102 protein-coding genes and 3 tRNA genes (2 of these 105 cut by a window edge) are annotated in these 115,343 nt (G+C 48.2%); 48 read left to right on the top strand and 57 right to left on the bottom strand.

Annotated features, from left to right (window positions below; all coding sequences use genetic code 11):
• A protein-coding gene (locus GEV47_RS04770) for a DUF3011 domain-containing protein (RefSeq protein ID WP_153233521.1) crosses the window boundary here: on the top strand, positions 1-147 show its final stretch. The gene continues 522 nt to the left of window position 1, outside the view; only the last 147 of its 669 coding nucleotides appear in the window; its start codon lies beyond the left edge, outside the window; its stop codon occupies positions 145-147.
• 48 nt (positions 148-195) lie between these two features.
• Here GEV47_RS04770 and GEV47_RS04765 read toward each other — a convergent pair whose 3' ends face one another.
• The 6 genes from GEV47_RS04765 to GEV47_RS04740 all read right to left on the bottom strand — a co-directional run bounded on the left by GEV47_RS04765 (position 196) and on the right by GEV47_RS04740 (position 4,829).
• Positions 196-657, bottom strand: a complete 462-nt coding sequence (locus GEV47_RS04765) for a ProQ/FINO family protein (protein WP_153233520.1) — start codon at positions 655-657, stop codon at positions 196-198.
• 278 nt (positions 658-935) lie between these two features.
• Complete coding sequence (gene cydX / locus GEV47_RS04760; protein ID WP_153233519.1) at positions 936-1,106, bottom strand: cytochrome bd-I oxidase subunit CydX; 171 nt, start codon at positions 1,104-1,106, stop codon at positions 936-938.
• A 43-nt stretch (positions 1,107-1,149) separates the two neighbouring features.
• On the bottom strand, positions 1,150-2,292 hold the full coding sequence (gene cydB, locus GEV47_RS04755; protein ID WP_153233518.1) for a cytochrome d ubiquinol oxidase subunit II: 1,143 nt from the start codon (positions 2,290-2,292) through the stop codon (positions 1,150-1,152).
• Positions 2,289-3,887: a cytochrome ubiquinol oxidase subunit I gene (locus tag GEV47_RS04750; protein WP_153233517.1), complete on the bottom strand. Its 1,599-nt coding sequence runs from the start codon at positions 3,885-3,887 to the stop codon at positions 2,289-2,291. Before GEV47_RS04750 ends, cydB begins: the two co-directional genes overlap by 4 nt.
• Complete coding sequence (gene cydP, locus GEV47_RS04745; RefSeq protein ID WP_153233516.1) at positions 3,874-4,161, bottom strand: cytochrome oxidase putative small subunit CydP; 288 nt, start codon at positions 4,159-4,161, stop codon at positions 3,874-3,876. Before cydP ends, GEV47_RS04750 begins: the two co-directional genes overlap by 14 nt.
• Positions 4,158-4,829, bottom strand: coding sequence for a GbsR/MarR family transcriptional regulator (locus GEV47_RS04740; RefSeq protein ID WP_153233515.1), 672 nt, complete (start codon positions 4,827-4,829; stop codon positions 4,158-4,160). Before GEV47_RS04740 ends, cydP begins: the two co-directional genes overlap by 4 nt.
• 248 nt (positions 4,830-5,077) lie before the next feature.
• Here GEV47_RS04740 and ppa point away from each other — a divergent pair, with 248 nt between their 5' ends.
• A complete protein-coding gene (gene ppa, locus GEV47_RS04735) occupies positions 5,078-5,620 on the top strand; it encodes an inorganic diphosphatase (protein WP_153233514.1) in 543 nt (180 codons plus the stop codon).
• A 51-nt stretch (positions 5,621-5,671) separates the two neighbouring features.
• On the opposite strand, the gene GEV47_RS04730 is transcribed toward ppa, so the two are convergent.
• Together GEV47_RS04730 and GEV47_RS04725 are read right to left on the bottom strand one after the other, a co-directional pair.
• A complete protein-coding gene (locus GEV47_RS04730; protein ID WP_153233513.1) occupies positions 5,672-6,562 on the bottom strand; it encodes an EamA family transporter in 891 nt (296 codons plus the stop codon).
• Between the two features lie 71 nt (positions 6,563-6,633).
• Entirely contained in the window at positions 6,634-7,821 is a 1,188-nt protein-coding gene (locus tag GEV47_RS04725; protein WP_153233512.1) for a GNAT family N-acetyltransferase, read from the bottom strand.
• Positions 7,822-7,975: 154 nt separating this feature from the next.
• Between GEV47_RS04725 and GEV47_RS04720 the strand changes: the two genes are divergently transcribed.
• From GEV47_RS04720 to GEV47_RS04705, 4 genes are all read left to right on the top strand, one after another.
• Positions 7,976-9,598 carry an NAD+ synthase gene (locus tag GEV47_RS04720; protein ID WP_153233511.1) on the top strand — a complete coding sequence of 541 codons (1,623 nt, stop codon included), beginning with the start codon at positions 7,976-7,978 and terminating at the stop codon, positions 9,596-9,598.
• A gap of 65 nt (positions 9,599-9,663) precedes the next feature.
• Positions 9,664-10,002: a P-II family nitrogen regulator gene (locus tag GEV47_RS04715; RefSeq protein ID WP_153233510.1), complete on the top strand. Its 339-nt coding sequence runs from the start codon at positions 9,664-9,666 to the stop codon at positions 10,000-10,002.
• A 17-nt stretch (positions 10,003-10,019) separates the two neighbouring features.
• Positions 10,020-10,343: a Dabb family protein gene (locus GEV47_RS04710; RefSeq protein WP_153233509.1), complete on the top strand. Its 324-nt coding sequence runs from the start codon at positions 10,020-10,022 to the stop codon at positions 10,341-10,343.
• 25 nt (positions 10,344-10,368) lie between these two features.
• Positions 10,369-10,818 carry a PaaI family thioesterase gene (locus GEV47_RS04705; protein ID WP_153233508.1) on the top strand — a complete coding sequence of 150 codons (450 nt, stop codon included), beginning with the start codon at positions 10,369-10,371 and terminating at the stop codon, positions 10,816-10,818.
• 23 nt (positions 10,819-10,841) lie between these two features.
• Here GEV47_RS04705 and GEV47_RS04700 read toward each other — a convergent pair whose 3' ends face one another.
• The 5 genes from GEV47_RS04700 to GEV47_RS04680 form a co-directional block, all read right to left on the bottom strand.
• On the bottom strand, positions 10,842-11,279 hold the full coding sequence (locus GEV47_RS04700) for a hypothetical protein (protein ID WP_153233507.1): 438 nt from the start codon (positions 11,277-11,279) through the stop codon (positions 10,842-10,844).
• Between the two features lie 49 nt (positions 11,280-11,328).
• Positions 11,329-12,036: a UPF0149 family protein gene (locus GEV47_RS04695; RefSeq protein WP_153233506.1), complete on the bottom strand. Its 708-nt coding sequence runs from the start codon at positions 12,034-12,036 to the stop codon at positions 11,329-11,331.
• A gap of 65 nt (positions 12,037-12,101) precedes the next feature.
• Positions 12,102-12,992 (bottom strand): PhzF family phenazine biosynthesis protein, encoded by an 891-nt coding sequence (locus GEV47_RS04690; protein WP_153233505.1) that lies wholly within the window; start codon positions 12,990-12,992, stop codon positions 12,102-12,104.
• Positions 12,993-12,995: 3 nt separating this feature from the next.
• Positions 12,996-13,385 (bottom strand): VOC family protein, encoded by a 390-nt coding sequence (locus GEV47_RS04685; protein WP_153233504.1) that lies wholly within the window; start codon positions 13,383-13,385, stop codon positions 12,996-12,998.
• Between the two features lie 9 nt (positions 13,386-13,394).
• Positions 13,395-13,949 carry a GNAT family N-acetyltransferase gene (locus GEV47_RS04680; RefSeq protein WP_153233503.1) on the bottom strand — a complete coding sequence of 185 codons (555 nt, stop codon included), beginning with the start codon at positions 13,947-13,949 and terminating at the stop codon, positions 13,395-13,397.
• Positions 13,950-14,151: 202 nt separating this feature from the next.
• On the opposite strand from GEV47_RS04680, the gene GEV47_RS04675 reads away from it, so the two are divergent.
• From GEV47_RS04675 to GEV47_RS04655, 5 genes are all read left to right on the top strand, one after another.
• Positions 14,152-15,141 (top strand): serine/threonine protein kinase, encoded by a 990-nt coding sequence (locus GEV47_RS04675; RefSeq protein ID WP_153233502.1) that lies wholly within the window; start codon positions 14,152-14,154, stop codon positions 15,139-15,141.
• A 23-nt stretch (positions 15,142-15,164) separates the two neighbouring features.
• Positions 15,165-15,560: a hypothetical protein gene (locus tag GEV47_RS04670; RefSeq protein WP_153233501.1), complete on the top strand. Its 396-nt coding sequence runs from the start codon at positions 15,165-15,167 to the stop codon at positions 15,558-15,560.
• Between the two features lie 179 nt (positions 15,561-15,739).
• Positions 15,740-16,432 carry a DUF969 domain-containing protein gene (locus GEV47_RS04665; RefSeq protein WP_153233500.1) on the top strand — a complete coding sequence of 231 codons (693 nt, stop codon included), beginning with the start codon at positions 15,740-15,742 and terminating at the stop codon, positions 16,430-16,432.
• Complete coding sequence (locus GEV47_RS04660; protein ID WP_153233499.1) at positions 16,429-17,397, top strand: DUF979 domain-containing protein; 969 nt, start codon at positions 16,429-16,431, stop codon at positions 17,395-17,397. The genes GEV47_RS04665 and GEV47_RS04660 overlap by 4 nt, the downstream gene beginning before the upstream one ends.
• 14 nt (positions 17,398-17,411) lie before the next feature.
• Complete coding sequence (locus tag GEV47_RS04655; protein WP_153233498.1) at positions 17,412-18,443, top strand: DUF2891 domain-containing protein; 1,032 nt, start codon at positions 17,412-17,414, stop codon at positions 18,441-18,443.
• Positions 18,444-18,676: 233 nt separating this feature from the next.
• Here the strand turns inward: GEV47_RS04655 and GEV47_RS04650 are convergent, their stop codons facing one another.
• From GEV47_RS04650 to GEV47_RS04630, 5 genes are all read right to left on the bottom strand, one after another.
• Positions 18,677-19,456, bottom strand: coding sequence for a peptidylprolyl isomerase (locus GEV47_RS04650; protein ID WP_153233497.1), 780 nt, complete (start codon positions 19,454-19,456; stop codon positions 18,677-18,679).
• A 116-nt stretch (positions 19,457-19,572) separates the two neighbouring features.
• Entirely contained in the window at positions 19,573-19,869 is a 297-nt protein-coding gene (locus GEV47_RS04645) for a BolA family protein (protein ID WP_153233496.1), read from the bottom strand.
• Positions 19,866-20,486, bottom strand: a complete 621-nt coding sequence (locus GEV47_RS04640; protein ID WP_153233495.1) for a septation protein A — start codon at positions 20,484-20,486, stop codon at positions 19,866-19,868. The genes GEV47_RS04645 and GEV47_RS04640 overlap by 4 nt, the downstream gene beginning before the upstream one ends.
• Positions 20,487-20,565: 79 nt before the next feature.
• Positions 20,566-20,967: a peptide-methionine (R)-S-oxide reductase MsrB gene (gene msrB / locus GEV47_RS04635; protein WP_153233494.1), complete on the bottom strand. Its 402-nt coding sequence runs from the start codon at positions 20,965-20,967 to the stop codon at positions 20,566-20,568.
• Positions 20,968-20,997: 30 nt separating this feature from the next.
• Entirely contained in the window at positions 20,998-22,512 is a 1,515-nt protein-coding gene (locus GEV47_RS04630; protein WP_153233493.1) for a protein adenylyltransferase SelO, read from the bottom strand.
• 373 nt (positions 22,513-22,885) lie between these two features.
• On the opposite strand from GEV47_RS04630, the gene GEV47_RS04625 reads away from it, so the two are divergent.
• The gene (locus tag GEV47_RS04625; RefSeq protein ID WP_153233492.1) at positions 22,886-25,189 is read left to right on the top strand and encodes a TonB-dependent receptor; all 2,304 of its coding nucleotides are present in this window, start codon (positions 22,886-22,888) and stop codon (positions 25,187-25,189) included.
• 67 nt (positions 25,190-25,256) lie between these two features.
• Here GEV47_RS04625 and GEV47_RS04620 read toward each other — a convergent pair whose 3' ends face one another.
• The 5 genes from GEV47_RS04620 to GEV47_RS04600 all read right to left on the bottom strand — a co-directional run bounded on the left by GEV47_RS04620 (position 25,257) and on the right by GEV47_RS04600 (position 31,032).
• A complete protein-coding gene (locus GEV47_RS04620; protein WP_153233491.1) occupies positions 25,257-26,555 on the bottom strand; it encodes a solute carrier family 23 protein in 1,299 nt (432 codons plus the stop codon).
• A gap of 126 nt (positions 26,556-26,681) precedes the next feature.
• Positions 26,682-28,883, bottom strand: a complete 2,202-nt coding sequence (locus tag GEV47_RS04615) for a mechanosensitive ion channel family protein (protein ID WP_153233490.1) — start codon at positions 28,881-28,883, stop codon at positions 26,682-26,684.
• A gap of 133 nt (positions 28,884-29,016) precedes the next feature.
• On the bottom strand, positions 29,017-29,856 hold the full coding sequence (gene panC / locus GEV47_RS04610) for a pantoate--beta-alanine ligase (RefSeq protein WP_153233489.1): 840 nt from the start codon (positions 29,854-29,856) through the stop codon (positions 29,017-29,019).
• An 82-nt stretch (positions 29,857-29,938) separates the two neighbouring features.
• Positions 29,939-30,790 carry a segregation and condensation protein A gene (locus tag GEV47_RS04605; RefSeq protein ID WP_153233488.1) on the bottom strand — a complete coding sequence of 284 codons (852 nt, stop codon included), beginning with the start codon at positions 30,788-30,790 and terminating at the stop codon, positions 29,939-29,941.
• Between the two features lie 32 nt (positions 30,791-30,822).
• Positions 30,823-31,032, bottom strand: coding sequence for a DUF3460 family protein (locus tag GEV47_RS04600; protein WP_153233487.1), 210 nt, complete (start codon positions 31,030-31,032; stop codon positions 30,823-30,825).
• Between the two features lie 138 nt (positions 31,033-31,170).
• Between GEV47_RS04600 and bamE the strand changes: the two genes are divergently transcribed.
• Positions 31,171-31,683 (top strand): outer membrane protein assembly factor BamE domain-containing protein, encoded by a 513-nt coding sequence (gene bamE / locus GEV47_RS04595; RefSeq protein ID WP_153233486.1) that lies wholly within the window; start codon positions 31,171-31,173, stop codon positions 31,681-31,683.
• Between the two features lie 81 nt (positions 31,684-31,764).
• Here bamE and GEV47_RS04590 read toward each other — a convergent pair whose 3' ends face one another.
• From GEV47_RS04590 to GEV47_RS04580, 3 genes are all read right to left on the bottom strand, one after another.
• Positions 31,765-32,193 carry a TOBE domain-containing protein gene (locus GEV47_RS04590; RefSeq protein WP_153233485.1) on the bottom strand — a complete coding sequence of 143 codons (429 nt, stop codon included), beginning with the start codon at positions 32,191-32,193 and terminating at the stop codon, positions 31,765-31,767.
• Positions 32,194-32,462: 269 nt separating this feature from the next.
• Positions 32,463-32,708, bottom strand: coding sequence for a GlsB/YeaQ/YmgE family stress response membrane protein (locus GEV47_RS04585; protein ID WP_153233484.1), 246 nt, complete (start codon positions 32,706-32,708; stop codon positions 32,463-32,465).
• A 131-nt stretch (positions 32,709-32,839) separates the two neighbouring features.
• A complete protein-coding gene (locus tag GEV47_RS04580; protein WP_153233483.1) occupies positions 32,840-33,619 on the bottom strand; it encodes a class I SAM-dependent methyltransferase in 780 nt (259 codons plus the stop codon).
• A gap of 188 nt (positions 33,620-33,807) precedes the next feature.
• Between GEV47_RS04580 and GEV47_RS04575 the strand changes: the two genes are divergently transcribed.
• Together GEV47_RS04575 and GEV47_RS04570 are read left to right on the top strand one after the other, a co-directional pair.
• On the top strand, positions 33,808-35,997 hold the full coding sequence (locus tag GEV47_RS04575) for a TonB-dependent siderophore receptor (RefSeq protein ID WP_153233482.1): 2,190 nt from the start codon (positions 33,808-33,810) through the stop codon (positions 35,995-35,997).
• A 178-nt stretch (positions 35,998-36,175) separates the two neighbouring features.
• Entirely contained in the window at positions 36,176-37,378 is a 1,203-nt protein-coding gene (locus tag GEV47_RS04570) for a PepSY-associated TM helix domain-containing protein (RefSeq protein WP_322741562.1), read from the top strand.
• 196 nt (positions 37,379-37,574) lie between these two features.
• Here the strand turns inward: GEV47_RS04570 and GEV47_RS04565 are convergent, their stop codons facing one another.
• Together GEV47_RS04565 and metG are read right to left on the bottom strand one after the other, a co-directional pair.
• The gene (locus GEV47_RS04565; protein WP_153233480.1) at positions 37,575-38,054 is read right to left on the bottom strand and encodes a GNAT family N-acetyltransferase; all 480 of its coding nucleotides are present in this window, start codon (positions 38,052-38,054) and stop codon (positions 37,575-37,577) included.
• 33 nt (positions 38,055-38,087) lie between these two features.
• The gene (gene metG / locus GEV47_RS04560; protein WP_153233479.1) at positions 38,088-40,205 is read right to left on the bottom strand and encodes a methionine--tRNA ligase; all 2,118 of its coding nucleotides are present in this window, start codon (positions 40,203-40,205) and stop codon (positions 38,088-38,090) included.
• Positions 40,206-40,413: 208 nt separating this feature from the next.
• On the opposite strand from metG, the gene apbC reads away from it, so the two are divergent.
• The 6 genes from apbC (at position 40,414) to GEV47_RS04530 (ending at position 44,030) form a co-directional block, all read left to right on the top strand.
• Positions 40,414-41,496 (top strand): iron-sulfur cluster carrier protein ApbC, encoded by a 1,083-nt coding sequence (apbC, locus tag GEV47_RS04555; protein ID WP_153233478.1) that lies wholly within the window; start codon positions 40,414-40,416, stop codon positions 41,494-41,496.
• A 90-nt stretch (positions 41,497-41,586) separates the two neighbouring features.
• Entirely contained in the window at positions 41,587-41,952 is a 366-nt protein-coding gene (locus GEV47_RS04550) for a DUF4399 domain-containing protein (protein WP_153233792.1), read from the top strand.
• Positions 41,953-42,113: 161 nt separating this feature from the next.
• Positions 42,114-43,535 (top strand): glutamate--tRNA ligase, encoded by a 1,422-nt coding sequence (gene gltX, locus GEV47_RS04545; protein ID WP_153233477.1) that lies wholly within the window; start codon positions 42,114-42,116, stop codon positions 43,533-43,535.
• Between the two features lie 73 nt (positions 43,536-43,608).
• A tRNA-Ala gene (locus tag GEV47_RS04540) sits at positions 43,609-43,684 on the top strand.
• 70 nt (positions 43,685-43,754) lie between these two features.
• Positions 43,755-43,830, top strand: a tRNA-Glu gene (locus tag GEV47_RS04535).
• A 124-nt stretch (positions 43,831-43,954) separates the two neighbouring features.
• Positions 43,955-44,030, top strand: a tRNA-Glu gene (locus GEV47_RS04530).
• Between the two features lie 273 nt (positions 44,031-44,303).
• Here GEV47_RS04530 and GEV47_RS04525 read toward each other — a convergent pair.
• From GEV47_RS04525 to GEV47_RS04505, 5 genes are all read right to left on the bottom strand, one after another.
• Complete coding sequence (locus GEV47_RS04525; RefSeq protein ID WP_153233476.1) at positions 44,304-45,617, bottom strand: MFS transporter; 1,314 nt, start codon at positions 45,615-45,617, stop codon at positions 44,304-44,306.
• A 132-nt stretch (positions 45,618-45,749) separates the two neighbouring features.
• The gene (locus GEV47_RS04520; protein WP_153233475.1) at positions 45,750-47,099 is read right to left on the bottom strand and encodes a TAXI family TRAP transporter solute-binding subunit; all 1,350 of its coding nucleotides are present in this window, start codon (positions 47,097-47,099) and stop codon (positions 45,750-45,752) included.
• Positions 47,100-47,168: 69 nt separating this feature from the next.
• The gene (gene recJ, locus GEV47_RS04515) at positions 47,169-48,866 is read right to left on the bottom strand and encodes a single-stranded-DNA-specific exonuclease RecJ (protein ID WP_322741541.1); all 1,698 of its coding nucleotides are present in this window, start codon (positions 48,864-48,866) and stop codon (positions 47,169-47,171) included.
• Positions 48,863-49,963, bottom strand: a complete 1,101-nt coding sequence (locus tag GEV47_RS04510; RefSeq protein ID WP_153233474.1) for a hypothetical protein — start codon at positions 49,961-49,963, stop codon at positions 48,863-48,865. The genes recJ and GEV47_RS04510 overlap by 4 nt, the downstream gene beginning before the upstream one ends.
• A 268-nt stretch (positions 49,964-50,231) precedes the next feature.
• A complete protein-coding gene (locus GEV47_RS04505; protein WP_153233473.1) occupies positions 50,232-50,714 on the bottom strand; it encodes an AraC family transcriptional regulator in 483 nt (160 codons plus the stop codon).
• Positions 50,715-51,109: 395 nt separating this feature from the next.
• Here GEV47_RS04505 and GEV47_RS04500 point away from each other — a divergent pair, with 395 nt between their 5' ends.
• Positions 51,110-51,679 carry a bactofilin family protein gene (locus GEV47_RS04500; protein ID WP_153233472.1) on the top strand — a complete coding sequence of 190 codons (570 nt, stop codon included), beginning with the start codon at positions 51,110-51,112 and terminating at the stop codon, positions 51,677-51,679.
• Positions 51,680-51,851: 172 nt separating this feature from the next.
• Positions 51,852-52,721, top strand: a complete 870-nt coding sequence (purU, locus tag GEV47_RS04495) for a formyltetrahydrofolate deformylase (protein ID WP_153233471.1) — start codon at positions 51,852-51,854, stop codon at positions 52,719-52,721.
• A gap of 63 nt (positions 52,722-52,784) precedes the next feature.
• On the opposite strand, the gene GEV47_RS04490 is transcribed toward purU, so the two are convergent.
• The 4 genes from GEV47_RS04490 to GEV47_RS04475 all read right to left on the bottom strand — a co-directional run bounded on the left by GEV47_RS04490 (position 52,785) and on the right by GEV47_RS04475 (position 56,512).
• Positions 52,785-53,138, bottom strand: coding sequence for a copper-binding protein (locus GEV47_RS04490; RefSeq protein WP_153233470.1), 354 nt, complete (start codon positions 53,136-53,138; stop codon positions 52,785-52,787).
• Between the two features lie 204 nt (positions 53,139-53,342).
• Entirely contained in the window at positions 53,343-53,825 is a 483-nt protein-coding gene (locus GEV47_RS04485) for a DUF411 domain-containing protein (RefSeq protein ID WP_153233469.1), read from the bottom strand.
• Positions 53,826-53,850: 25 nt separating this feature from the next.
• Positions 53,851-54,240 (bottom strand): Cu(I)-responsive transcriptional regulator, encoded by a 390-nt coding sequence (gene cueR, locus GEV47_RS04480; RefSeq protein ID WP_322741561.1) that lies wholly within the window; start codon positions 54,238-54,240, stop codon positions 53,851-53,853.
• Between the two features lie 4 nt (positions 54,241-54,244).
• Entirely contained in the window at positions 54,245-56,512 is a 2,268-nt protein-coding gene (locus GEV47_RS04475) for a heavy metal translocating P-type ATPase (RefSeq protein WP_153233467.1), read from the bottom strand.
• A 138-nt stretch (positions 56,513-56,650) separates the two neighbouring features.
• Between GEV47_RS04475 and GEV47_RS04470 the strand changes: the two genes are divergently transcribed.
• Entirely contained in the window at positions 56,651-56,848 is a 198-nt protein-coding gene (locus GEV47_RS04470; protein WP_153233466.1) for a heavy-metal-associated domain-containing protein, read from the top strand.
• 90 nt (positions 56,849-56,938) lie between these two features.
• Here the strand turns inward: GEV47_RS04470 and GEV47_RS04465 are convergent, their stop codons facing one another.
• The 3 genes from GEV47_RS04465 to pdxR all read right to left on the bottom strand — a co-directional run bounded on the left by GEV47_RS04465 (position 56,939) and on the right by pdxR (position 59,714).
• Positions 56,939-57,229: a hypothetical protein gene (locus GEV47_RS04465; RefSeq protein WP_153233465.1), complete on the bottom strand. Its 291-nt coding sequence runs from the start codon at positions 57,227-57,229 to the stop codon at positions 56,939-56,941.
• 109 nt (positions 57,230-57,338) lie between these two features.
• The gene (locus tag GEV47_RS04460) at positions 57,339-57,848 is read right to left on the bottom strand and encodes a DUF1439 domain-containing protein (RefSeq protein ID WP_228124557.1); all 510 of its coding nucleotides are present in this window, start codon (positions 57,846-57,848) and stop codon (positions 57,339-57,341) included.
• A 357-nt stretch (positions 57,849-58,205) separates the two neighbouring features.
• Positions 58,206-59,714 (bottom strand): MocR-like pyridoxine biosynthesis transcription factor PdxR, encoded by a 1,509-nt coding sequence (gene pdxR / locus GEV47_RS04455; protein ID WP_153233463.1) that lies wholly within the window; start codon positions 59,712-59,714, stop codon positions 58,206-58,208.
• Between the two features lie 109 nt (positions 59,715-59,823).
• Here pdxR and GEV47_RS04450 point away from each other — a divergent pair, with 109 nt between their 5' ends.
• The 8 genes from GEV47_RS04450 to folE all read left to right on the top strand — a co-directional run bounded on the left by GEV47_RS04450 (position 59,824) and on the right by folE (position 68,151).
• The gene (locus GEV47_RS04450; RefSeq protein WP_153233462.1) at positions 59,824-61,119 is read left to right on the top strand and encodes a 4-aminobutyrate--2-oxoglutarate transaminase; all 1,296 of its coding nucleotides are present in this window, start codon (positions 59,824-59,826) and stop codon (positions 61,117-61,119) included.
• A gap of 40 nt (positions 61,120-61,159) precedes the next feature.
• On the top strand, positions 61,160-62,614 hold the full coding sequence (gabD, locus tag GEV47_RS04445) for an NADP-dependent succinate-semialdehyde dehydrogenase (protein ID WP_153233461.1): 1,455 nt from the start codon (positions 61,160-61,162) through the stop codon (positions 62,612-62,614).
• A gap of 307 nt (positions 62,615-62,921) precedes the next feature.
• Entirely contained in the window at positions 62,922-63,977 is a 1,056-nt protein-coding gene (gene selD / locus GEV47_RS04440; protein ID WP_153233460.1) for a selenide, water dikinase SelD, read from the top strand.
• A gap of 98 nt (positions 63,978-64,075) precedes the next feature.
• Positions 64,076-64,933: a putative selenate ABC transporter substrate-binding protein gene (locus tag GEV47_RS04435; RefSeq protein WP_153233459.1), complete on the top strand. Its 858-nt coding sequence runs from the start codon at positions 64,076-64,078 to the stop codon at positions 64,931-64,933.
• Positions 64,930-65,778 (top strand): phosphonate ABC transporter ATP-binding protein, encoded by an 849-nt coding sequence (locus GEV47_RS04430; RefSeq protein ID WP_322741540.1) that lies wholly within the window; start codon positions 64,930-64,932, stop codon positions 65,776-65,778. The genes GEV47_RS04435 and GEV47_RS04430 overlap by 4 nt, the downstream gene beginning before the upstream one ends.
• Before the next feature lie 8 nt (positions 65,779-65,786).
• On the top strand, positions 65,787-66,644 hold the full coding sequence (locus tag GEV47_RS04425; protein ID WP_228124556.1) for a PhnE/PtxC family ABC transporter permease: 858 nt from the start codon (positions 65,787-65,789) through the stop codon (positions 66,642-66,644).
• Positions 66,641-67,432 carry a phosphonate ABC transporter, permease protein PhnE gene (phnE, locus tag GEV47_RS04420; protein ID WP_153233458.1) on the top strand — a complete coding sequence of 264 codons (792 nt, stop codon included), beginning with the start codon at positions 66,641-66,643 and terminating at the stop codon, positions 67,430-67,432. The genes GEV47_RS04425 and phnE overlap by 4 nt, the downstream gene beginning before the upstream one ends.
• An 86-nt stretch (positions 67,433-67,518) precedes the next feature.
• A complete protein-coding gene (gene folE / locus GEV47_RS04415; protein WP_153233457.1) occupies positions 67,519-68,151 on the top strand; it encodes a GTP cyclohydrolase I FolE in 633 nt (210 codons plus the stop codon).
• Between the two features lie 45 nt (positions 68,152-68,196).
• Here the strand turns inward: folE and GEV47_RS04410 are convergent, their stop codons facing one another.
• Positions 68,197-69,099: a 1-aminocyclopropane-1-carboxylate deaminase/D-cysteine desulfhydrase gene (locus GEV47_RS04410; RefSeq protein ID WP_194270568.1), complete on the bottom strand. Its 903-nt coding sequence runs from the start codon at positions 69,097-69,099 to the stop codon at positions 68,197-68,199.
• A gap of 24 nt (positions 69,100-69,123) precedes the next feature.
• Positions 69,124-70,359, bottom strand: coding sequence for an MFS transporter (locus tag GEV47_RS04405; RefSeq protein ID WP_153233455.1), 1,236 nt, complete (start codon positions 70,357-70,359; stop codon positions 69,124-69,126).
• Positions 70,360-70,926: 567 nt separating this feature from the next.
• Between GEV47_RS04405 and GEV47_RS04400 the strand changes: the two genes are divergently transcribed.
• Positions 70,927-73,776: an autotransporter serine protease gene (locus GEV47_RS04400; protein ID WP_228124555.1), complete on the top strand. Its 2,850-nt coding sequence runs from the start codon at positions 70,927-70,929 to the stop codon at positions 73,774-73,776.
• Between the two features lie 655 nt (positions 73,777-74,431).
• Here the strand turns inward: GEV47_RS04400 and GEV47_RS04395 are convergent.
• The 9 genes from GEV47_RS04395 to GEV47_RS04355 form a co-directional block, all read right to left on the bottom strand.
• Positions 74,432-75,754 carry a TldD/PmbA family protein gene (locus GEV47_RS04395; RefSeq protein WP_153233453.1) on the bottom strand — a complete coding sequence of 441 codons (1,323 nt, stop codon included), beginning with the start codon at positions 75,752-75,754 and terminating at the stop codon, positions 74,432-74,434.
• On the bottom strand, positions 75,754-77,193 hold the full coding sequence (locus tag GEV47_RS04390; protein WP_153233452.1) for a TldD/PmbA family protein: 1,440 nt from the start codon (positions 77,191-77,193) through the stop codon (positions 75,754-75,756). The genes GEV47_RS04395 and GEV47_RS04390 overlap by 1 nt, the downstream gene beginning before the upstream one ends.
• Before the next feature lie 378 nt (positions 77,194-77,571).
• A complete protein-coding gene (locus GEV47_RS04385) occupies positions 77,572-79,320 on the bottom strand; it encodes an ABC transporter ATP-binding protein (protein WP_153233451.1) in 1,749 nt (582 codons plus the stop codon).
• Positions 79,321-79,337: 17 nt separating this feature from the next.
• Positions 79,338-80,519 (bottom strand): ABC transporter permease, encoded by a 1,182-nt coding sequence (locus GEV47_RS04380; protein WP_153233450.1) that lies wholly within the window; start codon positions 80,517-80,519, stop codon positions 79,338-79,340.
• A 41-nt stretch (positions 80,520-80,560) separates the two neighbouring features.
• Positions 80,561-81,499, bottom strand: coding sequence for an ABC transporter permease (locus GEV47_RS04375; RefSeq protein ID WP_153233449.1), 939 nt, complete (start codon positions 81,497-81,499; stop codon positions 80,561-80,563).
• A gap of 127 nt (positions 81,500-81,626) precedes the next feature.
• Positions 81,627-83,684 carry a M3 family metallopeptidase gene (locus tag GEV47_RS04370; RefSeq protein WP_153233448.1) on the bottom strand — a complete coding sequence of 686 codons (2,058 nt, stop codon included), beginning with the start codon at positions 83,682-83,684 and terminating at the stop codon, positions 81,627-81,629.
• An 85-nt stretch (positions 83,685-83,769) separates the two neighbouring features.
• The gene (locus tag GEV47_RS04365; RefSeq protein WP_153233447.1) at positions 83,770-85,587 is read right to left on the bottom strand and encodes an ABC transporter substrate-binding protein; all 1,818 of its coding nucleotides are present in this window, start codon (positions 85,585-85,587) and stop codon (positions 83,770-83,772) included.
• Positions 85,588-85,649: 62 nt separating this feature from the next.
• Positions 85,650-87,485 carry an ABC transporter substrate-binding protein gene (locus GEV47_RS04360; protein ID WP_153233446.1) on the bottom strand — a complete coding sequence of 612 codons (1,836 nt, stop codon included), beginning with the start codon at positions 87,483-87,485 and terminating at the stop codon, positions 85,650-85,652.
• 249 nt (positions 87,486-87,734) lie between these two features.
• Complete coding sequence (locus GEV47_RS04355) at positions 87,735-89,480, bottom strand: ABC transporter substrate-binding protein (protein WP_228124554.1); 1,746 nt, start codon at positions 89,478-89,480, stop codon at positions 87,735-87,737.
• A 1,335-nt stretch (positions 89,481-90,815) separates the two neighbouring features.
• Here GEV47_RS04355 and GEV47_RS04350 point away from each other — a divergent pair.
• Positions 90,816-93,587, top strand: coding sequence for a TonB-dependent receptor (locus GEV47_RS04350; protein ID WP_228124553.1), 2,772 nt, complete (start codon positions 90,816-90,818; stop codon positions 93,585-93,587).
• A 332-nt stretch (positions 93,588-93,919) separates the two neighbouring features.
• Positions 93,920-96,658, top strand: coding sequence for a TonB-dependent receptor (locus GEV47_RS04345; protein ID WP_153233443.1), 2,739 nt, complete (start codon positions 93,920-93,922; stop codon positions 96,656-96,658).
• A gap of 354 nt (positions 96,659-97,012) precedes the next feature.
• Here GEV47_RS04345 and GEV47_RS04340 read toward each other — a convergent pair whose 3' ends face one another.
• Complete coding sequence (locus GEV47_RS04340; RefSeq protein ID WP_153233442.1) at positions 97,013-97,459, bottom strand: universal stress protein; 447 nt, start codon at positions 97,457-97,459, stop codon at positions 97,013-97,015.
• A 301-nt stretch (positions 97,460-97,760) separates the two neighbouring features.
• Between GEV47_RS04340 and GEV47_RS04335 the strand changes: the two genes are divergently transcribed.
• From GEV47_RS04335 to GEV47_RS04325, 3 genes are all read left to right on the top strand, one after another.
• A complete protein-coding gene (locus tag GEV47_RS04335; RefSeq protein WP_153233441.1) occupies positions 97,761-99,065 on the top strand; it encodes an NAD(P)/FAD-dependent oxidoreductase in 1,305 nt (434 codons plus the stop codon).
• A 138-nt stretch (positions 99,066-99,203) separates the two neighbouring features.
• Complete coding sequence (locus GEV47_RS04330; protein WP_228124552.1) at positions 99,204-99,788, top strand: DUF4142 domain-containing protein; 585 nt, start codon at positions 99,204-99,206, stop codon at positions 99,786-99,788.
• Between the two features lie 284 nt (positions 99,789-100,072).
• Positions 100,073-100,489: a hypothetical protein gene (locus GEV47_RS04325; protein ID WP_228124551.1), complete on the top strand. Its 417-nt coding sequence runs from the start codon at positions 100,073-100,075 to the stop codon at positions 100,487-100,489.
• A gap of 238 nt (positions 100,490-100,727) precedes the next feature.
• Here GEV47_RS04325 and alkB read toward each other — a convergent pair whose 3' ends face one another.
• Positions 100,728-101,381: a DNA oxidative demethylase AlkB gene (alkB, locus tag GEV47_RS04320; protein WP_153233439.1), complete on the bottom strand. Its 654-nt coding sequence runs from the start codon at positions 101,379-101,381 to the stop codon at positions 100,728-100,730.
• A gap of 10 nt (positions 101,382-101,391) precedes the next feature.
• On the bottom strand, positions 101,392-102,513 hold the full coding sequence (ada, locus tag GEV47_RS04315; RefSeq protein WP_153233438.1) for a bifunctional DNA-binding transcriptional regulator/O6-methylguanine-DNA methyltransferase Ada: 1,122 nt from the start codon (positions 102,511-102,513) through the stop codon (positions 101,392-101,394).
• A 162-nt stretch (positions 102,514-102,675) separates the two neighbouring features.
• Between ada and GEV47_RS04310 the strand changes: the two genes are divergently transcribed.
• Positions 102,676-102,900, top strand: coding sequence for a hypothetical protein (locus GEV47_RS04310; RefSeq protein WP_153233437.1), 225 nt, complete (start codon positions 102,676-102,678; stop codon positions 102,898-102,900).
• Between the two features lie 9 nt (positions 102,901-102,909).
• Here the strand turns inward: GEV47_RS04310 and GEV47_RS04305 are convergent, their stop codons facing one another.
• A complete protein-coding gene (locus tag GEV47_RS04305) occupies positions 102,910-103,515 on the bottom strand; it encodes a DUF2239 family protein (RefSeq protein ID WP_153233436.1) in 606 nt (201 codons plus the stop codon).
• A 229-nt stretch (positions 103,516-103,744) separates the two neighbouring features.
• Here GEV47_RS04305 and GEV47_RS04300 point away from each other — a divergent pair, with 229 nt between their 5' ends.
• Genes GEV47_RS04300 through GEV47_RS04285 form a run of 4 tightly spaced genes read left to right on the top strand, consistent with a single transcriptional unit; the run spans position 103,745 to position 107,113 of the window.
• Entirely contained in the window at positions 103,745-104,632 is an 888-nt protein-coding gene (locus GEV47_RS04300; protein WP_153233435.1) for a branched-chain amino acid ABC transporter permease, read from the top strand.
• Positions 104,633-104,634: 2 nt separating this feature from the next.
• A complete protein-coding gene (locus GEV47_RS04295) occupies positions 104,635-105,639 on the top strand; it encodes a branched-chain amino acid ABC transporter permease (protein ID WP_153233434.1) in 1,005 nt (334 codons plus the stop codon).
• Positions 105,636-106,415: an ABC transporter ATP-binding protein gene (locus tag GEV47_RS04290; RefSeq protein ID WP_153233433.1), complete on the top strand. Its 780-nt coding sequence runs from the start codon at positions 105,636-105,638 to the stop codon at positions 106,413-106,415. Before GEV47_RS04295 ends, GEV47_RS04290 begins: the two co-directional genes overlap by 4 nt.
• Positions 106,412-107,113, top strand: a complete 702-nt coding sequence (locus GEV47_RS04285) for an ABC transporter ATP-binding protein (protein WP_153233432.1) — start codon at positions 106,412-106,414, stop codon at positions 107,111-107,113. The genes GEV47_RS04290 and GEV47_RS04285 overlap by 4 nt, the downstream gene beginning before the upstream one ends.
• A 149-nt stretch (positions 107,114-107,262) precedes the next feature.
• Here GEV47_RS04285 and GEV47_RS04280 read toward each other — a convergent pair whose 3' ends face one another.
• Both GEV47_RS04280 and hutC read right to left on the bottom strand, forming a co-directional pair.
• Entirely contained in the window at positions 107,263-108,051 is a 789-nt protein-coding gene (locus GEV47_RS04280; RefSeq protein ID WP_153233431.1) for a ferredoxin--NADP reductase, read from the bottom strand.
• A 19-nt stretch (positions 108,052-108,070) separates the two neighbouring features.
• Positions 108,071-108,778: a histidine utilization repressor gene (hutC, locus tag GEV47_RS04275; protein WP_153233430.1), complete on the bottom strand. Its 708-nt coding sequence runs from the start codon at positions 108,776-108,778 to the stop codon at positions 108,071-108,073.
• A gap of 390 nt (positions 108,779-109,168) precedes the next feature.
• Between hutC and hutU the strand changes: the two genes are divergently transcribed.
• The 5 genes from hutU to GEV47_RS04250 all read left to right on the top strand — a co-directional run.
• Complete coding sequence (hutU, locus tag GEV47_RS04270; protein WP_153233429.1) at positions 109,169-110,884, top strand: urocanate hydratase; 1,716 nt, start codon at positions 109,169-109,171, stop codon at positions 110,882-110,884.
• A 117-nt stretch (positions 110,885-111,001) separates the two neighbouring features.
• The gene (gene hutH / locus GEV47_RS04265; protein ID WP_153233428.1) at positions 111,002-112,549 is read left to right on the top strand and encodes a histidine ammonia-lyase; all 1,548 of its coding nucleotides are present in this window, start codon (positions 111,002-111,004) and stop codon (positions 112,547-112,549) included.
• A gap of 67 nt (positions 112,550-112,616) precedes the next feature.
• Positions 112,617-113,219 carry a HutD/Ves family protein gene (locus tag GEV47_RS04260; RefSeq protein WP_194270566.1) on the top strand — a complete coding sequence of 201 codons (603 nt, stop codon included), beginning with the start codon at positions 112,617-112,619 and terminating at the stop codon, positions 113,217-113,219.
• Positions 113,206-114,459: an imidazolonepropionase gene (gene hutI, locus GEV47_RS04255; RefSeq protein WP_153233426.1), complete on the top strand. Its 1,254-nt coding sequence runs from the start codon at positions 113,206-113,208 to the stop codon at positions 114,457-114,459. Before GEV47_RS04260 ends, hutI begins: the two co-directional genes overlap by 14 nt.
• A gap of 102 nt (positions 114,460-114,561) precedes the next feature.
• Positions 114,562-115,343 carry the 5' portion of a formimidoylglutamate deiminase gene (locus GEV47_RS04250; RefSeq protein ID WP_153233425.1) on the top strand. The gene runs 616 nt beyond the window's last position, so 782 of the gene's 1,398 nt are visible here — the first part of the coding sequence; it begins with the start codon at positions 114,562-114,564; the stop codon falls past the right edge of the window.

Genomic DNA, 115,343 nt, shown 5'->3' with positions numbered 1-115,343 from the left:
CGTTGCCCGGCGAGCATCAGTCGCGCGGTGGAGGTCGCGCAGATGCTACCGGGAAGCTTCGAATGTAAATTTAAAGAGGCTTGGGGATATGATCAACAAGGCATCTGGGTTACCAGAGGATGCCGAGCCGATTTTCTGGTGAATTAATATCAATTCGACAAAGATACCAGGGCACGCCAGGTGGGGCCCTGTGTATTAATGCCGTGAGAACTTTTCAGCCAACTGACTTAATTTTTCAGTCCGTTGTCGCGCAGCTTCTTCTTCAGCTTTTTTAGCCTCTTCCGCCAAACGCTTCGCTTTACGTAGTTCTGCATCTTTCTTGAAGCGCGCTTTTAAAATTTCAGTGGCATAAGCACGATGTGTGTCGGTGATCTCATCGGCAGTGTTGCCATCAAGGTCGAATCGCACAGTAGCTTTTTCCATCACTTTTAAATAGCGCAAGGAATTAGTATGTATTCCCAATGCCATGCGCAAGACTTTACGGCTGATTTCAGGAAAGCGAGCGATCAATTGCTTATCTATACCGATGGCTAATGGCTGGTAATCACGGAAAACTGCAAATTGAGATTGAAAATCTTTCAACAAAGCCCGCGCATGTTGCGCTGGACTGGTAGGAGTATTTGGTGTGAGGTGAGTGATAGGACTGGGCGTATTCATCGACAACAAATTATATTTTTAATTACGGATTCGCGAGCATAGCACGTAGCAGTGCGGAATCGCGGACTGTAAAAATCTTTTTGCATCGTTGTGTCTTATTTTAATCTTAATACATAAAAATAGTGAGCAGTCACCTGTCAGCAGTGACAGTTTTTTAACTTTGTGGACGTCAGTGAAGATGACCGCAAGTAAAAACAGGATTTACCCAAATAAGATGGGTAAATCCTCATTAAAACTGACGTATCAATGCAAATGTATGAAGTGCGTTAGAACGGTACTTAATTTTTACGCGCTTTTACTTCCTCATCTCTTGCTGCGCTTTCAAAACGCTCGCGTGTCGTATCTTCATCGCGACTGCCAAAGGCGTAATTGGCTTCTAGCCACATGACATTAATGATGCCGAAAGCGAGCGCCAGGCCGACGCCTAAAATCCATGCGAAATACCACATTTGTTTCTCCTCTTAATTTGCATAGTTGGCTTGGCCAGCAAGCTTAGTAAGCAGTGTGTTCGTTATCGTGTATGTCTTTGCTGGTCACTTTGCCGCGCATTACGCGATATACCCAAGCGGTATAGAGCAAAATGATCGGTAGCATGACCACAACTACCCAGAACATAATGCCCAAGGTCTTATGGCTGGAAACTGCATCCCAGATCGTCAAGCTGCTGTTTGGGTCCAATGACGATGGCATGATGAACGGGAACAGTGATGTGCCCGCTGTCAAAATAATGCCAGTGACCGAGAGACCACTTGCGACAAATGCCAACCGCGCTTTATAGCCGAGACTAAAAATGATGGACAACAGTGCAGCGCCGATGCCAATGATAGGAAGAGCCCAGGTTGCCGGCCAGCGCGCATAATTATCCATCCAGGCACCGCTTACGGTTGTCACGGTTTTTGCAAGAGGCATAAATGCACTGTTCGCATCTGGCATAGAGGTAATGCGATAACCATGTATTCCCAAAGCGATCCAGAAGCCGCCAATCACAAATAAAACGATAGTCACCAAGGCCGCAACGATGGCAATTTTGCGAGCGCGTAAAGCGATGACATCATCAGTTTTTACTTGCAAGTAAGTTGCACCATGCATCACCAACATCGCCACGCTCAACAGGCCTGCCAACAAACCGAACGGATTAAGCAAATCGAAAAAGCCACCCGTGTATTCGACCCGCATGCTGGTGTCGTAATGGAATGGCACACCTTGCAGTAGGTTGCCGAATGCCACGCCGAAGATCAGCGGCGGTACAAAGCCACCGGCAAACAGCCCCCAATCCCAGAAACTGCGCCAGCGAGGATCTGTAATTTTGCTGCGATAGTCGAAGCCGACTGGACGGAAAAATAGCGAAAATAGCAGCAACATTAATGCCACATAAAAACCGGAAAACGCTGTCGCGTAAACCAAAGGCCACGCAGCAAATGTAGCGCCGCCAGCGGTGATAAACCAGGTTTGATTACCTTCCCAGGTGCTGCCGATGGAATTGATAACGACGCGGCGCTCGGTATCGGTTTTGCCGATGAAGGGCAACATGGCACCGACACCGAAATCAAAACCGCCAGTCAATGCCAGTCCAATCAGGAGTACACCGACAAAGCCCCACCAGATTACTTTTAAGGTTTCATAGTCAAAGATCATGATGGATTCCTCAAACTTGAATTGTTCATTTTGGTTTCTGTTTCTAACAGCTCCCAGTGATACTTCCCGGTATGTAAGCTAGATGGCCCTTTGCGTGCATATTTCACCATCAAGATCATTTCAACGATGAATAAGAAAGTGTAGAAACCAATGAAACCGATAAGACTGAAATACAAACTAGATGGTTGCAAAGTGGAGGCTGATAAATGGGTCGGCAAGATGCCGGAAATTGTCCATGGCTGACGACCGTATTCGGCGACGATCCAGCCCATTTCAGCCGCTACCCATGGCAATGGAATGCTATACAGCGCCAGACGTAACAACCAGCGTTGCGTTGCCAGTTTTTTGCGGATCAGGAAATAGAAGGATGCCGAGAAAATAAACAAGAACAAGAGTCCGAGAGCCACCATCAAACGGAAAGACCAGAACATCGGTGCGACTTTCGGAATAGTGTCATCCGCCGCCATCTTGATTTGTTCAGGGGTGGCATCGATCACATTGTTGGTATATTTTTTCAACAACAAGCCGTAGCCGAGATCATCTTTAACTTTGTCAAATGAGGCAACGGCTTCAGACGAAGTATCGCCAGATTTTAAGCGTGTGAGTGCCGCGTAGGCTTGCATACCGTTGCGGATGCGCACCTCATGCTCCTGCTTTAAATCCTGAATGCCTGTTATTTCTTTATCGAACGAACGCGTGCCGATGATCCCCAGTACATAGGGAATCTTGAACGCATAATCGGTGCGTTGTTCTTTCTCATTGGGCCAACCGAAGACGGTGATACCAGCAGGAGCCGGTTCCGTATGCCATTCGGCTTCCATCGCCGCCATTTTTACTTTATTCACTTCACCGGCGGTGTAACCTGATTCATCGCCGAGTACGATGACTGACAAAGTGGAGGCCAGACCAAAGCCCGCAGCAATCGCAAATGAGCGTAAAGCAAATGCAGTGTCGCGCCCTTTTAACAGATAGAAAGCGGAAATGCCGAGTACGAACATCGATGCGGTCACGTAGCCAGCTGAAAGTGTATGAACAAACTTAACTTGCGCGACCGGATTGAAAATGACATCAATGATGCTGGTCAATTCCATCCGCATGGTGGCGTAATTGAATTCTGCGCCGACTGGGTTATTCATCCAGCCATTGGCGATCAAAATCCACATCGCAGATAAGCTGGAACCAAGAGCCACTAAAAAAGTGACAAGCAAATGCTGTACTTTCGATAGCCGATCCCAGCCAAAGAAAAACAAACCAACGAAGGTAGATTCCAGGAAGAAGGCCATCATGCCTTCGATCGCCAACGGCGTGCCGAAGATATCACCAACATAGTGCGAGTAGTACGACCAGTTGGTACCAAACTGGAATTCCAGCGTGATACCGGTAGCAATTCCCATTGCAAAATTAATCCCGAACAACTTGCCCCAGAAGCGCGTCATATCTTTATAGATAGGGCTGCCAGTCATCACATACACAGACTCCATGATGACCAGGATCCAGGCGAGGCCGAGTGTGAGTGGGACAAACAGGAAATGGAACATTGCAGTGGCGGCAAATTGCAGCCGCGATAAAGCAACGACTTCATCAATTGGAATCATGTGAGGCCTCAGAAGTGATGACGGAAGGACGAGTGGATGATGCTGGTTTGATTGCGGGGGAGGATGGGCTCAAAAAATGCTGCTCAACCAGATTGGTTGGCATGCGCATTTTTTTGACTTGTGGCTGCGAGAAGCAAAGCTTCCAAAGCACGAACAGCAGGGCGATCTTTACTACTAATATCAACGCGATTTCCAGCGCTAAAGGCAAGCGGGTCAGGCGCTTATAGTGCTTTATATGTGGCACTCTTAGTTTCGGCAAAGTGAAAGACGTCATTCATCCTCCTTCGGTTGCGCTACTTGAGTTTCGGTTTGAGTTGTTGAGTCTTCCTTGCTACCTTTTCTCTTGTTTTCGTTGCTTTTATTGCTTGTTAGTCGGAACTTATCACGAATATCTAATAATGTGCCAACTTTAGACCCCATTTTCATCAACGATGCCAGGGTTTCGGGCGATAAACGCTGCACATCATCAAACCATGCACTGGATAATTCGATCAAATCATACATCTCACGCATGCGCTGCTGAGCCAGTTTGTCGGACTCTGATGACGCATTTTCTAACAATGCATCGCGCAACATGGACAGCGTAGGCTCAATTTCGCGGCGGCGGCGTTCTTCCAGCAAAGCCTTGAAAATATCCCAGATATCTTTAGGCGGTTCGAAATATTCACGGCGATCACCGGGTTGATGCAGCAATTTGACTAAGCGCCATGATTGCAATTCTTTCAGGCCCATACTGACGTTTGAGCGCGAAAAGGTCAGATGTTCGGCAATTTGATCGGCATTCAAAGGCTGTCCGAGAATGTAGAGCAAAGCATAAATTTGACCAACTGTGCGATTGATGCCCCAACGGCTACCCATTTCACCGAAATGTGAGATGAAGCGCTGGGCGAGGGGCGTCAGTGGTACTAGTGGAGCGATGGGTGGGCTGGATGAATTTGGCATGTTCAAAGTCGCGATCTGGATATTTTCAATTTTCAGTAATTACTGAAATATAAGATATATCAAGAATATCCGCAAGAAAAAAATTGTCATTTTGAAATTCTTTAATCGAGGGAAGTAGAATTTGGTCGTTCTGGGCGATGTTTTTCCCGCACGAACCTTATGTACCTTGTTCCAATTGTGGTTCCCTGCTTGAACCATCCGTTATAATTTCGCGTTAGTTTATTTTTTACCTTTTGCGAGAGCACATTATGAGTTTGAACGACGTCTCCTCCGGCCGCGACCTGCCAAATGATTTCAATGTCATCATCGAAATTCCGATGAATGCTGATCCGATCAAATACGAAGTAGACAAAGAGTCCGGCGCGATTTTTGTTGATCGCTTTATGGGTACGGCGATGCACTATCCGTGCAACTACGGTTATATCCCGCAAACACTGTCACCGGATGGCGATCCGGTTGATGTATTGGTGATTACGCCGTTCCCGTTAATTCCAGGCGTCGTAGTGCGCTGCCGTCCTATCGGCGTGATGAAGATGACGGACGAATCTGGTGAAGATGCCAAATTGTTGGCCGTACCAGTCGATAAAGTGCTGAGCATTTATTCGCACTGGCAAAAACCAGAAGATTTAAACGAATTGCGCTTGCGCCAAATCCAGCATTTCTTTGAACATTACAAAGATCTGGAAAAAGGCAAATGGGTCAAGATCGATGGCTGGTATGGTCCTGAAGTGGCAAAAGAAGAAATTTTGTCAGGTGTGGCAGCGTACAAGAAAACGCTGGAAGCGAAATAATTTGCTCGGCACCAAAAATAAAAAAACGCACTTCGGTGCGTTTTTTTATGATCATTGGTCTGGCTTTGATAAATTGAGAAAACGCATTGCATGTCCACCAAATTGATTCAGAACCAATCCTGTCAGTACCAATACACCGGCAACAATCTTCCACCATTCCAGCGGTTCGCCCAATACCAACGCTGCGCTCAGCATGCCGACCACAGGCACTAATAATGAAAATGGTGCGATGGTGGCCGTGGGGTATTTGCGCATCAAAATCGCCCAGATGCCGAAACCTAATATCGTGTTGGGATAGGCTTGAAACAAAATGGTGCCGGCCGAAAGCCATGTCACATTGTTGGCAGCAATTGCCCAGTTAGATGTGCCTTCCAACAGAAATGAAACCAATAGCAATGGTGGTATCGCAATCAATGAACCCCACACCACTAAGGAGAGCGGATTAACTTTACCCATGCGCTTGGTGACGATATTGGCACTGGCCCAACTGAGACCGGCAATCACGACTAGCAAAAAGCCGATGAGCGTCGCCGTGGCATTGATATGCGTGGCGACTACCACCATGCCAGTCAATGCGATAAATGCACCCAATAGCTGTGCAATGCGTGGTCGCTCTCCCAGAATGACTACCGCCAATCCTATCGTGAAAAAAGCTTGCAATTGAATCACTAGCGAGGCTAAGCCTGCAGGAAAGCCCAGCTTCATTCCATAAAATAACAAAGAAAATTGCACGGCGAATTGGAATAATCCATAGGCAATCAGCATGCGCCAGGGAATCGCCGGACGTTTGATAAAAAACGCCAACGGTAATGCCGCAAAAGTAAATCGCAACACCGAAAATAATATCGGCGGAAAACTGCCTAAGCCGACTTTAATCACGACAAAATTAAAGCCCCAAATCGTGACTGTGAGTAATGCTAATAAGATGTCGGTGGCTTGCATGAGTTAGGCGTTGTGATTGAGCGATGGTGTTGAGGAGTGTTGCTAGCAACGGGAAATGCATCATATCAAGTCTACGTATTTTCTCCGGGGTTTTCTCCCGCTTTAAATGGATTTCTATCACTCAATTCATCCATATACGCCGTGATGCCATGTGTTTCGCGCTCAAGAAAGCGCGACACCGCGGTAGAAAATTCAGTGTGTGCCAGCCAATGCGCCGACCAGGTTTTTTGCGGCAAAAATCCCCGTGCCATTTTGTGTTCGCCTTGTGCACCACCTTCAAAGCAAGCAATTTTCTGTGCGATACAAAATTCCAATGGCTGGTAATACGCGGTTTCAAAATGCAGGCAAGGCACTTCTTCGATCGCTCCCCAATAACGACCATACAAGGTCTGCTCTGTATGAATTAACAGCGATGAAGCAATTGGATGGCCGTCACGTTCTGCCACGATCAACAAAATATTCTGCGGCATGCTCGCGCCGATACGCTGAAAGAAGTCCAGATTCAAATAGGGCGTGGAACGGTGTGCCAGATAGGTATTGGAATAGCAGCGGTTGAAAAAATGCCAATCCTCTTTTGTCGCATCAATACCGCGCACATGACGGAAGGTGACCCCGGCATCGGCCACTTTGCGACGCTCAGCAAGAATGTTTTTACGCTTCTTGCGTTCCAGGGTAGCGAGAAATTCGTCAAACGTGCGATAACCAGGATTGAGCCAATGAAATTGCACTCCGCTACGCAGCATGAATCCCGCTTGTTGTAGCATTTCCGCTTGCTCGGCTGGCGGATACAAAATATGGGTGGAGGAGGTCTGACTGTCGGTGCGTACGCTTTTTAATACATCGATCAACGCTGTACGCGCCGCGGTATCGCGCGCCAACAAACGTCCGCCGGTCACGGGTGTGAACGGAATCGCAGAAAGTAATTTTGGATAGTATTCCAGTCCATTGCGTTGATAAGCATCTGCCCAAGCCCAATCGAACACGTATTCGCCGTAGGAGTGATATTTAACGTACAACGGCAAAGCGGCTAGCAGGGTTTTTTCTGATTCGTCCCACAGCGTCAGATATTGCGGTTGCCAGCCGGATTTTTCAGAGGCGCAGCCGCTTTCATGCAAGGCATGCAGAAAGCTGAATGATAAAAAGGGATTGGCGTCATCACCTTGCAAACTCAATAATTCATCCCAGGCGACTTGACCGACGTCGGACAAAGATGAAATAACACGCGACGTAGTTTTTTTGTTATGTTGATTGGCTGGCATTATTCGGTGAAAAATGAGTGGAAATCAGGAGAAAATGACGTGTTGAGTATGTTTGCTTAGTGACCATATCTGATTTTCAATCATAAAACAAACGATACCCATGCGATAATTATCAATCTGATCTGTAGCTTAACTAACCCTCATTTCTATCATCATGACAGTCAAAGTCGCCATCGCTCAAATCAATAGCACCGTCGGAGATATCGCCGGTAATCGCGCCAGAATCGTTGCGTTTTCTCGCCGTGCTGCGGCGCAGGGCGCGGACATCGTTGTCACGCCAGAGTTATCACTGGTTGGTTATTCGCCAGAGGACTTATTGCTGCGTGAAAGTTTTTACGATAAAACTGCAGAAGGATTGGTGGCGTTGACCGCTGAGCTGGCCGATTTACGCGATGTCCATGTATTAGTAGGGCATCCAACGCTGCGGGACGGTTTACGTTTTAATGCAGCGTCTGTCATCGTTAATGGCGCGGTGTTGGGTACATATTGCAAATATGAATTGCCGAACGATGCCGTGTTTGATGAGAAACGTTATTTCTCTTCGTCCGACGTGCCATTTGTATTCGAGGTCAAAGGCGTGCGTTTTGGCGTGAACATTTGTGAAGATACGTGGTTTTCGCATGCACCGGCGCGTGCGCGTGCTGCGGGTGCGCAGGTATTGTTAGTACCGAACGGTTCGCCGTATCACATGCATAAGCAGCAACTGCGCTATGACGTGATGCGTGCCAATGTGACTAGCCAGGGTTTGTCGTTGGTATTTACGAATTTGGTTGGTGGTCAGGATGAATTGATTTTTGACGGAAATTCATTTGTTTTAGATCAGCAAGGGCAGGTGAAGGCGCAGCTTTCACATGCGCAGGAAGATTTGCAGGTCATCGAGTTTGACGGCGCGACGCCACTTGCCAGTTCAACATCAGGCATCACACCAACTTTATCGTTGGAGGCCCAAGTGTATCAAGCCCTGGTCTTGGGGGTGCGCGATTATATCGGTAAGAATGGCTTCCCTCATGTGCTGCTGGGTTTGTCCGGTGGCGTTGATTCGGCGTTGGTATTGGCGATTGCCGTTGATGCGTTGGGTGCGGATAAAGTGCGTTGCATCATGATGCCTTCACCGTATACTGCGGAAATTTCGTGGGTTGATTCGCGTGATATGGTGGCGCGACTGGGTGTGCGCTATGATGAAATTTCGATTAATAACTGCTTTAGCGCGTTCAAAAATACGCTGGCAACAGAATTTCAGGGTTTGGCCGAAGATACTACCGAAGAAAATATTCAGGCACGGATACGTGGCACACTGCTAATGGCTTTGTCGAATAAATATGGCTCTATCGTCCTGACCACAGGTAACAAGAGTGAGATGGCAGTTGGTTATTGCACACTGTATGGTGACATGGCGGGTGGCTTTGCGGTGATCAAGGATATTGCCAAAACACTGGTGTATCGTTTGTGCGCTTATCGCAATACGTTGTCGGAAGTGATTCCTACGCGGATTCTGACTCGGCCGCCATCAGCTGAATTGCGGCCCGATCAGGTCGATCAGGACTCATTGCCACCGTATGAAGTGTTGGATGGCATTATGCAAATGTACATGGAAGAAAATCGCAGTATTGCTGAAATTGAAGCTGCCGGTTATAACAGTGCAGATATAGCCCGCATCACGCGTTTGATTAAAATTAACGAATACAAGCGTCGTCAGGCACCAGTCGGTTGTCGCGTCACCCATCGTGCTTTTGGGCGCGATTGGCGTTATCCGATTACGTCGAAATTTTCAGAGTAAATCATTGCTTGCATTTTCTGCATTTACTCAATACGTCACTAAATACGCAACTAAGGGAGATTCATATGAAGCAAATTACCGCCATTATTAAACCGTTCAAGTTGGATGAAGTACGCGAAGCGCTGGCAGAGGTGGGCGTTACTGGTTTGACGGTGACTGAAGTGAAAGGTTTTGGCCGTCAGAAAGGACATACAGAACTGTATCGCGGCGCTGAATATGTGGTCGATTTTTTGCCAAAAGTAAAAGTGGAATTGATCATCGATGACGCGATTGTTGATCAGGCGGTTGATGCCATCATCAAAGCCGCGCGTACCGGCAAGATCGGCGACGGCAAGATTTTTGTGCAAAACATGGAGCAGGTGATACGTATCCGTACTGGTGAAACCGGCGCTGAAGCAGTCTAATCTAAAGGACTATGGAAATGACACTATCTTCGAAGGAAACGCTGAAACACATCGTCATGTGGAAACTGAAAGACCATGCGGAAGGTGCCGACAAAGCGACCAATGCGGTTAAAGTCAAAGCATTGCTCGATAGTTGTGCCAATGTGGTGCCCGGCATTATCAAGTTTGAAGCAGTGATTGCGCAGGAAGGATTGGAATCCACTTGCGATGTCATCTTGTATTCAGAATTTGATTCACGTGCAGCACTGGATGCTTATCAAGAACATCCTAAGCATGTGGCGATCAAACCCTTCGTCGGCGCAGTGCGCGAATCGCGGCAAGCGATAGACTACTACAGCTAATTCTTCAATTTCTCTGCCTTCATTCATGTTTCCCAACCACGTTTTCCCGCTAGATAATCCATTTTTAAAATACCTGGGCGTCGAATACGTGGCCATGGGCGAAGGTACGGCGCAATTGAAACTGGCATTGCAACCGCATCACATGAATAGCTGGCAAGTGACGCATGGTGGCGTGTCGATGACCATGCTGGATGTGGCCATGGCATTGGCGGGCCGTTCACTCTATCCAGAAGCCGAAGCGGCAATTACCGTCGAGATGAAAACCAGTTTCTTGCAACCTGGTGGCTGTTCTGGCGACAATATCATTGCCAACGGCAAAGCTTTTTACCGTTCAACCACTATGTGTTTTTGCGAGGCTGAATTATGGCAAGGCGATAAGCTGGTTGCCAAGGCGATGGGCACGTTTAAGTATATGAAGAAGATACCGCGCAGACGCAAGATTGCACTTGCGTCTGACGGCGCGGCTGATGCTTGATGAGCTTGATCAGGCTTGACGATTTAGTTTTTCTCTTGCACGCGCATCAATGGGCCAAAGCAAGCATGAAGTGATTCATCCTCGCACATCAGGAACATATCGGCAGAGGGAGAAAACTGCAGATAGTAAGTACTCTTGGTCCCAGCTGACAAAAAATTGCCGGAGCAGTCTGCCTTACCATTGTTGCTGGTGACGGTATTGACCAACTTGTAGAAGCCTTTTTTGCTAGGCTTGGCAGATATCTCGTAGGCGCTTTCAGCCAGTTCATCATCACTGACGATAGACGTAGTCCCGTTTGGATGGACCTTGTACGTTTCCACGCATCCCTTGCCAGGAAATGCAAAAGCCCAAGTGCCGACATAAGGATGCTTTGCAGCAGGCTGAGGCGGTGGACTTGCATACGTAGATGACATCGCTAACAGCAGCAGCGAAAAACAGGTCGTGATTTTTGTGATGCGCAAGTGAGAACTCCTCGTTTGTTATTTACAAGCTATGAGAGTGTTGTTTAGCTCAATCTTCAACTGACCCGGCACCACAGCACTTCTTGAATTTTTTTCCACTGCCACAACCACATAAATCATTGCGTCCTACTTTAGGTGTTTCGCGTTGTATGGTTTTGACCGCGGATTTGCGATTGGGTAACCAGTAGCGATAAATTTCTGGAATCGCTGCTTCGACTTCTATCGTCAATTTATGAAGTTGCATCGCATCTTGACTACTCAGTGTTTCCTCGTTATCTGATTCCTCAGCCGCTTTCTCAGCCAGCAAGCGTATCGGTTCTACGACGGTGGCCAGATTGGAGCTCCAGATTGGCTCCCATGCTTGCGCACGCAAGTTCACGCCTTCCATGAAGCCTAGCGACCATGCTTCGCCATCGAGTAACGGTTTGCCTTCGTGTTCAAATTCACAAAACAAGGGCTCGTATTCTTTTGGTGCCACTTCTAGCGTGACCGCGATTTCGTTCATGAAACGCGCGATCAGGCCGACGATACGCTCAAATTCTTTATCGTTTTTGAACTTCGGTGCGTCTTTCAGCGTTGGTCCCCATACAAACGGCAACCACTCGCCTAATAAAATTTGCTCCGGTCCGATGACCAGCGCGGTCAAATAGCCGTGCAGAATATCCATCGTCATGCTTTCTTCGCCACAGCGATCAGAAAGCAAAAAGTCATCTAATTCGTCAAATTCTTTATCTGATAGCGGTTCGTCAAGTTCCATGGTGATGCCTTTAAATGTGAAGTATGGGGGATTTTACGCAATGGTAAGCGATTAGCCCAGCGTAGTTATAACTCCATGCTACCGCGTCCCAGCTCATTGACGCGGCCACCAACTTTGATTTGCTGATTTTCAGCAACGTTTAGCAGTAAGCGACAGGGGCGATGAATCGCTGCACCTTGATGGACTTCACATTGTTGCGGAAGTTCTCTGCCAGTGGCAATCATCCAGCCGCCAAGATTGGCACAGGCTGAACCGGTACCCGGATCTTCGCTAGAGACACCGAAAAAGAAACGCGCTTCAACTTGTGTCTGTTGTTGATCAGTGAAGGCGAACAGATAAGCGCTATGGAGGCCTATGTTATTTTTCGGCCAATGCACGAGCAGATTGCTATCGGGTTTGGCGCGTCGGACTGCATCGACAGATTTTAGTGGAATCAGCAATTGTTCTGAGCCAGTATCCAGCCATAACGGCGCACTGAGTAAATCGTCTTCAGTTAAAGCGAACAGCTGCGCGAGTATTGCTGGCGATTGTGTTGGCACATGACTCAATGGACGCGAAGAGGGCGGGGCTGTTAAGGTCCATACATCCTTATCACGTGCATTGCTGCTGACCGATACGATGCCAGCTTTCATTTCCAGTTGCAGATGTTGATTGTGTTTATTTGGATACGCGATAGCCAATAAGTCGCGCACGACATGTGCCGTGCCTAGGGTTGGATGGCCGGCGAATCGCATTTCCGTGGTCGGCGTAAAAATACGCACATGCGCATCGACATCGGCTTGCTCTGACGGGAAAATAAAAGTGGTTTCCGATAGATTAAATTGTCGTGTCAGCGCTTGCATGGTGTCATCGCTCAGGCCGCGCGCATCTTCGAATACACATAAAGGATTGCCGCTGAAAGTGGCTGCTGAAGTTTCGGCGAAAACATTGAGAATGCGGAAGTGATAACGTCTCATAGATCAGATCGCTTCAGGAGCAAAATTGAGTTCAACGCCATTACCCGCGGGATCTTTAAAAAAGATCTGCACCGGTTCTACTGGCGTATGCACCGCGACTTTGTATTTGACTTGCCGCTTGCTTAAGCGTGCTTCCATATCCGCTTGATTGATGCAGCTAAATGCGATGTGATCAAACGTAGTGGCGACATCGGTGTGTCTGACATCGTCGGGTTTGGCTACACTCAAATGCAAGACAGGATGTCCGCCGGCATACAACCAGAAACCGTAGCTGTTGAATGGCGGGCGCTCACCGACTTCAAGACCGACCACGTCGCAATAGAAGTCTTTAAGTTGCTCCATCAACTCGCGCGGTGCACGTAAATTGTAGTGATTGAGTCCTGTGGCTGGCAAAATATTCTCCTATTGTTGCTTGGGATTGACTAGCGCATTGAGCACCATATCTTCCCATTTCCCATTAATTTTCAAATAGCTTTTGGCATAACCTTCGCGTTCAAAGCCGATTTTCTTCAGTAGCTTTTCACTGCGCAGATTCGACGGCTGGTGATTGGCCATGATGCGATGCAGGCCAACTTCATCGAACATATACTGTATGCCAGCCTCGACTATCTCCTGCATGAAGCCTTGTCCTTCATGCGACTTGGCAACGCCGTATCCCAAGTGACACGCTAAAAATGCACCTTTGATAATGTTAGTGAAACTGCAGGTCGCCATCATTTTTTGCGTGACTGGATCGATGGCCGAAAAATAAACGGTGCTGCCATCTAAGGCGGCTTGATGCATTTTTTCTGTGCGTTCTTGCATTGCAGGCAACGTATAAAAATCTTCACTTTGCGCCGGGCCCCATGGTGATAAATGGGCTTTGTTTTCTATTTCAAAAGCGAGGCGCATCGATGCTTCATTTGACGTCAGTATTTTGAGTATGGTGCGTTTGGTTGTGATGATGGGTAAGGTCATTTTTTTGATTGTTGAGTACTTAAGTAATACTAAATTATCATGTCGAAAATGACCTCGTCATTCCCGCGAACGCGGGAATCCATGTTACGCAACTTGGATCCCCGCGTTCGCGAGGATGACGGTAGTATTTTTGAAATCGATTATTTGGTATTACTTATAAGAGATGACTGTCATTTTGACATAGGCGCTTACAATAGCGTTCATGAATACATCATCCCCCATCAGTTTTTCCGCTCTTAGCCCCGATATGGTTTTGGATGCGCTCGACAGCATAGGCTTGTATGGCGATGGCCGTTTGCTGGCGCTCAATAGTTATGAAAATCGTGTCTATCAGATTGGGATGGAAGAAGGACCGTTGCTGGTCGCTAAATTTTATCGGCCACTGCGCTGGAGTGATGCGGCAATTCTGGAAGAGCATGGTTTTGTGCAGGAATTGGTTGAACGCGAAATCCCGGTGGTGGCAGCAACGACGATTAATGGCAAGACTTTGCATCAATTTAATGGCTTCAGATTTGCCGTATTTCCCCGTCATGGCGGCCGTTCGCCAGAGTTAGAAGACCCTGCGACGCTGGAGTGGCTAGGTCGCTTTATGGGCAGGATTCATGCGGTCGGTGGCCTGGCAACGTACCAACATCGGCCCACGCTGGATATCACGACGTTCGGGATTGAGCCTAATCATTTTGTTTTAAACAACGGTTTTATTCCCGACGATCTGCTTGAGGCGTATCGCAGCACCGTAGCGCAGGCACTGGAAGGTGTGCGACATTGTTTTGAGCGTGCTGGCGAATTCACAACGATACGTTTGCATGGCGATTGTCACGCCAGTAATGTACTGTGGACTGATGCCGGCCCGCACTTTGTTGATTTCGATGATAGTCGCATGGGTCCGGCGGTGCAGGACCTGTGGATGCTGTTATCTGGCGAGCGGCAGGACAGGGTGCGTCAGTTAGGTGATTTACTGGCTGGCTACGAAGATTTTTGTGACTTCAATTCGCATGAATTGCATTTAATTGAAGCTTTGCGCACTTTGCGCCTGATCCATTATTCCGCATGGATTGCACGACGCTGGGATGATCCCGCATTTCCGGTGGCTTTCCCTTGGTTCAATACCCAGCGCTATTGGCAGGATAGGGTATTGGAGCTGCGTGAGCAGATTGCGTTGATGAGTGAGCCACCGTTGTGGCCAGCCTGAGTGCAAGACGTAGAGGATTATCCATGCGCAAGCAATATCATTTTCGCCCTTCAGAGGCAGGATTAAGGGCTTGGGATGTGCATAAGTTGCTTGCCTTGTCGGCCGACTTGCCCATCTTTAGCGTGCCGTTAAACCAGATACGAGAACTGGATCAGAATTATTGGTTTGCTTATGCTGAGGTGCCCACTTGCCGTGCGATCGTTGAACACATGCGACTGATGCAGGAAACGGACCTGCGCTACCCCATTATTTTGTCAGCCGATGGCGGTGTGATGGATGGGATGCACCGCGCCGCGAAGGCGTTGTTGTACGGGCACGTTTCCATCATGGCTGTCCAGTTTACAACCGATCCTGAACCAGATTTCATTGGTATAGCACCTGACGAGCTTCCATACGATCAGGTTGTCGATGAGTGGTAGATTGTCACAGATTGCCGTTTTGTCCGCGCAGCATCATTATTGCCAGTAAGCGACCGTTCACCAAAAATTCCTAATCTATTTTCAAATAATGGTAAATTATCGATAATTTATAAGTTAATTACCTGTATTTCGTTTTTAATTGCATAAATAAAATAAATTGATAACAAAGGAGGCGGCATATGTGGGTTCTGCTTGGGGTGTTGATCGTCGTGATCGGCTTTGCGTTACGTTTTAATCCGCTGCTGGTGGTGACGGTGGCGGGTGTCGTGACGGGGTTGATTGGCGGCATGGATATTGTTGGCGTGATTGCTGCGATAGGCAAAGCTTTTGGTGATAGTCGTTATATGGCGCTGGTGTTTCTGGCGATTCCAGTCATTGCGGTACTAGAACGCGGTGGTTTGAAAGAACGCGCGACAGAACTGATTGCTAGCGTGAAGGCTGCGACAACTGGTCGTGTCCTGTTGCTATATTTCGCAATACGTCAAATTACTGCGGCCTTGGGTTTGGTGTCGTTAGGCGGTCATGCGCAGATGGTGCGGCCACTGATCGCGCCAATGGCAGAAGCGGCGGCAGAAACGCGTTATGGAGAAATCACTGACGATACGCGGCAACTGATTCGTGCGCATGCTGCGGGAGCGGATAACATCGGCGTATTTTTTGGTGAAGATATTTTTATCGCGATTCAATCGATTTTGTTGATTAAAGGATTTTTGGAGCAAAACGGCGTCATCGTTGAACCTCTCCATTTGTCGATGTGGGCGATTCCGACCGCCATTTGCGCTTTGCTCATCCATGGTTTCCGCCTCTGGCTACTGGATCGAAAACTCACCAAAATGAATCTGCATGTCAGCACAGGAGGTAGTGCACGATGATTAAGCTCGAATATCTCTATATTCTGACCGGCATAGTCTTTGCCACTTACGCATTGATCAATCTGTTCGATAAAACGAATCCCAAGCGCATCAAAAACTTTTTGTTTTGGGGCGTGTACGCGGTGACGCTCATGTTTGGCTCGCTGATTCCTTCATTTTTGATGGGCTGTCTGGCGATTTCGCTGGCGCTACTGGCCGGTTTTGGTGGTTTGGGCAAGGGCACCAAAGATCACGCGCCATCCCTGGAAGCGCGTAAAGCGAGCTCTGCAAAGTTCGGTAATAAACTGTTCATCCCTGCGTTATTGATTCCGTTACTGACTTTGCTCGGGACCATCTTTGCCAAGTACATTGTGATAGGCGGCGCGCCGTTAATGACAGCTGGAAAAGAGACGTTAATTTCGCTCGGGGTTGCCGTCACTGTCGCCATGATCGTTGCTCTGATTATGTTGCGAGAAAAGCCGTTGGCAGCGATGCACGGTGCACGTAACACGATGGACGCAGTCAGTTGGGCTGCGGTGCTGCCACAAATGCTGGCAGCGCTTGGTGTCCTGTTTGCCACGGCCGGGGTCGGCACAGTGGTGGCTGATTTGGTTACGCAGTGGATTCCGATGGATTCGAAATTTGCGATTGTTGCGGCATATGCCATTGGCATGGCGCTGTTCACGATGATCATGGGGAACGCGTTTGCAGCTTTCCCTGTGATGACGGCCGGGATAGGATTGCCGCTCATCGTTCATCAATTTGGCGGTAACCCTGCGATCATGGCTGCAATCGGTATGCTGAGCGGTTTCTGCGGGACCTTGATGACACCGATGGCGGCTAATTTCAATATTGTCCCGGCAGCATTGCTTGAATTAAAAGACAAAAATGGGGTGATCAAAGCACAGATACCGACGGCGCTGATTTTGTTGGTCGCCAATATCTTGCTGATGTATTTCCTGGTTTTTAATGTCAAATTCCATTGATTGTGAGCCAACTTATGACATACACAGAAAAAAGCGCCAAGAACACACTTACCCCAGTATTTGCATCGAAATATGCGCAACTGGTGCTAGGTCATTCGACGCAGGAATATCCTAATCACATCATGCATGTTCTGAATCATGCTGACGACGCACAAACGCCGCGCGTTTTACATCCGATTTTTTATGGCAGTTATGACTGGCATTCCTGCATACATGGATATTGGTTATTGACGCGATTGTTATCGCGCTTTGCAGATTTGCCGGAAAAAGAGGCGATACATACACTGTTTAACACGCAGCTGACCGCAGATAATGTCAACGGTGAAATTGCGTATCTGAACGCGCCGGGTCGTCGTTTGTTTTCGCGCCCTTATGGCTGGGGCTGGCTGCTGGCACTGCAAACGGAATTGTTGCGTCTGGATACCGACGATGGCCGTCGCTGGTCGGCGACCATGCAACCGCTGGCCGATGTGATCGTTGAGCGGTTTATGGAGTTTTTACCTAAAGCGACTTATCCAGTCCGTGTTGGCACCCATTTCAATACTGCGTTTGCTTTATCGATGGCATTGAAATACGCACGTGAAACAAACCATGCCGAGTTGGAAAAACTATGTTGTACCGCTGCTAAACGTTGGCATCTTGACGATGCCGGTTGTCAAGCCTGGGAGCCTAGTGGCGATGAATTTTTATCGCCAGCTTTGATCGTCGCGGAGTTAATGCAACTGGTTTTACCAGCAGCAGAGTTCAATACCTGGTTTACCCGGTTTTTGCCGAATCTGGAGCAGCAGCAACCGGCGACTTTGTTTAATCCAGCGATCGTAACCGATCATAGCGACGGGAAAATCGCGCATTTAAACGGGCTGAATTTAAGTCGTGCCTGGTGTCAGCGTTCGATAGCGCGTGCATTGCCAAGCGGTGATGCCAGAGTGGCGGTGTTATTGGCCGCAGCGGATCATCATTTAGATACTGCGCTGGGTTATGTTGTCGGGGATTATATGGGAGAGCATTGGTTGGGCACGTTTGCCGTGTTGGCGTTGGAAGCTTAGTTTTTGAGAATGCTCAGTTTGTAAGTGGTCCTGAGTAATAAATTAAAAAAATCCGTCATTCCCGCGAACGCGGGAATCCATGCTAAACGCAAGATGGATCCCCGCGTTCGCGGGGATGACGGAAATTTCAGGGATGTAATCTTTACCAAATTAACTGTGCTACCTCACGTACACGTATCAGCATCCCCCATAAAAAAAGCGCTCCGAAGAGCGCTTTTTTTATCATTACATGATTACTGTACTTTAGCGGAAGCACGCAGAGTTTGCTCGTATGCTTGCAATTTCTTCTGTTGCAACGCTTCAGTGATTTGTGGTTTTACTTCAGCCAATGTTGGGATTTTCGCTGGGCGAACTTCCAACATTTTGATTACGTGCCAGCCGAATTGTGTTTTAACTGGAACATCAGTAACTTGACCTGGTTTCAGTGCTTTCAAAGCTGCGCCGAATTCAGGAACGAATGAAGATGGATTTGCCCAACCCAAATCGCCGCCTTTATCTGCTGAACCTGGATCTTTGGATTGTTTAGCCAAATCTTCAAATTTTTTGCCAGCTTTTAACTGAGCAATAATATCTTTTGCGCTTTGCTCGCTATCAACCAAGATATGCTGTGCGTGGTATTCCTTGTCGCCGGCAGCTGCTTTGAATTTGTTGTATTCAGCAGTTACGTCAGCATCACTAACCGGGTTCTTTTTGATGTAGTTAGCAGCCAATGCACGGATCAAAATTGACTGGCGAGCGATCGCTAATTGACCTTTAACATCAGTGTTGTTAGCCAAGCCTTGTTTTTCAGCTTCCTGCACCATTACTTCACGATTGATCAACTCTTCGTTAACCATTTTGCGCAATTCTGGCGTTTCTTTTTGACCGTTTTGTGCAGTCATTTGCTGAATCATCATGTCAGCTTGTGAAGAAGGGATCGCTTTACCGTTAACAACTGCAACGTTTTGAGCGAAAGCAGGAATTGCAGCAGCTGCGAACAGAACTACTAACAAGTGAGCTGGTTTGAAAGTCATATGTGGTCCCAAATAATAATAATAAAAAGTGAGTTGTAAATAGTAAAATGGATTGATGCCAAGAACTACGTTTGTAATTAAATCTTACATTTTTGTACAGTTTGTTAACGACAGTTTTACTCTTTATCTACATCAGGCATTTCCGACGGTGCTAATGCTGTGATCGCCAGCGCATGAATATCAATTTTCATCATGTCATCCAAACAATCATACACCAGCCGATGCCGATTTAAACGATTTTCACCGTCAAAAACTGCAGAAACAATCTTCAGTCGATAATGGCCGCCACCAGAGGCTGCGCCTGCATGTCCGGCATGCAGTGCCGACTCATCCTGCAACTGACATTCGAGCGGTGAAAAAGTTGCAACTAATTTTGCACGAATGATATCTATCCGTTTATTTGAATCCGTCATTCCGGTTCCTTTAAATATTTGGCTAAGCATAAACTCTGGCCGATAACAAATGCAAACATTAAGCCGGTGCCACCAAATAATTTAAAGTTAACCCAGGCATTGGTTGAGAAGTTGAACGCCACATATAAATTAATCAACCCCATCGCAATAAAGAACGCAATCCATGCGAAGCCAACCTTATTCCAGATCGGTTCAGGCAAGGTCATTTGTTTTTCCATCATGGTACGGATCAGATTTTTACCCATGGCAACCTGACTGACTAACAATGCAGCCGCAAAACACCAATAAAGCACGGTCGGTTTCCATTTGATAAAGGTTTCGTTATGGAAGTAGATTGTCGCACCGCCAAACACCGTAATGATTGCCAGCGAAATCCAGAGCATAGCGTCGACTTTTTTACGGCGCGCCAGCAGGTAACCGATTTGGCATAACGTGGCCACGATGGCGACAGCTGTGGCAAGAATAATAGGTGCCTGGGCAGCTGTAACGACGCCGCCAGATACTAAGCCGGATAAATATTGCGATACCAGTGTTTGTGCCGCATCAGTATGACCTTCCCCCCATTTGAAAATACCAAAGAAAAGGATGACGGGAAAAAGATCGAACAGAAATTTCATTAGGACGGCTTTCTTTTACAGTGAATGTATTAGTTTAGTACAAGAGTGAGATAAAACAAGTAAGCACAGTTAAGGTGCGTTATTTGGCCGGGTCGAATCGTAATGATGCCGAATTAATACAATAACGCAGTCCGGTCGGCGGCGGTCCATCGGGGAAAACGTGGCCCAAGTGTGCATCACACACATTGCAAATAATTTCTGTGCGTGTCATGCCATGCGTTCGATCAATTAATTCTTTCACATTTTCAGGATTAAGCGCCTTGAAATAGCTAGGCCACCCACAGCCAGAATCGAATTTTGCATCTGAAGCAAACAATGGAGTATTGCAGCAAACGCAGGTATAAATCCCATCTTCATGGTGATCCCAGAAGCGTCCTGTAAAAGCGCGTTCGGTGGCCGCGTGACGGGTAACTTCATATTCGAGTTTATCTAATTCAGCGCGCCATTCGGCATCGGTTTTAACCACTTTTGTGTGTGACATAGTGTCTCTCTCTAATATGATATCGACCCATCATGAAGAACAACTTACTTCAAGCCCATTTGCCCAATCAGGCGGTAAGGCAGCATATTGTGCATGTTCCGGCTGTTCGTCAAATGGCTTTTCAAGTATCCGCAATAATTTGTGAACCTCGGAATAGTCTTTATTTTGTGCTTTTTCGATGGCAACTTGCGCTAAATAGTTGCGCAGTACATATTTTGGGTTGGTTGCGTGCATCGCAAGGCGGCGTTGAGTATCCTGGCTATTTTCGGTTTGCAGGCGTGCCCGGTACATATTTGCCCAGGCATCGAAACTTGCTCTATCTATAAACAAATCCCGCACGGCGTTATTTGTGGCGGTGTCGTTTAGCTGGAAATCCCCTAATTGTCTAAAAAACAGCGTGAAATCAACATGATCTTTTTGCATTAATCCAAACATTGCATCGAACAATTTATCGTCATCCGTCTGGTATGTTTGTAGACCCAATTTAGCATGTAACAGTTCATCTAATTTTTTTGCATACTCTGCCTGATAATCTTTTAATGCATCTTGTGTTTCCTCAACGCTACCGATGAGTGGCAGCAATGCCTGGCCCAAGGCATAACAATTCCAGTGGCCAATTTGTGGCTGCATATTGTAAGCGTAGCGACCTTGATTATCACTGTGATTACAGATGTGACGCGGATCATATGCCTCCATGAAACCGAAGGGGCCGTAATCCAGTGTTAATCCCAGAATCGACATATTGTCGGTATTCATCACGCCATGCATGAAGCCAACCGCTTGCCATTGCGCCATCAAATGTGCGGTGCGGCGGGTGACTTCAGCTAAAAATGCGTGATAGCGATTTTCGGCATCTTCTAATTCCGGGTAAAACGTTGTGATCACATAATCAGCCAACGTTTTCAATGCATCTTGCTGACCGTTATAAAACCAATGTTCGAACGAGCCGAAGCGTACAAAACTCGGCGCCATGCGGGTTACTACCGCGGTTGTTTCCGGCGTCTCGCGCATCACATATTGATTTGAGCCGGTGACGCACAAAGCACGCGAAGTTGGAATGCCAAGTGCAAACATCGCTTCCGAACAAAGATACTCACGTATGGATGAACGTAGCACCGCACGCCCATCACCCATGCGCGAGTAGGGTGTCGCGCCAGCACCTTTGAGTTGTAATTCGATTCGACCAGTACTGTTGATCGTCGCCACATCGCCCAACAAAATAGCTCTGCCATCACCAAGTTGCCCCGCCCATTGTCCAAATTGATGGCCCGAGTAAACCGCCGCCAGCGGCTGCGACCCAGGCAGCACACGATTGCCCGTGAACGCCGCAACATAGTCTTCAGATGAAAATGCTGCAGCATCTAGCCCGATTAACTGTGCCGCCGAAGTGCTGACATCGATTAAATACGGCGCAGTCAACGACGTCGGCATCAAGTTTGTGTAAAACGCAGGCGGTAACGCGGCGAAAGAGTTGCTGATCGATAGGGCGGACAGTTCGTTTAACAACGGCGCAGGTTCAAGAGGTGATGTTGCTATGTCGGGCATGGAATTCCTTGATGAGGTTTCTTGACGACGAATACTTCGGTCATCCTCAATTTTGACAGATAGTTGGGAAATGCGAGGGCATAAGGTCAATCTTCCGACGTATTCGGGTGCGCAGTTTTATGAGAGTTGTACGCCGAAACGATAAGTTTCTTACTGTTGTTTTATGGAAACAATGTCATGGAGCAGTCATATCCTCTCACTATGATTGCCGCCGAGTAAGTAGGGCATCACGTTGTTAACGTGGTGCCCTGTTTATTTTGTATAGGACTTACACAAAATCGCCCCAGCCTGCCAGCTTGCCGTTTATCCACGGCCGGCACCGGCACTCCTTGTCGGGACACTTTTGTGTGAGTCCTAATCTATTTAGTACGCAATGACCACCCAGGAGAAAGAATTGAATCATTCGCAGTTTGCATTGACAGCCTGTTCGAAACAGGTTGCATTGGCGTTGACTTTCATGACCGTAGCGATGACCAGCAATCTCGCTTTAGCCCAGGCAGTGTCCGGAACGAATGTTGCAGAGGCCGCTAGCCCTGCAGCAGACCTTACGCCTGTCGCCGCAACGATTACCGTCACAGGACAAGCCGATAAAAGAGGGAAGCCAGAAACCGTCGCACCAACCCAAAGTTCGTTAGACGCCAAGCAACCACAAAGCATTATCAAAAGCGATTTCATCGAAAATGTCGTGACACCGGTTTCTGGCTTGGATGGCATTGTGGCGATTGCACCTAGCGTAACGATACAAACTGCTGGCGGTATCGGGATTAGTGAAGCCAAAAATATTCAAGTGCGCGGTTTTCAGGATGGCCAATTCAATATTACTTATGACGGCATCCCATTCGGCGACAGTAACGACAATTCACACCATTTAAACTCCTATTTCCCTGCTTCAAATATCGGTACAGTGATCGTTGATCGTGGTCCAGGCACCGCCGCGACGATAGGTAATGCAACTTTTGGCGGCACGATTGCGATGCAGTCTAAAGATATGCCAGATCAAATGATTTTCTCGCCTTACACGACTTTTGCTAGCTGGAATACGCATTTGTTTGGTGCGCAGTTGAGCACAGGCCCAATGAAAGACGTGGGTGACATGAGCATACTGATGAGCGTACAGAATTTGCGCTCGGACGGCGCATTGACTAATGCAACAAGTGATCAAAGTAACGGATTTTTGAAATTACAAAAAGCGCTGGGCGATCATACCGTCCTGACTTTCCTCTCGTCATATACTGATTTGACCTATGCCGTTCCAGGCGGCGCAACGGCGGCGCAGGTAGCGCAATATGGTAAGAGTTATGGTCTGACGAACGATCCGACCAAGTCGAGTAATGCTGCGTACAACACACAGCATCACATGACGGACTTGGAATATCTCGGTCTGACATCGGAGTTTGGTAACTGGAAAATTGATAATAAGCTGTACACCTATGCTTATGACAATACTGGTCCAACTGGTGCAGATTTGACTGATACCAAACCACTTGGCGTAAAAGGTCTGGGCGCACATGACGTGTTTGGTACTACCAAAGAAAATCAATATCGCGCAGTAGGCGACACATTCCAGGCTGCTTATGACACGACTGCCGGCACTTTCATCACCGGTATCTGGTTACAACAAAATAACAGCAAGCGCTGGCAATACAATATCGACTTCACTGAGAATACCGGTTATTGCGCAGTGGGAAAAACCAACGTCAAAGGCGTGTGCTACAACTATTTCATGCATTACACCGACAACACGGTTCAACCGTTTGCCGAGTTTGAATGGAAGCCGATTGCCAATTTGACCGTGACCCCCGGTTTTAAATACACCAGCATTGATCGCAATATCAATGAAGAGGTTGATCCAAATACTGGCAAACCGTTCAGCAACGATTTGAGTTATCACGCGCCATTGCCGTTCATTGACGTGAATTACAAATTGACGCCGGTGCAAAGTGTATATTTCCAGGCTGCTAAAGGCTACATGGCACCAATTATCGACACCACTTATGGCGCGACGACATTGTCAGGTAATCTGAAACCACAGACCACGAATAACTATCAAATTGGTTCGGTGTTAAAAACTGATCATCTGGTAATGGATGTGGATGCGTACTACATTGCTTTCCAAAACTATATTCAAGCAACGCCAGATCCTACTGATCCAAACAATACTTTATATTACAACGCTGGTGGCGTGACATATAAAGGTTTGGAAGGCTCATTAACTTACGGTTTGGGTTATGGTGTTTCGTTGTACACCAACGGCTCTTTGAATTCTGCGCTGTATGATGACAATACACCTATCACTGGTGGCAAAAAAGTTCCTAATGCCCCAGAATCGACTGCGGCACTTGGCGTACTTTACGCCGCGGGGAATTGGCATGCTTCTTTGATTGGCAAATACATCGGTACGCAATATCGGAATTCGGCCGCCAAAGATGCTGCTACGGGCATCAACTATGCAGAAGGAGCGAAATTGGGTGGTTATACTGTAACGAACTTTGCACTGGACTACGTGATACCAAAAGCAATCTCTGGTTTTGCTTCCGCCAAATTGCAATTTGGTATCAATAACATTACCGACAATCAGGCAGTGACGGATATCAAATTGAACAAGACACCGGCTTTGACTACCTATAGCTTCGTGGCACCGCGCAATTACTTCACTAGTTTGACTTTGGGTTTTTAAGTAAATGTAGTTGAGTGTTTGATGTAAAAAAAATGCGACCATCCGGTCGCATTTTTTTGTGCATTTTTTATCGTTTCTTCAAGCTTAACAATGCATGCAAAATAATTGCCCCGAAGGTTGCAGTTCCAATTCCGCCTAGCGAAAACCCACCCAGTTTCAACGTAAAATCTCCTGCACCTAATATCAGCGTGACGGCTGCAACAATCAAATTTCGATTGTTGGAAAAGTCGACTTTGTTTTCCACCCAAATTCGGGCACCTGCAACGGCAATTAAACCAAATACGACGATGGATACGCCACCTAAAACGGGGCCGGGAATGGTTTGAATAATGGCGCCAAACTTTGGGGAAAATCCTAATAAAATCGCAATCAATGCAGCAACGACAAACACCAGCGTCGAATAAATTTTCGTGACAGCCATTACACCAATGTTTTCCGCATAAGTGGTTACGCCAGTGCCACCGACACTACCCGAAACGATGGTAGCCAAACCATCGCCGACGAAAGCGCGACCCATATACTTATCCAGATTCTGGCCGGTCATGGCGCTGACAGCTTTGATATGTCCAAGATTTTCAGCGACTAAAATAATCGCAATTGGCATCAGCAATGTCATTGCCTCCAGTTTGAATACAGGTGTAGTGAAATGAGGAATGCCGAACCAGGCCGCGTGTGCAACAATGCCAAAATCAATTGGCTTACCCAGACCAGCACCGTTAGTTAATAGGGCATACACAATATAAGCCAGTAACAGACCGACTAAAATCAACAGTCGTTGCAGCATCCCACGTGCAAATACGGCAACCAGGCCGACGCACACTACCGTGCCAAGTGCCATCCATGCATCGAAGTTATTACCGGTCACGCCCTTGACCGCAATCGGTGCCAGATTTAAACCGATTACTGCAACTACGGCACCGGTGACGACTGGTGGCATCAATTTTTCTATCCAGTTTGTGCCGATCGCCATGACCAGAAAGCCTATCAAGGTATAGACCACACCACAGGCGACAATCCCACCCAGTGCAACACCCAGATTCGTATTTAATCCGCTGCCGCTATAACCGCTGACGGCAATCACCAAACCGATGAAAGCAAAACTGGAACCGAGATAACTCGGCACACGGCCACCGACTAGCACGAAGAACAGCAAGGTGCCAATACCGGACATCAGGATCGCCAGATTAGGGTCGAATCCCATTAACAATGGTGCCAACACAGTGGAACCAAACATCGCCACCACATGCTGTACGCCCATAGCAATGGTTTGCGGCCAAGGCAGGCGTTCGTCGGTGGAGATGATTTGTGCCTGACCGTTTTCTACGGCCTTATGTTCACGCCATTTTGGGAAATAAGAATTTGCCATACGACTCCTCTGATTATGTTTTTACGGGAATTTCAGCTTAGTAAGCCCGTATAACTGTTTATACGTCGTTACACCCGACTAGTCGTACATTCGTACTGTCTGCGTCGGGGTGCCTAGTCTAAACAGTTATACGGTCTTACTTACTGCGGGAAAATTTTCCCATGCCGTCGCTAAATGTACCGTCGTTGAAGCATCTATTTTGTTTTTGATACGCCGATTAAAGGCGCGTACAACTTCGCTTTGCGTTTGTGGATTGGTACGGAATCCGGCAATCAGATTAATGCCATTCAGTTCAAAACCATTTACGCCATAAACTTCAATAGGGTTTTGCAAAATCTGCTTCAAACGCCGGTCTTTCAACATTTCTGCGCCGGTTTCTTGCATCAGTTTCAAGGCATCGTCGATACTGGAGGCCAGTGTCACTTGCAATTTGAGCGTGGCATAAGTGTATCCACGCGAATCATTTCTGATTGCCACGATTTGAGAAAATGGCACACTATGCACGGAACCATTACTGTCGCGTAAGCGTACTGTGCGGATCGATAAATGTTCAACCGTACCGGCATGTGAATTACCCAGATCGACCCAATCACCAACGGACATGGAATCTTCGATCAGGATAAAAATCCCGGTGATCACATCCTTGATCAGTGATTGAGAACCAAAACCAACCGCAATCCCAACTACGCCAGCCGACGCTAGTAGCGGGGTGACATTGATGCCGAGATTGGCCAGCGTGGTGATGACGGTTACCGTTAAAATAGTCAGCATCGCCGCATTTCGCAACAACGGCAAAATGGTACGCATGCGGGTGCTGGCGCGACGACCACGGCGACTGCTGCGGCTAGGTGAAATGGCCTCCTGAATTGCAGTGTCTAAGATTATCCAGACCAACCAGGCGACGATCAACGTAAGACTTATTTTACTGAGCGCCTTTAGTGCTAACTGTCCAAGCGCCGTCGTCGTCGCAACCTCCAATAATGAATGACTCCATATTCGGGTTAGCAACTCCAAAAAGCCGATGATCAAGGCAGCTTGCAACAAGCTAAATGCAGCTTTAAGGATACGCTCGATGTAAGGTGATGGCCTGCGTTTTGCACGTAATGGTGCGAGTTTGCGTGTGACGATGCGTTGTATCAATGCTCTGACGAAAAATAACGCTATGAGTAAAGCCACGCTACTAAGGGCATGATTGAGCGCATCACTACTTTTATCCAAACCGATCAGCGTAGCAAAACTGACGCCCGCAGCCAAAATCAGCACCGGCCAATGCCAGAGTGATGCAACGATTTCCAACGTTTCAATTCTGGCTCTATGGTTTTGGCGAATTTCCAAAGCGCGATTGGCAATCAATTGCCCCACCGGACGCTGAAAACGGATCGCAAATACGCAGCACAGTATGACCGCGGTCAGATTTGCCAAAGTTGCCACTACACTCGATAAGGCAGAACCAATAATGGGGGATAGTTTTGAATTGTTTATTCCATCGCCCAAGAAGCCGGCACAGCCAATCGCGTACAGTAATTTCCAGCCATGTTGATGAATAATGTTAATGGCGACGTTGCGATGTCCGGTATGTGAAAGCGAAAAAATGATGGCGCAAATCGCACGGAATAAGCGCGCGCCGATGAGTGAGTACAGCAGCACTACCGCGAGTACGCGTCCCAGCGACAGCGGCTGGCTTAAGACAACAGTAATGACGACCAGCAATGCCAACAACGATGGCACCATTCTATTTAAAATATAAATGAATAATTCTTTGGCACTGGGATCTTTGGACAATTCCAGGTGCATTTGGAAATGTGAGCGAACGCGCTTGCCGATGTACTGAACAATCACTAAAACGATGCCAAATAAAATCAGCATCTCGACAAAATGGAGTAACACCCTTAGCGGCGTATCGTTATCCTGGCGAGAGATTAGTGTGGATAAGTCTGCCCATGCAGAACCAAACTGTTGCGACCAGTATTTTTGTGGTGCAACGACTTGACTGTAATGGGATTGAGCCGAATCAAGGCTATTGGAGATTAAACCGATTAAGCCTTTATTAGCCGGATTTGTTGTTGTGTTGTTAGTTGCAGCGGGTTGTGTTGCCTTTTGTAAGGAAGCGCCCAATGCACTGGTAGACGGATTGCTTTTTAAGGTTTGTTCCAGGGTGGAGAGCACAGAGCTGGAAGGGGGCGCAGCTGGTGTTGTCGTGCTGCCGCCTCCAGTTGCCCCTGTCGCATACGCGACTGGTGCATGTGCGAGTAGCAATACACACGCAACCAGGCAGATGAATGCACAGGAAAAAAAGCGGGCAAAAGTGTCAGATAGCAGAGACTTCATAGTGGCTAATAAGCAGCGTAAAAGAAGCGATGTTACCTTAGAACCCAGTCAGAAATTTTTAGCAACTTCCTTACTTCGGTAGAGGCAGAAATAGGGTAGGGCCGGAAAACGCTACGTTTTTCCGACCTGCATATTAAATTTCTAAATTATCAATCAGGCGTGTTTCGCCCAATTTGGCTGCTGTCAGTACCACCAGAGGTTCACCTTCGGCTAATTCTGCCGCAGAGGGTGTTTGCAAATTACTGCGCTTGCGCACGGAAATGTAATCCGGCTTCCATCCGCGTGTGCGTAGTTCTGCCATCGCTTGCTGTTCAAGGCTGTCGATCTGCAATTGCCCGCCACGCACTTCTTGCGCTACCTGATTCAAGGTTTTGAACAAAGTTGGTGCTTCGCCGCGTTCGTCAGTGGATAAATACATATTGCGCGAAGAAAGTGCCAATCCATCTTCAGCCCGGAAAGTTTCAGCGGCGACGATGGTAGTGGGCAACGCGAATTGCTTGGACATATTACGAACGATCATCAATTGTTGATAATCTTTTTTACCAAACACGGCGACGCTAGGTTGAACGCATGAAAACAGTTTTAATACCACCGTAGTGACACCGGCAAAGAAACCGGGACGGAATTCGCCTTCCAGCGTATTACCCAGATCATCCGGTGGGCGAACACGGAATTCTTGTGGTTCTGGATAGAGGTCTTTTTCGGTCGGCGCAAACAATACGTAAACACCTTCTTTTTCCAGCTTTTCAACGTCGCTGGCAAAAGTGCGTGGATATTTGTCGAAATCTTCGTTAGGGCCAAACTGCAAGCGGTTGACAAAAATGGAGGCAACCACGGGATCACCATGTCTTTTCGCCAGGCGCATTAATGACAGGTGGCCTTCATGTAAATTACCCATGGTTGGTACAAATGCGGTGCGTAATTGACCGCGCAATTGGTCGCGTAACTCGTCGATGGAGGAAATTATTTTCATTGTGAATGATGTGTGGCTGGTAGTGCAAAAGACTCAGTATATAAACTGAGTAGGCTATAAAAGAAAGTGTCGTCGCTTACCATCAGGTCGGTGAATAAGCCAGACGCACATAAATTGGCGCAAACGGTTCTGCCTGTGTGATTTCGATCAGCGTTTCTTTCGCCAATTCCAACAAGGCGATGAAATTGACCACCAGCACCGGCACGCCGCGTGAAGGATCAAACATATCGGCAAATTCAACAAATTTAGCTGATTGCAGGCGTCGTAAAATGCTGGTCATATGCTCGCGCACGGATAATTCTTCGCGCGAGATGGTGTGATGTTGCGTCAACTTGGCACGTCGAAAAACGTCAGCCCAAGCCGATTGCAAATCAACGACGTTGACATCCGGCCAGCGCGTGACGACGGTCTGATCGATGTAAATCTGGGTGCGGACAAAATCGCGGCCAAGTTGTGGCAGTTCATTGATTTCACGCGCTGCCAGCTTCATTTGTTCGTATTCCAACAAACGACGCACAAGTTCCGCACGTGGATCTTCTGCTTCTTCGGTGTCGGTTTTTCTGCTAGGCAGCAGCATGCGCGATTTGATTTCTATGAGCATTGCCGCCATCAATAAATATTCGGCAGCCAGCTCCAGATTCGAAAGACGAACCTGATCAACGTATTCCAGATATTGCCGTGTTACCTGCGCCATCGGGATGTCGAGAATATTGAAATTCTGCTTACGAATTAAATACAGCAACAGATCAAGCGGGCCTTCAAACGCTTCCAAAAATACTTCCAGCGCATCCGGCGGAATATATAAATCATTCGGCATACGAAACAACGGTTCGCCGTACAAACGTGCAAAAGCCACGCCGTCAATCATATTAGGCGTGCTATCAGGTTGTCCTGCGATAGTAATTTCGGCTGCGTCGGACGGTGTATGCGTCATAGCTGATTGACGTTAGAAGCGCTGAAAAAGTGTCAGTGTTCGTTCTGGTACACGTAAGGCTGCTGCGGCACTTTAGATTCTTGGGTACGCAGTTGGCTATCCAGATCGATCGGCGTTTTATCCCACAACAATGCACGTCCGGCTAATTGCTCCGCTTCCAACTGCGGGTTTTTTTGTTTCAGTTCGGCGATGAATTTGGTAATCTCGGATTCGTATCCGTTAATTTGCTTGGAGAGTGCCATAGTGGTGTGTTTTTAATAACGTTTGATGTTGCGATGGAATGTAGACGCTATTTTAAGTCATTTCCAAGCGGATTGAGTTGTTTATGCAGTGCCAAGATTTTATGCAAGCCCTATTAATTTCTTTACCGTGGAGAGCCTATGAAGTCGTGGATACGTACTATTCTTATTCTGGCAGTTCCTTTTCTTATAGCGGCATGTGATCAAAATGGAAACCTCATGAGAGATTATGGTTTGGAAAAATTGAGCAAGGGCGTTTCAACAGAGGCTGACGTACTACAAACCATGGGACAGCCGGACACAGTTTGGGAGGAAGATGACGGTGAACGGACGTTGGAGTATCCGAAAGGACCGATGGGTACGACAACATGGTTTGTCTTTATCGGTGCCGATGGCAAGTTCCGCGATTATAAGCAGGTGCTGACCGAGGCAAATTTCGCGAATATTAAAGTCGGCATGACACAAGATCGTGTCCGTAAAATTCTCGGCAAACAACGCACGGTAGTGCAATTCAAGCGTAAAAATGAAGAAGTCTGGGATTGGCGTTATATTTCTGCCGATACGTCACAACGGTTTTTTAACGTTCATTTCGATATTACCAGCGGGCTGGTGACAGGAACTTCTTCTAGTGATGCGTTTGTAGGAGGGCGTTAAATCGCAATTGGCGTAGTTTTAATGGACGAAAAAAAACCGCATGAATGCGGTTTTTTTCCATTGCCGATTGCAGTATTTTAATTAAACATTCACGCCAACGATGACGCTGGAGGCCTTAAATGCTGCCGTCGCCGCTTTACCAGGAGCCAGCCCCAGCGTTTGCACGCTACTGTTTGTGACGATAGCGGTAACGATAGCGCCACTGCCCAGTTTGAGAGCGACTTCAGAGTTGACTGCGCCATGAATGACATCTTGCACAGTACCGGACAATTGGTTGCGTGCCGACAGGCGAACGCCAGCATTATCAGTTAACAGAACGACCCAAGACGCCTTGATCAAAGCAAACGCATCAGAGCCAACCTTAAGGTTTAGCGACTCGATGCTGTTATGCGTTAGCGTGGCAACGACTTTTTGGCCGTCGGCCAGACCAATTTCAATTTCATCGTTTACCGCACCACGTTGAATGGCAGTTACTTTTCCGCTTAATTGATTACGTGCGCTAGTAAGCATAACTATTCCTTTAGTTGTTATTGGTTCGCAAATTCTCTGCATTCTTGCGACTGCGTACGGCCGCATTTTTTTTCGATCAGAGTCCCTATCCTCTCAAGCAATGACAGCCTTAGTCAATGCCTTAGTAGACATACTGATTATAGTGCTCTGAAAACAGATTACTAGTGCCGAAAAACAGGTTTAGCTGAACCATACGGTCACCAGTTCCGTGGCGAAAAAAAACCGCATGAATGCGGTTTTTTAAAACTTCGATGACCATCAGTCTGTCTTCAGGCGCGTTTGATCAGTCGCAATATGAACAGCAAGATAATTGCGCCGACAGTGGCTGTAATTATAGAAGCTATCCAACCACCACCGACATTGATGCCTAGTAATCCGGCCAGCCAACCGCCGATGAAAGCACCGACGACACCGACGATGATGTCAACTAATACGCCAAAGCCACCGCCTTTGACCACGACGCCAGCTAACCATCCTGCAATCGCGCCAATTATCAACCAAGCAATAAAACCCATGGGATTTCCTTTCAAAATTGATGAGGATCTAGACTACGTGCCAAGAGTAGCGTAAACAGTATCAACGCTAGCGGTTATTTTTGCGAAAAAACGAAAACTCCTTCAAAAAGCAAATCTAATGGGCATCGCGGTTATTGCATTTCTTTGACTGTAAAAAAAGCGGCGGTTTCATAAGGAACGGTTACTACTTCCTTGCCGTTGAGTGACGGTTCCGCAGCTATCAAGGCGTAAATCTGTTCATCGATTCTGGTTCGCTCTTCGGGCGCCAACGCGGCGACAAAGCTGGTTGATCGGACACGGTTGAGTATCACGTCTTCGGGGGTGCCGGTGTGCCCTTGAGAAAAATGTTGCTCGTGTAGCGGTCCAAAGCCCTGAAATGGGAATGCTTTGCGCCATGCCCCTGTGTAGTAACGCGGCGTGTCAGCTTCAAGTCGATTGACGATCTGGTCAAGTTTGGCTACCCACCCAATTCGCGCATCACGCAAATTCCAGACCAGTCCGAGTTTTCCTCCCGGTTTCAATACGCGATAGATTTCTGCTAGCGCTGTTTTGGTGGCAAACCAATGGAAAGCTTGCGCACATACGACGGCGTCGACTGACGCATCTGGTAGTGGGATAGCCTCTGCCGTGCCGGCAAGTGCCTCCACTTGTGGTAATGCATGGGCAAGTTTGTTACGCATCTGTTCTACCGGCTCGACCGCAATGACGCGTGCTCCGGTCGCTACCAACAGGGGAGTGAACTTTCCTGTGCCGGCACCAAGATCAAGAATGATGGCGTCTGAGGTAATTGCTAGTGCATTGCGTAACCAATCTGCGATCTCAGGTGGATAGTCAGGCCGACCGCGAACATAGTTATCGGCAGCGCCAACATAACCTGCGGCGGCTGCATGATGGATGATGTCTTTGCTCATCTTTGCTTTCCTTTGTCGTTAGCTTTATCACTACTTTCTGCTTGTTTGCTATTCAAACGTTTTGTTCTAAACAGGTAATTTACCTCGTTGCTGAAAAGCGGGTTGCTGTAAGAGCGTCAAGAATTTATTGTAAATAATAATGATTCGCATTACTATTATCTTTTGTTCTTTCAAGCTATAAATATTACATGCCGAAACATAAGCGAACTCACGCTCTCAAGCCGTTATCTTCTGCCATCCCGAGCCCAACATCTCAAACGCCCACTCTCATCAGTCTGACGCTGGCACTGTCTGCTAGCTTGCCTGGTATGGTGCAGGCACAGCAAGTAGCTGTTGCCGATAGTGAGCCGGCAGTTCAGCAGGTGATTGTAAAGGCTAAAGTAAAACAATATCCAACTGAACAAAGCGGTAGCTACACCGTGCGCAAGAGCGGTTCGGCGATCGGCCTTGATCTGACATTGCGGGAAACGCCGCAATCGGTGTCGGTAGTGACACGTGCCAAGATGGATGATTTTCAGCTTGATAACGTCAATCAAGTGCTGGCTGGAACGACTGGCGTAACCGTAGAAAAAGTGGAAAGCGACCGGACTTATTACACCGCGCGTGGTTTTGATATCACCAATTTCCAGTTCGACGGCGTCGGCGCGCCACTTGTTTTCGGCAACCAAAACGGCGATGTTGATACGGCAATCTATGACCGCCTCGAAGTGGTGCGCGGTGCCAATGGTTTGTTATCTTCGACTGGTAATCCGTCGGCCACAGTGAATTTTGTGCGCAAACGCCCAACGGATGATTTTCAGGCTTCGGCGGGCCTCAGCTACGGGTCGTGGAATACGCGTCGGGTCGATGCAGATATTTCTAGCCCGTTGAATGATGCAGGCACATTGGCCGGGCGTTTCGTCGTGGCGAAGCAAGACGGCAATTCTTATCTGGATCGGTATCAGCCAAGTAAAAACATATTTTATGGTGTGATTCAAGCCAATCTGACGGATGACACTTTGCTGACTTTGGGGCATAGCTATCAGAAAAACGATTCAACAGGTGCTATGTGGGGAGCGTTGCCGCTTTATTACAGTAATGGTGCGCCGACCAATTACGGCAGAGACACCAGCACCTCGGCCAACTGGTCTTACTGGAATTCAGAAGAGCAGCGTACTTTCCTCGAGCTAAAGCAACGCTTGAATAATGACTGGGAATGGAAAACCACGCTCACTTATAACAAGCTGCTGACCGATGGCAGATTATTTTATGTTTACGGCACGCCCGATCAGGCAACTGGCACTGGCTTGTATAGTTACCCATCGTTGTACAGCTCGGATAACAAGCAGACTTTGTTGGACAGTTCCATGACTGGCAAATATACCCTCGGCGGTCGTCAGCATGACCTCACTTTCGGCGTCAATTTTTCACGTTCCACGCTTGACGATATTTCACACTATGGTCAAGGCATAGGTACACCACTGACGGAAGATGAGGCCTTCAATGGCAATTATCCTATGCCAGCTTTTGATGCATCAACCGATGGCAGTTCATACATCGACCGCCGCAAAAGTGCGTACGGTGCGACTCGCCTCAATCTGGCAGATGATTTGAAATTGCTGGTCGGTGCCAACTATACCAATGCGACGTCAAGTGGCATCGATTATGGCGTTAACCATAAGAGCGACAACAGTGCTGTCACGCCGTATGCCGGATTAGTTTACGACTTGAATCAGAATATTTCTGCCTATACCAGTTACACCAAAATTTTTAACCCGCAATATCAGGTCGATATCAACAATGTGACTCTAAATCCACTCGAAGGAAAAAGTTATGAGCTGGGTTTGAAAGGCGAATTCTTTGCGCGCAAATTGAACGCTTCTGCCGCTATTTTTAGAGTAGAGCAGCAAAATGCGGCAGAGCAGGCCGGGATAAGTACCGTCACTGGCCAAGCCTACTACCGTGGGATAGATGCGCATTCGGAAGGGATCGAGTTTGACCTTTCTGGTCAACTGACGCAGGGCTGGCAGGCTAGCCTTGGTTATACAGCGATGACAATCAAGGATCAGGATGGCAATAACGCCAGAACCTATGTGCCGAAACAGTTGTTGCGCATGGCGACCACTTACCAAATTCCACAGCTGCAGCAATTAAAAATCGGTGCCAGTCTTAACTGGCAGGGCGAGACTAGCTATGTTCAGACGCCAACCGTTACCACTGTGCAGGGAAGCTATGCGTTGCTGAATCTGATGGCGCATTACGACATTAACAAGCAGGTAAGCGTGAGTCTCAATCTGAACAATGTCACCAATAAAAAATACATCTCTAGTTTGTACTGGTCGCAAGCGTATTACGGTCCGCCTATGAATGGCAGCGTTGCGGTGAATTGGAAGTATTAACTTAGTTCTTAAGTGATCCAACGTAATCAATTTTAAAAATCCGTCCTTCCCGCGTTCGCGGGGACGACGCAGATTGGATCGAGGTAATTTTTATTAAACTGACTACGCTGCCTTACTTAGTTATTAAATGAAGCAACAAAATTAAGCAGAAAATTAAGTAGAAAAGCGCACTATGACTATCCGTCCATTATTCGTCCTCATGCATCGCTGGATTGGTTTGAGCGTTGCGGTGTTTTTGTTTATCGCGGGGGCGACTGGTGCTGTCATCTCTTGGGATCATGAGTTAGACGCCTGGCTCAATCCGAAGTTATTTGATGCACGTAGCGCTGAGCAGTCAGCGCAAGGTAAGCCACTACCTGGCCTGGAGTTAGGCAATCTGGTCGAGGCGCAGGACAAGCGCATGCGCGTCACTTATGTGCTGACGGAGAGCGAGCCGGGGCATACCAGTTCCATGATGGTAGAAGGGCGCATTAATCCAGAGACTAAACAGCCTTACGATCTTGGTTTTAACCAGATCGCGGTTGATCCTGTCACTGGCGAAATCCAGGGTAAGCGCATGTGGGGTGCGATTTCATTAAGCCGTGAAAATCTGCTGCCGTTCCTGTACAAGCTGCATTACACCATGCACCTGCCAGAGGTAGGCGGCATCGAACTTGGCGTCTGGTTGATGGGAATAATTGGCATCGTCTGGGTGTTGGATTGTTTTATTGCGCTCTGGTTATCGTTTCCAAACTGGCGTAGCTGGCGCAAGTCGTTTGCCTTCCGTTGGAGGCAAGGCGGCTATAAACTCAATTTTGATTTGCACCGTTCTGGCGGCACCTGGTTATGGGGTTTTATGTTGCTGTTGGCGGTGACATCGGTGTCGATGAATCTTGCTCCGCAAGTGATGCAGCCTCTCATCAAAACTGTTTCTAGCTTGTCGCTAACCGCCTTCGACACGCGTACGCCAAAAGCACCGGCGCAAGCGACCGATGCAAAAATTAGCCGTGAACAGGTGGTGGCATTGGCCGAGAAAGAAGCATTGAAGCATGGCTGGACTTTACCCGTCGGCGGGGTGTTTTATTCGTCTGCGTTTGATTTATACGGCGTTGGTTTTTTTGAGGCCGGTAACGATCACGGGGACTTTGGACTAGGCAATACCTGGCTGTATTTCGATTCCACAGATGGTCATGCTGCAGGCGGAAAAATTCCCGGTACAGGCAGCGCCGGCGATCTGTTCATGCAAGCGCAGTTCCCATTGCATTCAGGACGCATACTCGGCTTGGCTGGACGCGTGATGATTTCATTGCTGGGTGCAGTGGTAGCGATGCTTAGTGTGACAGGTGTAGTGATCTGGGCACGCAAACGGCGTAGTCGGAAGATGGCGATTGCTGCCAGATAATAAGTAATCTAAAGAGGGTTTATTTCTGCTTAGTGTTAATCCTAAATAAACTCATGTAATCGCTTGTAAAAAAATCACGTCATCCTCGCGAACGCGGGAATCCATGTTGCGTAACTTGGATCCCCGCGTTCGCGAGGATGACGGCGGTATTTTTTGAAATCGATTATTTGATATTACTTACAACGGGTTACTTAAACTAGCGTTTCAACCACCGCCGCATCATCATCGGCGGTGTCGACGCAGAAAAGGCATGGCTGTATTCCAGTTCTGGGGCTATTTCAAATTCATAGGCGGCATACAGATCCAATAAACGCGGCTGGTCGGCGCGTACAGCCAGCCTTAATTCACTGATATTTGCTGCTTGCGCATGATGAATCACCGCTTCCAGCAAGTGCTGCGACAGTGACGCACCACGATGATCCAGCAAGACACCCATTCGTAAAATTTCCCACACTTCGGCTTCCGTGTCAGACGGTAACCAACGCACTGAACCAGCAATTTTGTCATCGACCGAAAGTAGAAAAGCACCGCCGCGTTGCAAATCTTGCTCGACTCGGGCGACACTTTCGTGATGTCCGCTGGAATTCGATGCAACGCGTTCAGACCAGCAAAGACGCGTCATTTCTGCAATCAATGACGCATCTTCTATGCTGGCTTCACGGATCAGGATACGCATTCGTAGTTTCTCGTCGTTCGCCGGTAGTGTGGATTAACTGACGCGCATACCTGGTTCTGCACCCGGCCAAGGATTCAGAATGTAGAGGCCAGGATTGGCTTTTTCATCAGATGATGACGCGGCCAATACCATTCCTTCCGAAATGCCGAATTTCATCTTGCGCGGTGCCAGATTTGCCACCATCACGGTCAGTTTTCCGATCAGTTCTTCTGGCTGGTACACCGATTTAATTCCGGAAAATACATTACGTAAGCGACCTTCGCCAACGTCTAAAGTTAAACGTAGTAATTTATCTGAACCTTCGACATGCTCGCAGTTGACGATTTTGGCGATACGCAAATCGATCTTGGTGAAGTCATCGATTTTAATTTCGGGCGCAAGCGCTTCTATATCGGATGCTGTGCCAGCGTCAGGTGTTGCGGCAGCTGCTGTCGTTGGCGCCGAGATTGGCGCGTCAAACAACGCTTCCAGCATTTTCGGCTCAACCCGCGTCATCAAATGTGAATACACATTGATTTGATGGTCGTTGGCGAGTGGCTTAGCAACATCTGCCCATTGCAGCGGCGCAATTTGCAAGAACGCTTCGACCTGTGTTGCCAGTGCAGGCAATACCGGTTTCAGGTAAGTCGTCAACACGCGGAATGCTTCCAGCAAACGGCTGCACACTTCGTGTAGCGCTTCTGACTTGCTCGGATCTTTAGCAAGTTCCCACGGTTTGTTCGCATCGACGTAAGCATTGATAACGTCTGCTTGTTCCATGATGAGGCGCAGCGCTTTACCGTATTCGCGGTGGTCATACAGCGCTTTAATTTCCGCTTCGATACCGCGCAGTTTGGACAAGAACGCATCGTTGTCAGTGGCCCAGGTCGTATTGACTTTGCCATCGAATTTTTTAGCGATGAAACCTGCCGCGCGGCTAGCGATGTTGATGTACTTACCGATCAGATCGGAATTGACGCGGGCAACGAAGTCTTCTGGATTGAAATCAATGTCTTCAACTTTTGCGCTGAGTTTGGCGGCGATGTAATAACGCAGCCATTCTGGATTCATACCAATATCCAGATAACGCAATGGCGACAAACCGGTGCCGCGCGATTTCGACATCTTTTCACCAGAAACCGTCAGGAAGCCATGAACAAACACATTGTTCGGCACTTTTTGGCCGGAAAAATGTAGCATCGCAGGCCAGAACAATGTGTGGAAATAGGTAATGTCTTTGCCGATGAAGTGGTATTGCTCAGTGCTAGGATCAGCCATGAACGCGTCGTAATCGCGTCCGGTTTTGCCGAAGTAATTTTTCAACGACGCCAGATAGCCGACTGGCGCATCCAGCCAGACGTAAAAATATTTACCCGGTTCATCAGGAATCTCAATCCCAAAATATGGCGCATCGCGACTGATATCCCAATCGCCCATGCCGCCATCATTCTCTAACCACTCTTTGGCTTTGTTGGCGACTTCTGATTGCAAACGAGGTTTGCTTACGCCATTTTCCTCGATATTGCCTAATGCCCAGCTACGCAGAAACTCTACGCAGCGTGTGTCGGATAACGTGAAGAAAAAATGTTCCGATGACTTCATCACTGGTGTCGCACCAGTTAATGTGGAGTACGGATTTTTCAAATCGGTGGGCGCGTAGACCGCACTACAGACTTCACAGGAATCGCCGTATTGATCTTTAGCGCCGCACTTCGGACATTCGCCTTTGATATAGCGATCTGGCAAAAACATGTTTTTGACCGGATCATAGAACTGCTCAATGGTTTTTGTCGCGATAAAACCGGCGGCTTTCAGTTTGCGATAAATATCGCGTGACAGTTCATGGTTTTCCGGACCGTCGGTCGAATGCCAGTTGTCAAAAGCAATATGAAAGCCATCCAGATATTGTTTGCGACCAGCGGCAATTTGCGCCACAAATTCTTGTGGTGTCAGGCCCGCTTTTTCTGCCGCAATCATGATCGGCGCACCGTGCGCATCGTCAGCGCCAACAAAATTAACTTCGTGACCTTGCATGCGTTGGAAGCGTACCCAGATGTCGGCCTGGATGTATTCCATGATATGGCCGATGTGAAACGGCGCATTAGCGTAAGGAAGGGCGGTGGTGACGAACAGTTTGCGGGTCTTCAATGAAGTGCTCAAGGTGGGGCTCATTTAGCGATGCGTTGGAATAAAAAAGAGTAATTTTAGCAGTGTGAGAGCTGATCTCGTCATAGTTGCATCAGAGAAGTTATTTTATTGTTTATTTTGCATCGAAAAAATCGCCCTCTGAAATGAAGCTGACAGGGCATTTTGACCTACATCATTCTGTGCCCATACAATTTTTAGTTTAGACTTGGCGAAATCAAACACAGGAGAAGCAATGAGCGTCACGATTGAAGCAGTCAAGCAGCTACTTACCACGGTAATCGACCCAAACACCGGTAAAGATTTAATTTCTAGTAAATCGGTCAAAAATATTCAGATTGATGGCGAAAATGTCGCGTTTGATGTGGAGCTGGGCTATCCGGCAAAAAGCCAGTTTGGTTTAATTCGTGCCGCGGCGATTGCTGCAGTGGCGGGTGTTGCCGGCAATGTCAGCGTCAATGTGTATTCAAAAATTCAGACTCACGCGGTGCAGCGTGGGATTAAGTTGATGTCGAATGTTAAAAATATCATCGCTGTTGCATCTGGCAAAGGTGGTGTAGGTAAATCGACCACGGCAGTGAATCTGGCCTTGGCGTTGGCAGCGGAGGGCGCGCAGGTTGGAATTTTGGATGCCGATATTTACGGCCCATCGCAACCTATGATGATGGGTATCAGCGGCCGGCCGGAAACCAAAGATGGCAAGACCATGGAGCCGTTGGAAAATCACGGTTTGCAAGTGTCCAGTATTGGTTTCATGGTAGATCCCGATGAGCCTATGGTGTGGCGTGGTCCAATAGTAACGCAGGCTTTGCAGCAGTTGCTGGATCAAACCAACTGGCGCGATCTGGATTATTTGATTGTCGATATGCCGCCGGGAACTGGCGATATTCAATTGACCTTATCGCAAAAAGTGCCGGTCACTGGCGCGGTGATTGTCACAACGCCGCAAGACATTGCGTTGCTGGATGCGCGTAAAGGTTTGAAAATGTTCGAGAAAGTCGGGATTCCTATTCTTGGCATCGTCGAAAATATGAGTACGCATATTTGCTCCAATTGCGGTCACGCCGAAGCAATTTTTGGCGCAGGTGGCGGAGAAAAAATGTGCGGCGAATATGGTGTAGAGTTTCTTGGTGCATTGCCGTTGACGATGTCGATCCGCTCGCAGACCGATTCCGGTACACCGACGGTTGTGGCTGAGCCAGACGGCGCAGTTGCACAAATTTATAAAGAAATTGCACGTAAGGTGGCAATTAAAGTGGCCGAAAAAGCTAAAGATATGACGAGTAAGTTTCCGAGTATTGTTATCAAAAACGATTAAAACAAGGAGCTCATCATGAAAATGCGCTGGATATCCCCTTTGTTGGCAGCAGTGTTAGGTGTTGCGGTATTGACAGCAGGCTGCTCGTCTATGCAGCAGACACCGAGTGCTGCGATGTTACAAAATCCATCTGTGAGTTTTGTCACTCCGGCAGATGGTGCTGTAGTGACTAGCCCATTTGTGGTGAAGTTTGCAGTCAATGGCATGACAATTAAGCCGGTGGGCGATATGACTGAAGGTACCGGTCATCATCATTTATTGATTGATCTGGGGCCAATGCCAACCGGTGAAGCCATTCCTATGGATGCGCAACACAAGCATTATGGCAAGGGGCAAACTGAAGATACGCTGACCCTGGCACCCGGCGTACATCAATTAACCTTGCAATTTGGCGATGGCGCACATCGTTCTTATGGTCCTGCCATGAGCAAAACGATTACTGTCACGGTGCAGTAATGCAATATAGTAATTCCGTGAAATAAAGTCGCAACGCTGTAAAATACAGTCCTATTCTTATTTTGTCTTATTTGGTTATAACGCGGCTTTGGCGATCCAAAGCCGTTTTTATTTCAAGTTGTTTTTAATCAAAGACTTATTGTTCTAAGGTTTCGTTCATCATGATTGCATCTACAACTTCCACTCCTGTCCGCACACGTTTCGCGCCTAGCCCAACCGGGTATTTACATCTGGGTGGAGCGCGCACTGCTTTATTTTCCTGGGCCTATGCACGCCATTTTGGCGGTACTTTTATTCTGCGGGTTGAGGATACTGATCTGGAGCGCTCTACGCCAGAAGCGGTAGAGGCAATTTTAGAAGGCATGAAATGGCTGGGACTGGAACATGATGAAGGGCCATTTTTCCAGATGCAGCGCATGGATAGGTATCGTGAAGTCGTCGCGCAAATGCTGGCGGATGGCACAGCGTATTACTGTTATTCATCACCAGAAGAAGTCGAAGCAATGCGCGAGAAGATGCGTGCAGCGGGCGAGAAGCCACGCTACGACGGTACCTGGCGACCAGAAGCAGGCAAAACTTTACCAGCTGTTCCAGTAGATCGTAAGCCAGTGGTACGTTTTAAAAATCCACTCGATGGCGATGTTAGTTGGGATGATGTGGTCAAAGGCACGATTACGATTTCCAATCGTGAGATGGATGATTTAGTGATTGCGCGCCCAGACGGCACGCCGACTTATAATTTCTGCGTGGTGGTGGATGACTGGGATATGAAAATTACCCACGTGATTCGCGGTGATGACCATGTCAACAACACGCCACGTCAAATCAATATTTTAAAAGCACTGGGCGCAAACTTGCCGCTATATGGTCACGTGCCGATGATCTTGGGTGCGGATGGCGAGAAGCTTTCCAAGCGTCACGGTGCTGTCAGTGTCATGGATTATCCGGCGCAAGGTTATTTGCCAGAAGCGATGTTGAATTATTTGGCGCGATTGGGTTGGAGTCACGGTAACGAAGAAATCTTCAGCATGGAGCAATTCTGCGCCTGGTTTGATCTGGACCATCTGTCGAAATCGCCAGCACAGTTCAATCATGAAAAACTGGCTTGGGTAAATAATCACTACATCAAAGCTGCCGACAATACACGTCTGGCGGCGTTGGTACGGCCACTGATGGAAAAAGACGGCGCAGATTTTAATCAGGCACCAGATTTGGCCAGTGTGATTGGATTGTTAAAAGAACGTGCCAACACCACCAATGACCTTGCTGCGGCGGCGATGTTGTTCTATCGTCAGCCGATGCCTGATGCTGCTTTGCTGGAGCAACATTTCACAGCCGTCGCTGCAACTATCAAGCCGGCCGTAGCGGATTTCGCCGAACGTTGCAAAACGGTGGAGTGGAATAAACCGGCGTTATCAGCAATGATCAAAGAAGTGCTGGCGGCGCATACGCTGAAAATGCCACAAATTGCGATGCCATTGCGTTTGATGATTACTGGTCAATTGCAGACGCCAGCGATTGATGCGGTGCTGGAATTGTTCGGACGTGATGTTGTATTGGCACGTTTAACCAAGTTTCTTTGATTAAATTCATTAAATTATTCATATATGGATTGTCAGCGGCGAAATATGTTTGTATAATTTCGCTTCTTCGCAAGGGGGTATAGCTCAGCTGGGAGAGCGCTTGCATGGCATGCAAGAGGTCAGCGGTTCGATCCCGCTTACCTCCACCAGCGTAAAGTTGTAGCAGGTGGAGTGAAGAGTAGCAAAGTAATATCAGGTCAGTAACAAGGACAGATCATTGTCCCCATCGTCTAGAGGCCTAGGACATCACCCTTTCACGGTGAGTACAGGGGTTCGAATCCCCTTGGGGACGCCAGTTAAAAGTCGCATCGGTGTGATGCGACTTTTTTATTAGTCCAGATATGGACTAATAAAGTAAGGTGTTTTGTAGCTAAGTTGTAACTAAAGTAGTATCAGGTCAGTAACAAGGACAGATCATTGTCCCCATCGTCTAGAGGCCTAGGACATCACCCTTTCACGGTGAGTACAGGGGTTCGAATCCCCTTGGGGACGCCAGCATTAAAAAAGCCGCTTATGGAAACATAAGCGGCTTTTTTATTTGTGGCTCTTATTTAACGTATGTTATGCGACGGTGGGCCGTAGACAGGGCTGTTCAATGTTGCAGCTAATGTTGCATCGTGATTCCCGCGAACGCGGGAATCCATGTTGAGATCGTAAGGTGGATCCCCGCGTTCGCGAGGATGACGGTTTTTTTTATTTCAGCGTTGAACGGCCCTGAGGCTGTAAGGGCGCTATTTATCGTACCCCTACAGCCGGTGTCTGCCTAATCTATCCCGCCTTTATTGCGGCGGCATCAAGCAAGCTGACACTACGCGTTTCCTTCATCGACAACACAGCAAGGAAACTCAATAGCGCAGCAATCGATACGTAATAGCCCACCCAATCCAAGCCACCTTTTTCTACCAGCACTTGCGCGATGAACGGTGCAATCGAGGCGCCGATGATACCGCCGATGTTATAAGCGAGAGAGGCGCCGGTATAGCGGACGTTGGTGGGGAAAATTTCTGGCAGCAGTGCGCCCATAGGGCCAAAGGTAAAGCCCATCAAAAATAATTCGATGCACAGAAACAGTCCGACTAGTACTGTAACGCCACTACCCAACAGTGGCCCCATCGTAAAGCCGGAAATGATCGCCAGTACCGTACCCAACAACAATACCGGGCGACGTCCCCATTTGTCGCTAAGCCAGGCAGAGAGCAGGGTGGCCAGCGCCATGAATACGACGGCTAAACACAGAAGAGCTAAAAATTCCGGTTTGGTGAAATGCAAGTGCGTGACGCCATAGGAAAGCGAAAACACAGTGGTAATGTAGAACAAGGCGTAGCACACCACCATCGAAAATGCACCTTGCATAATCGGTGCGAAATGTTTGGCGAACACTTCCAGTATCGGTGCTTTTACACGTTCGTTTTGGGCGATGGCTTTCATAAAAGCGGGTGACTCATGCAATTTCAAGCGGACATATAGGCCAACGATGACCAGCACCGCACTAAAAATAAAAGGAATACGCCAACCCCAGCTTTTGAGTTGATCATCGCTTAAGCACAGTGCCAAGCCAAAGAACAGGCCGTTGGCGCACAGGAAACCGATTGATGGTCCAATTTGCGGGAACATGCCAAACCAGCCGCGCTTTCCGGGCGGTGCATTTTCAGTGGCGAGCAGGGTTGCGCCACCCCATTCGCCGCCTAAGCCTATACCCTGTCCGAAGCGCAACACGCAAAGCAGAATGGGGGCCAGTGTGCCGATGCTGTCGTAGCCTGGCAAAAATCCGATCAAGGTGGTGGAAATACCCATCACCATCAGCGATGCGACCAAAGTGGTTTTGCGACCGATGCGATCACCAAAATGACCGAACAAAGCGGAGCCAATCGGGCGCGCCAGAAAGGCGATACCAAAGGTAACGAAGGCACTGAGTGCTTGTGCGGTGCTCGATTCTTTTGGGAAGAAAATCGGACCAATGAACAATGCTGCCATCGTGGCAAAGATATAAAAGTCGAAAAATTCGATGGCGGTACCAATAAAGCTTGCTACAGCAACCCGTGTTGGAGAGTTGGTCGGTGCATCTGCTAAGTATGTAGTCATTGCGTGGTTTTCATGGTGAAGTTTGCCAAAAAATGCGGATCAATAGCAGTACCTTTTTGACGTACAGAGCTGTATCGCCTGTGTTGGTACGCCTAATTTAACCAGTTTTTTAGATAATTTAGTAGTTAATTATCAACTCACGGTGGGACTTCGGCTCGCGATCCTGTCTCGTACTACCTTAATCGCCTGTTTCAACGCGTACACCTCGTTGAAATATTGATGCGGAATGCGTATGTGATTGGCGTTTGCATCAATTTCTTCGATTTCATTTCGCCATTGGGCAATATGCTCGACGCTAGGATTTTTTGTGTCCCAGATTTCATCTTCCAATGATTTGATTTCTCGATACCAGGCCACCAGGCGCTTTTTCATGCGGGCTTCATACATTTTCGGAATCGCCTGCAGCAAACCGATTAACAAGGCCATAAAAGGCAGCAAAATCAGGAAGCGCCGTTCGATAAAGTTTGCCAGCCAAAATGGCAAATAGCGCTGCAGAAAAGGGCGACCAGTTTTGAAATAACGTTTGGTTTCATCCGAAAGGGTAAAGTCTTGAATATTTTGATTCGGGAAATAGCCGCGCGGCGTGAAATAGTCTTCCTGATTGTGTACTTCATTGGCACTATCCAGCAGTACATATGTCAAGGCTGGGTGCAACGTGTCTTTGGCAACCAGCATGGCGGTTGCGGCCAGCAGGGTGACATCGTGCTGTGGTAAATCGTCAACCAGACTGGTGGATGCGCGTGGAAACGTGATTTTAGAGAGTGAAGGGAAGACCTGCACTATCGCATCAGCCTGCGCAAAATTCATTAATTTCAAATTGCTTTTCAATAATTTCTGCTGCATGTCTGCGTCCGGGCGACCGATGAAAAAAGCCGCGTCCAGTTTCCCTGCTTCTAATCCTGCATAGGCTTGATCAGCGGTCCACTGAAGCAAAGTTGCGTTGCTCGTATCGATGCTGCTTTGTTTTAAGAGTTGATTCGCCACGATCAGTAAACCACTGCCGGGTACACCAACCGAGACACGTTTACCGCGTAATTGGGCGAGGCGATCGATGGTCTCACTGGGATTGCTAGTGCGATAAAAAACCCATATCGGTTCATATGATACGGCGGCAATCGCTTGCAGATTGGACGTGTCGGCATCATTGGTGGTGCCGGATTGGATGAAGCCCACTTCATATTCGCTGTTGGGATCCTGAAGGCGGTCGAAATTTTGTACGGAGCCGGTGGAGGGGCGAATATCGAGTGTGATGCCTTCTTTCTTTAACAATGGCGCATATTTATTGGCAAAGCCGCGATAGATACCGTCATCCGCACCGGTGGTAATGACAATGGTGCGTTGGATTGCGGGCTGGATGACGATGACCACGGCCCAAATCACCCCTATTAATAACAGCAAGCCACCGAAGATGACCATCTTCAGTTTGCGCGGGGTCATCGGCGGCTTTTGGATACGATGTAAAGGAGGGCGTGGTCTGGACATAATTATTTTTGATATGCCTTCGATTGAAGTCCCTCTTCCGGAGACTGGAGATGGGCTGGGATGTGGGAGCTATACTATCGCTTCCGCATGTTCGATCATCAATTGCACCTTGGTCACGCCGTTATATTCATTCGCATCCAACCGAAATGCTACGCGAGCGCGACTACCAAGTTCATCGACATGACCGAACCAGATTGCATCATAGCGAATTCCATTTCTATCTAGCAATAATTTTAAATGTTTTTCTTTTAAAATCCGTTGGCTGACGATTTTGAATTCGTCGCAGAATATCGGCGGTGAAAAACCTTGCCCCCACACCTGACCTTCCATCAGCGTGATGAAGTCGATGGTGTAATACGCATCTTCCAGTGGGCCATCGGTTTCTATCACGCGTTCTAATTCTTGTTTGCCTAACCAAGCACTTCCCACTTTTTCAAACGCAGCAGAGAAGGTTTCTAACGCATCGGCACGTATGGTCAAGCCCGCTGCCATGGCATGACCGCCGAATTTTTCGATCAGGCTGGGCGCATGTTTGGAGACCAAATCCAATGCATCACGCAAATGAAACCCCGGAATCGAACGCCCCGAACCCTTGATCATGCCATCGTCGCCTGGCGCGAAAGTGATGGTAGGGCGATAAAACTTATCTTTCAGGCGTGATGCGACAATGCCGATCACACCTTGGTGCCAGGATGCGTCAAACACGCTGATCGTGTTGCTGTCGACCGGATTGAAATTGTCTAGCAAAGCCAGCGCGGTATCTTGCATGCCAGCCTCAATTTCGCGCCGTTCTTTGTTGATACTATCGAGTTGCTGCGCGATCGCCCAGGCACGGCCTTCATCGTCGGTGGTTAAACATTCGATCCCCAATGCCATATCGGCCAGGCGCCCAGCTGCGTTCAAGCGCGGACCTACCGCAAAACCGAGATCAAACGGTGATGCGCGGCGCGGATCGCGACTGGCGGCGCGGAACAGCGCGGCGATGCCAGCGTGCATACGGCCGGCGCGCATGCGCTTTAAACCTTGCGCTACCAAAATTCGGTTATTCGCATCCAGTTTTACCACGTCGGCCACCGTTCCGAGTGCAACCAGATCCAGTAAAACATCGAGTTTCGGCTGGGTTTGCGCATCGAATATGCCGCGCTTGCGCATTTCGGCGCGTAACGCCAGCAATACATAAAACATGACACCGACACCAGCCAGATTTTTGCTGGGGAAGCCACATTCAGGTTGATTTGGATTAACGATGACGGCAGCGGCCGGCAAGGTATCGGCAGGTAAGTGATGGTCGGTGACAACCACTTCAATGCCACGCGCATTGGCCGCAGCAACACCGTCGATGCTGGCGATGCCGTTGTCGACGGTGACGATGATGTCGGGCGATTTTTCGCGTATGGTCAGATCAACGATTTCCGGCGTCAAGCCATAACCGTATTCAAACCGATTCGGCACGATGAAATCGACTTGCGCACCTAACAGACGTAAGCCACGTAAACCAACCGCGCAAGCAGTTGCGCCGTCGCAGTCGTAATCGGCAACGATCACCATTTTCTTTTTGGCGACGATGGCATCAGCTAAAAAACTGGCTGCAGCTTCTATGTGCAGCAAACCGGATGGTGGGTGCAGCGAACTGAGTTCACTGTCGAGTTCTTTTACATCAAGCAATCCTCGCGCTGCATAGACACGCGCCAAGACAGGATGAACGCCACTTTGATGCAGCCGCTCGGCATCGCGAAACGGATAGGAGCGAGTGACGATGCGGGTCACGATATGGCTCCCTTGACTATTTCAACGCTTAGTTTTTTAAGGGTAGGTTTAACCCAGAATTTTTTTAGCGAGAGCCGAGTGATGTTGAATTCTGTCATGCGTGTGTTATCAGTCATTATCAGCGTCAGTTGATCTAACTGGCGATTTTCTAAAGCTTGCAATAATGGCGTAAACCAATCGGTTTCCAGGGTTTGCAATTGTTGCTGCCAGACCGACCACTCGCTAGTAAGCGTCGGTGCGATGAGCGTATTCAGTAACAATAAGCCTTGTTGCGGAGCGTCGGCAATCAATTCAGCCGCACTGCAATGGGTTCGATAGTGTGGCGAGCGCGTCGTCAGACACTGCGGCCAGCCTTGTAAATTATAGGTGTGACTGTAACGCTTTTCAGTGTGCGTCCCACTTTGTATGTCATCAGCAGTGTCGTTCGCTGTCTGGCCGCCCCACAACCATAAAGAATTGATTACCTGCTGACCCAGCGCGGTGCGTTCTTGATTAAGTGCGTTTTCAAACCATTGCATTTGCACTTCGTTTTGCAACTTGCGCCAGGCACGCGCGCTGCCATCTTCACTGCGCGGCATCCAGATATCAATATTGTGGCCACAAGTGGCATCCGGCGTCGAAGTGCGCAATGTCCGCCATTCATCGGCACGCATGAACCACGTATTCGTATCGCCATACAACAAGGTTTTACCCGCATCTTCAAACAACGGTTTGGCGCTATTAAACAGTGCTAGCGCATCGGCTTCTGAGAGTCGCACCTGACGAATATCAGTCAACACCAAATGATCACGGGCGATATGAATATGTGCTGGATGCAGTACGAACCAATGGCCGGTTTGCGCCGGTAAGTTGATACCACGCATGGCAATGTGGGCGATGGCGGGGCTGGAATCTGTGGGAGTGTGTATACCAAACTGCCGCGCTAGCCACATTTCATGAGGTAATGTGTGAGCGAATTCGTCAAAATGCTGCAGGCGATTGCTTTGAGCGCGAGATAGTAATGTAGCAAGTGCTGGTAGCTTGAGATGCGCCAGCAAGTCGCGCGCTAGTTCTTTTGGCGGTAGGCTAAACGGCAATAAAATATCAAGTTTTTTCATGCCGCGATTGTAGGACTAAACGCCTCCATCTGCGTAGTCGAGTTGATTTTTATATGACTGAGCACAAATGGAAATGTCGACAACTTTGTTTTTTTCGTAGCACTCTAATAACAATGCTCGCATCAGGAAATTCCTCCTGGCAGGAGAAATTTCCTTAATGTTATTTCACTGTGTTTTTTTGACCGCTAATTTAGATAATTAGTATTTATGTCAACTAAGCGTAACAATAAACCAATTCTAAAATAAGGCAAAAAGGATATAAAGCGGGTTATAGCGGACGTACCGAGATACATAACTCACATTCAAACGCGCCGGTTTTTGCGTCAAATTTAGTATCTGGCAGATAACGTTCAAAACAGGGGCGGTTATCGACTTGCCAACCGTTCGCCGGTAACCATTCGCGAAACAAAGTTGTCCATGCCGCACCAATCTCGGTAGCGGTACCTGCAAACTCGGCAACAGCGTAACGCCCACCGGGCAATGTCGTTAAGTAGGTCGGTTCAATGGCTTTAAAATCACCAGCAACTTCAACACCAGCGTCATAGCGACATTTTTCTGGGTCAGTTTGATGCGGGTCATCGTGCGCGATTCCAAAAGTGGCATGTCTTTCTACATGATTAGCGACGCACCACGGCATAAAAGTGTCATTCCAGAATTTCCCGATTCCAGGGCCATAAGGTCCGATATATCTTTGATACGCGATGTTCACGGGTGGCAAATTCAGCACTTTCGCTTCTAACTTGGCTTGCATGTGTGTGTCTCCAAAATTTGGTTAAGAGTCTGCGTATTCTGCGCGTTGTGACTTACATAATGATCTGAATGATTTTTTGTCTGAAATGTTCGTTATGGTTGTATGCTCAGGCGAAACAGATTTTATCAGTTTCTTATTTCGAGAATCATGGTGTTCGAACACGATATTGGCAATTGATGCATGCTCGATAAATTGTTACAAATCAATGCCTGAAATCCATGAACTTTTTAAGATTCTTCTGGCTCTCAAGCTTAGATCATTAGCCCGTAAAAGCAGATGCGATTTTGGCATCACGATTTTGGGTGATTTATGCGCAACTTAATGCAGATCATTTGTTTAAAGTTCAATCATTTTCAGTGCGTCTGTAAAACGACGTAGTATTTTTAGGAGATAGTATGCTTCGCTCAGAAACGCTTTTTGGAAAGCGAGATTCATCAACACCCGCGACTTCGACATCAACCAGTACCAATAATCTGAACTCTTCTACTATGTCATCTACCAGCCCATCAAGCTTTTCTAAATCTACTTCATCCAATTCCCCTTTTTCTGCCAGTTCTTCCTCTTCTCATAGTGCGCATGCATCGAGCACAAATGAAAGCGGTAGCAAACTGATCGTTGGCCCTAATATCAAGCTTAAAGGCGTTGAAATTACTGACTGCGACACGTTAGTGGTGGAAGGCCGCGTTGAGGCAACGATGAATTCGCGTGTCATTCACATTGCTGAAAAAGGCGCATTTAAAGGTTCAGCCGTGATTGATCTGGCCGAAATCCACGGTGAATTTGACGGCGATCTGACTGTGCGTGAAAAATTGATTATTCATGCTACCGGCAAAGTATCGGGAAAAATTCGCTACGGCAAAATCGTCATTCAAGAAGGCGGCCAATTGATTGGCGATGTGCAAGTCGATACGGCTTCTGGCGTAAAAGTTGTTACTCCCCCAGTGGCAGCAGCAAGTGCAGTATAAATTTTAGCTAATTCAAAAAAATAGTCTTTACGGCTATCCTGTTTCAAAACCGAGGCATACATAAAAATATGCCTCGGTTTTGTTCGTCCAGTGCAAGCATGCGACAATAGCGCTTTTCGCCATATTGGTAGACTGACTACACGGTCAGGCGTTTCGTTTCTTCTTGAACATTATGAGCCATCCAGAATATATCCTTACTTTATCCTGCCTAGATCAGCGTGGGATCGTGCATCGCGTTTCAGGCTTTCTGTCTGAGTATGGTTGCAACATTATTGACTCCGCCCAGTTTGGCGATGCGCAGTCCAAACTATTTTTTATGCGTGTGCATTTTTCGGCGGAAAATCCGGCTATTGCAGATGAGGCACTGCGCACTGCATTTGCCGCGTTGGCTGCAAGCATGCAGATGAACTGGCAATTAAATGACGCCACCAAAAAGCCGCGTATGCTGTTGATGGTGTCGAAAATTGGCCATTGCCTAAATGATTTGCTGTTCCGCTATAAGAGCGGTTTGTTGCCAGTAGAAATTCCCGCGATTGTGTCCAATCACACGGATTTTTATCAACTTGCAGCCAGCTATAACATTCCGTTTCATCATTTGCCTTTGAAAACTGGCGCCTCACCAGAAGCCAAACAGGCACAAGAAGCGCGTGTACTGGAGCTGATAGCCACGCATGATATTGATTTAGTCGTATTGGCGCGCTATATGCAAATTTTGTCGCCAGAGCTGTGTACGGCATTAACCGGCAAAGCTATCAATATTCACCATTCTTTCCTGCCAAGTTTTAAAGGCGCCAAGCCTTATTATCAAGCGCATGAAAGAGGCGTAAAGCTGATCGGTGCAACGGCACATTTTGTGACAGGAGATCTGGATGAAGGTCCGATCATCGAGCAAGATGTGGCCCGAGTAGATCACGCGATGAATCCAGAAACGTTGACGGCGATTGGTCGTGACGTTGAATCAGTGGTGTTGGCGCGTGCGGTGAAATGGTTTGTGGAACATAGAATTTTGCTCAACGGACATAAGACGGTGGTGTTTAAATAACCGGGTTCCGTTTTTCTCCTTCTCCCGCTTGCGGGAGAAGGAGTTGCCGAAGTCATTGCAATACTAAGCGCGCTCCAAATGCACGACAGTTAATTTGTTGTTCCGTTTATTCACAGAAAAAACGACCTTGTCTTGCGCCTTAAACTGATCCAGCATCGCCACATCATCCACATTAAATAGCATCGTCATTGCAGGCATATCAAAGTTAGGAATTTGTTCGTGTTTGATCGTGATCATCCCACTGTCTTTATCCACTTTACGGATCTCTCCACTGACTAAAGGCGGATTGACATTGACTTGAAGCAATTGTTCGTCGCGATTGTCCCGGTTATCCGTATCACGAGTACCTGTCATCGCCATGCTTGGGATACCGATCAGGAGTGAGCTTATTAGTGCAAGTAGCTGTAAGTGGTTCATGTGATCATCCTTTTTCGAGCAGTTCATTGATCTTGCCCCAATCACAGCTTTAAACAGATTTTTTTTACAGATCGTTACGGCTTGTACAAAAAAGATAAGTAATTAATCAATTTAAGAAATGCTGCCGTCATCCTCGCGAACGCGGGAATGACGTCGCCATTTTTGAAATAATTATTTAACCGTGCTCAAGATCAGAAGATAGAGTCAATCAGCGTCGTAGTGATGAAATACTGACTGTGATACATCTTGTGACGACGTTGTTTTTTGCTCCGATTTTTTGAGCAGCAATACGTCGTAAGGCATTTTCTTAGCCGCTTCCATACCCGGTGATCCGAGTGGCATGCCAGGCACGGCAAGCCCAATCGCTGTTGGATGCTCTTTGAGTAAACGTTTGATATCGGCGGCGGGAACATGGCCTTCAATCGCATACCCGCCGACAGTGGCAGTGTGGCAGGAACCTAGTGTTGCGGGGATGCCGAATTTTTTGCGATAGCTGGCAGTGTCGGCGACGTTATGCACGTTGGTCGTGAAGCCGTTGTCTTGCAAATGTTTTATCCAGCCGGTGCAGCAGCCGCAATTTGGATCTTTATAGACCTCAACCACTGGCAGCGCGGCGTACGCCGTCTGGAGCATCATGCTGGTCAATAAAAGTATTGCGGCGAATGCGGTGAGTAAGCGACGTTTCATTAATTTTTCCTTGTAAGTAATAATTTTACTGCTGTGCCAAGCCGTCGAGAATCGGGCATTCTGGTCTGGTATCGCCATGACAATGGCGCGCCAGATTTTGTAACGTTGCCTTCATATTTTCCAGTTCTTGAATTTTTGCGTCGAGTTCTTGAATATGATGCAAGGTCAATTCTTTCACCTTGCTACTGGGGCGCGATTGATTGAGCCAGAGGCTGATGAGCTCACTGATTTGCTTCATCGAGAATCCCAATACACGTCCTTGTCGGATAAACCGCAGCAAATGAATATCGCGCTCAGTGTAAGTGCGATATCCGGCATCGCTGCGGCTCGCTTTCGGGATCAAGCCAGATTCTTCGTAATGTCGAATCATCTTCGCCGAAACACCAGAGGCGAGGGCGGCTTCACCAATATTCACAGGATTATTTTGCATGATGATTTTCCACAGATGTTGTCGATGGTTTCCAGCGACGTAACAGCAAAGCATTGCTGACCACGCTGACACTGCTAAACGCCATGGCGGCTCCGGCTAATACTGGATTCAAATAACCTAATGCGGCGAGTGGAATACCGATTAAATTATAGATAAATGCCCAGAAAAGATTTTGTCGAATTTTGCTATAAGTGCGTCGCGAAATATCCAAGGCATCCGCCACCAACGACGGATCGCCACGCATCAAGGTGATACCAGCAGCCTGCATCGCGACATCAGTACCGGTCGCCATGGCAATGCCTACATCGGCAGCGGCTAATGCGGGTGCATCGTTGATGCCATCACCGACCATCGCAACCATCGCACCATTTTGTTTCAGGCCACTAATAGCCAATGCTTTGTATGCGGGCAAAATTTCGGCATGCAGATCTGCGATACCCAGTTGCTTGCCGACGGCAGTGACGCTACCCCAGTTATCGCCGCTCAACAGCGCAACGCGGATGTTTAGTTGCTGCAAGCGTGCTATGGCTGCCGGTGCGCTCGGTTTGATGGTGTCGCCAAAAGCGAGTAACCCTGCAATGTTTGGTGCTGCGGATTCGGCAGTAGATTTATCCAGCACTTCGCCAGCTAACCAGGAAATGGTACAGCCATCGGCTTCCAGCTTTGCCGCCGATGCGGCAAGAGCACCAAGATTCACGCCCAATTCACGCATCCAGCGCGTGCTGCCAAGATAATACTTTTGATTGGCAACGATAGCCTGCACACCACGTCCCGCCACTGTTTGCACATCGGATGCAAGCGGCGCGACAAGATTGTTGTTCGCAGCAGCCGTCATCACTGCACGCGCCAACGGATGTTCGCTGCTGCGTTGTACAGCGGCAGCCAGTGTCAGTAGTTGATCTGCAGTTTGGCTGTTGCCTGACAGGTAGCTGATCAAGCTGGGCTGACCTAGCGTCAAGGTGCCGGTTTTATCAAACGCGACGACATTGATGCGATGGGCGATTTCCAACGCTTCGGCATCTTTAATCAAAATTCCATAACGTGCAGCCACGCCAGTGCCAACCATGATAGCCGTTGGTGTTGCCAAGCCCAACGCACAAGGACAGGCGATGACTAATACTGCGACCGCATTGAGAATCGCCATTTCCCAATCGTTGGTGGCGAAGCCCCAACCCAATAACGTCAGCAAAGCGATGACCAGAACCACCGGCACAAATATCGCGCTAACCTGATCGACCAAACGCTGGATCGGCGCTTTTGCCGCTTGCGCATCTTCCACCATGCGAATGATGCGCGACAAGGTAGTTTCTGCACCAACGGCGCTGGTGTTGACCAGCAACACACCTTCACCGTTGATAGTGCCTGCACTGACGCGGTCACCAGCTTGTTTTGCTACAGGCAAACTTTCGCCGGTCAGCAGCGATGCATCGACATGGCTCATTCCCTCCATCACAACGCCATCAACGGCAATGCGTTCGCCAGCATGGACCACGACCACATCATGGTTTTGTAAGGTATCAATACTCACTTCTACGTCGTTGCCGTTGCGCCGGACGGTGGCACGCTCCGGACGTAACGCATTGAGCGCACGTAGCGCGTCGGTGGTTTGACGTTTGGCGCGGGTTTCCAGCCATTTCCCGAGTAATACCAACGTGATGACAGCAGCGGAAGCTTCAAAATAGAAATGGCTATGCTCGCTCATGGCAAATAATTGATACAGCGATAAGCCATAAGCCGCACTGGTTCCCAATGCGACCAACAAGTCCATATTGCCGGTTTTGGCTTTCAAAGCACGCCAGCCGGCACGATAAAAACGCGCTCCCAACCAAAATTGCACTGGTGTTGCCAATGCCAATTGCCACCAGCCGGATAGCGTCCAATGATTACTTAAGTCATTAACGCCGTCGCTAAATGGCATCAATAACATTGGTGCTACCAACGGCAAGGTTAGCAAAGCCGAGAGGGCAACCGGCCACCATGCAGGCCAGCCGGCAGTCTTGGTCGTCGGCGTTGGAACGGTTGCGTCAGTCGGTGCAGTCGCCTGATATCCGGCGGCGGCAACTGCCGCAAGCAGACTCTCTATAGCCACGTTGCCAACAGTATGAATAGTGGCTTTTTCAGTGGCGAGATTGACGCTGACTTGCTGTACTCCTGCAACCTTGGATAATGCTTTTTCAACATGTGAAACACAAGACGCGCAAGTCATTCCGGCAATGGGCAATTGCAGTTGGTTGCTGTTGTCTATAACGTTATTCATTTGATGAGCAATCTGAGTGGGAATAACACCATCATGGGCCTTCCTATAATGGTAAGGTCAAGTGTTTATTTTTCTCTTGACCTTACCATTATAGGAAGGTGCATAGTGTAATTTCTAATCAAGTCAGGAGTGAAGAAAATGCTAACATTTAATGTCGCAGATATGACATGTGGTCGTTGTGAGAGCCGGATTAAAGCGGCGATTGGCACCGTGGATAGCGATGCTAAAGTTGAAGTTCTGAAAGCAGAAAAGAAGGTATCTATACAAAGCACGTTAGATGCTGAGCTGTTTGCAGAAGCGATTCGGGAGGCAGGCTATACGCCATTGCCAGCCTAAGACTAAACAATAGACTTTTTTCGTAAGCTACCGCGCGCCGCTAATTCGGCGTTGCTCGGTGTGGCTTCGAAAAAAACCTATTGGACAAATTTAACACTTAGCAAAAAACATCTTGGTTTTTGCATCTTTGCGCTCTTGATCTATCCATTCTCTGGTTTGCACCGGGCTTTGCTGGGCACCTGCATCGGGTAACTTGGCGCGGGCAAGACGCTCGTCATCCATTTTGTTGAGCTCTTCGATACGGGCTTGTAAATGCTGACACTCCGCGCTTACTTGCGGCTTTGAAGAGTCTAACGATACGCGCACAGGGTTTTCTTGTGCAGCAGCTGTCGACATTGCTGCGCAGAGTAGCGCTGCTGAAATGATGGTGTTTTTCTGCATGAGAGTCCTTGTGATGAGTATGAAAAATGCTAACGGCAACAGCTACATATTGTTAATTTATAAAATTTTCAAGAGCAGATCCGCTTCAAAGTGGCTGGATGTTCATAGCTTAGGTTGGATTGACTTCTACTGCAATGCCATCCGATTGCACGGTGATGGCGCCCGGTTCAAAGGATTTATTGGCGATGCGCAAATCCTCCGTACGGAAAGTGTGGATAGGGTAGTTCTGCAGCACTTGCTGTGCAATAAGCGACCCGATAGCGGTCAATTGTTGCGTATATTGAGCAGGTAAGCCATAGACGTCGACCTGATCAACGTTAGGCGCATCAAGTCGGATCGAACGGGTAGTGCTATCGTATTTCAAGCGGTTGCTGAGGGTCACGGTGCCGTTCAGTGGCGCTTGTAATAGCAACGCGCTGCTGATTTTTACCTGTACAGTCGTAATAAGACGATTCTTCTCCGGCGCGAACTGCAGCTGCGGATGGCTTACCTGTACATCAAACACTTCGGCATAGCGCAGCTGCGTTGGGAATTGGCGGGCTACTACGCTTTGCAGCTCTTGCCGGGAAAGCGTGTATTCGTTAGTCCAGACGTTATAGCCGGCAATGGCAGGCTGCATGATGCAGCCCAAGATAGTGATTGCGGCAATACATCGTTTAACTATTCGCATCGTTTTGGTTATTCTCGGTAAGGTTCAATAAGATTTTTGGACAGGCTTACATATGACTGCAAGTTATATCACTTAATTCATAAAAATCTTTTTAAAGCTTCAATCTCACATCTATAGTGAAATCAGGCTGTCCGATAAGTATTTACCCCCACACGGATCACCAAGGCGCATGCATTACAGAGTATAGAGTTACCAAATGGAGAGTAATCGACAGATTTATACAGACAGATGTCGAATGAAAATCCATAGACTGCCTTGCAACACCTTATTTACGCGCGCTCGTGATGCTTGTTGGGCGGCCTATTTTTAAATATGTTTCTTGATAATCGCTGCCAGCACATCAAACGCGGGACGAATGTGCGCATTTGGTACGCATCCATAACCCAGTAATAAACCACGGCTTGTCGTATTTTCGCTCATGTAATAACGCGAAAGCGGTCGCGCAATGATGCCAGCGGAACGTGCCTCACGACTGATGACAAAATCATCGCAATGTGACGGCAATCCCAGCGTCAAATGTAAACCTGTATCGCCACCCGTGATTTCCACTGTGTCACCAAAATTGTCTTTAATCGCGTCTTGCAATAACTGCAAACGCTCTGCGTACACCAGCCGCATGCGTCGGATATGTGAAGCGAAATGGCCTTCGCGCATGAAATCAGCCAGCACTGCTTGCAAGAAAACCTGACTGCCGCGATACAGCTCCGATACGCCAGTAGAAAATGCCGTTGCCAGCGATTCTGGTACGACAATAAAGCCTATTCGCAAACCGGGAAACAGGGTTTTGCTAAATGTCCCCATATATAACACGCGCCCTTGTGTATCGGTGCCTTGCAACGATGCCAGCGGTCGACTGCCGTAGCGAAATTCACTATCGTAATCGTCCTCAATTACCCATGATTTATGTGTCGCCGCATATTCCAGCAGCATGCGTCGTCGCGATAAACTCATCACCATTCCCAACGGATATTGATGCGATGGTGTGGTGCAGATAAAGCGTGGTGGTTCACGCAAATTAGCGGAGCGTATGTTCATTCCTTCCGCATCCACAGCAACGCCCACTGGATTAATGCCCACTGAACTGAGCACGCTACGGGTACCCCAATAACAAGGATCTTCCACCCACGCTGTGTCGCCATATTCGCCCAATAATTTCACGATGAGGTCCAATGACTGATGGATACCGGTGGTAATGATGACTTGATCAGCGTTGCAATTGACGGAACGTGCGACACGCAAGTAATCGGCAATGGCCGTGCGTAGCGGGTGATAACCGCCACCTTGACCATAAGTCAGCAGTTCAGCTTGAGAGCGTCGCCAATGCTTATTTTGCAGACGGCTCCAGACCTTATTCGGAAATAAAGTGACATCCGGGACGCCGGGCATAAACGCGCCCCACTGCAAATCACTGACACCTGCTTGCTGCACCAATTTTGCGCCGCGCGCAGAAAGTTCGGATTGGCCGCTAGGATCGATCAGCGGTGCGGTGTGAGGATGTGTTTCCGGTAATTGATCGGGAGTCGTGTCGGCGATAAAGGTGCCCGCACCTGCACGCGTTTCCAGATAGCCTTCGGCAAGCAATTGCTCATAGGCATAAGTGACCGTATTACGCGACAGTGCTAGCCCCCGCGCAAGGTCGCGAGATGACGGTAGTTGCCAGCCCGCGGGTAACAATTGGGACAAAATGGCTTCGCGGATGGCTTGATAAATCTGCCGATTCAACGGCTTTCTGGTCGTGGCAGATTCCCGCACTTCTGCAGAACGCTCTATTTGCATTAACAAGAAGTCTGTCAGGGAAGCAATGCGGGAAGTCATGGATTGAGTGGCTCCATCAGAAAAATCAAAGTGGCGCTATATTATAGTGCCACGTCGGCCTTAATATTGATCATCGCATTGCAACACCATCAATATTCACGGAGCCACTATGAAAAATACCAGTCTCAATAATGCAGATCTACATCAACGCAAAAATGCCGCAACGCCGCGCGGGGTTGGCGTCATGTGCGATTTTTACGCGTCGCATGCGCTAAATTCAGAAATATGGGATGTGGAAGGGCGTCGCTTTATTGATTTTGCCGCAGGCATCGCCGTGCTCAACACTGGTCATCGCCACCCGAAGCTGATCGCTGCGATACAGGAGCAACTGGGTAAATTTACCCACACCGCATATCAAATTGTGCCTTACGCCAGTTATATTGAATTGGCTGAGCGTATCAACCACATCACGCCAGGCACGCATGCCAAGAAAACGACTTTCTTTTCCACAGGCGCCGAAGCAGTAGAAAATGCCGTCAAAATCGCCCGCGTAGCCACTGGCCGTAGCGCTGTCATTGCATTCTCCGGTGCTTTTCATGGCCGTACTATGATGGGTATGGCGTTGACTGGTAAAGTGGTTCCCTACAAAGTCGGTTTTGGTCCCTTTCCGGCCGAGGTTTATCACGTGCCATTCCCGATTGAATTGCATGGCATAACAACTCAAGATTCGTTGAGCGCATTGCAAACATTGTTCAAAGCAGATGTAGATCCAAAGCGCGTCGCGGCAATTATTTTAGAGCCAGTGCAAGGCGAAGGTGGTTTTTATGCCGCACCAAAAGAGCTCATGCAAGCGTTACGTGAATTATGCGACGAACACGGCATTTTGCTGATCGTCGACGAAGTACAAACTGGTTTTGCGCGCACCGGAAAATTGTTTGCGAGCGAACATTTTGATGTGGTTCCCGACTTGATGACGATGGCAAAAAGTCTTGCTGGCGGGATGCCGTTATCGGCCGTATGCGGTCGTGCTGAAGTGATGGATGCTGCCGCACCAGGCGGTCTCGGCGGAACCTATGCCGGCAATCCACTGGCTGTGGCTTCGGCTCTGGCGGTACTGGATGTGATTGCAGAAGAATATCTGGTTGAACGCGCCAATATGTTGGGCGAAAAACTCAAAACCCGCCTGCATAATCTGCGTGCAGAAGTACCGCAAATTGCTGATGTGCGCGGTTTGGGATCAATGGTCGCTGCAGAATTTATGAAACCGGGAAGCAAAACACCTGACGCGGAATTTACCAAAAAAGTACAATCAGAAGCATTGAAGCTCGGCTTGTTATTGCTTACTTGTGGCGTTCATGGCAACGTTATTCGCTTTTTGTATCCATTGACGATTTCTGATGCAGTAATGGACGAAGCGCTGAGTATATTGAGTGCGGCAATGAAGACGGCTGCCGCACAAGCCTAAGTACATGACATCAGTAACAACAATTTTATTGGATTAACTCATGTTGCAATTAAAAGCCCCCTCACTATTACGCCAACAGTCCTATGTCGATGGAGTATGGTGTGATGCTGATAACAAAGAAACCATTGTTGTCACCAATCCAGCCACTGGCGAAGTCATCGGCACAGTCCCTAAGATGGGGCGTACTGAGACTAAACGTGCGATTGAAGCCGCTAACAAGGCGTGGCCGCAATGGCGCCGCAAGACTGCCAAAGAACGCAGTATCATTTTGCGCAAGTGGAATGATTTGATGCTGGCAAATGCCGATGATCTTGCGTTGATCATGACAAGCGAGCAGGGAAAACCGTTGGCCGAGGCTAAGGGAGAGATCGCTTACGCAGCGTCATTCATCGAATGGTTTGCGGAAGAAGGGAAACGCGCAGGCGGCGATACTATCCCATCGCCATCACCGAATACGCGTATCGTTATTGTCAAAGAACCGATCGGTGTGTGTGTGGCAATTACACCGTGGAACTTCCCCGCTGCGATGATTACGCGCAAAGTCGGTCCGGCTTTGGCCGCAGGCTGCACTATGGTACTTAAACCCGCTGAATTAACGCCGTTTTCCGCATTGGCTCTGGCGGTATTGGCCGAGCGGGCCGGCGTACCGGGTGGTGTGTTTAGTGTTGTCACCGGTGCTTCGCGCGAGATCGGTGCTGAGATGACAAGTAATCCTCTGGTACGCAAGTTGAGTTTTACCGGTTCGACCGGCGTAGGGCGGTTGTTGATGGAGCAGTGTGCGCCGACGATTAAAAAACTATCCTTGGAATTAGGTGGTAATGCGCCTTTCATCGTGTTTGACGATGCCGATCTGGATGCCGCAGTAGAAGGAGCGATTGCCTCCAAATATCGCAACGCGGGTCAAACCTGCGTTTGCGCCAATCGCTTGTACATACATGACAGTGTCTACGACGCTTTCGCCGAAAAATTGGTCGCTGCAGTCGCCAAAATGCAAGTTGGCAATGGCCTCAATGCTGGCGTTACGCAAGGTCCGATGATAGAACTGAAGGCGGTCGAAAAAGTAGAAGAGCACATTGCCGATGCCGTTGCCAAAGGCGCGCGAATTCTCATTGGCGGCAAACGTCACGCACTTGGCCATACCTTCTTTGAACCGACCGTGCTGGCAGATGTGACAGCCAGCATGCTGGTCGCAAAAGAAGAAACGTTCGGTCCGATGGCACCGTTATTCCGCTTTAAAACCGATGATGAAGTGCTGGCGTTGGCCAACGATACTGAATTCGGTCTTGCCAGTTATTTCTACTCACGCGATATCGGTCGCATCTGGCGCATAGCAGAGGGCTTGGAGAGTGGGATGGTTGGCATTAACACGGGCATGATTTCTAACGAAGTTGCGCCATTTGGTGGTGTCAAGCAATCGGGCTTAGGACGCGAAGGTTCGCACTATGGGATCGACGATTATCAAGTCATTAAATATTTGTGCATGGGTGGGCTTTGAATTTCAGTTCTGAGGACAGTTGGTAAAAAAAACACAAATATAAAATTGAGTATGTTTTTGAAGGGGAAATTTCCCGTTTGAATTGAACATTCTTTATTGTGAATACGCGCTATTTTGAGCGAATTCCCCTAAGCTATCAGTCGGTCTTTAAATAGCTTGCAACCGCCTACTTCGCGATTCTTTCGCAAGGTAGGCGGTTGCGTTTTATGGGGGGGCGGATGCAATTTGCGCAATTTCTCTGCCAAAAGAGGAAGAATGCTTGATAATTGTCGGCCAGATTCTCCATTAAATATCGAGAGCGCCGACTATGCCTACACCTCATATTCCTATCAAATTAACTTCCTTCTCCCACGGCGGTGGTTGCGGTTGCAAGATTGCGCCCGGCGTGTTGGCGGAAATACTGAAGAATTCAACGGGCTTTCCAGTACCTAAAGAACTGATGGTGGGGATAGAAACTGCCGATGATGCCGCAGTTTATAAGCTCAATGATGAGCAAGCATTGATTGCCACCACCGATTTCTTCATGCCTATCGTCGACGATCCTTTCGACTTTGGCCGCATTGCTGCCACTAACGCGATTTCAGATGTGTATGCAATGGGTGGTACGCCGATCATGGCCTTGGCGTTGGTCGGTATGCCGATTAATCAATTGCCGCTGGAAGTTATCGGCCAAATTCTCAATGGTGGCGCGTCGATTTGCGCGGAAGCGGGCATTCCGATTGCGGGCGGCCATACGATAGATTCTGTTGAACCGATTTATGGTCTGGTGGTACTGGGTTTGGTGCATCCATCCAAAGTAAAGCGCAATATCGGCGCTAAAGCGGGCGACAAAATCATTTTAGGCAAACCACTGGGTGTCGGTATTTTGTCTGCAGCGCTAAAAAAAGACGTGCTCGATGCAGCTGGCTATGCGGCGTTGATTACGAATACCACTAAATTGAATAAGCCGGGAAAAGCGCTATCTGAATTGGCCGGCGTGCATGCGCTGACCGATGTCACCGGTTTTGGTTTGTTGGGACATTTGCTGGAACTGACGCGTGCCGCCAAGTTGTCTGCCAAACTGCTTATGCAGAAAATACCATTACTACCGCAGGTGCAGCAGTTGGCCGAGCAGGGTTATATCACGGGCGCGTCTGCGCGTAACTGGCAGGGTTATGGCCATGAGGTGAGATCCCGATCAAGCATGAGTGCAGTGCAACAGGCTTTGCTGACCGATCCCCAGACTTCTGGTGGCCTATTGGTGTCGTGTGATCCCGCATCGGTGGATGAGGTGCTGGCGCTGTTTCAACGCGAAGGTTTTGCTGATGCTGCAGTGATCGGCGAGATGCAGGTGGGTGTTACAGGCGTTGACGTTCTTCTGTAATTACGCAGAGCCATCATCAACCGCCGTCATTGCCGCGTTCGCGGGAATGACGGCGGTGTAACATCAATTCATTAATCAAACAAAACACAAGGAGCATCATGAAACGTTTTTCTTTTTTATTTGCTGGCATCCTGCTGAGCATATCCAGTTTGCTACACGCAGAACCAGTACAACAAGTCTTACGTGTTTCAGCGATTCCCGACGAAGCGCCAACTGAGCTGTTGCGAAAATTCAAGCCATTGGGTGATTACCTGGAAAAAAAATTGGGCATGAAAGTGGTGTTTACTCCTGTCACCGATTACGCTGCCTCGGTGGAAGGTTTGATTAATCATAAGCTCGATTTGGTGTGGTTTGGCGGGTTCACTTTTGTTCAGGCCAATGAGCGTAGCGGTGGCAAGGTGATTCCGATCGTGCAGCGCGAAGAAGATCAGCAATTTCGCTCGGTCTTTATCACGACCGATAAATCGATCAACACGCTCGCAGATTTAAAAGGCAAGAATTTCACCTTCGGTTCAGAGTCATCCACCTCCGGCCATTTGATGCCACGTTCTTATTTGTTAGCGGCAAAAATCAATCCTGATGTTGACATGAAACGCATCGCTTTTTCTGGCGCACACGATGCGACGGTAGCAGCAGTGGCTGGCGGCAAGGTCGACGCCGGCGTGTTGAATATCTCGGTCTGGGAAAAACTCGTGGCAGAAGGAAAAGTCGATCCTAAAGTGGTGCGCGTGTTTTACACCACTCCCGGTTATTTCGATTACAACTGGAGTGTGCGATCGGACATGAATCCGGTATTACGTAAAAAATTGACTGATGCATTTTTAGAGTTGAACCCCAACAACCCACAAGACAAAGCGATTTTGGATTTGCAACGTACGGTTAAATTTATTCCAACCCGAGCAGAAAATTACACTGCCATCGAAGCGGCAGCGCGCAATGCCGGTTTGTTGAAGTGATTTTTTCTTTAGACCATTTATCTGTTCGCCATCCCGGTGCAGCTGCTAGCGGAGCTAATGGCGCATCGGCTTTGCGCGATGTCACGCTGGCTGCCAGACCGGGCGAACAGATTGCATTGATTGGTCCTTCTGGTGCTGGAAAAACCACGTTGCTGCATACCTTGGCCGTTGCTTTGTGTCCGTCACAGGGTAACGTCACTCTGTTCGATAACGATCCCTGGGAGTTAAGCAGCAGTGCGCGTCACGCCTTGCGCAGCCGTCTTTTCTTGGCACCGCAAACACCACCGTTACCGCCACGTCAGCGGGTAGTCAATGCGGTGCTGGCGGGTTTGTTGCCGCAATGGAGTATATGGCAAGCGCTACGATCCTTGATTAAACCCATTGCACCAGTAGCCGCGTTCGAAGCACTGGCGCGTTTTAATTTGCAGGACAAATTGTATGCGCGAGTGGATAGGTTATCCGGCGGGGAACGTCAGCGCTGCGGGATGGCGCGGTTGTTGATTAGTAAAGCGCAATTGTTATTGGTGGACGAGCCCTTATCGGCTTTGGACCCGACTTTATCGCTGCAAACGCTGGCAGTGCTTCAGCAGGAAGCTGGCGCAAGACAAGCGACGTTGGTGTGCAGCTTGCATCAAGTCGAATTGGCGCGGACACATTTTCCGCGCATCGTTGGTTTACGGGATGGCGCGATCATGTTTGATCTGCCACGCGAACAGGTTACGGATGGCATGATAGATGCTCTGTATCGCGGCGTGAATGAAGTTGAAAGCGGCACACATTTCGATGATGAATCGGGTGTCGGCTTGTCGCTGACAGATTCTGCTACTTATACACCGCGTTGTTGAAAGTCGTGATGAGTACACCCCGAATTTCCGCCTATTCTGGATATCAAGCTATGCCACCGTCCGACCCGGCATGGCGTGGCAGGATCGCAATGATCTTATTTGCGCTCATCTTGCTGTGGCCTATGCTGGTGCTGAGTGAATTCAAGCCGTGGGGATTATTTGACGCGCAAAGTCTTGCCGCTACCGGTAAATTCCTCGCCAGTTTTTTTCCGCCAGCGCACTCCATAGAATTCTTGAAAATAGTTGTTAGCTCTACGTGGGACACGATCGCCATCGCGACTATGGGAATGACACTGGCGCTGGTGGGGACGATACCGATGACTTTACTGGTGACACAGCGTTTGTCGATTTCCAGTCTGGGCGGTGCCCGGATGGGATTGTTTGCTATCGCCGTGCGGCAAAGTGCCCGTTGGTTGCTGGTGTTGTTGCGTAGTGTGCCGGAACTGGTCTGGGCATTGTTGTTGGTACGTATAGTTGGTTTGGGGCCGACTGCGGGTGTGATTGCAATTGCGTTGACGTATTGCGGCATGCTGGGGAAGGTGTATGCCGAAATTTTGGAATCATCCGATGCACAGGCATCGAACAGTTTGCTCAATAACGGCAGTGGACGCATCGCCGCACTGTTGTATGGCGCTTTGCCAGAGTCGGCCGCAGAATTGGTCTCTTATACCGTCTATCGTTGGGAATGCGCGATTCGCGGTTCGGTCGTGATGGGTTTTGTCGGCGCGGGCGGTTTAGGGCAACGCATGGATGAGTCTCTGAAAATGATGGCAGGTGATGAATTGGCAACCATGCTGATTGTTTTCGTGTTGTTGGTGGCGGCAGCTGATGGCGTCAGCAAAATGTTGCGCAGGCGGCTGGAATGAAATCATCTCTTCCACCAGCACCATCGTGGCGGCTTTCCAGCATAGCCTTGATGCTAGGTTTGTGCGCACTGGTGATTGTTAGTTTTATTTCGTTGCCTATGCAATGGAGTGCGTTTTTTTCGCGTGAAGCAGTGCAGAGTAGTGTTGAATTTTTACACGGTTTTATGCCGCCGGATGTATCGCTCCCATTTCTACAAAAAATCCTGCTAGGGATTGCGGAAACCTTATCCATGTCGGCGCTTGGCACTTTGTTTGCTGCGCTCGCAGGTGTCGCTTTAGGGGTATTGGCAAGCGGCCGCCTTGGCCGGCTTGCGCGTGGAGTAACCCGAGCATTGTTGAATGTCCTGCGTTCGATTCCAGAATTAGTTTGGGCTTCGGTGTTATTGATCTCTGCCGGATTGGGGCCATTTGCCGGCACATTGGCATTGGCTGCGCATACTTCCGGTGTGCTCGGACGTTTGTTCGCCGATGCTTTTGAAAACTGCCCGCCTTTGGCAGAGCAGACTTTGCGACACAACGGCGTGCGACCAGTGGCGGCATTTTTTTACGCCACCGTGCCGCAAGCGCTGCCGCAAATGCTGTCTTATACCTTGTATCGCTGGGAAAATAATATTCGTGCTGCGGCGATTCTTGGCGTGGTTGGCGCTGGTGGCTTGGGGCAGATGTTGAAATACTACTTATCTTTATTTCAAATGCAGCAAGCGGCCAGTGTGATTGTTGCCATGTTGTTGATGGTGGCAGCAGTCGATGGATTAAGTTTTATATTAAGGAAGATGATGACAAAGTAATCATCGTAAAAATACAATCCCGGGCAGCTAATTGCAGCCTAGATTAAACTACACACATTATTTAGATTTTAATCAAAGGTATTCTGATGTCATCAAAAAAAACCTCACCAGTTGCACCTCACAAAGCATCTCATGCAGGGGCGGACAATCGTCCCAGCCGCTCTGAGGCTGAATCGGCAGTGCGCATCTTGCTGGGATGGACCGGTGATGATGTGACGCGTGAAGGTTTGCAAGATACGCCAGCGCGCGTGGTGCGTGCGTACGAAGAATATTTCTCCGGTTACAACAAAGATCCAGTGAAAATATTATCAACCACTTTCTCAGAAGTTGAAGGCTATGACGAAATGGTGGTGCTGACCAATATTCAGTTTGTCAGCCATTGCGAACATCATATGGCACCGATTATCGGTAAGGCGCATGTCGCTTACTTGCCGAACAAACGTGTGGTCGGGATTTCGAAGCTGGCCCGTTTGGTTGAAATCTTCGCCAAGCGTTTGCAAATTCAGGAAAAAATGACGGCGCAAATTGCCGATACGCTGCAAGATGTTTTGCAACCGCAGGGTGTTGCCGTCATGATCGAAGCTTCGCATGGCTGCATGACGATGCGTGGTGTGCATAAACATGAAGCGAATCTGGTCACTAGCCGTATGTTGGGAGCTTTCCGCAATGACCCTTCCACTCGCCGTGAGTTTTTGAGCATTATTGAACGTAAAAAATAATATAGGCGCTTAGTTCCTTTCTCCTGTTTGCGGGAGAGAGGGCGCCTAAGTGGCAAATCCCCGCGCACCCTGCAAGCCGCCAGTGTGTATCACCAAGATACGCTGATCTGCCCGAAAAGCGCCAGCCTGTGCCATTTGTGCCAGCGCGTAAAAGACTTTCCCGGTGTAGACAGGTTCAATCGGTATTCCGCTTTCTGCAGAAAATTCACGACAAAACGTTAATAATTCCGGCGGCGCTTTGCCATAACCGCCTTGATGGAAGTCCGTTAATAACTCGTAATTTTGATGAGATGGATAGCCAGCCGCTTGCAATAAAGCTGCGATTTCGGCATGCAAGTAAGTCGCATTTTTTAACACGGCAATGCCGAGTGCTTGTGAGCGCCCATCTAAGCCAGCCAAGATACCTGCCAGAGTCGCGCCAGTGCCACAGGCAACGACTATGGTATCGGGAATGAAATGCAGTTCAGCTTCAACTTCTTGTATTACTTCGCTCACACCGCGCAAAGCCTGCGGCGCGCTGCCTCCTTCTGGCAGCCAGAGCGCGGAGTCGATCAACGCACTATCCACATAGTGCTGCCAACCTTCAGTTTCTGTCCGCAAATTGCGATACGCATCGCGCGTCAGAAAACGCAGCTGCATGCCTGACGCAACGCAATCATCTAACGTCGCGGTGGTAACTTCTGCCGCACCGCGCACCAATCCTATAGAACGCCAGCCACCAAGCGCAGCTGCATGTGCTGTAGCATGTAAATGATTCGACCACGGCCCGCCCATAGTGACGAGCGTAGTGTTGGTGCTGCATGCTTGCAGCGCATATTTGAGTTTGCGAAATTTATTTCCTGAGACTTGCGTGTGCAGCAGGTCATCGCGCTTAACCCATATTTGCAAGCCGGGGAAGTAACGGCTTTGCAGACGTTGGCAAGGTGAGGGTGGGAAGCTGAATTGCATCATTTATCGTTAAGAAAACGATGCTTACGCATCGCCATGTCCAGTCACTCGCAATGCCATTCCACGCTTTGCTACTACGCGCGATAAACGCCAATAAAAATAAGTCATTAATGCTGACAGCACAGCAAATCCCATCATCCCGAAATGCAGATACACCAGCTTATAAAGTTCAATGCCGAAGCCGTATATCAGCATGCTGAGCATGCCGATGGCAGCGGCGACTGTGCCTTTGGCAACAGGGCTCTCGGTCAGAGTAAAACGCATTAATACGGCGAAAGCCAATCCTTGACCAAATGCCAGCAAGCTGACACCGGCGGCAATGAAATGCGGCTGTTTGAAGATTGCTACACCAAGCAGCATCACTATCGCTCCCAGTACGACGGGATATAAGGCATAGCTGATCGATGCACCCAAACGCCAGCGATCGGTTTTGCTGGCTAATAGCAAATTGCCGACAATTAAACTGCCAAACACAGGGATTTGCCATAATCCGTATTCAATTACGCTCATATGGGCATCGACTACCAAAATCATCGGTGACAATGCGATCCAGCCGAGTAACGGAATCGCCAGCATGGGCATCGCCAGCGCGCCCATTAAGAAAGGGCGATTGCTAAACACCGCACGGTAGTCGTGCCAGATTTGCATCAGCGGTATCTTTTGTTCGTCGTCCTGTCGTTTGATGACAGTTTCCGGCATATGCAAAGCCAGTCCGATGAAGGCAACGGTAGAAACACAGGCAATGAACACAAAAATCATGCGCCAAGGCCACATTTCTATCATGAAGGCTCCGGCCACCGGGCCGATCAAGGGTGCGATCAAGGCAACGTTAGCCATCATCGCAGTGACTTTGACAGCAGCTTTTTCTTCAAACGCTTCTTGCACGACGGCGTAACCAACGGACGATATAAAGCAAAGCCCTATACCTTGGACAACACGCAGAACAATGAAGCTTTCTATACTTTTAGAAAACAAAGTCGCCAGGCAAGAGAGAATGAAAAACAAGGTACCACCCAGCATCACAGGGCGGCGACCGATGCGATCGGAAAGCGGGCCAAATAGCCATTGGAGTAGCGCGCCACCGAATAAAAATGCCGTCATCGCAGATGCTATCCACGCCGCACTGGCACCGAATTCCTGTGTGACAGTGAGCATTCCAGGCTGAATCATGTCATTGGCGATATAGACTGAAAACTCAAATAGCACCAATGCCAAAGGAAACATCAAGGTTTTGCGAGTGAGGAGGGAAATTTTTTGCATAGAAAATCAAAGTTTGTGAAGCAAATGCTGACTGCTGAAAAAGAGCCCGAAGCTTACACACTTTAAGGAGAAAAGATATAAAACACAGCATTTTGAAAAATAGTTTGCCATGCAATACATGTGAAATAGGGAGACTTATATATTTCTACTTTTCTGGAATTGAAATAATTATTATCAATGAATTAATTATATTCAATTTGGGAAATATGTAATTAATCATCAATAGCCATGTATTTTTATACCATTATTTACTTAACATACGGAAATGTTAACTGTTATTAGTGGATTGCGTAATAAGTTCATTTGTCATTTGTAACATTGTTATCTTAAGCAAAATCTTTTATTGGCAACTAAATGTTGTTAATTGCGCTGAATTTGTTGTTCTCGTTGTGCAATTTTGAACCTGAGTGTATCTTGTCCGGAACATTTCTGACGGATAATGTATTTAGATAGTAACTCATTAATAGTTTGGTTTAGGCAAGTTAAGCTTAGTCGGAATTAGCAATCGAAAAGTTATGAAGGATGCATTACTCGAAAGATATTTTTTTGGTCTATCGAGGCATGCTTATGCAATATTCAGTTCGCTTTTCTTTATCGGCAATTTCCCTCGCAGTTTCTACATTATTGACCGCTTGTGGTGGTGGAGGTGGCGGTAGCACCAATCCTAATCCTGGCTCGTCAAATACACTGACTACCCCACCGTCTGCAACGTCCACAACGACATCGCCGTCCCCAACATCCCAAACCTCCGCGGGTCTGCTCAATACCAACGATCCTGCCAATAAAAATGCAGCTAATGCTGCAGGTATTACTGGTGCAGGCGTGACCGTGGGAGTGGTCGATACCGATTTTGATTTATCAGATCCCCAACTCACCGGACGTATTACTAAGACTGTTTATACGACCTTCGGTAATACCAATCTGAACGGCAATGGCAATCCGCACGGGACGGAAGTATCTGAAGCATTAGGTGGCACTACTGCTGGCGTGGCACCAGGTGTACAGATTGATGGGGCTGCGGCTGGTGGCGCTGTTGGCACTACTGCTTACGATGGCGTTGGCATGAGTAGCCAAATCTATCAGGATTTATACAACAAAGGCGTACGCATATTTAATCAATCTAGCGCCAGCACCTATTCTCCAACCAGCGTCAGCAGCAACGCCCTGACTGCTTATGCCAGTAACACAGCGAATATTTACCGTCCATTTGTGACCCAAGGTGGTTTGTTTGTGTGGGCCGCCGGGAATGAGTCCGCGGCACAACCAGACTACCCCGCAGCTTTGCCTGCGCTGTATCCTGAATTACAAACCGGCTGGCTAGCGGTCACCGCAGTCAATGCGGTTGGTGGTACGCAAGGGTTCTCTAGTGCCGATACGACTCCAGGCGTGATTTCCAGTTATGCCAATCGTTGTGGTGCCGCGGCCAATTGGTGTCTTGCCGCGCCAGGTGATTTTGTGTCGACCGAATCCGGCACGCGCGTATACGGGACATCGTTTGCGACGCCGATGGTGACAGGTACTTTGGCGCTGATACAGCAAGTGTATCCCTGGATGAATGCAGATTTGCTGCGCCAAACTGTACTATCAACGGCAACCGCCATGGGCGATCCAACTGTTTACGGCTGGGGATTACTCAATGCCAGCAAGGCGGTCAATGGTCCTGCATTATTTGATACGCGCCTGACCTTAGGCAACAGCAGCATCAACGTTAATTTTGATACGGTTAGTTCAGTATTCAGCAATAACATCGCTGGTGACGCAGGCTTGCTGAAAGGCGGTACCGGCACATTGACACTATCCGGTACGAATACCTATACCGGCCTCAATCAGATCGCGGGTGGCACGCTCAACATTACCGGTTCGATTACCTCTGGTGTGCAAATTGATGCTGCCGGCAACCTGGCTGGTGCCGGCGGTCATATCGGTGGCAGCGTCGCCAACAACGGCACTTTGAGTAACACTGGCAAAGGCTTAACCATCGCTGGCAATTACACCGCATCGGCGACTTCGGTGTTGGTAAATGATGCTATTTCTACGTTGACTGTCGGCGGCACAGCCACACTGGCCAATTCGCAATTGGTCGTCACTGATCTGACTGGCTATGTGACATCACAGGCGAAAGCGACAACCGTGTTGACTGCCGGTGCCGGTGTGAGTGGTCAATTTAATGCCAACACGACCTTCCCAAGCTTGATTACGGGCGTCATCAGCTATGGTGCAAATGCGGTTGGTCTCTCTTTGGTGCGAAGCAGTGTCACGGCGGTTGCAGCCAAAGCTTTCAGTGCCGATGCAACCCGCACTAATAGCGCCGCTAACGTCGAGCAAGCGTTAACTGTTGCGGACAATATGGTCGCTAGCGGTCAAACCGGCGGTGCTAACGCAGCATTTTTGGCGAGTGCGACAGCACTTGAGCATAGTGCCAATCTTGAAACCGTGGGTGTTGCGCTCGATAGTTTGTCGGGACAAATTTACGCATCCTCACAGGCGCTGACTTTCCAGCAATCGCAAGCAGTCAATCATGATTTGTCCAATCGACTGGCGCAACTCGGTCAACAAAATCCTTCTTTAGGCACGGGCTTTTGGGCCAGTGCCATAGGTGCTTCCGGGAAGTTAGCCGAAACAGGTTATGCCACTGCGGATACCTCATTATGGGGCGGACAATTCGGCTTTGATACACTGCTCAGTCCACGGACTATTGTCGGTGTGGCGCTGGCATATTCAGACAGCAAAGCCAGTTTCGATCGTTTCGGCGGCAGTTCTAAAAGTCAGAATGTCGGCGTGTCGTTATATGGGCGTTACGCGTTAGCGCAAAGTAATGCTTACGTTTCTGCCCGTGTCGGCGTAGCGACAGTGGATAGTCAAGTTAATCGCACCGCGATTATCGGAACAGAAATACAAAATCTCAATGCTGACCATACCGATAGCGTGTTATCTGCGTACGCCGAAACTGGCTATGGCTTCAAATTATCAGGCAACAACGGTGACAACAGCATCACCCCGTTCGCTGGCCTGAGTATCGATCAGGTCCGGCGTGGCGGCTTTACTGAAACCGGCGGCAGCTTTGGTTTGAATGCGTCTGCTCAGACTTATCAACGAACTGCGAGTGTCCTTGGTGTGCGTGCTGATAGCAGTGTTAACTGGTTCAGCGGCACCAGTAAGCTGCAGGCCTACGCCGCCTGGCAGCATGCTTTTACTAACGGCAATCTGGGCTTTAGCAGCACGTTTAATGGCACACCGGGAAGTAGTTTCACGGTGCAGGGGATAGGTTTGCCCCAGAATAGCGGCTGGGCAGGGCTGGGAATTTCTACGGCAATTAATCAACGCTGGAGCTGGTATGCCAATTACGACATGCAATTCGGTCGTGGCGGACTGACTAACAATGTGCTGTCGGCTGGGTTACGGATAAGTTTGGATTAAGCAGATTGCATGATTTTCATAGAGAGCTGGTAGAGAAAAGAGGAAGGGTGGGGTATGTTATCTGGATACTGTATATCTGTTATCCAAACAATAAAGCAGACCCGCATGTTGCACTGCGATATAGTTACACCTGTCTCCTCCAACACCTCCTAAGGTTTGGATTCAACCCGCTACCGAATGGTCAGCGGGTTTTTTTTCGCCTGATGGTTTGTGAATATTTGTTGATTTGCCAAAACATTCTGTTATGTGAATATCGTATAGCTGATATCCAAACAATAAAGCAGACTCGCATGTTGCGCTGCGATATAGTTACACCTGTCTCCTCCAACACCTCCTAAGGTTTGGATTCAACCCGCTACCGAATGGTCAGCGGGTTTTTTTTCGCCTGATGGTTTGTGAATATTTGTTGATTTGCCAAAACATTCTGTTATGTGAATATCGTATAGCTGATATCTAAACAATAAAGCAGACTCGTATGTTGCGCTGCGATATAGTTACACCTGTCTCCTCCAACACCTCCTAAGGTTTGGATTCAACCCGCTACCGAATGGTCAGCGGGTTTTTTTTTGTCTGGTGGTTTGGGATATGCGTGATTGATGATGGGATGAGCCGTAAGACGGGTATCGCTGTGGCCCACCCATCCTACGAGAATAACTTACAGCACGAAATTAAAATCTTTCACCAGCGCACCGGGCAAACGCGTACTGCTGACGCTGCGTTCGTTATAGGTGGAGGCGTCGACTAATAATTCACGTTCTTGTGTCAACGCTAACAAATTTTCACCCAACAAACGGAATAAGGAATCATCAAAGCGCATCACATTTAATGGTGCTTTGATTTCACCGTTTTCAACCCAGAAAGTGGCGAAGCGGGTCATGCCGGTGATGCGGCAATTGGCGCGATCGGAAAAATTCAAATACCACAGGTTGCTGACGTAAATACCGGTTCCCAATTCTGCCAGTACTTGCGCTAATGGCAGTTGACCAGCCGCCATATCCAGCGATGTCATGGATTCACCATTGTCAGCGCCATTGGCTGTGAGATCGTATTCCAGCGCGGTGCGCGGCGAGATCATGCTGCCGACTAATTTACCTTGCGCGATTAATGGCAATTGTTCCGGTTTGATAAAACCGTCTTGCTGAAAGCGCGGGGCAATGCCGTCGGCAGTGTTTTCACTGATGTGAACAGACGAGTGCAATGCCAGATCCTCATCACGCATGCGACGCAATGAGCTTTGCTTGGTGCGCAACGATTTTTCGGACAAGCCATCCCAATTGAGCATACCAACCAATTCGTTCAAAGCCGTCGGCGTCAGGTAGGCACGATAAGCACCCGGTTTGATGCTGATCGGTGCTCGTTCTAATAGCGCCAATTGCTGTTTGGCCTGTTGCATTTTTTCCAGGAATGCGGCGCCATCCCAGTGCACACCTGCATACGATGTTTTAACTGCTTTATCGCGACTCAGGTACAAGCTCCAATCGAGATTGAAGTTGGCGCTTTGCTGCCAATTGCGCTGACCAAACGAATTGGCAAAACCACGATAGATTGCACCGGCTGCCAAAATACCAACAAAGTCACAACCTTGCGCTGCGCTCAATATCTGATCGACGATGACGGCGGTGCTAGGTAGTTGCGAAGCGGGTGTTTGCTCGGTAGAGCAGACTTCTTGCGCAAACAAGAAATAAGGATCTTCTGGTACATCTTCCAACTGGTTGCGCAATTGACGCAGCATGTACAGGCACTGATCATGGTCAGTTTCTGGATTGCCGCTTAAGGTCGCGCTACTTTGTGCATGGCGTTTGCCGGCGATTAAACGCAACGACAATATCATTTGCTGCACATTGCCCGGTTGTCGAATCACACTGTGATTGAAGCGGACGAAATCCGATGTTTCTGCAGCAAACCAGCAAGTGAATTGTTCGGCAGTTTGAAGTTGCTTGTTGATGGCAGTGGCCAAATTATAAAAATACGCTTGCATTATGCTTCTCCCCCAAACACATCAATATTGCTAAACAAACAGGCAGGTGAGGCATGACCTACACGGATGACCTGTGATGGTTCACCCTTGCCGCAAAATGGGGTACCCATGACGTTGAAGGTTGATTGATCACCGACACCTTTTAAGGAGCGCCAGAAGCTTTCGGAAATGCCGCGATAATTCGGGTTTTTGACCACGCCTTTTAATTCACCGTTTTCGATCAGACGGCCGGTTTCGCAACCAAATTGGAATTTATTTCGTGAATCGTCGATAGACCAAGATACATTGGTATCCATCAGCACACCGCGCTCAACTGATTTGATCAAATCGTTGAGTGAACTGCTGCCCGGTTCGATATTTAAATTCGCCATCCTGTCCATCGGCGGCCGATTCCAGCTACAGGCACGGGCATTGGCAACGCCATCCATTCCCGCGCGCGCCTGGGAAATTGCGCCACCCAATGGCTTTTTAAGAATGCCGTTCTGGATAATAAATTGGCGCTCGGCAGGGCTGCCGTCGTCATCCCATTGATAGCTGGCGAATTGCTCAGAGCGGCTAGGATCGTGTGTCACGTTAAGCAGATCAGAACCATATTTGAAATGACCAAACATATCTTGCGTGACAAAACTGGTCCCGGCAAAATTACGCTCGTCACCGAGAATGCGATCCAGTTCCAGCGGGTGACCGATAGATTCGTGAATCTGCAGCATCATCTGTTCTGGCATCAACAGTAAATCCATCACGCCGGTAGGGCAGTTGGGTGCTGCGAGTAATTCCAGCGCTTGTGCAGCGACGCGCTGACCGGCGCCATCGAAGCCTGCTGCGGCTAATACTTCCATCCCACCTTGACGGCAATAGCCATTGTATTGACCGCCCAGGCTGCGCGTTTGCGTGTCTACACCTTGATTGGCAGTGGCTGCCAAGTTGGGAATGACGTAGTGAAATTGTTGAGAAATATCAGCGCCGTCGGCACTTAAATACAGCTGATCGGAAGTGACTGAACCAAATGCCGCATACCAGTCAACGATACGCTGATCGATACGACAGGCTTGCGATTCACGCATCAGCAGAGCGATGATATCTTTGCGATGCGGCATGTTATACGCTACGCCGGAACCAATATAACGACCGGTAGGGCGCGGCATGGCAATCGCAGAGTAATCCACCACCGAACGTCCGGCGCTGGCTTCAGCCCAACTTTTAGCGCGGCTGAATGCTTCTTTTAAACCGCTATCGCTGAGGTCGCTGGTGGCGGCGTAACCATAACCGCCATGATGGATTACCGTCACCATCACGCCGCAGTCTGCGCGGTTGCTGATCGGTTGTAAAACGTCCTGACGTACCATGATGTGTTCGCTGCTTTCGTCGACTAGACGCAGGGAGCAAAAATCAACGGCGGGGGCCAGGCGTTTGAATTGGGTGCGGAGGGTATCGTGCATGGTTTCGTTTCTTTATTCGCGGTGATTCATCTGTTATCAGTATTTGATAACGTTTTTACTCCGTGGTACCGGCAATGTCGGGGGTAGCCCGACAGCTACTCACTTTTCTTGCTTCGCCAAGAAAAGTAAGCAAAAGAAGGCGATCGCAGAGCCGTTGCCCGCCGTTGGCGGGTTCCCAAAAATGCTGATGCTTATTCGGGAGGAAAGACCAACTCGCTACGCTCAAACATGTCTTCCCTCTTTTTCCGAATAAGCATCATCACTTTTGGCAACGTCCAATGCGAAATTCAAAAAAACTTCAACTTCAAAGGCAACTTCAAAAAACTGGCGTTAAATGGCAGCGTGGGCACAATTTTGTGCCCACGCTGTCTGCTGTGTTTACGCTACCAAACTCTGCAATCCACGTGGAATTGCTCTCAACAATGTTTGTGTATAAGGATTTTGCGGGTTGTGATACAGCTCATCTGAATTCGCCAATTCCACCACTTCGCCTTGATTCATCACCATCACTTGATCGGCAATGTATTTGACTACCGCCAGATCGTGGGAGATGAAGATGTAGCTCATGCCGAATTCTTCTTGCAAATCTTGCAGCAAGTTCAGTACCTGCGCTTGTACTGATACATCCAATGCCGAGACTGATTCATCGCAAACCAATATTTCCGGTTTCATGGTCAGGCAACGGGCAATGGCGATACGCTGACGTTGACCGCCGGAGAATTCGTGCGGGTAGCGATGGAAGGCAGCGACCGGCAAGCTGACTTTTTGCAATAACTGCAAAGCCATATCGACACGCTCTTTATCGTCTTTGCCGATGCCATGAATGCGCATCGGTTCCAGCAGAATTTGACCGACTGTGAAACGCGGGTTGAGTGAAGCGTAAGGGTTTTGGAAAATAATTTGAATCCGGCGCTTGTAGGCCATGAATTCTTTATTCGACATCGACAGAATGTCTTTACCTTCAAACAGCGCTTGTCCAGAAGTGGCTTGATGCAAACGCAATAAAGTGAGTCCGACTGTGGTTTTGCCAGAGCCGGACTCGCCCACCACACCCAGCGTTTTGCCACGTGCGAGTTTAAACGAGACATCTTTGACTGCCTTGAATTCTTTGCGGCCGAACAGGCCTTCGCGCGTATAAAAACTCTTGCCGAGATTTTTCACCTCAAGAATGATGTCTTCTTTACCGTTCAAACCACGGCTGCGCTGTTTTTGCACCAATTCCGCATGGTCGCCAAGTGGATTGCCGTTCATGTAATCGCTGATGACTGGCAAGCGCCATGGGCGATTGTCGAGAGAAGGGCGACATAGCAAGAGCGCTTTGGTATACGGATCTCTAGGTGCTTCAAAGATTTGACGGACATCGCCTTTTTCACGGATTTCGCCACTACGCATGACGATCACGCGATCCGCGATTTCACCGACCAATGCCAAGTCATGCGTGATGAACAGCACGGACATTTTGTGCTTTTGGCGCAATGCTTCGATCAAGTCGATAATTTGCTTCTGGATGGTCACATCAAGCGCCGTTGTTGGCTCATCGGCAATCAGCAATTTCGGTTCGCAGGCAATCGCCATCGCAATCATCACACGCTGCTGCTGGCCACCGGACATCTGGCTAGGGAACGCATCAATCTTGGTTTCTGGCGATGGAATACCAACTTCCTTCAACAAGGCGATAGAGCGTGCACGCGCTTCTTTGGCGTTCATGCCCATATGCTGCTGCAATACCTCACCGATTTGGAAGCCGACGGTAAAGACCGGATTGAGCGAAGTCATTGGCTCCTGAAAAATCATCGAGATATCTTTGCCGCACAGCTTGCGTCGCTCGGCGATCGACAAGGTCAGCAAGTCACGACCTTCAAACATGATGCTGCTTTTCGGATCAACGACGGCGTTGTCAGGAGAAAGCAAGCCCATTACCGCCAGCGAACTGACGGATTTTCCGCTACCGGATTCACCGACCAACGCAATGGTGCTGTTGCGCGGGATATCAAATGAGATTCCTTTTACTGCATCAACGGTATGCTTCTTGTCAGTACGAAAACTGACAGTCAGATTGCGTATGCTCAGCAATGCATCATGTTGATGTGGCTCTAATTTCACCACTTTTGCTGTAGTTAAGTTCATGGCGTTTCCTTCGTCGCTTATTTCAGTTTTGGATCAAGTGCATCGCGCAATGCATCGGTGAACAGTGAAAACGCTGTCACCAAAATCGCCATCGCGATACTTGCAGCGGCCAATTGCCACCATTTACCAAGAATCAATTCGTTTTGTGCTTCGTTCAGCATACTGCCCCATGACACAGTACCGACTGGCACGCCAAATCCCAAGAAGCTCAAAATGACCTCTGATTTGATAAAGCCAACCACCAGAATCGAGAGTTGCACCAAAGCCACGTGACTGACGTTAGGGAAGATATGCGAAAACATTTTGCGCCAGTGTGAAGCACCGATAGCATCTGCAGCCATCACATATTCGCGTGATTTGTGTTTCATGTATTCAGCACGAATCAAACGATAGGTCCCAGTCCATCCGGTCAAACCAAGAATCAAGACAATGGTCAACACACCTTTTTGTTGCAGAACCGCAGCCACCGCCAAAATCAGTAGCAGATAAGGTACGGAAGTGAAAATGCTATAGAACCAGTTGAATGCATCATCGACCCAGCCACCGAAATACCCGGATACAGCAGCGAAAATCGTACCCAGCGCAGTTGCCAATAAGGCCGACACTAAACCCACAATAATGGAAGTCTCAGAACCTTTGATCGTCTTCTTGATGATGTCGCGGCCCCATTTATCCGCGCCGAACGGCAGGGTAGGTTTGCGGACGATGGTCGCTTTTGCACTATCGAGTGCCAGCTTGGCGCGAATTTCAGTCAATTCTTTTGCCAGCGGATCAGCAATACCGTAGTCATTGGCAACCACGGGTGCCGGATGTGCAACGGTGTGATCAGCACGCAATTGGCGAATGATATCTTTCAACGGATCGAGTGGATTTTCCGGCGGCGGTGCTTCTACCGCACCAACGTCACCGCTGCCGCTATCGGCTTGAGCGCCCATAAAGGTTGGCGGAGCATAGTTGACGCCGACTTCATCAGCCCAGTCTTTGGCGATCAAGCCTGTGACGGATAGTAGCAATACCAGAAAATATATGCCCACTACGGCGAGTGATGCCATCGCCACCCAGTCAGCACGCAAGCGCCGCCAGGCCAGTGTCCACAGGCCAGGGGAATGGCCTGCGGTAAGTTGTAATACTGGTGCTTCTGTCGGCGTTGCTTCCACTTTATTCCCCGCTACATTACTGAGTTCTACGTTCGTATTCATCTGTTTTTACCTCTGCGTTTCATTATTTTTTTATTTATTCTTTATTTCAACTGAACCCGAGGATCAACCGCTTGATACATTAAGTCAGTCAACAGATTAAACAGCATGGTGGCGGCAGCGACATACACAGTGATCGCTTTAATCACAGGGAAATCACTACGTTCAACGGCCAGAATAACTTCACGTCCAATACCTGGAATAGAGAAGAAGCGTTCGATCAAAAATGCACCAATCAACAGCGCTGGCAAGTTAGACATGACATTGGTGATGATAGGAATGGCGGCATTACGCAAGACATGTACCCACAGAATCCGTTTTTCCGAAAGACCTTTGGCACGCGCAGTACGAACATAATCCTGATTGACTTCATCAAGTACAAATGTGCGATACAGCCGTAAACTTGGCGCAATACTGACCACCAAACCAATCAGTATCGGTAAGGTCGAATAGTGAAACAGGTTTTGCCAGAAGCTATCGCCCCAGCCTTGCACCGGGAACAAGCTGAGTTTGTAGGCGAACCAGTATTGGAACAAAATGATGTAGACCAAAATACTGATCGACATACCGACTGTACAAGCGATCATGACAGTACGATCGATGATAGAGCCGCGCATGAAGGCGATGACCAAAGCCAATGCAACGGCAAATAGTGTTTCCAAAATCGTCAATGGGATCAGCACCGTTAACGATGGGCCAAGGCGCGTCATGATGACGTGCGATACGGTTTCACCTGTGCTCCAGCTGGCGCCGAAATTGAAGGTGGCGATCTGTTTGATGAAGATCCACAGCTGAACGTAATACGGCTGATCAGTACCGAGTTGGGCACGGATATTGGCGATCTGTTCTGGATTAGACATTTTTCCGGCCAAAATATAAGCCGGATCACCGCCGACCCAATTGAACAGGAAAAAGACCAATAAGATGACACCGAGCATAGTCGGTAGCATTTGCCATAAGCGGCGGAGGATGTAGGCGAGCATAGTATTTCCTGGTTTTACTGTGGTATTGCTTAGTTAATAGTTCTGTTACTTGTTTTCTCCTCCCCGTAAGCGGGAGAGGAGAGGTACTCTTTTGTGGCGTAGTAGTTACTGATTAGTTACTGATCAATTACTGAATGCGTTTGCCATTAATTTCATCGAAAAACGCTTTGCTATTAGGCTTACGTCCGAGGAAGGTAGTTACCATATCTTCAGCCGGTCTTTCCGCTCCACGCATCAAGATGGTCTGGCGATATAAATGGCCGACTTCAGGATTCATCAGGTGGCCGTTGTAGCGCGACAACATATCTAGCGCCAATACTTCCGACCACATGTAGCCGTAATATCCAGCAGCATAACCGCCCATCAGATGGCCGAACTGTCCCGGGAATTCAGTACCAGGGACGTAACCCAACGGTGTTGCGCCTTCCATTTTTGCCCAGACTGCTAACGGATCTTCTGTTGCGCCTTGATCATTGTGGATAGTCATGTCATAGCTTGCGTACAGCAACTGACGCGCATAACGCATGCCGCGACCATAGTTATGAACCGCGTTCAAACGCTGCAGCATGTCATCACTGATCGTAGGGCAGCCCGGTTTGCAGAAACCCGCAATCAGTTGCAAGGACTCTTTGCGACGCGCCCACTCTTCATACATCTGCGACGGTGCTTCAACAAAATCGAGTTCGACGTTGGTGCCTGCCTGGCTGACATATTTGGTATTGGATAGCACGCCGTGCAAGCAGTGGCCAAATTCATGCACCAGTGTTTCCAACTCGTCGCTGTTCAAACCTTTGCGATCAAAGTTAGTCACCAACACGGAGAATGGCGTACGGCCTGCGATAGTACTGACGCCGCGTGTGCCCCATGCTGCAGCGTGGCCATATTTACCTTCGCGTGGGAACAAGTCCATATAAACGCCACCGATGCGTTTTTTCGATGCTGTGTCGATCACGTCGAAATACTTAACGTCTTTATTCCAGACCGGTACTTTGACGGCTTTAAAATCCACGCCGTATAAAGCACCTGATACGTGCAAAATCCAAGGTACTGCGGCATCGGTAGGGAAGTATTGACGCAATGCTTCCTGATCGATCTGGTAATGCTGCTGCTTGTATTTTTGCTGCCAGTATTCGACATCCCAACGTTCGATTTTGGTATCTGCCAATGGTGTCTTGAGCGTTTCCGCTTTAAAGGCGCGCAAGTCTTCGATTTCTTTAATTTCTAGCGGCGTGACTGCTGTTTGCACTTCGTCCAGGAACTTATAAACGGCTTGCGGTGTTTTTGCCATGCGGCGACGCAGTACCAAATCAGCATAGCTAGGCAAATCGAACAAGCCAGCCATTTCATGGCGCAATACCATCGCTTGCTTTAACACATCCAAATTGGCTGGTGTGCCGTGATTAGTAAAAGCGATCTGGTAACGGCGACGTGCTTCGCTGTTGTCGGCCGATTCCATAAATGGTTTGTATGCAGGGTAATCGAAACCCAACAGGTAATTGCCTTTTGCATCTTTTTTCTGCTGCGTCATATAGGCGGCAGGCATGCCCTTCATCTCGTCAGGCGTAAAAGACACTTTTTGGTTGTTGTCACGGATGTTGCGCTCGTAGGTCTGGCTTAACTCTTCCAGCTTATCGAGGATGACTTTCAAACGCTCGCGCTTTTCTGGCGGCAAAGAGACACCTGTGTCATCAAAGTTGTACAACACGTCTTGACGTAATTTCTGCTCAACAGGATCGGTAGGTGCGATGGCTTTAAAACGCGCATATAGCTTTTCGTTTTGCAGCAGATCGGTCGAAAATTTATTGGCATCGATTAAACAGGCTTCAGTTGCGCTGCGCACTTTAGGATCAGGAGAAACGTTACTCATGATATCCATCGGGCCTTGCAAATTCTCGATATTGATTTGCAGGTTATTCCACTCGGTTAATACTTTATCGCTGTCACCAGCTTGTGCCGGCGGTAATTTTTCGATGGCAGCGACTTGCTTGCGTAAATCAACCAGCGAACTGTCGCATAGCGGTTTGATTTGCTCGGCTTTTAATAACTTGATCAAAGGACGCTGTGCAGTCTCTTCGATTGCCTGACTTTGTGCAAAGGTCGAGTAGCCAGCCAGAACCAAGAGCACCGTTGTTGCTGGTAGCAAGTTTTGTAAAATCGTTGATGATAAAAATGATGACCGTTTCATGCATTTCTTTCGTTAATGTGTTGATGATTTAAATTCTCATTTTTCTTAAACACCTCTCTCATTTTTGAGAGAGGCGACTCATCCATTACTTAGTTTTATCAATATCAAAATACATCCACTCCGCATGCAAAATCGGATGCTTTTTGTAGCCGATCACACGCGGTTGCGCCAGCATATTGCGGTAGCGGGCGTAACCTGGAATGCTTGGTGTATAGACTTCCAGAATCCGTACCATTTTGTGGTACAGAGCATCGCGTTCCGGGCCGGCAGGCATGCGTTGAGTCTGGGCATACAACTTGTCGTACTCAGGAATGGCAACGCAGCCATTGTTGTTCTGATGCGTGTTCGGACCGTAGAACAATTGCATGAAATTATCGCCATCAGGGAAGTCAGCGATCCACGGCGCTGTACGTGATTGCAATTTGCATTCTTTCTCGGCTTTCAAAATATCCGGGAACAGTTTCAAGTCGCTGCCCATACGGATGTGAATGCGATCAAAGGTCTTTTTCCACATCTCCGACTGTTGCTGGCCTAAAGAATTGGTATAGGCGCTATAGGTGATGATCAGCGGTTTGCCGTTTGGCAGCGTGCGATAGCCATCTGAGCCGATTTTGTAGCCGAATTTATCGAGCAAGGCATTGGCAACATCCGGATCATATTGAATGCTGCTCTTGTAATCAGGGTCGTAACCGACAATACCTGGCGGGATAGGATAATCCAGCGGAATCGCTTCATCGTTCCAGACCACTTTGATTTCTTCGCGGACGTTGTAAGCCATGGCGATGGCGCGACGCAAAGCAATTTTTTCTTTGCTAAAACCACCGACCACAGGATCTTGCATATTCCAATACGGATAACTGATTTCCGGATCGGTAGTGCGCGATAGTTGTATGCCTTTATTAGCAAATTCAGGTTTCAATTTGCCGTTTGAAATGACTTGCGGCGCCAATGGTCCTTGAATTTCAGCCAGATCAAGTTCGTCCTTTTGGAAGGCCAGCAAACGCGATTGATCTTCTTCCATCACCTTGATTTCGATGCGGCCGATTTGTGGCATTGGCTTGCCTTTTAATTCGGCAACGATTTTTTGATCTTCAGGATCTGTTCCGGCTTTAAAATCCCAGATCGAGCCACGGAAAACTGGATTGGCGGTCAAGGTCATGCGGGAACCACGTACCCAATTCGACAGAATATAAGGACCAGTCCCAACCGGATGTGCCATCACCATGTGTTGTGCGTCACCGTATTTATCGACCACTTCACGGGCAACAGCGCTGGTTGGCTCATGCGCCAATATCATGCCGAGGTTGAAGTCAGGTTGCTTCAAATGGATGCGCAAAGTGTATTTATCCACCAATTCCAAGCCGGGAATATTGGTGTCGTAATCCATGTTGCCGGTTTTCTTGGCTTGCGCTGCCAGTTCATCCAGACCTTCAATTTTCCCCTCAAATAACCAGGTATGCGGTGAGCTGAGTTTAGGATCGAAAATACGTTTATACGAATAGACGTAATCGGCCATCGTCAATTCACGTTTTTTACCGCCAAAGACAGGATCATCCGCAAAGTAAATCCCTTTTTTGAGTCTGATCGTATAGGTTTTGCCATCGTCCGACACTTCCGGCAGGGCTGCGGCGGTCAGCGGAACCAGTTTGGCAGGACGCGCCATATAGTCGTAGGTGTACAGTGTTTCAAATACCGACTGCACGATGATGGCTGAATACAGATCACGCGTAATGGCAGGATCGAAGCCCGTTTCCTGTGCGACGAAAACGAAGCGCAATACTTTGTTTGGATCAGCTGGATTGGTGCCTGCATGCGCTGCTTGCAGTGGTGCCAATAACAGACTGGTAGCGAAGCAGGCTGAAAGGCTGGAACTAAGTAGCCCGCGTAACCATGTTGATTTCATTGATTTCTTTTCTCCGTATTGATGCATGCTAGGCATTTCTTTATATGTTTTGTGACTGCTCATTAGTGTTTTGCTATATCCAGATACTGCCAATTTGAGAAGGTAATCGGGTGTGCTTTAAAACCCAGCACCCATGGTTGAAATACCCAGTTCCGATAGCGCCATAGCTCCGTAAACACAGGAGTATCTGCTTCTAATTGCCGATTCAATTGATTAAGCAGGACGGTCCGCTCTGGACCATCAGGCATCAGTCTGGCTTTGTCATAAGTGCTATCGAATGCAGCGGACTTATAGCAACTCAGATTACCTTGCTGAACATTTGGGCCGTAAAAAGATTCCATGAAATCAAAGGCATCAGGTACACCAGCTGCACCGCCCAAAGACCACATCATTAGCTTGCAGTCAGTAGCCGCTTTTAGACTGTCGGCGAAATTATTGACTGGGAAATCGGTACGAATGCCAATTTTATCTAGTGAGCGTTTCCAAATTTCCATCGTGGCTTGATCTGTAGAAGACGGTGACGAGGAAATTTTAACTACCAGCGGTTTGCCGTCTGGCAGCGTGCGGTAACCATCTGCGCCTCTTTTGTATTTGAAGTAATCCAGCAGTTTATTTGCTAAATCAGGGTCGTAAACCGTGCTAGTACGGTAGCTCGGATCGAAGCCAGCAATCCCGGGGGTAATTTCCGATTGCGCTTTAACGGCTTGACCATAGCGGATCAGATTGATTTCCTCATTAAGGTTATATGCCATGGCAATGGCACGGCGCAGCGCAATTTTTTCATTGGTGTAGCCACCAATGACCGGGTCTTGCATATTGAATACCGTATGCACAATTTCTGGTGCCAGATAGCGATGTAGTTGAATGCCTTTATCGGCATATTTTGGTAAAAGTTTGTTTTGGTCATCCAACACGTTTTTAACCGAACTGCCAGTCACGGTACCAATATCAAGCTGACCACTTTCAAAAGCTAACCAGCGTGGCTGTTCTTCTTCAATGATGTTGATTTCCACGCGACCGATTTGCGGCATTTTTTTGCCTTGCATTTCTTTGATGACTCTCTTATCCCACGCTTCTTCAGCGCCGCCAGAAGATTTGAAATTCCAGATAAAGCCGCGATAGTCAGGGTTAGCGACCAAAGTGATTTTGCTACGCGGGACATAGGACGACAACATATAAGGGCCAGTGCCGACGGGGTGTCTACCAGTGTCATCACCGTATTTTTCGATTACTTCACGCGCCACGGCACCAGCAGCTGGATGGGCGATGAAGTAAAGAAACTCTTGATCAATCCGGGTCAAATGAATGCGCAAGGTATAGCGATCAGGTATTTCAAAACCTGCGATCGGTGTGTCGTAATCGAATTTGCCGGTTTTTTTGGCTAATGCCACTCTGTCATCAAGACCTACAATTTTATTTTCAAAGGTACTGGCTTGCGGTGAGCGATTTTTGGGATCAAGCACACGTTCGATCGAGTAAGCATAATCCTGCGCTGTTAACTCGCGTGGTTTGCCATTGAAGGCAGGGTCTGGCGTAAAGAAAATACCTTTTTTGAGATGGAAGGTATATGTCATACCGTCGCTGCTGATCTCTGGCATGGCCTCTACTGTATTAGGAACCAGTTTGGCAGGGCGCGCCAGATAATCATAATTCAACATTGAGTCGTAGATAGCACCGCCAACCCAAGTCGAATACAGGTTGTTATTGCCACGAACCATGTCAAAACCATCATCTGCAGCTTCAAACGCCACATGCAGCACTTTTGCCGGATCTGCTGGTGATATTGCAGCAGCCTGTGCAGACTGTAACAGGGGCGAGAAAGGAGAGCAGACTATGCTAATTGAGAAACAAGCAATGGCCAACCGGTACAACCTAGGCAAATTCAACGTCGAACTCATTGTTTCTCTATCTCCGGACTTTTATTATGTGTTGGGTTTTGATCATGCAAAGCATTAATGAGCAAACATCGTGCCAGATCACTAATGTGTGATTATTTGCGCTTTCTCAGATCTATTTGCGTATTTATTGCAATTTTTCTGACAAAACACCAACCATGTCGTTTTGGTAAAAACGGAGGGGAGGGGTGACCTACATTCCCGCTATGTCAGGAATGTAGGTGATTTAGAAAAATGATGACAGATTCTTACTTAGTGCTTTTCCACATCCAGATATTGCCAATTCTGATGCAAGATCGGATGCTGTTTGAATCCTTTCACCCATGGGCGGATTAACCAGCTTCTGGTGCGCGATACTTGTGTCAGTACAGCAGTATCCGCTTCCATTTGGCGATTCATCTGGAGATAAATTGCATTGCGTTCCGGACCGGGTGGAGTGGCTCTGGCTTTCACGTACAGCGCATCGAAGGCATCAGAAGTGTAGCAACCATTGTTACCTTGACCGGTATTGGGTCCGTATAGCAACTGCATGAAGTTATCGCCCTCCGGAAAGTCAGCGATCCAGGCGCTGTTCCATATCATCAGTTTGCACTCAGTTGCCGCTTTCAGATTGTCGGCAAAATTACTGACGACAAAATCGACGCGGATGCCGATTTTGTCCAGGCCCTGTTTCCATATTTCTGCATAAGACTGGTCTTTGGCGGAAGGTTGTGATGCAATTTTGATCATCAGCGGTTTACCGTCCGGGGTTGTGCGATAGCCATCGGCTCCACGCTTATAGCCAAAATGATCCAACAGCTTGTTGGCCAGATCAATGTCATAGCCATAACTGCGACGATAGTCGGGATCATGGCCAACGACGCCCACCGGTATCATCATTTGTGCTTCAGCTGCCTGATTATTGCGTATCAGACTTATTTCTTGTCTGGTGTTATAGGACATGGCAATAGCGCGGCGCAAAGCATTTTTTTCCAGGCTGGTGCCACCGACGACAGGATCGTGATAATTGAAGTAGGTATAGGTTAGTTCTGGCTCGGCCTGGCGATACAGGCCGATATTTTGATCGGTAAATTCAGGCTTTAATGCGGTGCCATTCATTACTTTGGGAGCAACTGATTCTGGCAATTTGTCGAAATCCAGTTGCTTCCCTTGAAATGCCAGCCAGCGTGATTGTTCTTCTTCGATAATATTGATTTCGACGCGACCGACTTGTGGCATTTTCTTGCCTTGCATGTCTTTAATCAATTGCTTGTCGTACGCTGCATCTTCACCGCCGGACGATTTGAAATCCCATGTAAAGCCACGGTATTCCGGATTGGCGACCAGCACGATTTTACTGCGCGGGACATATTGCGACAACATATAAGGCCCGGTACCGACTGGATGCACGTTGGTCAGCGCGCCATAGAAATCAACTGCTTCGCGCGCTTGCGCGCCGTAAGCAGTAAACGCTAACACGTAGAGAAAGTCGTAATCAGGTTGGTTGAGGGTGATGCGCAATGTATAGCGATCAGGCGTTTGCAGACCTTCTACTGGCGCATCGTAATCAAACTTGCCGGTTTTCTTGGCTTGTTTTTCCAGCGCATCCATGCCGACGATTTTTCCCTCCAGCAGGCCGGCGGCGGGAGAGCGGTTTTGCGGGTCAACGAAGCGCTTAAATGTGTAGGCATAGTCTTGCGCCGTCAGTTCGCGCCGCACGCCTTTGAAGGCTGGGTCGGGGGCAAAGTAAATGCCTTTTTTGATATGGATCACATAAGTGCGTCCACTGTTAGACACTTCCGGCATTGCCTCCGCCGTGCCTGGAATTAGTTTGGCGGGACGCGCCAAATAATCATAGGTCAACAAAGTTTCAAAGATCGACTCAGCGAATACGCCAGAGTAGTAATTGACGGTCTTCACCATATCGAGACCATCGTCAGGCGCTTCAACCGCCCAGTGAATTACCTTATTGGGGTCTGCTGGGTTTGATGCAGCTGTTGCTGTGTTTGGTACCACCATTGTGCAGAGCAATGCGCAGATTGGTGCAAGTAAAAATTTCGTAAGACGATTTGGAATTTGCATCTTTCACAACCTTTGTTATAGCTTTATATGACAACTGCATGACAGTTGTGTTACAGAGAATTACAAGGAAAACCTTTAATAAACAATGGGTTACGGTCTAAATTTGCGTTAAATATACGCAATTATCCATTTTTATGGCTAAAGGATACACCATAATAAGCAACTATTTCCATTTGGCATGCTTATTGCTTTTGCAAGATTCCAACGTTCTAATCCCATTGTATTTTTCGGCAATAAAATCGGTCTTTTACGTGTGGGCCATTAAGACATAGTCCGGGCTTAAATTTTTATGTTGAAAACGCCGATAGGGAATATGAGTTCGCATTGAGCTGATATTTAAATGCTCAAACCAATGCAGAGCAGATCAGGATGACTGGGCAAAAAGGTTTGTGATCACGACGGGTATCAAAAAAGCTTTTCTTCCGTGCGCAAGCGCTCCCGCCGGCGATAGTGGGTCGTGGAAATCAGATTGGTTATGAGGTTTATATCTATCTACTCGCTCATCAGATCTATTTACTCGGTAGTTACCAGTCAAATTGGTGCAATGCGACTTGCTCTTCTTGGTTGTTGGCGGGTGAGGGGGAGTGACTGCACGGAATTGAACACTAGGCGAGTAATGGTTCTTTGGTGTGTGCAAACCTGTGTAGGGACAAGCAGTTATTTCTATAGCTTTAGTCGTCACTGCCGCCGCAATTTCAATCGCAGTCCCGATTTTTTGCTTAAATCTGCTGGGTTTGAAGCAGAGTTGCTGGATTTAAAACCATTCTTGTGCAGGGCAGTGCACAGTTTGGTGCAGCCTCAAAAAACGCATATCAATATGTGATGCTTATCTTTTTCTCAAAATTGTTTCGCATAGCGCGTTTTTTTATGACAGTGGTGTTACAGAAAATCACAACAAAAAGGACTTAATAAACAATAGATTACATCCTATTTCTTGTGGGAATAAAAAAGTGGGTGTGTCGCTTTTGAAGATAAAACTTACCTCTGATGGCGAACGATTTTCATGTGGCATGCTTATTGCTCTATTGCTCTTGGGAATGTTGTTGGTGGTTAATATTTAACAGCTATCAAAATTACCATTTGTCGATTGGGCAATTTAAAGCAGAAAATTTTCCTTTATCAGAATATATAGAAGAATATTTTGTGCAATGCACCAAAAAGGCGATAGTAGTAACAAGGTAAGTAATACAAATAAAGTAACGCAAATTATAAAGCTTGACTCATCACTATTTTTTTACCCACAGGGAGTTGTATATGATGAAGGAACGGGGATTGTCAAAGTCACTACGGCTGATGTTTTCAGGCGGTATGGCTGTTGGTTTGGGATTGATGGCGCATTCTGTATTAGCGCAAGAAGTCCAGGCGCAAGCAGCCAGCTCGCAAATCCAAGCGCAGGGGACAGTAGCACAACCAGTATTATTAGCTCAAGCTGATGGTACGCAAACAGCACCAGCAGCACCAGCAGCACCAGCAGCAGTACAAAAACCAGATCCAAGTATGCAACGGGTGGAAATCACTGGTTCGTCGATTCGCCGCGTAGCATCGCAGAGCGCATTGCCAGTGACTGTGATGAAGGTTGAAGATTTGGCCAAGACCGGTGTAACTACTGCAGAAGAAGCGCTGCAAACACTTTCGGCTAACCAAACATCTTTCACAACTTCATCAAACGTTGGTACAAGTAAAACAGCCGGTTCTTCAGCTGACTTGCGCGGCTTGGGTGCTAACCATACATTGGTGCTGTTAAATGGCCGACGTTTGGCAAATGCCGCATTTGATGGTTCTTCCGTCGATTTGAACATTATCCCGATTGGTGCTTTGGATCGTATTGAAGTGTTGCGTGATGGCGCTTCTGCGATTTACGGTACAGATGCGATTGGTGGCGTGATTAACTTCATCACTAAAAAATCGTACACCGGCTTGAATGTCAGCGCAGAAGGTATCGATCCACAGCAAAAAGGTGGCTCTGAAAAACGGGTTAACGTTTCTGGTGGTTACGGTGATCTGGATGCAGATGGTTGGAACGTCTGGGGTACAGTCGATTATCACAAACAAAGCCAAGTGTTGGGATCTAACCGCGCTATTTCATCTGCGGGTGGTGTTAATCCAAATACTGGTACGACAGAAGCTAGTAGTTTCTCGCCAGTCGCTAACTGGTTTGATACTGTGACAGGCGCTGAGGGAAATCCTGCTAATGCCAGCGGTTGTAACTTTGCGCATGGTGTTGTAGCCGGTACTGCTTGCCGTTATAACTCGCAGCAAACAATCGCCATTGTGCCAGACACAGAAGAGATCTCAGTTCTTGGTCGTGCCACTATCAAGCTGAACGAAGATAATAATTTGTCGTTTGAGTATCTGCATTCTCAAAGTAAAGTAAATACCTTAATTGCTGGCGAACCGCAGGTAGGTGATTTTAGCGGTAATCCTGCGACTGACACTGTGATCAACAGCAGCAGCCCATATTATGCAGCTTCTGGTTCTACTACAGGCAACCCGTTGTCAGTGACCTGGCGTAGCGTTGCTGGTGGTCAGCGTATGAATCAAGCCAACAATACTACAGATCGCTTTGTAGCGGCCTTGGATGGCACTATTGCAGGTTGGGATTATAAAACCGGCGCTGTTTTTGCTCAAAGTAAGGCGTGGGATGACCTCAATGGCGGCTATTTTGACAATAGCGCGATCAGGGCTGGACTCTGGGACGGCATTATTAACCCATTTGGCGCGCAGAACGCTGCAGGTACTGCATACCTCAACGCGGCAGATCTGTACGGTACTTATGAAAGCGCCGTCACAAAAACTGAGTCCCTTGATTTCACAGCAAGTCGTACTATTGCCACTTTGCCAGCCGGTGACTTAGGCTTTGCGATCGGTGCTGAAGTACGTCATGAAACTGCTGAGTATGATGTAAATGATGTGCTTGCTGCTGCGGATTCAAGTATTGGTACATCTCCAGGAACTAGCACAGCGGGTAGTCGTAACGTAGGTGCTATATTTTCTGAGCTGGACGTACCTATTGTAAAAAATCTGGATATGCAATTGGCGGCACGTTACGACCATTACAGCGATGCAGGCGGTACTTTCAATCCCAAAGTGGCCTTGCGTTGGCAGCCTATGGATAGTCTGCTGTTCCGTGGTTCGTATAGCACAGGTTTCCGCGCTCCAAGTTTGTATGAGTTGCATGATCCGCAAGGCTTGACGTTCACAAATTCGTCTTATAACGATCCAGTGCAATGTCCAAATGGCGTCGCTATTCCAGGTGCGAATGCATCACAGGCTTGCGGTCAGCAATTCATGAAAATGCAAGGCGGTAACGAAAATCTGAAACCAGAGAAGTCAAATACATTTACTTTGGGTACAGTATTTGAGCCAGTGAAGAGTGTGACTATATCTCTTGATTACTTTAATATCGAAATCAAGGATCAGGTTTCAGTGGTTCCTGAGGCTGATATTTTTGCTGATCCGGTCAAGTATGCCAACTTGTATGTTCGCAATCCAAATGGTTCTTTGGACTATGTTATCGATACCAATTACAACTTGGGTAACACCAAAACACAAGGTTTCGACTTTGGTTTTGCCTGGGCTGGCCCGCGTACGGATTGGGGTAAATTTGGATTGTCACTGGATGGTACTTACGTTACGAAGTATGAGTATCAGACAGAAATTGGCGGTCCATACATCAATAACTTAGCTGTCTATTCTAACGGTAACCCGATTTTCCGCTGGCGCCATACGGCTACATTGAATTGGAGCCAAGGTCCATGGAATGCGGTAGTACAGCAAACATTCCAAACAGGTTATCAGGATGAGAATGAGAACGTAACAGATGGCTTCGTGAATCATCATGTTGGCGCATATCAAACTTTCAATGCATCCGGTACTTATACAGGCTTCAAGAATCTAACCTTGACTGCCGGTATCAAGAACATTTTCAATACTGGGCCACAGCCTAGTAACGTAACGGATAACTTCCAATACGGTTACGACGCGCGTTATAACGATCCAATCGGTCGTGCATTCTTTGTTCGTGCAAACTATAAGTTCTTCTAATGAAAAGAAGGCAATGATGTAGTTGTTGTAAGTAATAATTTAAACGCCCAAAGAGTAATCTTTGGGCGTTTTTTTATTTAAATATGCTGGAATAAATAAATAGCATTGCTATATTAATGTTGGTGGATTAATTTTACTTCCCCCAATGTATCTAACTGTATCACTAAATATTATATTTGTGTCTTAAACCAACATATATATTTCTCACCGTAACATTATGTATCCATTTGAAACAATATTGTTTATCATAAACAATGCTTTTCAAATAAAGAAAATTTGCTATGCAGCAATTCTCGAAAGCATATACATGATCTATTAACGGGGGAGATTCTATGATAGTGGAAAGAAAATTGTCAATGTTGCTACGCCAGTTATTTTCAGGCGGCGTAGTAGTTGGCTTAAGTTTGATGACGCATTCTGTAATGGCTCAGGAAGTAACTCAAAGTACAACTGATACATCTGCACCAGCGCAAGTACAAAAGAATAAAGTAGCAGAAACTAAAGCGGAACCAGCGATGCAACGGGTAGAAATTACCGGTTCGTCGATTAAACGTGTTGCTGCACAGGGCGCATTGCCAGTGACAGTGATGAAAACAGAAGATTTGGCCAAAGCTGGGGTGACTACAGCACAAGAAGCACTGCAAACGATTTCTTCTAATCAATCCTCTTACACAACTTCATCAAACGTCGGTTCGAGCAAATCGGTTGGTTCTGCTGCTGATTTACGCGGTCTGGGCGCAAGTCATACACTGGTGCTGTTAAATGGTCGTCGCCTGGCGAATGCCGCGTTCGATGGCACTGCGGTCGATTTGAATATCATCCCTATCGCTGCTTTGGATCGGGTAGAAATTTTGCGCGATGGCGCATCGGCGATTTACGGTACGGATGCGATTGGTGGCGTAATTAACTTCATCACCAAGCGTTCATACAGCGGCTTAAACTTGAGTGCGGAAGGCTTTGAGCCGCAGCAATCTGGCGGCGCGCAACAACGGGTCAATATTTCAGGCGGTTATGGTGATTTGGATGCAGATGGCTATAACGTCTGGGGTACATTCGACTATCACAAACAAAATCAGGTAATGGCATCGCAACGCGCGATCTCTTCCTATGGTGGCGTTAACCCAAATACAGGGACGCATCAGGCTAGTAGTTTTGCCCCAATCGCTAACTGGTTTGATGTAGTGTCGCCAGAAGGCCTATCGGGTAATCCATCTGCTGCTAATGGCTGTAATTTTGCAAACTCTGTTCGTGCCGGCGATCTTTGCCGTTACAACACGCAGGCAGTGATCGGGATTGTGCCGAAGACAGTAGAGATGGCGTTTCTTGGTCAAGCTACTTTCAAACTGAACGAAGATAATAATTTGAAGTTCGAGTATCTGCATTCAGAAAGTAAAGTTACTACTACGATTGCAGCCGATCCAATGGTTGGCGATGGTAGCGGCGACCCAGCGACTGATTACGCGATCAACAGCAGCAGCCCGTTTTATGCAGCTTCTGGCTCGACTACTGGTAACCCATTATCGTTGACATGGCGCGGAAACAGTGCCGGTCCTCGTGTTAATGAATCTCAAAATGCCAGCGATCGTTTCCTGGTGGCGTTGGATGGTACTGTCGCAGGATGGGACTATAAAACCGGTGCTGCTTACGCGCAAAGCACGGCCAAAGATTCACTCAATGGCGGTTACCTCAACAACAGTATGATCAGAGAGGGTTTCTGGAACGGCACGCTCAATCCGTTCGGTCCACAAACTGCGGCGGGTACTGCGTTACTCAATCAAGCCGGTCTGTCGGGCGTGTATGAAAGTGCAAAAACACAAACAGAAACGCTGGATTTCACCGCAAGTCGTAGTATCGCTACTTTGCCTGCTGGAGACTTAGGCTTTGCGATCGGTGCTGAAGCACGGCATGAAAGTGCTTCATACGATGTGCATCAACCATTGGCTAGTCTGGATGCTAGTACTGGTGGTGCCGACGCGCAAAATGCGGCAGGTAGTCGCAACGTTGGCGCTGTATTTACTGAACTTAGCGTGCCTATCGTCAAGAATCTGGATATGCAACTGGCGGCACGTTACGACCATTACAGTGATGCCGGTGGTACTTTCAATCCGAAGATTGCATTGCGTTTTCAGCCTATGGAACAATTGCTGTTCAGAACTTCGTATAGCACTGGTTTCCGCGCGCCAAGTTTGTATGAACTCAATGATCCGCAAAGCAAGACATTTACACAATCGTCTTACAATGACCCGACCTTATGCCCAGGCGGTGTAGCCATTCCAGGTGCGAATGCTGCGCAAGCTTGTAATCAGCAATTTTATAAATTGCAAGGCGGTAACCCAAATCTGCAACCAGAGAAATCAACAACATTTACTTTGGGTACAGTATTTGAGCCTGTGAAGAATGTGACGATGTCTATCGATTACTGGAATATCCAACTGAAGAATCAAGTGTCAGTGATTCCTGAAGCGGATATTTTTGCTAATCCTATTAAGTACGCCAATTTGTACGTTCGTAATCCAGTGACAGGCGCTTTGGAGTATGTGCTTGATACCAATTACAACTTAGGAAATACCAAAACGAATGGTATCGACTTTGGATTTGCATGGCGTAGTGCTAAGACCGATTGGGGCAATTTTGGATTGGCTCTGGACGGTACTTATGTGATGAAGTATGACTACCAGACTGAAGCTGGCGGTCAATACATTAATAATTTGGCTGTTTACTCCAATGCATCAGTGATTTTCCGTTGGAAGCATACAGCTACAGCGACCTGGAGCCGAGGTCCTTGGAGTGCTGTCGTTCAACAATCATTCCAAACCGGTTATCAGGATGAAAATTTGAATGTGACTCCTGGCTTTGCTAATCATCATGTAGGTTCATACACACTGTATAACGCCTCTGGCACTTATACAGGCTTCAGGAACTTGACTTTGACTGCAGGTATCAAAAATCTGTTCAACACCATGCCACAGCCTAGTAACGTAACGGATAACTTCCAATACGGTTACGACGCACGTTACTCAGACCCAATCGGACGCGCGTTCTTCGTTCGTGCTAACTACAAATTCTTCTGATGGTAAGAAGATAGTCAGTTAGTTGTAGTAGGTATCAAAAATAGTGATGATTTGCACCCGAAGAGAAATCTTCGGGTGTTTTTTTATGGGCGCTCGGTTTTTTTTGTGTGTGGGAGGGGGGGGGGCTGCGTTGGCAGCATAGCGTTGCTATGTTTGTGCAACTTGCATGGATTTGCTATTTAATTGCTTAGGCGCTGTTTGCGGTATCTGGCCTGACGCTTAGTCTGATCTATGTGGATGCACACCTTGGTTCGTGCCAACTATACATTCGTCCGGTTATTTGAAAAAGCAGATGTAAAAACAAAAGAGCCCGTCCAAAGACAGGCTCTTTCAACGTGTAGCTTGATAAAATTATTACTTTTTATCCGGACAGTCCGCAGCAACCAGTATGCTGCAAGGGACTTTCCCAACCAGCATGGCATCTGTCTTACCGCGCCACCAGCGCATGGCTAACGGTTTTTTGCGAGAGTGGCCGATGATGATGAGTTCAATTTTGAGTTGTTCTACCAGATCACTAATCACATTAACCGGTTCGCCGCTTTCAAAGTGTGCCGTAACTTTTGCGATTCCTGCATCACGCAGCAGTTTCTGCCCTTTTTCAAGCTCCTCCTTAAGCAAGGTTTTTTCTGCCGTGATAGCTGATTCCGCGACAAATTCACCCGCCATCAGGTAAGTCGATAAATTAATTACACACAACAGGTGAACTTCAACCTCTGCGCTGGGGGCAAGCCGAATACAGGCATGTAATGCGCAACGGCTTTCAGGCGTGCCGTTGTAGGCAACAAGGATCTTTTTGTACATATAGTCTCCTGAGGTAGGCGGATAGTTTTATGATAAGCCTTCTTTGCAAAATAATCTAATCGTATCTTTTGCCACTTTTTCGGCTTATTTATAAGCCATGCCGTTGATCCGCGAGCGTTATCTTCAGGTGTGCCAGCGATAAAAGTACACCAATTTCTTCCCCATTAATTGAGCCTATGGGAATACTAGTTATTCAGGCGTCAAGTAGACTGCTCGGTTAGAATAGCGTGAAAAACAAGCAAGCAGAGTTCGTGCCATGTTCTCTTTATATGCGACCCCATTAAGATAAGGAGTGCTGAAAATGTCTGAGCAAATTGTGATCGTCGGCGGTGGTGCTGGTGGTTTGGAATTGGCTTGTAAGTTGGGGCGTAAGCTAGGGCAGGGTTATGTCACTTTAGTTGACCGCGGTTTGTTCCATATCTGGAAGCCATCGCTACACGAAGTGGCGGCCGGAACCCGAGACATTCACCAGGAAGGTTTGTCGTACCAAATGCTGGCGCACGATAATCAGTTCCGCTTCGTGTTTGGAAATTTCACATCCTTCGATAGCGTTCAGCGCATCATCACGGTTGAACCAATTCAAGATGATGTCAACGTGGATGTCGGTACTATCCCGCCGCGGCAAATTGCTTTTTCTAAGTTAGTCATTGCTGTTGGCAGCGTCTCTAATTATTTTGGTCTGAGTGGCGCCGAGGAATACACGATTTCTCTTAACTCAACGGCAGATGCCGAGAACTTCCGCTTGCGCCTGTTAAAAATGTTGACGCTGGCTGATGTTAAAAAAGAAGTCGACCCACGTGCGGGCATAGACATCGTGATTGTCGGCGGTGGCGCAACTGGCGTCGAATTGGCTGCTGAATTGCGTGAAGCCAGCAAGGTTTACACTGATTATGATTTTCCGCGCTTGAACCCCGATAAAGATGTGCGCATTACTATCCTGGAAGGTGCTCCACGTCTGTTGGCGCCCTTAACCGAGCGAGTGTCGAAAGCTGCCACCAAGCTGTTGCAAGAGCGTGATGTGACGGTGGTGACGGATTGTCGCGTGGCGAGTATTGCGGAAAAATATGTGACGGATGTTAATGGCAATAATTATCCATCGGATGTATGCGTATGGTCTGCAGGAATTAAGGCACCTGACTTCTTAAAAGAACTCGGATTGGCGACGACTAAATCCGGCCAGATTGAAGTCGATGGATTTTTGCGTGCGCAAGGACATCAGGACATTTTTGCTTTAGGTGATTGTGCCGCGTGTATTGCACCTGACGGCAAAATGGTACCTCCGCGCGCGCAGGCGGCGCATCAGCAAGCAGATTATTTAGTGGCGATGTTTGTGCGCGCGCATAAAGGGCAGCCGGCCAGCGACGCGCCTTATGTTTATACCGATCATGGCTCGCTGGTTTCGTTTGGTCGTAATACCTCGGTCGGAACACTGATGGGATCGTTGACCAAATTAGGCTGGTTCGTTGATGGTTTTTTTGCCCGCATGATGTACACCAGTCTGCATTTGCTGCATTTGAATGCCTTGTTGGGCCCGGTGCGCACGGCTGTCACGGCGACGGCGAGCAAGTTGATGAAGCATGCTAAACCATCGGTTAAGTTGCACTAATCTGTCGTCAGATATAGCTTGCTCAGATGTCTCATGGAAAATCACGTTAGGAAATCTATGCATGCATCATCAAGACAAACTCAGCAACATAAGCAACCGTCACAGTTGTGCTGCCTCGCATTAAAAGCCTGCTTCTGTATGATGCTGAGCTGCATCGCGGTGCTATCAGTTGTCACCGTCACCTACGCAACGGAGTCTGCTGATAGCATCGGTCAGATAAGTCGATTATCACGACACGAAAAATTCTTTTTGATGCACGTCGCTGAAAATAACAATGCCGAGGTGCTTGCCAGTGCCTTGGCAGCAAGCAAGGCGAGTGATCCAGAAGTAAAACAATACGCTGCATTAATGGTGGAAAATCAAGCCGGCAAAGCTGAGGAGCTTCGGCAATTAGCGGCCAGGAACATGGTGGAGCTTCCGACTGTACCCAGTAAATTGCAGCAGCAAATTTTGGCCAGATTAGGTAAATTAGATGGCGCCAAGTTTGATGGTGAATATTGCCGTCAAATTGCTGTGTTAGCCCACAAAGACAGTATTGCCTTATTTAAACAGGCAGTGAAGCGTGCCAAAAATGCTGACGTTCAGGCATTTGCCGTCAAAAATCAGGCAGAAGCGGAAGCCTACTTAAGCCAAGGGGAAGCACTGAAAGTGATCATTGATAAGAAGACCAAACCATTCCGGAAAATGCTAAATATCGCGCCGGCGGCGAATATCCAAAAATGACAGTATTATAATTTCCCATTGGAAATCTTCCAGTAAATTTCCGCAGCCGCATCACATTGTTGGCTATCCCACCTTAAACAGCACGAAAGCCACACCAAGCCGTAACAAATGGGCGTGGGGTGTAATAGTCTGTTTCCGTTGTTTTGATTGAACAATATGGCTGTTACAGTTCATACCAGTTCATCGAGGTCATCTTTAACGGTTGATCGCAACGATGTTTTCTTCGCACTTCAGTGCAAGCAAGATGCTTACAGAACGTGCTGCAATATGACAGGGAGTCAATCATGCTTACTAAAACTTCTAAAAAAATCGCTCTGATGATGTTGCTGGCAACTTCAGCAGCTGTGGTGTCAACGTCAGCATCGGCGCAATACTATAACGGCGCCAGTACCGCCGTTGGTGCCGTAGCGGGCGCATTGATTGGCGGTGCAGTCGGCGGACGTACAGGTGCGATCGTTGGCGGCGTTTTGGGTGCTGCAACTGGTGCAAGTGCAGGTTCAGGTTATTACAATGGCGGCGGTTACTATGCTCCTCAACCTGTTTACGCGCCAGCACCGGTTTATTACCAACCGCAGCCAGTGTATGTTCGTCCGGAACCAGTTTATTATCGACCTGCTCCTGTGTATTACCAGCCAGCGCCAGTGTATGTGCGCCCGGTTTATTATCGCGGTGGTTACAATCGTGGGTATTACGATAGGTAATTGCTGAAGCAATTGCTGAGTATTTTCAACGCCGATGGTATATATGTTCCATCGGCGTTTTGTATTTTTTGACGACAATTAACTAATCTTAAATAATCGATTTGAAAACTATCGCCGTCATCCTCGCGAACGCGGGGATCCAGGTTGCGTAAGATGGATTCCCGCGTTCGCGGGAATGACGAGGTCGTTTTGAAAATGATAGGTTGAGCTTATTGGGTTGAGCTTATTAAATACGCTTTCAAGCCGCTTTACGCAGCGTCAGATTAATGCGTTGCATAGCCGTTATCGGGTGCGTATTTTCTTTGAGTGGCAGGATCCCGTGAAAACGCAATCTTGCTGCACCACCCCAGACCACGACATCGCCATGCCATAGCGGCACACGCATTGCTTTATCGGTACGTTGCATTCCGCCGAATAAAAAAATGGCAGGCACGCCAAGGGAAACCGACACAATTGGTTGATCAAAATCGTGTTCGTCTTTGTCTTGATGCAATGACAGCCGTGTACCTGGTTGGTAACAGTTGATCAAACAAGCATCAGGGACAAAATTGGAAAACCCTGCCGCGGCAGCGGCATCATGCGCCAATCGCAAAAATACCTCCGGCATCGACGGCCAGGCTTGCCCGCTATCAGGGTCGCACTGAGCGTAACGATAGCCGCTGCGATCAGTCACCCAACCCAAGTCACCGCAATTGGTCATCATCACCGACATCTGCAAACCGCCGGGTGTGATCATGTGCCGAAAGGGCGCTTGTCGGGTGATATTATCCACTGCAGCAAAGATCGCAGTTTCGTCCGGCAAAGCAAAATGACGTAACACCATTGCGCCTTCACATAATGTTTGAGGCTGGTCGTCATTTTGTTCAACGTCGTCAAATAGAGAAAAATTCATAGGGAAAAACTCACAGTGCAAGTGCTGCGCTTATGTCAGTATTTTCGGTCGCATTTTTTTCCATGTCCAACAGCGCACGTTTTCGCTTCACACCCCAGCGATAACCGGATAAGCCGCCATCATTGCGCACCACACGATGACAAGGAATTGCCACGGCGATCGCGTTGGCGGCACAGGCGCTGGCTACTGCGCGTACCGCTTTGGGTGAACCTATGCGCTGTGCGACTTCGGTGTAGCTAAGCGTGCTACCAGCCGGAATTTCGCGCAACGCATTCCAGACCCGTTGCTGAAACGCCGTGCCACGTACATCTAACGGCAAGGTTAAACCTAACTTCGGTGCATCGACGAAGCCGATCACTTTGGCTACCACTTGTTCGAACTGATGATCACCGCCAATCAGATTGGCACGTGGAAATCGGTCTTGCAAATCGCGCGCCAAAGCATCAGGATCATCACCCATCAAAATCGCACAAATCCCACGTTCACTTTGCGCCACTAAAATCGCTCCTAGTGAGCATTCGCCAATCGCAAAATGAATGCTGGTATTGGTTCCGCCAGCACGATAATTGCTGGGCGTCATTCCCAGGACAGCATTAGCGTTTTCATAGAAGCGCGAATTGGCGTTGTAACCGGCATCGAAAATAGCTGCGGTAATAGAGTTGCCAGCATCGCCATGATCAAGCTGATCGCGGATTTTTTTCTCGCGATGTGCTGCAGCGTATTCTCTTGGCGTCAATCCTGTCACTTGTTTAAACATGCGATGAAAATGATAGGTACTGACACCAACGCGGCTCGCTAAATTTTCCAGGCTGGGTGCAGTTTCCGCGTCCTCTATGATGCGGCACGCCAGCGTTACTGTGGCGGCATGCTCCTCCAGTAACGAAGCCTGATTCGGTTTGCAGCGTTTGCAGGCGCGAAATCCAGCCAGCTCCGCCTCCAGACAAGTCGTATAAAAAGTGACATTCTCAGGTTTTGCCCTACGCGATGGACAAGAAGGGCGGCAATACACGCCGGTGCTGCTGACCGAATAATAAAACGCGCCATCGGCAGCATGATCGCGCGCGACCACCACTGCCCAGCGCGGATCATTTTCTGTCGACAGATTCTTTGACAAGGGTTTTATCGTATTCATTTTGCGTTCTCCAAGATTTTGACTATCTTGGCTAGAAGTTTAGCAATGGCATTGTAGTGCCGCACTCCAGTTCTTGCTTTCAAATTCATCCGGTTAGTTCTATAGTTAGGTACATGGGAATGCGATGAATATCGATGGCTAAATTGCAAGGTTACGCTCATCATGAAACCTAAAAAACACACTCACAATAAAACTAAAGTTAGTACTGCTAACGCACGGCCTGTTACGCAGGGCCATGCTTTAGACGGCAGCCAACAATTAGATATTGTAGAAGAACAGTTATACACACTTGCGGACGGCTCTGCCAAAGATCATCCACTGGTCGAGAAAGAAGCGCCTGAAAATACACCGTTGCCAGACCATGTTCATGATATTTCCGTTGGCTAGTATTCGGATCTAAGGCGTATTTTTAAAAACCAGCGCTGCCCGCTGATGAATATGATCGCAAATATCGGCAGGCCACACAGAAACCAAAGCAGTAAATCGGACCTGATCGCCCGCAAACAAGGCACGTGTGGCCTCTTCAAAACCAGTTTGATTGCCAGACATCGTCGACATAAAGCGATAAGTAGACTCTTGAGCCTGACGTAAGTGATCGCGGCTGTCGTTGGTGCGTTTGGCCTCTTCTACCAATTTGCGAATCACCACGGATGCGCCGCCAGGTTGCTTGCCCAACCAATCCCAATGGCGCGGTAGCAAAGTGATTTCTTTGCCGATGACGCCCAATTTTGGACGTCCGGGTCCGCGCATTGTTTCAGGTTCTGCGGCGACATCAGTAGCGTTGTCAGCAGGCGCAGTTGGCAATTTGCTGAGAACATCTTCGGCAGTGCCCCGAAAATCAAGCTCTATCGTATGGCTACTGGCGTCATCAAAAATCAATACTGATGCATTGGGTTCTTGGTCGAGTAATGTTTTTACTTGCAATGCCACGTCCGACAATTCGCCAGATGCGATGCGTCGGTCTTGATGAAATGCGGTGCAGCGGGTGAGGGCATTTGTCATGATTTTGAACTGATGAGTTTGGAGTGACTTTAATTTTACCTTGGTTTAATTAATTGTGCAATATTACCTTGGTTTAATTAATTGTGCAATATTACCTTGGTATAAATAATGTGTCTTATTGCAACCTATGCAGTAATCTTGTCTTCGATGCAATTTACTTCGGTCGGCAAGTAGTCCGGTAAAATGCCTCAGCACATTTCCCTAAAATTATTAAAGCCGAAAAGTCCGCATGGAATTAATACTGGTTACTTTGCTCAATGGCATAAGTTATGGGCTCTTGCTCTTTCTACTTTCGGCTGGACTGACGCTCATTTTCGGCATGATGGGTGTGTTGAATTTCGCCCACGCGAGTTTTTACATGCTTGGTGCTTACTTTGCCTACAGCATTAGTCTCAAGCTGGGTTTTTGGCCAGCGCTGGTCATTGCGCCATTATTGGTCGGCTTGCTGGGGGCTTTCATCGAATACACGGCTTTGCGCCATATTCACAAACACGGACAGATGGCAGAACTGTTATTCACATTTGGTTTGTCGTATGTTGTGATTGAATTAGTGCAGTTGATATGGGGCCGTTCGTCGGTTCCTTACGCGATTCCGGCGCAGCTTGACGGCACTTTATTCACCTTGTATTCCACTTCTTTTTCACTGTATCGCGGTTTCATGATGTTACTGACTTTACTGGTTCTATTGCTTAGCTATCTGTTGCTGCGCTTTTCACGTATCGGTTTGATCATCCAAGCGGCGCTTACCCATCCCGGCATGCTCGAAGCACTGGGGCATAACGTGCCACGCATGTTTACGCTGGTGTTTGGCGGCGGTTGTGCATTGGCGGGATTGGCTGGCGTTGTGGGTGGCAATGCCTTTGTCACTGAGCCTGGCATGGCGGCGTCGGTGGGCAGCCTGATTTTTGTAGTAGTCGTAGTCGGAGGTTTAGGATCACTTAACGGCGCATTTGCCGCTTCGTTACTGATCGGACTGCTGCAAACTTTTGCGGTGTCTGTAGATATGCCACTGTGGGGCAGTCTGAGCCTTACACAAATTGCCCCGATTTTGCCGTATGTGTTGTTAATCCTGGTGTTGCTGGTACGCCCACGTGGTTTGTTTGGGACTAGGGAGTAAGGATGAAACACCAACCGTTAATTTGGCTGACGTCCGTATTGATAGTCATGCTTGCGCCGTGGATGTTTACGCAAAGTTCTGCGCTTTCCGTGTTGTCGCAAATGGGGACAATGATCATTTTTGGATTGTCTTTCAACATGCTGTTAGGGCAAACCGGGATGCTGTCGTTTGGTCATGCGATTTATTCGGGACTTGCTGCATTTGTTACTGTGCACGTGATGAACAAGTTGGGTGCAGTTGGCGTAAGTTCTGCGTGGTTGTTGTTGATGCCATTGATTGGTGGCATGGCTGGCATGGTGTTCGGCATCGTTTTCGGGTTTATCACCACGCGCGCATCTGGGACCGCACTATCGATGATTACACTTGGTCTGGTGGAATTGGTTGCTGCCAGCGCTTTGATGTTTTCAGTGTTTTTTGGTGGTGAGGGTGGCGTCAGTACGGACAGGGTTTTTAGCACTGGTGCGGTCGGTTTATTTACGGGCATAGATTTCGGCTCGCAATTGCAGGTGTATTACTTGATTGTCTTTTGGCTGATCCTGTCAGTTACGCTGATGTATTTGCTCACGAAAACCCCGTTAGCACGTATCGCCAACGCGGTACGCGACAATCCAGAGCGTGCTGCTTTCATCGGTTACGATCCACGCCATGTGCGATATGTCATTCTGATACTTTCTGCATTTTTCGCAGGTGTGGCCGGTGCATTGGGCGCCATTAATTTCGAAATCGCCAGTGCAGAGAATGTCAGCTTGCTGCGCTCTGCGCAAGTATTGTTGTTTACATACATTGGCGGCATAGCTTTTTTCTTTGGGCCTATCATTGGTGCGATTGTGGGCGTGTTTTTCTCGGTGGTTTTACCTGCTTACACCCGGTTATGGCAGTTATATCTGGGTTTGTTATTTATGCTGATGGTGTTGTTTGCACCAAACGGAATGATGGGATTATTGCTGCGTTTATTTCATCGCACGCGCACCAAAATACGCACATTCGTCAATAGAAGGGCGCAATGATGAATGCTGTTTTAACGCTGCATCAAGTCAGCAAGCAGTTTGGAAAAGCGGCGATTATTCGCGACGCCAGTTTGCGAGTGCAGGCAGGTGAACGTTTAGCATTGATAGGGCCAAACGGCGCTGGAAAATCGACCTTGTTTAATTTGATATCCGGTCGCTCTGCGCCAAGCTCTGGGCAGATTATGTTGAACGGAAAAAACATCGCCGGGTTGGCGCCATTTAAAATTCATCGCCTGGGTTTGTCGCGCAGTTTTCAAGTCACCAATATTTTCCCGCAATTGAGCGTGCAGGAAAACCTGCGTGCGGCCGTACTCTGGTCGTGCGGCTGTAAATATACATTTTGGAAGCGTCTACGAGGGTTGAGTGAGGTGAACGCCAAAGTGGATATCTTGTTAGCGCAAATAAATTTGCTACATCAGCGGGAAACATTCGCGCATGCATTGACGTATGCAGAACAACGCGCGCTGGAAATTGGCATCACCATTGCTGCCGACACGCAGTTGATTTTGCTGGATGAGCCGACAGCAGGAATGAGTCGACAAGAATCGGAGTTGGCAGTTGCATTGATCAAAAACGTCACCATCAACAAAACGTTGCTGATGATAGAGCACGACATGAACGTCGTTTTCGATTTGGCAGATCGTATAGCCGTGTTGGTATCGGGGCAGATTATTGCATGCGATACACCGGAAAAAATTCGTGCAAATCCGTTAGTGCAAGCGGCGTATCTCGGCGATGAAACTCGACGTGAAGATAACAAGGAAATTTTCGGATGACGTCACTTTTGGAGGTGGAAAATCTGCATGCCTATTATGGCTTGAGCCATATTTTGCACGGCGTGACATTCGCAATAGCGCCGGGAGAAATCGTCAGCGTGGTAGGACGCAATGGCGCGGGCCGATCAACGTTATTAAAAGCGCTGATGGGGATGGCGAAAGCAACTGGCTCAGTACGTTTTAAAGAGCAAGAAATATCAGGGTTAAAAACTTTTGAAATTGCGCGTCACGGAATCGCCTATGTGCCAGAGGAACGTGCAGTTTTTCCGTCATTAACGGTTGAACAAAATCTATTGCTGGGTTTGAAATCTGCAGCGGCATCACGTCGGACCATGGAGATGTTGCTGCGGCGCTTTCCGCAATTGGCTTTGCGTTTGCAAACACGTGCTGACGCTTTGTCAGGCGGTGAGCAGCAAATGCTTAGCCTCTGTCGTAGTTTGATGGGTGAGCCGGCCTTGATGTTGATTGATGAGCCGACCGAAGGATTATCACCACAAATGGTGCGGCAAGTTGCTGATTTCTTGTTTATGCTAAAAGAACAGGGAGTTGCAGTCTTGCTAGTTGAGCAAAAAATGAAGATAGCATTAGAAATTTCGCAGCGCGTACTGGTAATGGGACAGGGGAAGATTGTTTTTACCGGAACGCCAGAAGAATTGCGCGACAATCCGGAGATTAGCCGGGTATGGTTGGCGCTTTAAGTCCAATCATCAATCGGAGCCATTCAAGGAACTAAGTAAATTTAATTCGTCGTTCCCGCGAACGCGGGAATCCATATTGAGATCGTAACTTGGATCCCCGCGTTCGCGAGGATGACGGATGCTTGCGTTTAGTGTTGAGTGAATCTTTATTACCAATAATCTTCCGTCACAAACTGCCCCGGTACAGCGCGTCGGCAAGGGCGCAGACCACGTTCATGCAATAGTTCTCGCGTGGCAGTAATCATTTCTGGATTCCCACACATCATTAAACGTGATTTCTCTACACTGATATCCAGACCGGCTGCGCGCTCTAATTCGCCGTTCGAGAGCAGAGTTGTAATACGTCCATGCAAATGGTTAGGGTCGATGTTTTGTGTGTCGCGTGTGCTGATGGGAATGCGTATCAGCTTTGCACCGCCGGCCGTTAATGCAGCTTGTTTTGGCAAGTCGTTGAGTAATTCCTGATAAGCCAATTCTTCGGTATTGCGTACGCAATGCACCAATACTAAATTGCGAAATTTTTTCCACACTGATGGATCTTGCAATATCGAAATGAACGGGCCGAGACCAGTACCGGTCGCCAGCATCCACAAATCTTCACCGTCGACAAAGCGATCAGCTGTCATGAAGCCGTAACTGAATCGTTCCAATAAAATCGGATCACCCGGTTTTAGATTGACCAATAAATCAGAAAATTCGCCGCCTGGAACAATTACCAGAAAAAATTCCAACGCATCTTCTTCAACCGCAGAAGTGACGGAATAGGCGCGAGAAATAACTGTGCCGTCGGCATTCGTCAATCCCAATCGGGCAAATTGACCCGGTGCGAATTGATAGGCGGCCGGACGTGTGCAGCGAAATGACAGCAGTTTATCTGTCCAGTGATGAATGCTGATAACTGTTTCTGTGGTGGTTTTTGAAGGAAGTGGATTTGTCATTGTTATCCAAAAAAATCAATTAAAGTCCGCCCGTGAACCGAAAACGCGATCCCGGATGCCACAAAGTGACTGAGGTTGCCACCGCATCACGTACCCAGGTGCGACGCGATAACACCAGGCACGGCTCACCAATTTCCATTTGCAAGCGTTTGCGCACTGTGGCATCTGGCATTTTCGATTCAAGAGAATATTCCGCTCTGTGCATAGGAGCGACTTGCATCATGTAGTGATTCGGCGTGACGTGATGAAAGTCTTGCTCTAAATATTCCGGGAAGAGAGTCGGATTAGTATAGCGGTCTTCCAGTTGTATCGGGATATCATCCGCAAAATGCACGATGCTGGAATGGAAGACAGAGTCAGTTTTGAATTCCAATGCTGATAACGCGGCAGGAGTTTTGCTGACTTCCAGCGCTAATACTTGACTACGATAACGATGACCGCGTGCGACCACTTCGTCATCAATACTGCGAATTTCAACCAACGTAGATTGATGCTTTCCTTCTGCCACATAAGTGCCGGAACCTTGGGTTCTGACCAGCATCTGATTGTCGGTTAATTCTCGCAAGGCGCGATTGACGGTCATCCGCGACAAACCAAACTGCTGCATCAGCTCGCGCTCGGACGGAATCAAATCGCCGGGTTTCCAGGTGCCGTTATGAATTTTTTGAAGCACATGGTCTTTCACTTGCTGAAAGGCCGGAATGGCTTTTGCTAACGTTTTACCCATAATTCCTTCAATCAAAATATTCTGTTTTTTGCTTCAATTATTGCTTCAATTATTACTTCAATATTACTTTAAGACTGGCTTCCAAACGCATGCGCCAGATTATGAATACCATAGTTCAATACGACAGCCGGGCGCCGATATGTCATGTGTCGCGAGCGCGCAGCAACGATAAGTATTTCAAGAAAAAAATTATTAAAAGTTGATTGACACGAATTGTATATACATTATACTTCACTGGACTATACAACTTGGTGGCAATAAAAATTTATTGCCTGATTTTGGCGGACGTCTTTATCGCTACGCAGCATTCCTATTTGTACTCTGCTGTGGGAAATAGACTAAAAGCTATGAATTTTGAAATAATTTATTTTTTATAAAGAGACGCTTACCATGAACAGCCCAACAACTCCCAAATTAGCCGATCCCCGCCACGATGAAACACGTGTCATTCGTGCTCCACGCGGTAGCACACTCAGCACCAAAAGCTGGTTAACAGAAGCGCCGATGCGGATGCTGATGAATAACCTTGATCCGGAAGTTGCTGAACGTCCGAATGATCTGGTTGTCTACGGTGGTATTGGTCGCGCAGCGCGCGACTGGGCATGCTTCGACAAAATCGTTGAAACATTAAAAGAGTTGAATGAAGACGAGACCTTGCTGGTGCAGTCGGGTAAGCCAGTCGGCGTTTTCAAGACTCATGCTGATGCACCGCGTGTGTTGATCGCCAATTCAAATCTGGTGCCGAAATGGGCGAACTGGGAGCATTTCAACGAACTCGACCGCAAAGGTCTGTTCATGTACGGCCAAATGACAGCAGGGAGCTGGATTTATATTGGTAGTCAAGGCATCGTCCAAGGCACCTTTGAAACCTTCGCCGAAGCCGGGCGCCAACATTTCGGTGGTTCCATGGCGGGCCGTTGGATTCTGACTGCGGGTCTTGGTGGTATGGGTGGTGCGCAACCGTTGGCAGCAACCTTGGCTGGTGCAGTTTCGTTAACGATTGAATGTCAACAAAGCAGCATCGATTTCCGTTTGCGTACACGCTATGTCGACAAGCAGGCGAAAGATCTGGACGATGCTTTGGCTCTGGTGAAATACCACACTGAACGTAAAGAAGCGGTATCGATCGCTTTGTTGGGTAATGCCGCAGAAGTTTTACCGGAGTTGGTGAAGCGTGCCAAAGCAGGTTCCATTAAACCGGACTTAGTGACAGATCAAACGTCGGCGCATGATTTGTTCAATGGTTATCTGCCTATAGGCTGGACAGTTGAGCAATGGAAAAGCGCGCAAAATAATCCGGTTCTACAAGAAAAACTGGTGGTTGATGCTGCGCAATCTTGCGTGCTGCATGTGCAAGCGATGTTGGATTTTCAGGCGATGGGAAGTTTTGTTGTCGATTACGGCAACAACATTCGTCAAGTTGCTTTTGATGCAGGTGTCAAAAATGCATTTGCATTCCCTGGTTTCGTTCCTGCTTATATTCGCCCGTTGTTCTGCGAAGGAAAAGGCCCATTCCGTTGGGTGGCGTTGTCTGGAGATCCAGAAGATATCTATAAAACCGACGCAAAAATCAAAGAATTATTTCCTGAAAATAAACACGTACATCGCTGGCTGGATATGGCGCGCGAACGCATTTCCTTTCAAGGTTTGCCAGCCCGAATTTGTTGGTTGGGTTTGGGGGAGCGCGACAAAGCGGCACTGGCGTTTAATGAAATGGTGCGTACAGGTGAATTGAAAGCGCCTATCGTGATCGGTCGTGATCATCTGGATACCGGCTCCGTCGCCAGTCCGAATCGCGAAACAGAAAGTATGAAGGATGGCACTGATGCAGTATCCGACTGGCCATTGCTGAATGCACTATTGAATACTTCGGGTGGTGCGACGTGGGTATCGTTGCATCATGGCGGCGGTGTCGGCATGGGTTATTCGCAGCATTCTGGTATGGTGATTGTGGCCGATGGTACAGACGCTGCGGCTAAACGTCTGGCGCGTGTTTTGGTAAACGATTGCGGCTCCGGTGTGATGCGCCATGCGGATGCGGGTTACCAACAGGCGATAGACTGTGCCAAGCGCGAAGGTTTGAATTTGCCTTTTGTGACAAGATGACCAAATAACGATTTCTTATCTCTCCTGCTGTCTGGGGGAGATGATTCATTGACAGAATTATTTAAATTTAATTGACCTCAAGAAGGTCATCAATAAAATTATTAACGAAAGAATAGCATGAAGCAATTTTCATCATTAACGATAGAGCCCGGGCATTTTTCTCTCACAGATTTGCGCGCGATCTGGGCTGCGCCCGTTCCGCTAAAACTGGCGGAATCGGCTTATGCCAGGATCGAAGCATCGGCCGCAACGATACGCCGCATAGTCGAACGCGGCGAGCCTGCGTATGGCATCAACACTGGTTTTGGCAAGTTGGCAAAAACGCATATTCCTGACGACCAGTTAGAAGAGCTGCAACGCAACCTGATTTTGTCGCACTCGGTCGGTACCGGCGACCTGATGGATGACGGTGCAGTGCGTTTGATCATGGCGATGAAAATCGGTAGTCTCTCACGTGGTTATTCTGGCATTCGCGCGTTGGTGATAGATACGCTGCTCGCTTTGTATAACGCGGGCATCATGCCTTGCATTCCAATCAAAGGTTCAGTGGGAGCATCCGGTGACTTGGCACCGTTGTCGCATATGACATTGGCTTTGTTGGGCGAGGGGCAGGTGCGGGTAGCCGGTAAGATCGTTGATGCCAAAGCAGCTTTGGAACAAGCGGGTATCAAGCCGGTGATATTGGCAGCAAAAGAAGGTTTGGCATTGATCAACGGCACGCAAGTTTCTACCGCGTTGACTTTGAACGGATTGTTTTTAGCTGAACGCATGTTGGAAGCGGCGACCATTGCCGGAGCATTATCGATAGATGCTGCGAAAGGCAGCGATGCGCCATTTGACCCGCGCGTGCACGAAGTGCGTGGTCAACCAGGGCAAATCGCGACGGCAAAAATTTACCGTCAATTATTGAGCGGTAGTGAAATTCGCCTATCACATTTGATCAATGATGAGCGCGTACAAGATCCTTACAGTTTGCGTTGCCAGCCGCAGGTGATGGGTGCCTGTCTGGATTTGATCAACAATACAGCGCGTACATTACTGATAGAAGCCAACGCAGTCACCGACAATCCGTTGGTATATGCCGATACCGATGATGTGATTTCAGGTGGTAATTTCCATGCGGAGCCAGTTGCATTTGCCGCCGATACTTTGGCATTGGCAATTGCTGAAATCGGTGCTCTTTCAGAACGTCGGATTGCGTTGTTGATTGATGCTTCATTATCTGGATTGCCACCATTTCTGGTGGAGTCGTCCGGTTTGAATTCTGGCTTCATGATTGCGCACGTTACCGCCGCAGCACTAGCTTCAGAAAATAAATCTTTAGCGCATCCAGCCAGTGTGGATAGTTTGCCGACTTCTGCCAATCAGGAAGATCACGTCAGCATGGCGACATTTGCAGGGCGCCGTCTTAACGAGATGGCGCATAACACAGCAACCATTGTTGCGATTGAATTGCTGGCTGCAGCACAAGGTGTCGATTTCCATCAGCCGTTGAAGACTTCAGCTATGCTCAACAAAGTACAACAACGCTTGCGGGAGAAGGTGGGCTTTTACGATAAAGATCGTTTCTTTGCGCCAGATATTGAAGCGTCGAAACAACTGGTGATGCAAGGCGCCTTGAGTGAAAGTTGTCAGGAGTTGTTTGCGCATTTGTATCTTGAATAATGATTTTACGGAGTCGTAGGGGCGTGGCATGCCGCGCCTGCAGCGATCCACAGGATGGAAAAATAAAATGAACCTGATTGCCTACGACGATTTAATCGCTATGCCATGGAAAAACGGCGGTGGCATCACGCGTGAATTGGCGTGCTATCCGCCGAATGCACATTTTGATGATTTTCTATGGCGCGTGAGTATTGCCGACATCAGGCAATCAGGATCATTTTCTGTTTTTCCCGGTATAGATCGGGTGATTGCTTTGCTGCATGGCGATGGCATGCAGCTTCACTTTGCTGATGGTGTCCGTCATCCATTGACAATACCGTTGCAGCCATATCATTTTTCCGGTGAAGATGCATTAGATGCATGTCTGGTCGACGGTGAATGTCAGGATGTGAATTTGATGTTGCGCCGTGGTGTGGCTAGCGGCGGCATGGATGTGTTGCGCATCGCAAAAAAATTATCGAATGATCCGCACTTTCGTTTGTTGTTTAGTGCACGCGGTCACTGGGAAGTGAAAACGGCCAGCGGCATTATCTACATCATTGCGCCGCATCAGACATTGACGTTGACAGCCGATGAAGGTGCGTTGGAGGTGCAACCAATGAACAGCGATTGCGCACTTGTGAGTATTCACATCACCTTGTTGGAAAAGTCATCAGATGCAAACGGCTAAACTCAAGCAGAAAACACAATTTACTGACGGTATTTGCGACGGTATCTGGTTTAACGCCCGGATCGCGCCAGCGGGTAATCCACTGCAAACCATTAGCAACGCTACCATTGTCGTACGTGACGGCGTAATCGCATGGATGGGCAGCCAGCCGGAAATGCCTGCTGAATTCGCCAATTTAGATATACCCCGTCACGATGTAGCTGGAAAATGGATCACGCCCGGTTTGATCGATTGCCATACGCATTTGGTGTATGGCGGCACACGCGCAGATGAATTTGCTTTGCGTTTAGCTGGCGCCAGTTACGAAGAAATCGCACGTCAAGGTGGCGGCATTGTGTCAACGGTGCGAGCTACGCGTACAGCGGATGAAGAAATGCTGTTCCAACAAGCTGCGCGACGATTGCAACCTTTGTTGGCCGAAGGTGTGATGACGATAGAAATCAAATCGGGTTATGGCTTGGATCTGGAGACAGAACGCAAAATGCTGCGCGTAGCGCGACGTTTAGGTGAACATTATCCGGTCGAAGTGGTGACAACTTTCCTTGGCGCACATGCTTTACCTCCCGAATATACAGGGCGTGCCGATGACTATATCAATCTGGTATGCGATGTCATGCTGCCGACTTTGCATAGCGAAGGTTTGGTCGATGCGGTCGATGTATTTTGCGAGAACATCGGTTTTTCACTAGCGCAGAGCGAACGGGTATTTGCCACTGCCAGTCAGCTCGGTTTGCCTGTAAAAATGCATGCGGATCAATTGTCGAATCTTGGCGGCTCTCAGTTAGCGGCGCGTTATCAAGCGTTGTCAGTTGATCATCTTGAACATTTGTCTGAGGCAGACATTATCGCGCTTAAACAAAGCGGCACATGTGCTGTGCTGCTGCCGGGGGCGTATTATTTTATTCGTGAAACACGCTTGCCACCGATAGCCTTGCTGCGTCAGTACGAGATTCCAATGGCGATTGCGACCGACCATAATCCTGGCACATCGCCGACGACTTCTTTGTTGTTGATGCTGAATATGGCGTGTACTTTATTTAAATTAACCGCCGCTGAAGCGTTGATGGGCGTGACCGGCCACGCTGCCCGTGCACTTGGCAAAGCCGATACGCATGGCTTGTTAGCAGTAGGTCGTGCTGCTGATTTTGTGATGTGGGACGTGGATAGTTTGGCAGAGTTAGCCTATTGGTCGGGATTTAATCCGTGCAGCGCAGTGGTGCGTGGTGGGGTGGTTCAATAAGCGCCGACGTTTTTTCGCGGCAGTGGTAGAAGGCGCTTGCCGTGATGAGAGTAAATCATAATTTGCAGAAAAATTGCTGGCAGATTTAATGAAAGAATATTCATGAGTCATTTTCATTCAACACAATTACTGGCTGACCGCGCGTTATTACCTAACGGCTGGCACAATAATGTACTGCTGGAATGGGATGCAAATGGCATCTTGACCAGCGTCACGCCGAACGCTGTGGATGATGCGATCGCACCGCGAGCAGCTGGCAGCGTGTTACCAGGAATGACGAATCTGCATTCACATGCTTTCCAACGAGCGATGGCGGGTCTGACCGAATATCGCTCAGATCCCACCGATAGCTTTTGGAGTTGGCGCACCTTGATGTATGGCTTCGCCCAAAAATTATCACCGCCGGCATTGAAAGCCATCGCCCGGCAGCTGTATACCGAAATGCTGAAAGCCGGTTACACCTCCGTGTGCGAATTTCACTATCTGCATCATGATGTTGGCGGCATGCCATATGCCAATCCTGCCGAAAATTTAACGTGTTTAATCGAAGCTGCTGAAGAAGTCGGTATCGGCTTGACCTTGCTGCCAGTGATGTATCAATACAGTGGTTTCGGTGGCAAGCCAGCGCACGACGGGCAAGCACGTTTTATCAATTCACCTGAATGGATGATGACAATCCTGCAGGCTATGCAAACGCAGCATCCACAACATGCCGGTTTGCGTTACGGCGTTGCACCGCATTCGTTGCGTGCGGTGACTCCGGAATCGCTCAAGCAATTATTGGCGATGCTCCAGCAATGGGATGCGTTAGCACCCATTCACATTCACATCGCCGAACAGACTAAAGAAGTTCAAGACAGCGTCGCTCAGTTGGGTGCACGGCC

This window comes from Glaciimonas soli (assembly GCF_009497155.1).
Classification (GTDB): domain Bacteria; phylum Pseudomonadota; class Gammaproteobacteria; order Burkholderiales; family Burkholderiaceae_D; genus Glaciimonas; species Glaciimonas soli.
This window is presented reverse-complemented; position numbering and strand designations above follow the sequence as displayed.

Excerpts from the sequence above, each read along its gene's own strand:
- GEV47_RS04765 (WP_153233520.1), bottom strand. The coding sequence starts at position 657 with ATGAATACGCCCAGTCCTATCACTCACCTCACACCAAATACTCCTACC.
- cydX (WP_153233519.1), bottom strand. The coding sequence starts at position 1,106 with ATGTGGTATTTCGCATGGATTTTAGGCGTCGGCCTGGCGCTCGCTTTC.
- cydB (WP_153233518.1), bottom strand. The coding sequence starts at position 2,292 with ATGATCTTTGACTATGAAACCTTAAAAGTAATCTGGTGGGGCTTTGTC.
- GEV47_RS04750 (WP_153233517.1), bottom strand. The coding sequence starts at position 3,887 with ATGATTCCAATTGATGAAGTCGTTGCTTTATCGCGGCTGCAATTTGCC.
- cydP (WP_153233516.1), bottom strand. The coding sequence starts at position 4,161 with ATGACGTCTTTCACTTTGCCGAAACTAAGAGTGCCACATATAAAGCAC.
- GEV47_RS04740 (WP_153233515.1), bottom strand. The coding sequence starts at position 4,829 with ATGCCAAATTCATCCAGCCCACCCATCGCTCCACTAGTACCACTGACG.
- ppa (WP_153233514.1), top strand. The coding sequence starts at position 5,078 with ATGAGTTTGAACGACGTCTCCTCCGGCCGCGACCTGCCAAATGATTTC.
- GEV47_RS04730 (WP_153233513.1), bottom strand. The coding sequence starts at position 6,562 with ATGCAAGCCACCGACATCTTATTAGCATTACTCACAGTCACGATTTGG.
- GEV47_RS04725 (WP_153233512.1), bottom strand. The coding sequence starts at position 7,821 with ATGCCAGCCAATCAACATAACAAAAAAACTACGTCGCGTGTTATTTCA.
- GEV47_RS04720 (WP_153233511.1), top strand. The coding sequence starts at position 7,976 with ATGACAGTCAAAGTCGCCATCGCTCAAATCAATAGCACCGTCGGAGAT.
- GEV47_RS04715 (WP_153233510.1), top strand. The coding sequence starts at position 9,664 with ATGAAGCAAATTACCGCCATTATTAAACCGTTCAAGTTGGATGAAGTA.
- GEV47_RS04710 (WP_153233509.1), top strand. The coding sequence starts at position 10,020 with ATGACACTATCTTCGAAGGAAACGCTGAAACACATCGTCATGTGGAAA.
- GEV47_RS04705 (WP_153233508.1), top strand. The coding sequence starts at position 10,369 with ATGTTTCCCAACCACGTTTTCCCGCTAGATAATCCATTTTTAAAATAC.
- GEV47_RS04695 (WP_153233506.1), bottom strand. The coding sequence starts at position 12,036 with ATGGAACTTGACGAACCGCTATCAGATAAAGAATTTGACGAATTAGAT.
- GEV47_RS04690 (WP_153233505.1), bottom strand. The coding sequence starts at position 12,992 with ATGAGACGTTATCACTTCCGCATTCTCAATGTTTTCGCCGAAACTTCA.
- GEV47_RS04680 (WP_153233503.1), bottom strand. The coding sequence starts at position 13,949 with ATGACCTTACCCATCATCACAACCAAACGCACCATACTCAAAATACTG.
- GEV47_RS04675 (WP_153233502.1), top strand. The coding sequence starts at position 14,152 with ATGAATACATCATCCCCCATCAGTTTTTCCGCTCTTAGCCCCGATATG.
- GEV47_RS04670 (WP_153233501.1), top strand. The coding sequence starts at position 15,165 with ATGCGCAAGCAATATCATTTTCGCCCTTCAGAGGCAGGATTAAGGGCT.
- GEV47_RS04665 (WP_153233500.1), top strand. The coding sequence starts at position 15,740 with ATGTGGGTTCTGCTTGGGGTGTTGATCGTCGTGATCGGCTTTGCGTTA.
- GEV47_RS04660 (WP_153233499.1), top strand. The coding sequence starts at position 16,429 with ATGATTAAGCTCGAATATCTCTATATTCTGACCGGCATAGTCTTTGCC.
- GEV47_RS04655 (WP_153233498.1), top strand. The coding sequence starts at position 17,412 with ATGACATACACAGAAAAAAGCGCCAAGAACACACTTACCCCAGTATTT.
- GEV47_RS04650 (WP_153233497.1), bottom strand. The coding sequence starts at position 19,456 with ATGACTTTCAAACCAGCTCACTTGTTAGTAGTTCTGTTCGCAGCTGCT.
- GEV47_RS04645 (WP_153233496.1), bottom strand. The coding sequence starts at position 19,869 with ATGACGGATTCAAATAAACGGATAGATATCATTCGTGCAAAATTAGTT.
- GEV47_RS04640 (WP_153233495.1), bottom strand. The coding sequence starts at position 20,486 with ATGAAATTTCTGTTCGATCTTTTTCCCGTCATCCTTTTCTTTGGTATT.
- msrB (WP_153233494.1), bottom strand. The coding sequence starts at position 20,967 with ATGTCACACACAAAAGTGGTTAAAACCGATGCCGAATGGCGCGCTGAA.
- GEV47_RS04630 (WP_153233493.1), bottom strand. The coding sequence starts at position 22,512 with ATGCCCGACATAGCAACATCACCTCTTGAACCTGCGCCGTTGTTAAAC.
- GEV47_RS04625 (WP_153233492.1), top strand. The coding sequence starts at position 22,886 with ATGACCACCCAGGAGAAAGAATTGAATCATTCGCAGTTTGCATTGACA.
- GEV47_RS04620 (WP_153233491.1), bottom strand. The coding sequence starts at position 26,555 with ATGGCAAATTCTTATTTCCCAAAATGGCGTGAACATAAGGCCGTAGAA.
- GEV47_RS04615 (WP_153233490.1), bottom strand. The coding sequence starts at position 28,883 with ATGAAGTCTCTGCTATCTGACACTTTTGCCCGCTTTTTTTCCTGTGCA.
- panC (WP_153233489.1), bottom strand. The coding sequence starts at position 29,856 with ATGAAAATAATTTCCTCCATCGACGAGTTACGCGACCAATTGCGCGGT.
- GEV47_RS04605 (WP_153233488.1), bottom strand. The coding sequence starts at position 30,790 with ATGACGCATACACCGTCCGACGCAGCCGAAATTACTATCGCAGGACAA.
- GEV47_RS04600 (WP_153233487.1), bottom strand. The coding sequence starts at position 31,032 with ATGGCACTCTCCAAGCAAATTAACGGATACGAATCCGAGATTACCAAA.
- bamE (WP_153233486.1), top strand. The coding sequence starts at position 31,171 with ATGAAGTCGTGGATACGTACTATTCTTATTCTGGCAGTTCCTTTTCTT.
- GEV47_RS04590 (WP_153233485.1), bottom strand. The coding sequence starts at position 32,193 with ATGCTTACTAGCGCACGTAATCAATTAAGCGGAAAAGTAACTGCCATT.
- GEV47_RS04585 (WP_153233484.1), bottom strand. The coding sequence starts at position 32,708 with ATGGGTTTTATTGCTTGGTTGATAATTGGCGCGATTGCAGGATGGTTA.
- GEV47_RS04580 (WP_153233483.1), bottom strand. The coding sequence starts at position 33,619 with ATGAGCAAAGACATCATCCATCATGCAGCCGCCGCAGGTTATGTTGGC.
- GEV47_RS04575 (WP_153233482.1), top strand. The coding sequence starts at position 33,808 with ATGCCGAAACATAAGCGAACTCACGCTCTCAAGCCGTTATCTTCTGCC.
- GEV47_RS04565 (WP_153233480.1), bottom strand. The coding sequence starts at position 38,054 with ATGCGTATCCTGATCCGTGAAGCCAGCATAGAAGATGCGTCATTGATT.
- metG (WP_153233479.1), bottom strand. The coding sequence starts at position 40,205 with ATGAGCCCCACCTTGAGCACTTCATTGAAGACCCGCAAACTGTTCGTC.
- apbC (WP_153233478.1), top strand. The coding sequence starts at position 40,414 with ATGAGCGTCACGATTGAAGCAGTCAAGCAGCTACTTACCACGGTAATC.
- GEV47_RS04550 (WP_153233792.1), top strand. The coding sequence starts at position 41,587 with ATGCAGCAGACACCGAGTGCTGCGATGTTACAAAATCCATCTGTGAGT.
- gltX (WP_153233477.1), top strand. The coding sequence starts at position 42,114 with ATGATTGCATCTACAACTTCCACTCCTGTCCGCACACGTTTCGCGCCT.
- GEV47_RS04525 (WP_153233476.1), bottom strand. The coding sequence starts at position 45,617 with ATGACTACATACTTAGCAGATGCACCGACCAACTCTCCAACACGGGTT.
- GEV47_RS04520 (WP_153233475.1), bottom strand. The coding sequence starts at position 47,099 with ATGTCCAGACCACGCCCTCCTTTACATCGTATCCAAAAGCCGCCGATG.
- GEV47_RS04510 (WP_153233474.1), bottom strand. The coding sequence starts at position 49,963 with ATGAAAAAACTTGATATTTTATTGCCGTTTAGCCTACCGCCAAAAGAA.
- GEV47_RS04505 (WP_153233473.1), bottom strand. The coding sequence starts at position 50,714 with ATGCAAGCCAAGTTAGAAGCGAAAGTGCTGAATTTGCCACCCGTGAAC.
- GEV47_RS04500 (WP_153233472.1), top strand. The coding sequence starts at position 51,110 with ATGCTTCGCTCAGAAACGCTTTTTGGAAAGCGAGATTCATCAACACCC.
- purU (WP_153233471.1), top strand. The coding sequence starts at position 51,852 with ATGAGCCATCCAGAATATATCCTTACTTTATCCTGCCTAGATCAGCGT.
- GEV47_RS04490 (WP_153233470.1), bottom strand. The coding sequence starts at position 53,138 with ATGAACCACTTACAGCTACTTGCACTAATAAGCTCACTCCTGATCGGT.
- GEV47_RS04485 (WP_153233469.1), bottom strand. The coding sequence starts at position 53,825 with ATGAAACGTCGCTTACTCACCGCATTCGCCGCAATACTTTTATTGACC.
- GEV47_RS04475 (WP_153233467.1), bottom strand. The coding sequence starts at position 56,512 with ATGAATAACGTTATAGACAACAGCAACCAACTGCAATTGCCCATTGCC.
- GEV47_RS04470 (WP_153233466.1), top strand. The coding sequence starts at position 56,651 with ATGCTAACATTTAATGTCGCAGATATGACATGTGGTCGTTGTGAGAGC.
- GEV47_RS04465 (WP_153233465.1), bottom strand. The coding sequence starts at position 57,229 with ATGCAGAAAAACACCATCATTTCAGCAGCGCTACTCTGCGCAGCAATG.
- GEV47_RS04460 (WP_228124557.1), bottom strand. The coding sequence starts at position 57,848 with ATGCAGCCTGCCATTGCCGGCTATAACGTCTGGACTAACGAATACACG.
- pdxR (WP_153233463.1), bottom strand. The coding sequence starts at position 59,714 with ATGACTTCCCGCATTGCTTCCCTGACAGACTTCTTGTTAATGCAAATA.
- GEV47_RS04450 (WP_153233462.1), top strand. The coding sequence starts at position 59,824 with ATGAAAAATACCAGTCTCAATAATGCAGATCTACATCAACGCAAAAAT.
- gabD (WP_153233461.1), top strand. The coding sequence starts at position 61,160 with ATGTTGCAATTAAAAGCCCCCTCACTATTACGCCAACAGTCCTATGTC.
- selD (WP_153233460.1), top strand. The coding sequence starts at position 62,922 with ATGCCTACACCTCATATTCCTATCAAATTAACTTCCTTCTCCCACGGC.
- GEV47_RS04435 (WP_153233459.1), top strand. The coding sequence starts at position 64,076 with ATGAAACGTTTTTCTTTTTTATTTGCTGGCATCCTGCTGAGCATATCC.
- GEV47_RS04425 (WP_228124556.1), top strand. The coding sequence starts at position 65,787 with ATGAGTACACCCCGAATTTCCGCCTATTCTGGATATCAAGCTATGCCA.
- phnE (WP_153233458.1), top strand. The coding sequence starts at position 66,641 with ATGAAATCATCTCTTCCACCAGCACCATCGTGGCGGCTTTCCAGCATA.
- folE (WP_153233457.1), top strand. The coding sequence starts at position 67,519 with ATGTCATCAAAAAAAACCTCACCAGTTGCACCTCACAAAGCATCTCAT.
- GEV47_RS04410 (WP_194270568.1), bottom strand. The coding sequence starts at position 69,099 with ATGCAATTCAGCTTCCCACCCTCACCTTGCCAACGTCTGCAAAGCCGT.
- GEV47_RS04405 (WP_153233455.1), bottom strand. The coding sequence starts at position 70,359 with ATGCAAAAAATTTCCCTCCTCACTCGCAAAACCTTGATGTTTCCTTTG.
- GEV47_RS04400 (WP_228124555.1), top strand. The coding sequence starts at position 70,927 with ATGCAATATTCAGTTCGCTTTTCTTTATCGGCAATTTCCCTCGCAGTT.
- GEV47_RS04395 (WP_153233453.1), bottom strand. The coding sequence starts at position 75,754 with ATGCAAGCGTATTTTTATAATTTGGCCACTGCCATCAACAAGCAACTT.
- GEV47_RS04390 (WP_153233452.1), bottom strand. The coding sequence starts at position 77,193 with ATGCACGATACCCTCCGCACCCAATTCAAACGCCTGGCCCCCGCCGTT.
- GEV47_RS04385 (WP_153233451.1), bottom strand. The coding sequence starts at position 79,320 with ATGAACTTAACTACAGCAAAAGTGGTGAAATTAGAGCCACATCAACAT.
- GEV47_RS04380 (WP_153233450.1), bottom strand. The coding sequence starts at position 80,519 with ATGAATACGAACGTAGAACTCAGTAATGTAGCGGGGAATAAAGTGGAA.
- GEV47_RS04375 (WP_153233449.1), bottom strand. The coding sequence starts at position 81,499 with ATGCTCGCCTACATCCTCCGCCGCTTATGGCAAATGCTACCGACTATG.
- GEV47_RS04370 (WP_153233448.1), bottom strand. The coding sequence starts at position 83,684 with ATGAAACGGTCATCATTTTTATCATCAACGATTTTACAAAACTTGCTA.
- GEV47_RS04365 (WP_153233447.1), bottom strand. The coding sequence starts at position 85,587 with ATGAAATCAACATGGTTACGCGGGCTACTTAGTTCCAGCCTTTCAGCC.
- GEV47_RS04360 (WP_153233446.1), bottom strand. The coding sequence starts at position 87,485 with ATGAGTTCGACGTTGAATTTGCCTAGGTTGTACCGGTTGGCCATTGCT.
- GEV47_RS04355 (WP_228124554.1), bottom strand. The coding sequence starts at position 89,480 with ATGGTGGTACCAAACACAGCAACAGCTGCATCAAACCCAGCAGACCCC.
- GEV47_RS04345 (WP_153233443.1), top strand. The coding sequence starts at position 93,920 with ATGATAGTGGAAAGAAAATTGTCAATGTTGCTACGCCAGTTATTTTCA.
- GEV47_RS04340 (WP_153233442.1), bottom strand. The coding sequence starts at position 97,459 with ATGTACAAAAAGATCCTTGTTGCCTACAACGGCACGCCTGAAAGCCGT.
- GEV47_RS04335 (WP_153233441.1), top strand. The coding sequence starts at position 97,761 with ATGTCTGAGCAAATTGTGATCGTCGGCGGTGGTGCTGGTGGTTTGGAA.
- GEV47_RS04330 (WP_228124552.1), top strand. The coding sequence starts at position 99,204 with ATGATGCTGAGCTGCATCGCGGTGCTATCAGTTGTCACCGTCACCTAC.
- GEV47_RS04325 (WP_228124551.1), top strand. The coding sequence starts at position 100,073 with ATGCTTACTAAAACTTCTAAAAAAATCGCTCTGATGATGTTGCTGGCA.
- alkB (WP_153233439.1), bottom strand. The coding sequence starts at position 101,381 with ATGAATTTTTCTCTATTTGACGACGTTGAACAAAATGACGACCAGCCT.
- ada (WP_153233438.1), bottom strand. The coding sequence starts at position 102,513 with ATGAATACGATAAAACCCTTGTCAAAGAATCTGTCGACAGAAAATGAT.
- GEV47_RS04310 (WP_153233437.1), top strand. The coding sequence starts at position 102,676 with ATGAAACCTAAAAAACACACTCACAATAAAACTAAAGTTAGTACTGCT.
- GEV47_RS04305 (WP_153233436.1), bottom strand. The coding sequence starts at position 103,515 with ATGACAAATGCCCTCACCCGCTGCACCGCATTTCATCAAGACCGACGC.
- GEV47_RS04300 (WP_153233435.1), top strand. The coding sequence starts at position 103,745 with ATGGAATTAATACTGGTTACTTTGCTCAATGGCATAAGTTATGGGCTC.
- GEV47_RS04295 (WP_153233434.1), top strand. The coding sequence starts at position 104,635 with ATGAAACACCAACCGTTAATTTGGCTGACGTCCGTATTGATAGTCATG.
- GEV47_RS04290 (WP_153233433.1), top strand. The coding sequence starts at position 105,636 with ATGATGAATGCTGTTTTAACGCTGCATCAAGTCAGCAAGCAGTTTGGA.
- GEV47_RS04285 (WP_153233432.1), top strand. The coding sequence starts at position 106,412 with ATGACGTCACTTTTGGAGGTGGAAAATCTGCATGCCTATTATGGCTTG.
- GEV47_RS04280 (WP_153233431.1), bottom strand. The coding sequence starts at position 108,051 with ATGACAAATCCACTTCCTTCAAAAACCACCACAGAAACAGTTATCAGC.
- hutC (WP_153233430.1), bottom strand. The coding sequence starts at position 108,778 with ATGGGTAAAACGTTAGCAAAAGCCATTCCGGCCTTTCAGCAAGTGAAA.
- hutU (WP_153233429.1), top strand. The coding sequence starts at position 109,169 with ATGAACAGCCCAACAACTCCCAAATTAGCCGATCCCCGCCACGATGAA.
- hutH (WP_153233428.1), top strand. The coding sequence starts at position 111,002 with ATGAAGCAATTTTCATCATTAACGATAGAGCCCGGGCATTTTTCTCTC.
- GEV47_RS04260 (WP_194270566.1), top strand. The coding sequence starts at position 112,617 with ATGAACCTGATTGCCTACGACGATTTAATCGCTATGCCATGGAAAAAC.
- hutI (WP_153233426.1), top strand. The coding sequence starts at position 113,206 with ATGCAAACGGCTAAACTCAAGCAGAAAACACAATTTACTGACGGTATT.